Raw genomic sequence first — 104,258 nt, 5'->3', positions numbered from 1 at the left:
TGACATTCTTAAACTTGCAACTAAAAGAAGTTTTGATTGATTAACCTTAGCTCTTTTCATAATCACGAGAACTATAATTAGGAGTAAATATATAAGTGAAAATTGGAAAATACCCAATTGTACTGCTCCCTCCATCTTTAATCCTCCTTAATTATTTCAATTTTATTTTCACAGAATTCTTCAAGTATAGCTTTATTGTGACTTACAATTACAATATCAATATTCTTTTTAAAGCAGAAGTTTTTTATATTTATCATTATTTTATGGCTGTTTTTTTCATCTAATGCAGAAGTTGGCTCATCAAGCAATATAACTTTTGGACATAATGATAGAAAAATGGCTATATAAACTCTTTGACGTTCCCCACCCGATAGCGTAGATGCATTTTGGTCAAGTGGAACATTTACGCAGCAAAGATTGGTAATGCTCGCAATATATTCTTCATCAGGCATAGTCTTTTGTCTTAGGGCATAAAAAGTTTTAAAATTATCAGTTATGCTTTCATCAAAAAGAAAAACCTCTTGGGACACTAAACTTACTTCACGCCTTAAATCAATAGGGTCATAGGAGCTTACTGATTTGCCTTTATATAACAGTTCTCCAGAAATTGGATTTATAGACTGGTTGAGAAGCTTTAAAAAAGTGCTTTTTCCACAGCCACTCTCCCCCACAATAAAATTAATTTTTCCATGCTCAATTTTTATGTCATTATAAGTTAAGTTGGATTTATAAATAAGATTAGTTGCTTGAAACAATAGTTCATTCATTGTAGTGCCTTCCTTCATCATTAATATTTGTAATCATTTAATACTATTATACTTAGGTGACATAATAATTTTTTTATATTCAAACCTAATCATGTATTTTTCAGCACCCTTTAAGCTTTTAAATATTTTACTTGATGATGCCGTTATTGCTATATAAATTATTTTGCCTAAATGTATATTTTCTGTTATAGAAGCTTTATTTCCACCTTTAATATATTCGTTAACTATTCTCATTTTTTTAATCCCCTCGCATTTTGTTTATACATATCAACATATTGAAATTCCTTATTATTTCATACTATATATATCTTTATTTGTTTTAACTGGTAAATTATATAATTTACCAGTTTTAAATTCTATGCTTTATGAAGCACTTTTCACACAATTTATTTTGTCATTTTCTAAATCTACGCAAATTGTTTTATATTTAATATCATATTATAGCTTGTTTTTATATGTGGGTGTTTTATTACGATTCGCATAATCATGGATAATATAGTATAGATGTAATCAAAGTACTACCATTACCCTATTTACTGTATACAACTACAAATTTCTAAAAATATTCTTTTCAGATGCCTTATATAACTATAAGAACAAAATTTGCACATAATAGTCCAAGTATAATTCCTGCTATAACATCTGTTGGATAATGAACATATAAATACATTCTTGATAAAGCTATCATTAACGCTATACCTATAAAAATGAATCTGTATTCCGTAAAATATACGGATAAAACCTTTGCTACTGCAAAAGATGATAAAGTATGACCTGATGGAAATGAATATGATGTGGGCTTTGCAATTAAAAGTTTAAATTCCTCTCTTTCGTTACATGGTCTTATACGTCTAACTAAATGCTTCACTACTCCTTCTCCCACAATTGTACTTATAACTAATGTAATTAAAACTATACTTCCAATCATCCTATCTGTTTTGTCTAATAATAAACCCATAGCTATTAGAACCCAAACAGCACCTAAATTTCCTAGACTTGTTATTCTAAGCATTAGCATATCTAAATATCTATTTTGTATATGTTTTTTAATGGTTAATAATACATAATCATCAATTTCATTGGCTTTTTTTAAAACATTTATTTGCATATGCCTACCTCTCTTCAATTTATATTGGATTTAATTATTTGAATATATTTCATTAATCATAACAAATCTATAACCATCTCTCTTTAATGCAGGTAAAACAGATTTCAATGCTTTAACTGTTTTTAAGGGAGATTCTTTAGCACCTCGTCCATCATGTAATAATATTATATCTCCAGGTTTAACATCTTTAATAAGTTTATTCTTAATATAGTCTGCAGTTACCCATCTACTCCAATCCATAGCATGTATTGACCATAACACAATTTTCAAATGATTTATTTTAGCACAATGGAATGTTACCGGATTGAATATTCCCCAAGTAGGTCTAAAAAATTCAACTTTTATACCAAGGTTTTTCATGATTTTTAATGATTTTGACAAGTCTTCTTCTGTTTTATTAGGAAGTTTAAAAATATCATTGGTGTGTTTTAAAGAATGAAGCTCAATATAATGACCCTCATTTTCAATACGTTTAATTATATCTGGATATCTTCCCGCCTTCTCTGCTAAAACGAAAAATGTACATCTTACATTGTTTTGTTTTAGTACATCAAGAAGCTTTAGCGTATATCTTGGATCAGGTCCATCATCAAAAGTAAGTGCAATTATTTTTTCTTTTGATGAAACTTTTTTTATTATTTTCTTTGAAATTTTTCTATAATACAAGTTTGGTACTACTGCATAGATTATTACTACACAAAAAATAAATAATTTCATTTTCCCCCGTCTTTCTATCAATGTTTTCTTGACCTATTTAATAGAATTTTTACCTTTGTTATAAATAATTCAAATTATATTTTTTTAATATATGCTTTTTTATTATTCATTAGAATACTTGGTCTGTCTGTTATTATTCCATCCACGTTTAGTTTTAACATGTCATTCATATAAACTTTATTATCTACTGTCCACACGTATATTTTCTTGTTAGATTTATGAATTTGCATTACTAAATTTCTTGTTACTGCATTTTCTTGAACACTATAAAAATTTACATTTAATCCAGTTAAATTATTTATAGGATTATGAATTATATAACCTGTCGTAATGTTAGGATTTAATCTTTTCACATATAATAGAATATTGTAACTTAAAGAATGAATCATACATTGATTTTGAAACTTATTCTTTTCTATAATATTAACAACATTTTCAGTTAAAGTCTTCGTATCACCATAGGGTTTGATTTCAATAATAAGTTTAATTTTACCATTACATTTCTTTATTACTTGGTTTAAAGTTGGTATTTTCTCTGATCTATACTTAAAAGAATAATACGAGCCTATATTTAGTTTTTCAACTTCATTGTAATCTAACTGATTAACCATTTTATTCAATCCTGTTAGCCTTTTCAAACTTTTATCATGCATCAAAACTACTACCCCATCATTGGTTTGTTGAACGTCAATTTCGGCATAATCAACTCTATGAATCATAGAATCATTAATTCCATCCATGGAATTTTCAGGTTCATTAAGATATATGCCCCTATGTGCTATAACCTTTATTTTATCTAATTTAATATCATTTATATATTTAGTATTACTAACACTAACAGTATTAATTTTGCTTTTTATTTTTGAAATATATATTTTATTATCATCTATATGATCCATATATAACATACATAAAAAGTCTATTAAGATTAGTACTATTGCTATAGAAATTTTGAAATTTTTCATAAACACTCCTTCGCCTTTGTAAGTAAATAAATTAAATCTAAATATATTAGTAAATTATTTTATTAAATAATATTACTGTCATCAATATTATTTGCATTTTTTTTATCTTTGACAACCATAATAATTCCTGGAATTAATGAAATTAATATAATTGCAATCATTATATATGAAAAATGATATTTTATAAAAGGTAAGCTTCCAAATAAATAGCCACCACCTAGAAATAATATGACCCATAAAAATCCACCTAGCATATTGTAAATTATAAACTTTGAATATGGCATTTCACCTATTCCAGCAACAAAAGGTACAAAAGTCCTTATAATAGGAATAAATCTTCCTATTGCTATAGTCATTGAACCGTGCTTTAGATAGAACATATGTGCTTTTTTTAGATAATCTTTATTAATATATTTAACATGTTCTTTATTTAAAATTTTACTCCCAAACTTCTGTCCAATATGATAGTTAACTGTATCTCCAATTACAGCTGCTAAATAGAATACTATAAACAATACCGCTATGGACAATGATCCTCTTGACGCTAATGCTCCTGTTGCAAATAAAATTGAATCTCCTGGTAAAAATGGTATAACAACCAATCCAGTTTCACAAAATATAATTAAAAATATTATAAAATATGTCCATATACCATAATTTTGAATCATTACATTTAAATATTTATCAAAGTGTAATAATAAGTTAATTAAATTACTCATCTTTTCTTACCTCTATTCATACAATTTTGTTTGTTTATTTATTATCTTCAAAATAGATTAAAATTAAATTAAAATTTATATTTTACACTAATAAATACAATATAATGCTAAAATTAAAATCACATTATAATCTTGTTATAAACAAACATTAAAATAAAAAATATTAAATTGCATAAATTTTCTTGCTTTTAATATTTAAAATAAATTCAACCCAATATTAAAATATAGTTTAATTTTTTTAAACCAATTTTAATCTTCTTTTTATTTAATATAAGTGCACATAAGATAGTGTATATTTTATATTGATGAAACCATGGAAATTAAGGGAAGAAAGCTGATGTCAGGATTGCCAAAAAATGTTGAAATTAGTGCGTGTAAAATTAGTGAAGCCTTAAAGGAACCTGTCTCTTTAATAATTTATGCTATAAAATTCACACTTAAAAAAACACCACCAGAGCTGGCTTCAGATATTATGGAAAATGGAATTATGCTTGCAGGCGGTGGAGCACTATTAAGAGGTATTCTTACCTTTTTAATATATTTTATTTTTAGCTCAATATTATATTCTGCAGCATACGATATGGATTTTATTCAAAGAGCAATCTTCGTTATTCTCATTACTTTTTTACTTGCCTTCCTTGATGCAACCGTAGATTATGTTACGGGTATTAAATTTTCATTCAGTAACTTATTAATAAACACCTCAAGTGCTGTTTTAAGCTTTGCCTTAATTGTTGTGTATTCTACATATAGACAACATGCCGAAAAGAAAACAATCTAAAACAATAGAACTGAAGGGATCTAATATACAGCTCCCTCCAGTTCTGTTTAATTGACAAAGTTTTAAATAAAATGTGAAATTAAAATTAATCCTCCAACTATCCAGCAGTAATAAGAAAATGGACGCATAGCATTAATTTCCTTTTTGTTAAACCATCGCATCAATATATTAACACTTATAAGTGCACATATACCTGCTGCAATTCCACCTATAATACCTATTTGTAGCAATGGTCGATTAGCTGGTTTGAATAATTTGGGGATTTCAAGTATTGATGCACCTGCTATAATAGGTGTAGCTAGAAGCATTGAAAAACGTGCTGACTCTTCATGTTTTAGTCCCATCCAAAAACCAGCTGTAATACTAGCTCCAGATCTTGAAAATCCCGGAATAAGTGCTAAAGACTGAAACAATCCTATTACAGTAGCTTGTCTGTAACTTAAATCTTCTATGTCTTTTTTCCCTTTTGAAGCAGCACTTTCTCCTACAAATAATAGAACACCATTTAATATTAAAAATATTGATGCTACTAAAGCACTACCAAATAATACTGTGAATTTTGCTTCAAAAACAAAACCTATTATTGCTGCCGGAATTGTTCCAACTATAATTAGAAATAATAACTTTTTGGAATCTCTACTAGTAAAAATAGATTTTATTATACCTTTCCAGTCTTTCCAAAAGAAAATAAAAAGTGCTATAGACGTACCTAAATGCATCATAACTACTAATGGAAGAAACTTTTCCTTCAAAAACACAGGATTAAGATTCCACCTAAAAACATATGGAGTAAGCACAGAATGTCCTGCACTACTAATTGGAAATAATTCTGTTATTCCTTGCACAATTGCTAATATTACAGTTTGTAGAATTGTCATTAATATTTCACCTTCCTAATTAATTTATAGCTTTAATAATGTCTTATTACATCCTATATGTAAGTTAGTTTAAAAACCAAGAGCTTAAATAATTATAATAATATAAAATTTAAGTTCTTAGTTTTAATTTGTGTATAAATAAAATGTATTTTTTATATAGGTATGTTTCTAAGCAAGTGAATCAATTATATGTGTTGATGGTGTAGTACCACTTTGTTTCGTCTCGGCTATTTTTTCACTAGAACTCTCATTAGCTTCTTCAGTGGCTTTACTATTTACAGTATTTTGTTGAGCTATTTTCTGCATGTTTTGCATAGTATGCCCATTATTTATAGGATTAATTATTTTCTCATCCCCCTATATAACATTTTAATTAATGCTAGATTAGTAAAATAATTTTATATTTACCATTCAACTTTATATGATACATTTTATTTTTATCCGCTATTTTCTTTGAAATCATTCTCAATATTTACTTTTTTCAAGCCTTAACGTCAACTATATTTGGTGATGAACTTGATGAACTGCTACTAGATTGCTTTTGTGTTATTTCAGTTACAACTGTTTGTAGTTGGTTTTGTATTTTATTGATTTTAGCTTGCCTAGTTTTTGCATCTCCACCACTAGAATTAGCTTGTTGTAATTGTTTCTGAAGAGATGCCTTCTGATTGTCTAATGTAGCAGTGGCATTACTGGTACTTGCACTACTACTTTTATCACTACCAGTGCTTTTACTACTCATAACTGCTGTTTTAGCTAAATTTGATATTGATGAAATATTCATATTATTTCCCCCTCATTCTATAATATTTTGACATTATGCATCATTATGGAAATAATCCTATGTTTTGCACCTTAGTCTATCTTAATTTAGTTTAACAAGATTAAAATTACATTAAATACAGATTAAATACATTGTTTTCTTTATTAACACTTATACAAACACATCTTTCACTTTGAGAACTTAGCAAAACTAATAATTAAATATTTCAAGGAAAATTGTTAAGTAATAACACTACTTGTGCTTAACATTTGTTTGACATATAATAAACATGCTTTCATCAAAGCTACTAAATATAACTTATTTACAGTTTGTTATTAACTTTAGCATAAAATTATAACATTCAGGTAATAGGATGAACTAATGAAAAATGAAACTTCGGGGAGGAAAAAATTAGAAAATGAATAAACCTTTATCTGACAACATGCATCATGTACAACGTATGCTTAATAAGGTTCCAGAAATTACGTTTTACTTCTGGATTATAAAAGTATTGACAACTGGAATGGGTGAAGTGGCATCTGACTATTTAGCCCACCAGATAAATCCGATAATTGCAGTAGCCCTGGCAGGAATTGGTCTAGTAACCTCGCTAATACTACAGTTCTCAGTACGACGATATGTGGCATGGCTCTACTGGTTAAACGTGGTCATGGTAAGTATTTTTGGCACAATGGTTGCAGATGTTTTGCACGTTGGGTTTGGAATACCTTACATTGTCAGCACCATATTCTTTGTGGTAGCTCTGGCAATTATCTTCTTAGCCTGGTATGCTAGTGAGAAGACTCTTTCTATACACAGCATCTATACTTGCCATCGCGAGATTTTTTACTGGTTAGCGGTATTAGCCACTTTCTCACTTGGTACTGCTGCAGGAGATATGACGGCTACAACCATGCACTTGGGTTATTTCTTTTCTGGTGTGATGTTTACTATCTTGATTGCTATCCCAGCTGTGGCATATTTTATGTTTGGTATGAATGAGATTTTCGCATACTGGTTCGCATACATAATTACACGGCCCCTAGGCGCATCATTTGCAGACTGGATGGGTGTTTCTCATAGTCGTGGTGGTCTTGGACTTGGAACTGGGTGGGTAACCTTGAGTTTAACAATTATAATTTTGGGGCTTGTGGGCTACATGGCGGTCACCCGTAAGGATGTTAAGACCGTTAAAAATGAATAATCATGGACACAATGAACCATTTCAATGTCCATTTGGTGATATGTATAGATTAAGTACTGATGTACATGAATCATTGTTTTCAGGTATAGCTAGATTAACTTGACTATACCTTTGTTGTTGTTTTTATAGCAAATATTTGTGACATTCCTACTGTAAAGTATCAAAGCCATATCCTTTTGATTTTAAGTATTGAATTATTTGAGGGAGAGCTTGTACCGTTGTTGTTTTTGCACCAGCATCATGCATTAAAATTACAACAGTATTTTGTGTAGTATATTTTTTTAGATTATTTAATAAAGTTGTAACAGGCAAATTATATCCATCTGCATCACCTATTTCATCATTCCAATCAATAAATCTATACCCTGATTTAGTAACTGCATCTCTAAAAGGGACTAATTTAGGCCCGAAAGAACCTCCTGGAAATCTAACAAGTTTTAAGTTATAATTTTGACCTAATATAGACTTTAAAACTTCTTCACATTTATTTATATCATTCACAAAAATTGAAGGTCCTTCTTTATAGTTTAACTGATGACTATAAGTATGATTTCCCACCACTTCTCCATCAGCAAATTCTTCTCTTACTAAATTACTATAATTTTCAGCATTTTTACCTATTAGAAAGAAACTTGCTTTTATACTATTTTGATTTAATATCTTTAATATTTTTTCAGTGTTAACAGACGGACCATCATCAAAAGTTAAATAAGCAATTTTTGTACCGTCGGTTCTCTTAGCTGTCCAAGGCGTGTACTGTCCTCCTGACTGATTTTCACTAGTACTTCTAGGTATAATACTTTCACGGTTATTCATTCTAGAAGTATTACTATGTTTAGGTTTAAATGTTTTTACAGCTTGCTTTTTATTATTTGCTTTACATAATAAAGTAATTGCGGTACCTGTACAAATTAATAATAATAGTACTACTATTATCGTTATCTTTTTTTTGCGTTTTTGTTGTCTGTTTATTTTCAGCATAAATATAGCTCCTTACTTAAAATTTAGATGATTTTTGCAACCTTGTGTTGTTGTGTATACACATATCCAAAATGGAGTTTACACGGCATAATTATACCTCATTTTTTCAAATTCATCCATTATTTTTATTCTGGGTGAAAATCACCTTCGCAGCTCTTAGCTTTAGTTATTACTATAATCATTTCTATATAGATGGCGCTATCAATAATCTAATAGGAATATACCCATCTTTCATTAGTGTCTCCTTATTTCTAACATCCTTTCTTGCTACTGGTAGTGGCTCAAAAGGAATTATAGTTTGTACATCTTGTTCATATACATTTAATTTATCACCATCTTTGCTATCTGCGTTAATATATAACATAATGTGTCCTTCCCCTTTTCCATTATCAATGAGCAATGCATCTCCAGTTCTTAGATCATTCCATGAAATCTCACTTACAGTTTTTCCATCAATTTTACTGTCATTCTTAACCGCATTAAATAAAGTCAGTGTAGTTTGTCTACTTATTCCCCATGCTGCACTAACAAAACCTGAGCAATCATTTCCATATAATTTTTTACTATTATTAATCTTTGATAAAAAATCGTTAACTGAAGATACCTGATAATAATTCATACTATATGGTATTCCATAATAAGACCTCCCCTTAATAAACACGTAGGAACCATATCTATCTATTATGTTATATTTAGGAGACCACTTTATTTCAACCATTGATTTCGCTCTATTAAGTATTTCCTGGCAATTAAGATTAGAATTACTGGCAGTTGATGCATTTAATGATTTAGCTACATTTAAGTCTGGAGTACCATTATTCTTGCCAAGAGTAATACTGCTGTTACTTAACTTAAAAGGAATTATCTTCTGATTACTCTCTGTAGTGTTCTTTATAGGGTTAAATATTACAAAAATCGCTATAAACATTAACAATACTATAGCTATAAACATATTTATTATGATTTTAATTAACTTAATTATACTTTTAATTTTTAATTCACCTCACATTTATATATACTAATTATATATATGCAGAGTATACTATTTTAAATTACATTAATATAATTAAGAGATTATAATCAATTCATCTGAAAACCCCTGAATTTTATGTATTGTATAGTAATTTTATATGTTGTTAATAACTATAATATGTTTTTTTAGGAGGTTATACTCTTTTTTTAGAATGTGCTGAAAAATACATTTCGTATTTTTCATACATAGCATACTTAATATTCTAGTGTACGTTTTAAGTTTTATTGAACATAATACAATCGTATCAACGTTGATTATAAATTTTACAACTTGTTTTTATTAAGGGTAATCCTAAAGATCTCGTCTCTAGGCATTCTCTTTTTAATTCCACCTTGTTTATTTAAAATGATTACTTATTTTTTAAATGTTTTCAATATAATGATTTGTACCTATCTTACCTCACAATCCTAATACAGAACATTTAAACTATCTTTCAATCTGTTTAGATTTTATACTTGTATTCATCTTTTTATCGTTCCATTCAGTCGTGATTTGATAACTAACCAATTTATGAATTTACTGACATGCTACGTTCTTTGATATTTAGTTTCCCAACAAGTCAATCCCTTGATGACAGACATTTAGCACACACCTATTACCTTATTATGTATGCAACATCTACAAGCTCACGCTCCATATCTTAATATCTTCAGTGTACATACCCATGAAGCTATTTACTGTATTTATATATTTGTAACATTATTCACTGCACAAAAATATGCTAATAGTAAGCATTTAAGATCTATTGTCGGAGGTTTATTTATGAATTATGAAATAAAAGACTGCATTGATGCTGGTACAGAATATTGCCCATGCAGTCTTTCAGAAACTGGTGATTGCATTTTATGTTCACATCTTCAAGGTAAAGATTTTTGTGACTGCACTAATTGGAAAGGAGTTTGTATTTTTCAAGAATATGATTGGAATAACAACAAAGCAAAAACTTTGAGGAAGGTATCGCTTTCAAAAATAATAAATAAGGAAATACTTGATGAAAATCTTGTTTGTTTCACTATATTATGCACCCATAAGCTAGTACAGGAATTATCTATCCCTGGTAGCTTTATTTTTGTGAGAAATCCAAAGAGTAACGGCTATTTTGATTCACCTATTTCAATTATGGAAACATTGCCCGAGGAAAATTTAGTTAAAATAGTAATTGAACTAAAGGGGGTAAAAACAAAGAGCATTAATCTATTAGAAGAAAATGATAATATGGCTATAAAGGGTCCCTATTGGAATGGTGTTCTGGGACTTAAAAATATAAATAAATGCAAGGATGGTATTTCTCTATTAATAGCTGGTGGAATTGGCATGGCACCTATGATTCCTGTTATGAGAAAGCTATATTCTAGTGGTAATAAGATTGTTGTAGTTATTGATAAATCAAATTATAAAAATATTTATACTAAAAAATATTTAGAAATGTGTAATGCTGATATAATTGAATGCACTTTGCTCGCCAATAGTGATTTATCTATTGAAGCAAAGGAAATTATAAAACAGTATGAAAACAAGGTAAATCTCATTTACTGCTCAGTTACAGACATATTAATAAGTAAAATTCTTGAATTTTCAGATGACAATGTTAATTTTGCATGTTGTAATAATGCAAAAATGTGTTGTGGTGAAGGTGTTTGTGGTGCTTGCAGCATACGTTATGCAGGACATATAGTAAAAAAAATGTGTAAAGTTCAAATAGATCCTAGGTACATTTTTAAAGGAAGAAGACTTTTATAATTAATAATTTATTTGGAGGATTTTATATGAAGGTTATAGTTATTGGTGGAGGCTGGGCAGGTTGTGCTATACAATATAATACACTGCAAAATAAACATAAAAGAAACAAGGGGTTTCAACTTGCCTTGTTTCTTTTTCTATTTTCGCTTTTGATATTTGCTATAATTTTGTTTATATCGTCTTTAGAAAGTTGATTGAAACCTATTTTGGACAATTCTTTAATTAGTTCTTCTAGCTCTGTACTATGTACTTTTTTCACTACTGCATCCATCCCAAATCCCTTCCTTTGAATTTATTTGTTAACATTATGTTCGTATCTGTTCGTATGATATGATTGTAAAACTTTTCCGTGAATATGTCAATAAGTTTATATTTGATGATTATTTATTTCCTTTGTTACCATTAGTAACAACTTATTTTACATAACCTATTATTTTTTTAAGCTATATTAAGTTGTAGATAACTTATTTCATAAAACCAGTTATAGCTTGTAAAATATGTTATTTATTCCAATAAGGAAATTTATTTAGAAAAGGAGTAGTTTAATTACTATTCTTTTATTTTTCATCTTTGTTAAATTCCTTTGATGTATTATATAAAACTTCTGAAAAAATTACATTAGCGTTTGAAATTGTACGTTCAGCTTTTAATGCCCTAGTTTTCCAATATTCAAGTTCTCTTTCAAGTCTTGTTTCTCTTAAAGTTGTACGTTCTGGAATACGTCCTTCAATTTTTTCAATGTATTGTAAGTTAAATCTTATACATGGTAATCCTTTAATAGACACTATTACCCCATTACTTCTGTATTGGTCTATAGTTTTTTCAGAAACTTGCCATCTGGTAGCTAAATCTTTTTTAGTTAATAGCTTAGACATTATTATCATTCTCCTTTTTTATATTGAAAGTAAAAAGGAATAGCGATTAAGCTACTCCCATTATTTTTTCTTGTGTTCCTCATCATATTTTTCTGCAAGATAAGAAGCAGCTTTATTTTTGTCAATTTCATTTGCTATACCGCACGGAAAGTAAAATGCTATAAATGCAAAAACGCCTCCCCAAATGTTAAATCCTATCTTGGCAATACAAATAATAGCTAGTATAATTCCTATAATTGCTGGTACAGCTTTCAAAAAATCCTTATCCATGTCATTGTGCCTCCCCTTTTCTTTTTACTCTATTGTAGCAATATGTCTATAAATTTACAATAAATGAATAAAACAATTTAATTTGGTAATAATTTAAAATATCATGCATTATTGTATATATCACTCACTTTCGAGAGCGTGCTGAAAAGTGCGTTCTTTTTATATAAAAAAATAAACTAGCAAATGATTCATTATTTTATTAATAATTTTCGTAATCCACATTATCATTTCACATACTAATCTAGCTTTCTTTAAGAAGTTATTTTTATCATTATATTGGAATTTAAGTAAATTAAATTTAACCTAAAATTATAATTTACTTAATACAATATTTTCCATAATTATATATACTTATATTGAAAGAGGTGATGTTGTTATGAAAAAAATCAGAAACAAGTTTTTTTTACTGTCAATGGCTTTATTTTTACTTGTAGCTACTGCCATAAGCTTTTCACCTGTGCACGCCAATGCTTTGACTAACATTTCAAGTAAAAAAATTGTTAGTACCGTTACTGCTATTAATGATTTCCAAGGGGTAGCAGATTACATTCATGAGTATAACGAACTACCAGACAACTATATAACAAAAGAACAAGCCGAAGAATTGGGTTGGCAACCTGGTGATAATCTATGGGATTATGCCCCAGGGAAAAGTATAGGTGGTGATATATTTACAAATTCAGAAGATATACTTCCATCAGCCCAAGGACGTATTTGGTATGAATGTGACATAAACTATAATGGTGGGCATAGAGGTGCAGATAGATTAGTTTATTCTAATGATGGATTAATTTATGGAACTTCGGACCATTATAATACATTTACCCAATACTATTAAAATAATAATTTAAGAACAAGGTGATTATTAATGAACATCATTGAATTAAGCGGAGAAGAATTTAAGACTAAAACAGACTTTCATAGAATATTAAAAAAACGATTGGATCTGCCAGATTATTATGGTTCTAATTTAGATGCGCTATGGGATTGCATTACTACTGATGTTAAACTACCGATTAAGATTATTTGGAATGATTTTAACAAGAGTAAAGAAAACTTAGGTGATTATTCATATTCTGCAGTAAAACTCTTTAGAGCCGCTTCTTCATATCATAAGGGACAATTTACATTTATAGTAAATGAATAAATTCCCAACATTTTTAGATTTACTATATTACAGAGGATTAACAATTAATATACCCCTTTGCATATATTTCTAAACTCTTGTATATAATTATAATGCAACTCTCCTTAAGAGGTTATTTTTTCATATTAAGACGTGCCAATCAGTACGTCTTTTTTTATGTAATATCAATGTATGGTAGGTATCTTTATAATTTTACTGGGCATAATATAATTGCATCAATGTTGATTATAGATTTTTATGTGTTATTTTTGTCAAAAAGAAAGCCAAAGGACTTTTTCTCCTTTAGCTTTCCCCAAGTTTAATTTATTGGTTCAAAATAATCCAATAGTACCGATAATTAATATGTCCAATAGTTAATATATATACATGTCTCGTCTAAAAAGATCGTGCCCAATGGTGCGTTCTTTTTATGTAAAAAATAAAGCTTTTAAATATTGGTTTTACTATGCTCATCATGGTTAATGATTAATCTGCTGAGAAATTTTTGTCCTGCTATTTGAACTATAAGTGAGTACTTATTTTATGCTTTACTAACTAATAATCTTAAGCTTATATATGGATTTTCTATATTTGTATTGGTGAACCCAAGGTTATTTGAACACTCGACCTACTGATTAGAAAATAATTAATGCATAAAAAAGTTGCTGAATTTCAAATTATATAAAGATATGTGATTACTGACATTAGTCGCTCATAATCATTCCAACAACTATCTTATAAAATTAAAAAATATGCTTTTGTTAGTTAAAATGCCAACAAATAGGAATGGCATAAATTGTTAGTGAATGGAACTATAAATATAACGATAATATATATATACTATCATCATCATTCTAGTATAAATAAAAAAATATACAAGGGGACAATTATATTATGATTAAAAAAAATGCTAATGGAGAAATCAATATAGACTTATTGGAAATAGAAGATGTTATGGATATTTCCACGCTTCAGAAATTTCAAGATAATTTTGCAGACAGTATGAATATAGCAAGTGTTACGGTAAACAGGGATGGTAAACCTGCTACAAAACCAAGCTCCTACACAAATTTTTGTTCAAATCTTACACAATCTACAAGCACTGGTGAATCCAGATGTGCCGAATCCCATAAAAAAGGCGGAGAAGAAGCAACAAGACTAGGGAAACCCTATATCTATACCTGTCACGCAGGATTAGTTGACTTTGCAGCACCAATACTTCTAAATGGAAAATCCATAGGATCAATACTTGGTGGTCAAGTTCTCTTTTCAGATCCAGTTGAAGCTAACTTTAGAAAAACTGCGAAAGAAATAGGTGTAGATGAAGAAGATTATGTAAAGGCTGCAAATAATGTAAAGGAGACTGGTGAAAAAAATGTACAAGCTGGTGCTGAAGTTTTATTTATAGTTGCAAACGCACTAGTAAAAATAGGCTATGAAGGATTACTGGTAAGCACAGTTACAAGTGATTTGTCTGATAATTTCAGTCAAATTTCCGCAACCATGGAAGAGCTTGCTGCCTCATCTATAAATGTAAGTAACAATCAACATGTTCTAAACGATGAAATAAGCAGAGTAAAAGATATATCTAAAGAAATAAATACAATATTAGATTCCATAAAAAGTATAGCTGATTCCACAAAGATGCTTGGCCTAAATGCTGCTATCGAAGCTGCACGAGCTGGCGAGGCTGGTAAAGGTTTTGGGGTTGTTGCAACTGAGATAAGAGCATTATCTGTAAATTCAAAAGAAACCGCTCTAACAATTTCAGAGCTTACTAAAAAAATACAGGACTCTGTAGATAAAACATTAGAAACTGCCAATTCTACATTAGAGACCACTGAACAGCAAACCGCTGCAATACAAGAAGTTACTTCTAATATTCAAGAAGTTTCTGTTTTGGCAGACTCACTTAATGAACTAGCAAATTCAAGGTAATACATCAATAAATAAAAGATGATTGTAGCAGAAGTTAAGAATTTAAAACTTGTCACTTATAACTCTTAACTTTATTTTCCTCTCCATTCATTCTTTATATGTAGTACATCTCCCCTGATAAGATTGTAAACATTAATTGTTTCCTTCTTATCAGCATTCTTATTTAATCTAATAACTTTTCCTTAAGCATTTTTCAGTGAAAACTCATCTTAGCTCCCTGTTAACCTTATTATTGCTAATATACACTTAAAGCCCTTTTTCTCCCGCACCATTGATAAAAAATTTTAATTTATTTTAAATAATTGTCTATTGGCTGTGGTAAATTATTCGTTTACACTGATTTCATTATATTCTCCCTAGTATATTATCTTTGACCCCGTGCCGAATGTTAAGTTTTTTTTTCTAATTGTCTACAGATAAACTATATAATTAGAAGTATTAGAACATCTTAAGGAATTTATTTGTATTGATTTATCCAATATAGTACATTACAATTATATGACATAGCAAATATGTAAATATAATCAAAAGGGATTGATACTTATGAATTTAGATGAAAATATAGAAATTCTGAGAGAGCAACTAGATTATATGTTATTAACTGATTGCGACATATTCGACGATAAAGTAATTAAATTAAGTACGGAATTGGACGAGCTTATTAATAGATATTATTCCTATTATGATAAATCTAATTTTAGTACCAATTGATTTTATCTTCTCATTTTTAATTTATTAGATCTACTATCCAAAAATCTTTTCTTTTGATACGTAAGGCTTTCATATTCTTTGTCATCTATTAAACCTCTTTGCTTAAGTTTATCTAATAAATAAATCATATGTTCACAAAGTTCTTTTATATCGTTCTCATATTTATTATTTTCCACGCTAAACATCTCCAAATATAAAATCTTTATATTGCAATAATATCATATTTCAACAATTTGTTAAATACTTTGTTACATGTTCGTTATCGAACCTAGTTCAGAATAATTTAATGTTACCGATAATTAGTGTGTACAATAGTTAATATTCAAATGTCTCACCTAAGATGAACGTACCAAATGGTGCGTTCTTTTTAGGTAAAAAGGGAAATATATTAAGATATCCATCTTTTAAATGAGCTTGCTTAATGGTGAATTTATAGATATTCATCAAAGTTGGTTTTACTTATTCTTGAAAGTTATAAACACAACTTCGCTACATTTTTTGCATACTAATGCTATAGTACCATCTTCACAGTTTCTAATTTCAAAATTCACTATTTCATTATCTATTTTTAAATCTTCTATGTTTCCACACTTACACATTAATTTCATTGTGTATCCTCCCTATCTTCAGTACATCTTACATAACTTAATTTGCTATTTTACTACTTGACCTTATCTTATCTGCAATTGTAGCGATAAATTCGCTGTTTGTGGGCTTTGCTTTCCCGTTCTTCACTATACAACCAAATAGATTATTAATGACTTCCGTTTGCCCTCTACTATGGGCTACTTCTATTGCGTGTCTTATTGCTCTTTCTACCTTACTTGCTGTTGTATTGTGTTTTATAGCTACAGAAGGATATAGTTCTTTTGTAACTACAGACATTAGCACCATATTATTCACTACCATACTTATAGCTTCCCTTAAGTATATATATCCCTTAATATGTGCAGGAATACCAATCTCATGGAGAATATCAGTTACGGATACCTCTAAGTAATATGAATCTTTAAATTCTGATACAGTCTTAGGCTTATTTGTTTTGACAAATGAATCTTCAAACTTAACTTCATCACTTAATAAAATATCATTTGCCATTTCCCTAATTCTTTTAATGAAAACCTCTAAATCGAAAGGCTTAATTATATAATAATCTGCTCCTAATTCTAATGTTCTTTGAGTAATTTTATCTTGTCCTACTGCTGATAATACAATAACTTTTGGCATTGGCTTAAACTTCATACTGTTTAATTTCTCAAGAACTCCTATTCCATCTAAATGAGGCATTATAATATCTAATATTACTAAATTAGGTTTTTTCTCCTCTATTAATTTTAAACCTTCTACTCCATCATTTGCTATTCCAGTCACAATTATATCTCCCTGATTTGACAAATAATCGTTAAGAATACTACAAAATTCTCTGTTATCATCTACTATAATTATACTAATTTTACTACTGTTCATACTTTTATTCTCCTTTATTACTATATTATGGTAATAAACAATTTCGACAAAAGAGTCATAATTCCTTCTAATAATGAAAATAATTTAGCATTATTAATTAAATTATAAACATCATTCTAAGTCATAAACAGTAAAACATAAAGATGTTTCAATCTAATGGGACTTCCAATACCATAAAGTTATTATTTTAAAATATACTCATTAATATCATGGGTATAAGAGGACTATTTTCTATATTCACAAAGTTTTTTTATAAATTAGCTATATGGAATATAATGAATATATGGTATAATTAGTTGTTTCTCCCTTTTAATCTTAAAATAGAAGAAAACCTACCGATTGATCCTCCTTAGGTTTTCATTTATTATAAGATTATTTTTAATTTATTTGTTTAGAATAATTGGATAGTATCGATAATTATATTACCCTTACAATTTATCAACAAAAGACGTGCCGAATGGTGCGTTCTTTTTTTATTGCATAAAACTAATAATATAAATATTTATATGCATTCACTATAAATTAAAGAAAGCATAAGACTAATCTTCCTATGCCTTCCTTATTTATTTATTTATTATTACGTACACCATATTCAATTTATATCTATGATTTATGTTATTAAGCAAGAATATGCTTTTCTTTTTTTAAATTAAAAATCTCTTCAACTGCTTTTTGATACCCCCCTGTTTGTTTAAAAGAGTTACTTATTTTTTTAATATTTTCAAGATAACTTGGATTAGTTAAAACCTCTTTAACAGAACTTTTTAGCATTTCTGGAGTAAGCTTGTCTTTATCGAGGGAAATAGCAGCTCCTAGCTCCGAAGCCCTGCTTGCCATATATGGTTGATCTGCACTTATAGGTATTGCTACAAAAGGTATATTATTATATAATAAATCACTTGTACTGTTCATTCCTGCATGAGTTATGGCTACATCAGTATACTTTAGAATTTCTGATTGAGGAACATAATTCCTAACAATGAAATTCTTTGGTATATCAAATGCAGACAAATCTACATTGTACGCAGCCATAACTACAATTGCCTCAGTATTAGCAAAGCTTTTAAAGAATATATCATAAAGCCTACTACTAGTATTGTTAAAAACAGTACCTAATGATATATAAATTACTTTCTTACCTTCTAATTTTTCAAATGGGAAATCTAAATTTTCTTTTCTATCATATATTGGCGGACCTATAAACTTAAAACTATCATCATAATAATCAATATGTGAAACGAAATATTTAGAAGTATAAGCAATATTAATATCACCTTTATTAAAAAACAATTCAAGCATATTACTAGGTAATTCCACATTATAGTCTTGTTTTAATTGCTTTGAAACTTTTTTGTAAATATCATTAATTGGATGATTTTTTAATAAGCTCATATCCATAAATTCTTTTTTTTGAGCCATTAGTTCCTTTTGAGTAGCAAATACTGCGAATGATGAAATAGAAGGTATTTCTAATATTTGAGCAATTATATTTCCATATGGGAACATTGCTCCATAAATAATATAATCAAATTCTAAATCTTTAATCTTATCCAAAATATCTTTTATAATAGCATCACTTGAATTAAGCATCTCACCTATGCGATCTAAAAACTCACCAATATTTATTTCAGATGTAATCTTTCGTCTTTTTGTCAATGGATTTGTCTCTTTACTGTAGCTTATAAAATGAGCACCAACTTTTTCAATTTTCTCCTTGAATTCATCAGTACAGAAATATGTTACACTCTCTCCTTGTTTCACTAATGCATCTACAAGGCCTAGTGTGGGATTAACATGACCATAACCAGGAACATTTAAAAAAAGTACATTCGACATATCTTCACATCCTAACATTATTTTATACTAATATTTTACTACAATGATTAATGATGTCAATATATAAATAAACAGTTTGATTAATATATTGTTACATCAATCATTTCAACTCGGAATTCTAAAGGTCAATAAATTATATGTTGACCTTTTTTAATAGATTAAAATAAAAAAATCTAGCTAAATATTAATCATATTGGACTTTCAGTAATAATATCATTTTGTAAAAATAAAATCCAAGATATTATGTCCAAGATTTAAGTTTATAGTTTAGATTTTTGAATTGTGGCAACAATTACAATGTAAACAATTTTTCATCATCCACTAAAAGCGTGCTGAATAGTACGCTTTTTTTATGTATAAAAATAATTATAAAAATAATAATATACAGCATACTAATTTATGTATCCTATGTATACAATCATAAAACCCTACTTATATGGATGAAACCACAGAATTAATTTTCTATGGTTTCACTTGTTTTATTGCAACATTTTATCATATATTCCATATAATAAAAGAGATGATATAAATGTATGATAGATGTATTTATATTTTCTCATTCATTATTGTTTCTACTCAATTTCATTAAGATGCGTACCTAAATGTACGCTCTTTTTATTGTAGAAAAACATTTAAAATTTAAATATGTATAAAAACTATCCAATATATAGAATATATAGATAATGAGAACATATTATTAATTTATATACCCTCGTAGAGACCTTATATAAATATATTATAGAAAATTTTAATATTCAAGGAGGGATTGAAATGGTGATAGAGTATACCTTAAAGGTAAATATGGGATGAGTTATGACGTATCAGTTAAATCAGTCAATGGAGAGTATGCAACTGTACAAGGAGATATTACATTTGGTACTAAAAAAGTTAAATTAAATAAACTAGTTAAACAACCTTCTGAATAGTTTCTAAAAGATTCACTTGAGATTGATACAGACATAAAAACACTAAGTTATTAATTTAGTATTTTCAATGTACGAGTAGACCTATAAGCTGAATTTTTAATTTGAAATAAGTTATACAATTATAAATACATGGATATAAGTAAGTATTTTCTTGTTCGTATGGCAAAATTTTTCTTGCCATATCTTTATTTTTAGATTTTAAATTTTATTATTTAAAATCTTAAGCAACGGCAATAATTTAAATATACTAATTTTCTAATACCCATCCAAAATGAAGTTCCGAGTGGTGCGTTTTTTATTATCCCATTAACGTAATTTTCGCATTTCTTAAATATATATTATATTAAGCCCGGCTCTGTATTTCAAATAGCTTATATAATTATAAATGAATATATGTAATTATATTCATTTATAAAATATAATTACATATATTTCAACAAACTAAAAAATACATAGATGTGAATAAATATTCTTTATTATATTAGTACCATTTGAGCGCGAAAAGAGCCTAAAATATCTCAATCTTTGTTTATAATTCCTCCAACATAGATGATAATTTCTTTTTTCGTCCTATTGGTAAAAAATCATAATTTAATAAAAACTCCATTGTAAAGTCAAATCTTTCTGTTATCCAACTCATATTTTTCATTAATTCTCCGAATAAACCATCTTCTTTTAATTTTTCGAAACTAATATCACTATAATTTTCCCCATATTTTTCTGTTATCAACTTAACCATATTATTGTTTTTCTCTTCTTTTTCCTTTATTTTAATGGCATCTTCTGTTTTTACATATTCACCAACAATACAAGTTCTTGAAAATATTTCATGAAAATATGCATGTTTTACTCTGACTAAGCACCTTTTTTTATTATTGTTTGTATTTTTTCTAATGGATAGATGTGAGTATAACATAGAAACTATCGTTTCTTTAGAATTACCACTTTTTTCATAAAAATTTTTAAGTTCAAATAAGCCTGGACATAACACATTTTTAATAAATCTGGCTGGTTGTAATTCATACAACATATCTAAATAATTTGTTGTTACTCTATGACTACCTTCTTTTAACCAAATTGTTAAGAATTTTTTTTGCTGTTCATCATCCAACTGAATAGTATATAGTGCTGCAAAATATTCTTGAAATGATCTGTGTGAAAAACTATAATCCAATCCTTCATGCATCAACATACATACAGAATTTGTTAGATCCTTTAAATAGTTTAAAGAATCAAAACCTCTATTAATTATTTTCTTCTCTTTCGCTATGCATAAATAAGAAATGATTTTATTTTCCGAAAATTCATATTCACTATTAAAGAATGATTTAAAACAAACATAAGAAAATACGTTTTTAAAATCTTCATATCCTAAATCACATGAAATATCCCTCTTATAACCACCTTTTGCAGCATCATGAGTATGAAACAATGCAGTAAATGCCTGTTCATAAAAATCATTTAATTTATCAGGAATTGATATCCTATTTTCAAAAGTCAATAACATAATAGTAAGTAATAAAGGATTGGAAGCAAAAGTATCATATTTTTCATACAATTTTTCGTCTAAATCCTCATAGAACTTGTTTTTAATATTCTCATCATATTCTAATTTTTTAATCAATGATAATGCTTGTTCCTTAGTTAAAACCATTGACTGCAATTCAGTAAAATCATTCCATCCTATAAACTCTTCTAAAGGACGAGAAGTTGTAACATAATAATTACATGGATATTTATCACACAAAGCCAGTATTCCTTTTGTAACTTTTATCGACAAACTATTTTTTACTTCGTCAAATCCATCCAACAAGATTAAATAACGCCCCGTCTCCAGGCTATATTCGAAATATTTCTTATCTAACTTAAACTTATATGTATCCATAACCTTATACATATAATCAACTAAATCAATGTTTTTTTCATCGATGTCATTTAAGCCTCTTAACTCAATAAGTATAGGCACTAAGTTTATATTTTTAATACAATTCAAAAAAAAATGTTTCATCATAACGCTTTTACCAATTCCGCCTGTACCCGTTATTATTATTTTATGCCCAATCTTCACTATATTATTAACATCACAGGTATCTATTATTTTATTTCCCCACCTAAGCCCTACACATTCATAAAATGAATAAATATCTTTTGGTGTGTGTCTGTACAATAATGTTTTTATTTTACAATGTATTTGTTTAGTACAATTCAAATAATTTTCAAATGCATTTCCAAAATCAACTTCATCCTTATTTTGCAAATCTGCAAAATAACTTTTTACTTTTTTGAAAACCGACTTAGCAGTATCTTTGGCCAAAGCTGTAACTACTTCAGCCGTTATCTTATTTACATTCATTTCGTCTGACATATTTATCCCCCTGGTATTGTACTTATTAAATATAGTACAATTAGCGTTTAAGAGACCATTGATTATTTTCCGTCAAAGTAGTTTCTTTTATTTATTGTAGGCTATTTTTCAAAAAAGGACAAGTATTTACAAAAAACAAAAATAAAGCCTATTGAGAATTTAATCTCACTAAGCCCTTTTTTATTTTAGACTATGTTTAATAATAGTGTTGATAATATCACAATTTTAAATTTTCTAACATGACTCTTAATAATCATTTTATTAAATCAAACCACTTTTGTGTAAACTATACCATACATTAATCACTATGGGTACAATTGTAACTACTATGATTAAAAAGACAAGTCTTGGCGTAATTACTAAATGTCTTTTGTTTATTACATAAAATTCGATTATATCAGTTAGAACAATTATAATAATTGTTCTTTAAAGAGTTCCATAATATCACCTCCTCGTATAATTATATATCTTAGCATTAAAATTCTACAGTTAATAGACTAAGTAGTTATAAAATACATTTTAGGGTTTTAAATATCATGTTTATGATTATTTTGTTTTTTCATCCCCTCACAATTAGTAAAACAACATAACAATGTCCTTAATAATTACATTGTTATGTTGTATAGTTAAATGCAGACACAATAGTAAAAAAATCCAAGTAACGGCTATTCGTAAGTACCTTATAAAAAATTTAGAAATAACTACCGAAAGGGGGATTTAAGTATGGCAAGAAGAAATTAAAGAATATAGAAAAATAAAAGGTGCTTTTCACTACTATAACAAGGAGGATTCGAATTTTGTTGTTCCAAAACTATACGGAATTGCCTGGACAGTTAACTTGGCAAATCCAATTTCGTGTTTTTTTGTTTTGGCGGTTATTATTTTTATTGTTTGGAGTATATTTTTTAAGTGAATAAAATAATTGGACAGATAAGTGAAGAATTTTAAAAATTTTTTCATTAAAAGAACGCAAAGATTTTGAGTATAATGTTTAGATAGATTTTTTTGGTGATTTTATGTAAAAGTCAATTTAATACTTTTTGTATCAATCTTGTAATTATCATGAAATAATTGTAAACTTATACTTATTCTAATCCAAATGAAAAGAGGTATAGTGTTGAACTATTCACAAAATATAAAAATCCATAAAGTTACATTCTTTAAACATGAAATATTAAAATATTATAATGATATCTGCTGTTAATATTGGTCATATTCAATTAATTCTTGATATATATTTGTCAGGTAACGAACATTACAATTTTTCTAATATTGAGGAATTTAAAAATGAAGTACATACAAACGATACAATTGAATCAGTAACGTTAATAGTATTATGTGGCATTGATATTGATGATGTATATTCAATTGGATTAAGTTCAATTATATCTTATAGTACAATCAGTTTTAGCTCCAGTAATAAATCTTGGGTAGATGATACAGCTTATAAATATAAAAAATATTTGAATAATCTAGGGGTTATAGAAATTGAAAAATCAATTGAAGAAACTGCTGTTACAACCGAAAATGCCACACAAGTGTCCGCTAAAGACAGTTGGTTCAAAATTCATGAAAATCTAGCCATTGGAATAGTCTCAATTGTAGTTACGATTATAATTGCTATTTTAGGATGGACAAAATTTAAAAAATAATGTTATTTTCTTTTTTCAAGAATTTCAATTCTACTTCTTAATTTATCATTTTCTATTGATAAGTATATAATGCTAAAACCCATTGTTGCCCAAGGGGCTATATAAATAAAAAACTCCATAAAATCACTCCCAATATGTATTTGAATATATTATAACTTGATATAAAGAGCCTAGTGAGATTTTAACCCCGCTAGGCTCTTTACTATACTTGTGTAATTACTGTAGCTTGTACTGTATTAATCTTAGCAGTTAAGTCCACAATTTGCTGTTCTAATTGTGCCTTGTCTGTGTTTAATTGAGTAACAGTAGCTTGTAGCGCTGTATTTTGCTGAGTTAACGTATTTTGTTCTTGTGTTTTCTGCTCCTCAGGTGTCTTAGTATCCAAAATAGTACTTTCTATAACAGCATCTATTAATGTATCTAATTCACTTGTATCCGCTATTTTAGCAGTTTTTAATCCATCAAGTATAATTTCTCTAGCTTTAGTCTTGCGTTGATCTAATGGTAATTGTGAAGATATATAAAGTTGTTGTGCCGCTTTTACTGCTTTTTCTGCAAGACTATCTATGATATCTAAATAGTTTAATACTGGACTAGGTGATAAAGATTCTGCTGCTTTTATTATTGTGCCTGCCTTAATTACATCTGCTTCTACATTTTCTAGTATAGTACCCGCTTTTATACCTTTCTTTTTTAGATAAGGTGCTACAATAGCCATACCCCCTATTACTACTACAATTATGATAACTGCTACATATAAATTATAATTTGACATTTTATATTCCTCCAATATTTTTTTATTTTAATAGTTCTTTTAAAGTTTGAATTCCAACCTTACTATCTGCCGAAATTCCTTTTGATCTTTGAAAAGTTTTAACAGTATTACTCATGCCGTTACCAAATATATTATCTGGAGTTTTCCCTAACTGAATTTCAAGCCAATTAGTGTAAGCTGAATTATGATAATTTGAATATTTTGCAACAGGTAACCTTGCCATAGCTCTTAATGTTTGAGTACCTAGTTTTCCATCTTCGTTCAATTTAGCTATTCCTAATCCATTCAATAATTTTTGTAAACTTCTTACTTTATCTATGTCATAGCCACCCCAAAATTGTGTACTAGTAGTATCTTTGATTTTAGTTGCCTGTGCTTGAGATGGTGCTTTTCCAGTGAAAATACTAGAATTGAAATAATCCAAATCTATATCTCCAATAACTCCGTCAATTCTTCCAGTTCCGCTATATTGCCATGATAAGCTATTGGGAAATAGTGTTGGTGCTGTACTATAGTTTGCAAGCCATAAAGGTACACTAGATATATTGCCTTCAAGATAATCGTGGTAAAAGCTTTGACCTGTATACAAACCAACCTTATAGCCTTTTGCTTGTACATAATTTATGAAAGCATTGGTATAGCTTATAGCTTGGTCTTTGCTCCACTCGCCCTCATTTTCGATATCTAGCCATAGAACAGTATCAGAATGTAAAACACTAATTTCATTTAGAAAATGTTGTGCTTCTCCTGTTGGATTACTTGTGTTATCTGCATAGTGGTAAAATCCCACTTTAAAGCCATATTGCAACAGATGATTGTATCTGTAATATAATAAACTATCATTGTGGTATAAACCTTCTGTTGCCTTTTGTATGACCACTTGTGTACCAGTGTCTTTAAATTGCTGATAGTTGCTTATATTGTCATATTCGTAAACATCTACCCCTTTATATGTTGTTACTGCTTGTACATTTAAAGGAAATAAAAAAGTAGCAAATACAAATGTAAATGCTACTAACATGGTTAATATTCTGTTTTTAGTTTTCATTAATTCACTCCTTTATATCTTCTATTCTATCTAGTCGGTGGTGAGCTGATTTAGCGCTTTCTTCAACTTTTAATAGCCTTTCTGATACTGCTATTACATCTTTTTTAGTATCCTTTGTATCTGCTTTGATTTCATTGATACCTGTGATAGCATAGTCTAGCTTGATTTCCACTCTAGTTGAATTACTAACCTGTTCTTGAGTGTCTTGTCTTGTATCTTGCTTCGTATTTCTTACAAATCCTAAAAAACCTATAGCAAGTCCCCCTATTCCACAAATAATACCTACAATGGTTGCATCCATTTCGTACCTCCTCCAAATAAAAAAGAGCACCCAATTGGATACTCTTTATACTATTATTCTACTATATAATTAAGACACTTTCTTCCTAAGTTTTTCCACTAAAAATAGGCAAAATAAAAAGACTATTCCTAGTCCTCTATTCTGCCTTTGTTATGTTACATTAATTTTCTATTGTAACTATTTTAAATGTAAAAAAAGAGCCGTATTTCAGACTCTATTTTTTGTACTAATGCTATTTAATTTGCCTTATATTCATCAACATCATAATTTGATATCTTATCATATATTAAATACTCTGTTCTTTTTGTGTATGCTGCTGAACTTGGAGTTTTATTAAATGAATAAGTAAAATTACCTTGTCCATTTGCTCTGTTGTTATACCATGTTATAAAGTCATTAACTTGACTCATAGTTATATCATAAGTTCTTTGTTGTCCGTCTGTCATGGTTACCGTCAATAATGCATTACCATCAACAGGATTTTTCACATTAATTGTACAAGTTGCTGACTGATTACTACCATCTTGCGTAGTCGCTGTAATGGTAGCAGAACCTTGTTTTACTGCTGTAACTTTACCATTTGCATCTACTGTTGCTATACTTGTATCACTCGAAGTCCATTTTACAGTTTTATTGGTTGCATTATCTGGTGTTACTGTTGCCGTTAAATTGCTTGTATCTCCTATTTTCATATCTAATGATGTTTTATCTAATGATATTCCTGTTGCTAGTGTTGCTGATGGTTCTATAAAATATCCTGTATCATCTATATCAATAGCATCACATGTTATAGCGCCGTTTGCTTGATTTGATACTGTGACAGTATGTACTCCTAAAGAAAGATCTGTTAATTGATATACCAATACGCCCCTAATTAATGATGTGTAATATCCAGAATAATTATAGTTTACACCATCAACTGTTACTCTTACATTATTTGAATGAACCGTATTATAGGCAGCAATTAGCCTAAATTTAGTACCATAGAATTTAAAATTATACGAATCCGACAATGAATATGAATAATGGCTAGTCAAATTATAATTTCCAGATATAGATTCCTTACTCCAATTTCCAACATAATTTATTTTACTGTCACTATCATCAATTCTCTGCCACCCGCTTTCAGGAGTAGGCAATGATTGTCCGATTGTTGCAGCATTTACATATTTAGCACTACTTGTACTAGCCAAAATTCCTGTTATTAAAAATATGCAACATATTACTCCAAATATTTTCTTCCAATTAGTTTTTACCTTTCTCATATTAATCCCCCTAATAATTAATTTACTTATATATAAAAGTTAACACCATTCTACATATTATTACAATAACTTTCATGCTACAAATTTCCTTAAATATCGTCATATCTTACTTTATAAGGTATATGTTTAATTGTAATTCATTATTTAATTCGTTATTTCAGAGTAAATAAATCTTTATAAAATCCAATTAAACTAATAGGCTTATCCTCTTTATATAAATAATAAGTCAAGTGGCTATCTAACCAAAGAATTAGTGGCGTTATTATAAGTGTCCAAAGAATACAGTTTTTTAATTCTATTTGCCCTAAGAAGTTAAATCTATCACTTGCATAACTCCATATATTAAGATGCAACCATAAATTTAAAATAACACCAGAGATTAATTCCCCCAGTGTTATAACTAAGCCACCTATTAAGATTTTTTGATAAGCTTTTAATTTAAAATATCTTGGATTGTCACATAAAAAAGCTATTAGCAAAGATAGACACTTGTAAATCCAATTGCTGACCAAATCTACTACCTTTTTTCTGCAAAAAATAAAATAGGATATAAAGCCTCTCATAAAATATATGTTTTATTAAACAAATATTACATAACCTAATTCTTTTGCTCTTGCTTTTACTGCTGTTTCAAATTCTGTATATTGTACTGCAGGAGTTTCTCCAGCAATATCCATAGCTCCAGTTGAATTTAATAATACTTTATTGGAAACATTTAAATTGATATTAAGACTCTGTGCATTGCCATCCAGTGAAGCTGTTACATAAGCTACAATTGTGTCTACATCACCATTTCCTACAGTACTCTTTACTACTATACTTCCACTCATGTTTGTTGATTCATTAATCATCATTTCATACCATCCTCTTTTTTTATTATTTTTTTATATTAAAAAAGGCACCCACTAATCAGTAGATGCCCCATTTTTTAATTCTGACATTTCATTTTCTAAGCTTGTTATTTTATCATTTAATTGTTGAACACATTTAATCAATGGTGAAATAAATTCCTCATATCTTAAGCCATAAGTATATTCATTGGGAATAACAACATCTATATACTGTTCATGACCAGCTTCATTAATTCCCAAAACAGGTTTAGTCTTTGGAGATTTAATAAATCCAGCAAAGTCTAATGAAGTCATTCCCAAATCTACCATGGTATCCTCTACATCTTGTGCTATCATACCATAATGGGTTCTATTACTTTCCCCACAATTTAGTTTATAGGATACTGGGTTAATTGCCATTATAAATTCTGTAGCCTTTGAGCTATCCAATGACTCAATAGTATTCTTTTCATTTCTGTCTGAAGTATTTATAGTCCCTGAAGCTGCATATAATGTTGCCCACCTATAACCAGCATTACCAAGGTTCATAGTGGCATTTCCTGCAGACCTAAATCCACCACCTTCTAGGACAACCCCATTTCCATCAGCAGTTGAGTTTCTGAAGCTTAACTGAAGTATACTTCCATCACCTACAACTTGTGGGTATACATTCTGCATACTTAATTTTGGAGTACCTGCTGAATTGCATACAGTTATTAGCCCATCATTTATAATGGTTTCACCTTGAACATTTCCAGGAGTACCAACTGAGAAGACACCAGCGTATATAAGTTGACCACCACCATCTATGTTTAGTAAAGTAGTGCCTGTATAAGCTTGTATTCTAAATGCATTACCAAATAATCCTGTTGATGTATTTTGTAATGTGATTGTTAATCCATCAGTATCAAGCCTAACAACTTCGTGATTACCTGCATTTTTGACTATTGCAACTCCATTTGTTGCACCTCCAAGTATTAGTGTGCCCCCACTAATCCTATCTGCTGTTAAATTACCAGTTGTAATATTACTGGCATTTAAGTTTGTAACGGTTACTAAATTAGCATTTATTGTTCCTGTCGTTATATTGGAACCATTTATAGTTGTAGTTCCTGGAGTACTAAGACTACTAAATGTTGCATAGCCATTTAAGTTTATTTTATTGGCATTAATAGTTACAGCTTCAGGTGATAAATTGATTGATGATAGTATACTACTATTAAATGTAACACCACTTAGAGTTGAACCACTCTTCACAGTAATTGTCGAATTATAAGCATAGATGGATGTGTCTAAATATAATGGGTATTGTGTAGTGGGGGTTGTACTTGTATATAACAAAACACCATTTTTATAATAAAGTATATTACCATTTTCCCTTGATAGTCTAAGAACATCACCAACAGCCCAAGTTCCAATACCGCCCTTGTCTACATTATTCTCATATACATGTAAAAGACTATTTCCAGCAACATAAAATGCATACTGAATATGTTCGTAACTAGCATCTGGATTTGTATAGCTTAATCCTGTCATATGAATCCCAGTTGTAGCTGTAACTGTTTCCTCTACATAGAGGCCATTTGATATAGTCTCAGGAGAACCTCCACCTGCATCCCAGCCAGTAGTATTATTTAATTTTGTCATAACATTATAATTAACAGCACAGTTTACCAAATTATTAAAGGATATATTAAATATTTGAGCATTACTATCAACTATTGCTGGAACCCAATCTGAAGCTTTATTACCACTTTCTATCATTATCTTATCAAATAAAGCTGTTACACTTGGGGTAGTTACAGTAATTTCAAAAAAGTTGGTACTATAGGGTAAATTAGTTACATTGATGGCTACACTTATTTTAGTCCAGTTTGGTGTGATAACAATACTCTGAGTATTAAGGTCAGTAAATGCAACTGCTCCATTAATATTGACTGAACCTGTAGTTTTAGCCCAAAATGAAATATTATAGTTTCCATTTATGGATGGTAAAACATAGTTAAACCTCATACGTTGTGGGTTAGTCCCACTGGCTATGCTAATAGCTGTTTGTGTACCATCCATTGCAATTCCACCATTATAGGTGGCTACTGAATTTCCCCCAATCTGTTGAATATTTTGCATTGAATTTTTAGTAAGAAAGTTAACTCCCCCAACTTGAACATTCTTAATTGCTAAAGTTAAATTTGTATTACTAGATATATCCAAGTTGCTTCCTACAGTATTTGATAGTTCATTTACAGTTATTGTATTAGCCTTTATTTCATTTGATGTTATGGTATTTGCCTTTATTTCATTTGCGGTTATAGTATTAGTCAAAATCTCATTGGCTGTAATAGTCTTACTTGCTATTTCATTTGCAGTTATTGAATCTGCCACAAGCTTATCTGCTGTTAGTGTTCGTGGTGTTAATGTCTCACCGTTCAAAGTGTCCACATTCTGTGATTGTAAAGCTCCTGTAATATTGTTTAATGCATATACTATGCTGCTATTAGTTCCCCTTATTACAAGTCTATCCACAGATAAAGTTCCAGCTGTTATACTATTGGCAGATAAATCTACAACTTTTAAGTCTGTGACTGAACCATCTGCAATTTGTTCTGTTTGCACAGCTGCATTGGCAATTAATGCATTTGTAATAGCACCATTTGCAATTATTGCACTTCCTACAGTAATAGTTCCAGCCTTTATACTATCGGCAGTGACAGAGCCAGCTTTTAATGTACCAGTAGTTAAATCTATTACATTTGCAATGCCAATACTTATGTTATCTACAGTCTCATTCGTTACATGAAGATTATCAATATCTGCTGATTTAGCTGTAATATAATCAGCCACAATCTGGTGGGCTACTAAAGTTTCAACTGTATCATTACTGCTTTGTGAGAAATCACTTCTTACAGTTCCAGTATTAATCATAAATGCAGCTATATATATAGTTGCATTTGAATCACCATTTAGTGACCTAAAGTTTATGGATTGTATAATATCACTGGGATGTTCAGTTGCTAAGTTAAAATCCTGTTCTTGGACTGTCCAATCACTATTTGCTTGATTTGCATATATCCTACATATATTTGGTGAAGTGTATGGGTTAGTCTCAGCAACATTAAATCCCACAATATTCTGGGGACTTAAAGACACTAATATTTCAGCCACCATATAAGATACTCCAGCTGGTATACTTCCTACTGTAAAATCAACTACAAAGTTTTGGTTATTATCATAGCCATGTAATATATAGCTATAATTTTTTTGGTTAGAAATTGTAATAGAAGTCCCTGGTGTTACTGTTACCATTTCTGATATAAGACCAGTTCCTGCACTATTAAAATTCCACGTAGTTCCAAGTACACCCACTAAGCAACGTTTGATGACTGCATCTAATGCACCTAATAGAACATTGCTTTGGAATACACCATACTCTCCGCTGTCCGTAAGTGTTATATCACTATATTTGGCTTGCAAACTAAAAACCATTTGTTTACCAATATAGTTATTGGGATTGATGATAACATCATTTTTATTAACATATCCATTGGGTGTTAACTTCCAAACTGAATCTGTATCGTGTAAAGTTGGGTCAGTCACCACACTAGCCCCACTAGTAACCCATTCTTGTACGGTATTACTTAATACCAATGCATGGTCAAAAAGATTATTACCACCGCTTGTGGCAGAATTAGCAATTGATAACATACTGTTAGGCACATATCCCATTTGTGCTTGTAATATTTTAATACTTTGTTGATTCTGTTGTGATAATTGAAACAGTGATTTTTGATTACTTCTTATAATATCGTTTTGAACATTACCCAAGGTAACCTCTTCATACCTTTTGACTAATGAATCGTAAGTATATCCAACCAATTCAGCTATTACATCTATATCTAATGCCTTTATAGTTATGAAGTCATATGGTTTAACTTCTTCCAATATTGCAAATTTTTTATATTCCTCTGTTTTAGATAACTCAATAAAATTTACTACATAAGAGTAAATGGGAATATCAATATGATTAGCATACTGAGCATTAACATAGTCCCTCATGAGTTGATAAATTTGGTCATTAGGTAATAATTTTTGTGCATCTGTAAGTGTTACTTGCACTTCTTTTACATAGATATTGGCATAGTTATTTATCAATGGGCTATCAACATATTTTTCGGGTAACACCGTATCTGTACTTGTATCTGTTGAATCTGTGGTAGTGCTTGTACTACCTAATGTGGGCATTGCTCTTGTAATTAAATTGCTATCATCTGCCGACTGTTCAAAGCCTGTAAGATTTTTTGAGTATTTAATTACTACACCATTATTTTGTCCAGCTTGCTTATACATTCCAATATTAAAATTATCTCTTACAAGTTCCCCACCCCATAAGTTAATATACTCCTGGTCGTTACTGCCGACTAGAGCATCAACAACATTTCGTCTTACATATTCAGCCGTATTTACACTAGCAATATCACCTACCCAACTAAAAGGGTGTAAATATTGTGTATTTGCTAGAATATAATTTCCAGCATCTATACCACTCATATTTGCTATTTTTACATCCTCTAAAAAATTATAATTTAAATCGTAAGTTATATGGTATCCAGTAACTTCGATATACATATACTGACTATTCTCATCCATCTTTTTTGTTGGTGTATTAAGTCTAAACAACTGATCTTGTTGATGTGCCACTGGGCATTTAATAATAGCCCCCTTAACAATACTTTCCCATATTGTATCCCCGGGGGTTATTGCATAAATTAAATCAATTTGAAACTGCCCATTTTTCTCCCATGTCACTTCACATTTAGTAACATTTTGTAGTACCAAATCATTTCTATCAAAATTACTTGTTTTATTTTTGTCATAAAGTATTATCATTTAATCACCACCTAGATATGGACATAAAACTTACCAATAACAATATATGGTTGTAAATTATTATGTGCTTGACCTCCGCCTGTACTCTCAATATACTCGGTTGAGCGAGCGCCATTAGATGCAACAACCATTACTCTATCTGCAAAACCATTGTATCCGTTATATCCTTGTGGTAATAAAGAATAATGCCCTGCATTTTCTTCGCTACATTTATACATATCTAATCCATGTATATGTGCAGCACTTTCCGCTATGGATAGAGTATGTGTCTTCTCTCCGCCAGTTTTACTTATGGCATTAAATTCAGTTTGTGTAGCATCTATTTGTACGAGTGTTTTACCATCCACATTTGGTAAGTTAGCCCCATAAATTGAAGCTAATCCACTATATCCACTCGTTGACCTACCATCTAAAGGTAGCCAGTGAGCTATATTTTTTGCTACTGGTGAAGCAACTATATCTCCTGTTTCGTAGTGCTCTGCATTATTGATTTGAGTTTGCATGTCCACAAGTGATGCCTGCATAGCTTGTATAGTATTAAGTGCTTTTAATAGGGCTGGATAGTTTGGATCACTTATTATATCCTCATAGTTACTTACTGCTTGAACTACATTAACTGTTCCAGTATTGGTTGATATTGTTCCAGTTGGGTCTACTATCATAAGTTCAAGGCTTACCGCTCCCGCTACATTTACCATACTGTCAGGATAAGTTACCATATAATGCCCAACCCCAGTGTCAATTACGTCTGCTACTTCAAATATTGTCCTCCCATTCGGTGTTTTAGCATTAAGATATATGGCTTGATTAGCTGTATTTTGTACAACTCCATTTAAGGTTCTTGTTATATCAAGTCCACGACTTTTGTGGTCAGTGGTTTTAACATCTGGAAGATCTGCCAACGCTTTATTTACTTCTAAATTCAAAGGATAAAATCCATCAAACATCTAATCATCTCCCTATTTTATAATTTCACATTTCATAAATATTTCTAAACTTTCTGTTTGTAAATCTTCGGGACAATTTTCAATTTTAACTTCGAATAAATTTAAAGGAGTCTCTAAATCTTCTTTTAACATTTCTTTATATTCAGCATAGCTCCTGTTATATTCAGCGATTGAATCCTTATATTTTTCTTGTATTGCTTTAAATCTCTCAGTAAACTCATTGATTTTTTCTGTTTCTTCGGGTTTGATAGTATATTCGTTTGTTGCTTCATTTAGTGAGCCTATCTCCTTAATCAATTCTCCTCTTTTTTTATTCAAAGGTTCTATTATTTTGTCTATGCCATTTTCTATCTCTATGAGTGCTTCTATCTCAGATTTAATAATATTTTCATTTTTTAATAGTACATATCTAAATTTTACATTTCCCTTATCTTTTTCAGCACCTATTGCCTTGTATATCTTAATTACATCTTCTTTATTCAATTTCAATTCCTCCTATAAAGTTCTCCAGTGTGGAGTTAATATTACTTGCTTAATATTGCCTATAAATTCAATAACATTTTTACCTGGATATAATACTGGAAATTCACCCGACATATTCATGCCTAAGTTTTGGTTGCCTTTATAGCACTGCTGTAAATCTGAATCACATTCAACCAACTGATCCACTGCGTAAAAATCAGTTTCAACACCATTTATAAGTAATCCAATATCACCCTGCCCATAGATTTTAAAGTGTGGCAAAGATAAATCATATTCATTCATAATTATTGTTTCCCAAGTTGTAGTTGTTGGATTATAGACTATAGGTGTATCACCAAATTTTAAAAAGGCATATGGGAAACATGAAAATACCACCGTAAAAGTCCTTAAATTATTAATAAGTAATTTATCTATAGATATAATATTATCTATACTAGCCTTCCAATACCTATCAGATGCATTACTTAAAATTAACTTTCCATTACCTCTAAGCCAGTTTTTCATTAAATCCAAGTTATCACCTTTGTATAGAATATCAATGGATTTTTCTATGCTATCAAATACATCTTGTCCATAATCGTCACTTTCTAAAATTCTCAAATTACCATTTCTTCCAGCCACCGGAGTTTTAGTTACACGTCTACTTGGGGATGATGCATCAGGTAAGGGATATGTTTGAATATATACACCTTTAATATCTAAAGAGCAAATATCTTTAAATGTTATGTATGTTGCCAATTACACCGCCCCCTTCCCCATATTTATATTTGTCTTAATGTTATTTGCATCTCTCATCAATTTTTTTAAATCAGGATATCCAATAACCTTTTCAACGTTAAATATTAAATCACCGATTTTACTAGAACCACTATTGTTTGAATTAGCACCATCTGCATTATTAGATACATTATTTACGTAGTTATTGGTAGTATTATTTGATGTATTTAAAGATGATAATGAAGGTACTTGCATATTACTCATGCTATTTGCCATTGACGATAAATTATTCGAAATCCCGTTCTGCATAAGCTTTGTGGTATCATTATTATTTAAAACTGTTTCACCACCACCCATATATACAAGTTCAGGACCTTTTTCACCCACTAAGGTCAAACCCTTTGTGGCATTTGTTGTACCTGTGGCTAGTCCTGGTATAGAAAGACCAGTTAACCCACTTACAATATTACCTACAACCTTTAATGTTTTTTCGGGAAAGCTCAAATTAGCCCACCCTTGAGATATTTTTGCAAATTCTTGTCCTACGCTATCGCCGAATTTTGTAAAAGGTGATAGCATTTTCCCTGTACTTGTATCCATATCCTTAACTAAATCGCTGTTCATCTTAGTTAGATGCCCAACTACTTGTTCTCTTTGGTCTTTCGCTGATTGTATACTTTGGTCTCTTATCTTTCCAGCATCTGCTATTAGTTTCGTAGCTTGGTCAGCTGTTATAGAATGAGTTACATCCCTTTGATAGATAAAATTCGCAACTGTTTTATTATACTGGTCGTTTGCTGCCGCTACGGATCCATCTCTTTGCTTATTAGCACTTTGAATAATACTAGTTGCTTGTTGCTCTGTGATACTTGTACCATAGCTTTTCATTCTCTCAAGAATTACTTTACTTTGTATTTCATTACTGCTTAAAGACGTTACTGCAGTAGTATTCATTTTATTTTGTATGTCATTAACTTGTGTTTGTTCAGCAGTAGTTAATTGTCTATGCTGATTAGATGCATTAGTATAAATGGCTGTTATTTGTGCTTCATATGTGTCTATTTTAGCTTTTTGTGCATTATTATTTGAAGTCATATTCGCTAATACTTTTTGTTCATCAGTTGTACTTAAAGCATCACTTTTAGCGAAATAATCTTGCATAGTTTTAAATCTAGTATTATATTGTGTATCATCTGCATTTTTAATTTTAGTGCCCATAGCTGAAAATTGGCTCACTACACTGTCTACTTGCGTTTTGGTTATGCCTGTACTTTGTGTCATAGTGTCTGTAAACTTTTTAATAGTATCAGTTTTCTGCTGTGCTGTTAATCCACTAACCTTGCTTACCATTTGTGTATATTGTGCTACAATATCATTCTTATTTTTAGTAGATAAAGTGCTTGTATTACCAACCATATTTGTAAAATCCGTTAAAACCTTATCTTTAGCATTACCATTTAAGTTAGTAACCTTATTTGCCATATCTGTAAATTGTGATATAACTGCTGTTTTTGTTTGCCCAGTGAACTTATCAGAATTTACATATATATCTGTCATAGTTTTTTTAACATTATCATCCATTTGCATGTATGAACTAACTGCAGTTTTAGTAGCATCATCAAAGTTTACTGTTTTAGTTGTTGTAACATCCATCTCCGTACCATATGCACCCATGGTTTTTGTATGTTCTTGAATTTTATCATTGAATAAATCTACGCTTGGAGCTGCTTGTTCTGTTATTGCATGATGTATAGCTATCCCTGTTCCTACTATAGCAGCTCCAGCTATTAGCCAAGGAGCTGCTGATATTGCAAGTGCTGCTAATCCTGTTGCTGCTACTCCTCCAGCTAATGCAGTTCCACCCAATGCTTCTCCAGCACCAACGGCTGCCGCTCCTGCTCCTGCAACAGCTTCTCCAGCTGTTGCAGATGCTACTCCAACTCCTGCAATTTCAGTAGCAGTTGTTGCTGCTGCAGTTGCTGCTCCCCCTTCGGCTAATGTGCTTGCCTCAGTTACAGCTGTTTTTGCAACAGTAGCAGCTGTAGTTGCTTCCGTTGCTACGGCTCCGGTGCCTTTTGCTACGGTATTTGCTTCTTCAGCTGCTGTGTTTACCTCTTCTACAACTGTATTTGCTTCGGTTGCCGTAGTCGTGGTTTCTGTGGCCACTGTACTTGCTTCTGTTGCAATTGCATCTGCTTGACTTGCAATAATTTTTTTACCAATAAAACCAGTGAGCCTACCTACACCTTTCTCTACAACACTAAGTCCCGTAGCTACTTTACCGATTATAAGTAACGTAGGTCCAGCCACAGCAACTACTTCCAAAACTGTTACAATATTTTTTTTAGTGCTATCGTCCAGTTTGCTAAAACCTTGAACTAATGAGGTTACTTGTTTTACAACAGGTACTAATGATGGTAATACATCTTGTCCAAACGCAATCCCAAGTGCTGAAACGGATTCTTGTAATTCTTTAAAATTGTTTTGTGCTGTATCTTTCATACTATCGGATAATCTTTTAACTTCTCCTGTAGCATTATTAGCATTAGTAGAAAGTGTACTTAAATATCCACTACCTTTGTGCATCAATATTCCCCAAGATGCTAATGATTCTTTCCCAAATATAGTCGCATAAGCTGCTTCTCTTTGCTTATCTGTCCACCCAGACGTTTTCTGTGACATTTCTGATATAGTTGTTGTAAGGTCTTTCATTTTCCCATTTGAATCAAACGCTGAAAATTTCATTAAATCTAATTGAGTTTGCATCTTTTTAGTAGGCTTTGTTAAGTTTACTAACCCTGCTTGTAAACTTGTTGCTGCCGTAGATGCATCTATACCATTACTTTCTAGTTCTCCAATAGCCGCAGCTGTTTGAGACATTGGAATTTTTAACTGACTAGCTAATGGTCCAACAATACTGAAAGCTTCTCCTAAACTTGAAATACTAGCTTTAGTGTGATTAGCAGTATAAGCGAAAGTATCTGCCATATGTGTCATATTTGCAGTAGTTGTAGCAGCATCATTGGTTTTCATCCCATAGGCTTCTAGTGACGAGCCTAATTTATCTACTGTAGTTTCTAATTCTTCATTTGAACCTCTCGCCGTATATAAAGATGTTTGCATAGTATCCATTGCTTCACTAGCAGTATATCCATCTTTAACAAGTGTTAATAAACCTTGATTTATATCATCTGTAGATTGTCCGAAATCCTCACTCCATGTTAATGATGAACTAGACATTTGGCTCATCAATGAATTAACCTGTGAGACTGGAATACCTGTTGCAGCAACTTCTTTTCTTATATCCGCTAATTGATGTTCAAAGTCTGACGCTGATTTAGTCGCTAATCCTAATCCTGCCACTATTGGTAAAGTAACCTTAGTGGTTAAACTTTCTCCAACTGTAGTTAAACTCTCACCAACGGCCTTTGTCTTTGTAGATAAAGTTGTTAATTGTGTCCCTGCAGTAATCCAATTGCTCCCTTGGGTTGCTATTTCTTTATTTGTACTTGCCAAACTATTCTGCATAGAGTTTAAGGATGCTTGCTGTTTATTAGTTTGAATAGTATAACCATCTACTGCTTTGAAATTCTTAATTACAGATGCTTCTTGCTTTGTATATTCTGCATCTAAGGCCTTATATTGTTTTTCTAGGTCAATTGAAGCTTCAGTATTTTCACCCATGGTAATTTTACTTTCTTCCCATGCTGTTTTTGATGCATCAACTTTAGTTTTCAATTCCATCATTGTTGTAGATTCTTGCTCTAATGCAGTTTTAGACTTTTGTAATTGCTCTTGGTATTGTTGAACTACTTGCTTTTGAACAGTTATTTGTTCACCTAGTGAACTAGCTTTAAGTTTTAAGCCATCTAGTGACTTGCCAAAAGTATCTGAACTTGTAATACTTGATTTAAAACCAGTGTCTAATACTGTTAATTGCCTTTTCAAATCCTGAATACCAGTTGTAAAACTAGAATCGTCCATCGCGATTTTGACCGCTAATCCCGCTATTTCATCTGCCATATAAATTAACCTCCTTTCTTAAAAGATTTGGTCTATAGGTGTTAATTCTTTTGGCTTTACTACTGAATATGTTATTAAATCTAAGTACCAAAAGAAATCCATATCATCAATTTGCGATATAGATTGTGTTTGCATTAGATCTATATAAAGTTCTTTAATAAAATCCAGTGGAGTTAGTTTTTTAGTTACTCCACCTTTTCTTGGGGGACTGTATTTAATTTCACACCCATGGTATTTAAGATAGTATTCATATATTCAAATGCTTTAGTTTTAAATTGATCAGCTGGTAATTCCTCAAATAGTTCATCTATAGTAAATTGCTTTTCAAATAGTTCAACTATGAAATTTCCTATCTCATCAATGCTTTCTGGAGTAATGTGGTCAAATGCTCCGCTATTTAAAACCTCAAGTGATTTTCTAACCATTTTAAGTTTTGGATTAAATGTTTTATAAGTTTTCTTTTCTATAATTGGCTTATTATTTTTATCAATTCCTTTACCCTTCTCTAAAACTATTTCTAATTCCATTATTTTTTCACGCTCCAATATATTTTTTATCTTATCTTAAAGTTATTATAAAGTTCATTACCTGCTTGGTTATAAACTATTTTCTTCAAATTTAATAGAAAGGGTTTTTACGCCCTTTCCTTTTATACTGTAAAGTTAATTGCTAATTTATCTGATAATTTAACACCACTAAGGCTAGTTACTCCTTCTGTCACAATTCCTACATAATCACCAACTGCTAAATTTGCTATTGGGTCAATTGTAATTATTTTATTTGTACTATCAATTGTTACTGCTGTGGCTATGGAAGTTCCATCAGCTTTCATCAAAAATATGTTAGTACCATTTACCGTATCGACATTTAATGCTTTATTAAATGTAATAACTACACTTCCACTAGCTGAAACCCCTGTTGCCGCATCAAGTGGTATCGTAGTTGCTGTCAATGCAGTTGTATCTACTCCAGGAATATAAACATTTCCAAACCACATTTCATCCAAATCCTGTGTAGTATCAATATGATATTCCCACGGATGTTTCTCTACGAGTAATCCTGTATTCGGATCCGTAACTTTAATTACAAAATTGGTTGGTTGGAATGAACCTGTCACTTTAGGTACTTGTCCTAAATCCGGTTTGCCTTCCAGTCCCTTCATTGTGTCATCAGGCAATGTAAACTGCCCTTTGTAAACTACTCCGTACCTATTACCTTGGTTTCCTGTTAGTGGTGATTTATAAAGAGCTGCTAAATAAGGTGCTGTATCTCCTAATGCTGCATAAGTTCCACCCTCTGCTGATATATTTTGTCCTAATATAAGCGCCCTTTCTTGTACATATAAATCGTACCATTGTGCCGTTAAATCTGCTGAATCAAACAAAGTTGCTTGATCTATAAGTCTGTTTTCTGCATATGCCTTGTCTGTATTTTGTTTTGGCTTTATGTCTAATTCCTGTATGTTCTGAAATACTACTGGAGTATTATATGCTAAGTTATTTATTGTATCTGCTGTATTTATTGCTACTGCAAATTTTGTTATTCCTGTTGCTGGCATTAAAATCACTCTCCTTAAATTTTTACATAAAAAATGCACTCAATCATGAGTGCTCGTCTACATACGTACAACTAATCGGTGTATGATATGTTTTTGTTTCAGGTTCATATAAATTTTGTGCTGTTATCTCACAGAATCCATTGTTTGATAATAAAATTTTTATCTGTTCTTCTAACTCAACTTGAAGTTCTTTACTCCACAAATCAACCTGTACATGATAATGTTTTGCCATTTCCTTTGTAGTTTCTGCAAACGCACTACCTTTATCGTTATATTTAGAATAGGTGATATATGTTGTTGCAGCCCCCCATAAATTGTCTGCACACATGGAATAGTTAAAGATGCTAAAGCAGTTTTAAGAACATTATAAATATTCATCTTAAAGCCTCCTTTAATTTGGATATTATTATTTTCTTAGCCACATATTTGTTATTTTGAAAAGCTGGTCGCATAAATGGATGCGCTGGAACAACCTTTCCATGTTGATTCGTATGTCCAAATTCTACATACCAACTATAGTTTGCTTCTTTATCTACATCACCAACCCATATAGCCTTAACACCATTAATAGTTTTAACCTTACTCATTTTCATGGCATTTCTAAGGTTGTGTGAATGGTCAATAAATTCTGTTGTTTTCTGAATTTCTTCAAGCATTGGTCCAGCTGCTTCTTTTAGTATTGGATTAATAACCTTAGATGTTTTCTGCCCCATCATTTCAATTCTATTGAGTAAGTCCCCCATACCTTGGAGTTCTACATTAACTCCCACTATTAACCACCTCTTCTGTATAAATAGTCAGTTCTTTTCTATTTCCATCTTTATCCGCTGGCTTACCTTTAATTAAATAAGTGCCTTCATTATCAACAATTTTCATATCTGGAGTAATGCCTTTAAAATATCTAATTAAAAATATTGTGTCTGTTTCACTTTGACTTGCGGCCGCTGCATAAAATAATCTTGCGTTCAATCCTTCTTTTCTACTCCAAGGTTTTTTAAATGGTTGCCAATTTTCTAAAGGTGTACCATTTTCATCTGTAGGCGGATTAGATAAATTTCTATTTATATTTTGAACAATTGTTATTTTGTGATTATATTTTCCTGCACCCATTTAATCCACCACCTACAATATAGTTATCCTATCCATTTTTAATAAAGATGTAACGGCAAATGCCATTTCTTTTGTAACATCAACACTTCTTAGTTCACTTATAATAGACCTGTTATCGTACCAATGGCTTATAAGCATAAACATAGCTTGTTTGACTTTTTGTGGTACTTTAGTAGCATTATCACCGTATCCACAAGTGAAATTTATTATTATAGGATCTAATGGCCATAATGGTCCATACGGAAATATTGTGCCATATGGTGGGCATATCTTTCCTAAAATCCCACTATTACTAGCTATATAATCAACATTTTCAACTAAATTAAATTCAGTACCGTATATGTCTTTGTAATTTATGCTATTAATAGTTTGCAAATTTCCTTTAGGTATTTCAATAATATTAGGTATATGATAATTGTTTAAAGAATCCTCCCTAGCGCATGGAAATTCTTTTAATGACATTTCCCACGTCTGAGTTATATATGCCCTGTGCTGATATGTTTCACACCATTCTCTAGCGGCTGTTATAAGCGTTTGAATATAAGAGTTTTCTTCATCATCTGTTATATCTTCTACCCTTAAATATGCTTGTGCTTCTTGCAACGTTAAAGGTTCAATTACTGGTGGTGTAACCAGTTTTAAATTATATTCTGTATTCATAAGATCACAACCTTAAAAGGTGGACTAGCCACCAATTATTAAGAAGCTGTTGGAGCATATACAGTTTCTTCAATTATTTCAGCAGAAATTAAATTCGCTGCATTGCTAATTGCGTAACTTAATCCTAATGTTTTTCCTTGTGGAATAAGTTCAGGTGTTATGCAAAAATCCACTATAAAATTACCAGTATCGGCATCTATGGTATACAAGTGTGCGTCTGTTTGTCTAACTCCTCCGACAAAAACAGGAATATCAGCAAATGCCACTGGGTTTGTTCCCACTGCATCATCAGCAGAATTTAAAGTTAGTGCCAGTGGTGCTGCATTTCCCATAGACACAATTGCCCTTATAGTTATTTTTTGAACACCAGGAGTTGGGGCAACATAGCTCGCCTCTCCTACTGCTGTTGTTTGTGGCGCTAAAAGTACTCTTGTTCTATGTGATTCTGGTATAAATGTTAAACATCTCATATTAATATCTCTCCTCTCAAATTATCTACTTGCTAATGTTACAAATGGGCTTAATGTAGTTGTACCTTTGTATGGAGTAATAGGCTTATCCCTAAATGGTGCTCCATTAAATCTATAGATAAATCTGAATAATTGTTCATCATATAAAAATCTTACATGAATAGAAACATCAGCTCTAGGTGCGCTCTTATCAATTCCAACATATTGTGTAGGATCACATAATATAATATCTCCAGCAGTTCCTAATCCAGCTGCCTGTTCTATTGGAATAACTGGTGCTCCTTTTAATGTTCCTTTTTGCAAATATTCAATTGCTAACGGATGAATAGTACCGCCTGTTCCAGCATTAAATGCCATTTCAGTAAGTTGTGAATCTAGTTCCTGATTTATATACCAAACTGCATTTTTCTTTAATCTAGCAGGCAACCTAATCCACATTTTATTTATGTTTGCCGCTACTATAGTTCCAGAAGCTTGACTTGTTTCTTTTGGTACAGTAATTAATGCTTTTGAATTTAATATTCCTAAAGGCTTTCCAATACCATCGCCGTTAATTATTGAATCATCAACTTTGAATGACATTTCCTCTGCGAACCCTTGTTGAATTATATTTCCTAATGCTGTAGAATCTTGAAGTAATTCATCAGTTGCATAGCAAAGTCCGATTAGCTTTTCAAGCTTTAATTCGAAATCTCTAAACTTTGGTTTACTGGCTGCAACTGTTCCAGCTTCTGCACCCCAATAAGCTTGAACACCGCCCCATCTACTTCCATCTGCCCTGCTATTTTCATCAATTCCTACAGTATTTAATTTATTTGTATTTGCGCCTATAGGGATTTTTCTTATTCTGTTAGCAACTTGTGTTTCAGCATTCATTGAACTCATAAGATCAGTTATAAAGTCGGTATCCATTAAAAATCCACCCTCTGAACCAACATTTTCATTTGTCCCGCTTGCAGAATTCTGTAATATTAAACGATTATCTATTCTAGCACTTGGTGCAGATGCCTGTGAAACTGCTTGTAAAAATTCACCTATGCCGCCTTTCCACTTGTCTTTACTGTGATTAGCTGGGTCGGCATATAAAGGATCGTTAACTACTTTCTTAGCAGATGCCTTTGCTGCTGCTTGTACTTTTTCATCCTCAATTATTTGTTCTTGAGCACTTATTTTTGCATTTACAGCCTTTATTTCATCCTGTTTTGCCTGTATTTCCTCCGCTGTAGCATCATCTTTAGCGATTAATGCCTTTGCTTGTACCTGTAATGCTGCTTTTTTGTCTTGTAATTCTTTTAATTTATCCAATTTTTTACCCCCGAATTTTTATTTTTTGCATAAAAATAACCTTAGAGTGTGCATTCTAAAGCCAATTTTGCTTTTAATTGTTCTATTGTTTTGTTATCTTGTAGTTTAGGCTCTTCAATAACTGTTTTTTCTAACTCTTCAAGTTTATTATTTATCTTATTTAGTGCTTTTAATATTTCACTGTTACTGTCTTGTGAGTTTTTAGCTGCTTGTGGCTCTTTCTTAGCAAGGCTTTTAGGTAAGTGTTTATACTTTCCAAAGAATTCACTATTTGCACAAGCTGCCACTGTTGCTGTTTTATCTACCTGTACATTAAAATACTCTGATGTTTGTTCCCCTGTCATCCATGTTTCATCATCCATCATTTGTTTTATTTGTTCTTCTGTTACACCATCTTTTGCATTGTCCATGTAGATATTTACTAGAGACAATCCAATTTGGTCTAGCCAATCTGCTGTTTGTCTGAAATCATTTGCGTTTCCCTGTGCAAAAGTCCATGCATTGTGTATCATAAATTGCGCTGATGAAGGAATTATTACTGTATTTCCTGCCAATGCTATTATGCTTGCAGCACTTGCAGCTAGTCCATCAACATAAGTTGTTTTGTTCGCATCATTGCTTTTGAGTATGTTATATATCGCTATTCCAGCAAATACATCACCACCACCACTGTTTATGTGTATATTTACATCTGTCATTCCATCAAGTTCATTTAAAAAATCCGCAACATCTTGTGGTGCTTTATCCTCCGGGTCTCCAAAACTCCACCAATCTTCCGCATTGTAAGCAATACTTACAATATCACCATAAAAATATAAATCTGCTGAATTGTTTGATTGATTTTTAATTTCCATTTTGCCAACATTCTTAATATTCCCTGTTTTATCTTTTTTAGTAAATTGATATATTTTAGGCATATATTTACCTCCTTTCAAAGTAATTAATCTATAAAATAAGTAGTTAAACTTAATTTTAAGCATAAAAATAAGGCTTAATAGCCTTTTATTTGTTTTTGTTTAAAATAGTATTGTATATGGCTTCTGTCATAGCCTTTAATTGGTCTTTTGTTTGTATATCACCAGCCTTACCCATATTTAAAGGTTGTAAATAGATGTTTCCTGGTTCTCCAATAGAAGGCATATTTTCAAGTCTATGAATGTCATTTACAGATAGCCAACCCCATTGCCTGCCTTGTGCATAGTAAGTTGCTCTACTTGCTATATCTCCACGTAACAGTGCGTCTGCTTTAAATTCCAAATAATAGCCTGCTTGTCTTTGTTCTCGTGTTAATAATTGCATATTCACATTGTCTTCCCATCTTTTAAACCATGGGAGCATTGTGTACATAACAAATTCAAGGCTTTGTTGCTCTATATTATTATTTGTGGACCTATCAAGTTTATTGACTAAATGTTGTGGTACTCTATAAATTCGGCAAATATCTTCTATTTGAAAATACTTACTTTCCAAAAGTTGGGCATCAACTGGTTTAATTTGAAATGGTTGAAATTCTAACCCATCTTCTAAAATCATTGGAGTACCAGTATTTTTTAAACCTGTATAATTTGTTTTCAATTCTTTTTTAAGTCTATTAAATGCTACTTCCTCCAGCACTCCTGGACTTTTAAAAGCACCTGTTGAGTTTGCACCATTCTTATAGAAATTAACACCAAATTGTTCATATGAAATTCCTAATCTTATAGCAGATGCAGCGTATTCTATTGGTGTTAATCCCACAATCCCATCAAAACTTATACCTGGTATGTGCAGAACCTCTTCTCTTGAAAAATCCTTCTTACCATCTACTGTATATATAAGTTTTTTGGTATTAATATCTCTATGAATCTCCACTCTATCATAAACATACGGATATAATCCTATCAATTCGCCTTTGCGATTCAGCAATCTTTGAGATACACTATTCCCTCCCAAATTTAAAGAATTCATACACATTTCTTTAAAATTGAAAGGTGACATTTCACTGTTGGGTTCGTTGTGTAAAATATCATATATTGCTAGATCATTTGTTTCTTTTCTTTCACCGTTTTTATCTTTTCTATACAACATGGCTGGTGTATTAGCAAAGGTTTCTCCTAAAACTCTCACACAACCAAAAACTGCGCTATACTTCATTGCCGTTACTTTATCTATATTGAATCCTGTTGTGCTATCTCCTTCTAAATCATTACCTGTTAAAAAGTCCGAAACTTTTTCTTGAAACGTCTTACCAAATATAAGTTTTGCAGCTTTTTGCTGAAATTCATTCAAATTTTAACCACCTCCAATCATATCTGAAATAAAAAAGCTTTAAATAAAAATAAGGCATATTCTGCCCCTCTAATAATTTTTCTATATTGCAAGTATAGCACACTAATATAGTACATATTTCCTAAGTTCTTCCCGAATATTTCCACGTTTTCATTTAGGGTGATTTTCATCCCTTACTACTCTATTCCTTGGTGGAGTTGGTTTTACTCGTGGTACTCTAATTCCATATGCACCACATTTGGGGCATTTTGCATCATCCAGTTTACTTTGAAAAGCTTTTTCACAATGAATACAGCTATAATTTTTACTTAATGGTTTATCAGCATCTAGTTTTAGAAAACCTCTCGATAGCTTTTTAAATTCATTATCTGATATTACGTTTCTGTCACTTAAGGATATTAAATCACTAAGTGTATATAATTGTGCAATTTTTGAACTTGGTGGTGCACATGGTGGCATAGGTATTTTCCGTGGTTGTTTAGGTGGCCTATCAATTTTAAAATTGGCTAGCGGTACATCTTTTGACCTTTTTAGTTTACTTAATATATTAAACATTTATTTAGCTCCTTATAATAAACTTCTCATTCCACGTTTTGCATAAACTGAATGTCCAGCATTAGGATTAATAATAATCATTCTTGCATGTGCATTCATAGCTGCAGCAGCTGGATCAATCCTAAATGTACTTTTAGCTTTATCTAACATAATATTTTCGTTAGCATCTTCTTTAGTAACCGCATTTCCTAGTGCCCATGTTAAAACTGGATTGTTGTTATGAATTATATTACCTGCATAAACTTCGTCTCTAAAATCCTTTGTACCTTCTCCTAGGCTTCTTATCCCTTGTCGCATTTCAACCATAGTATATCCGTCTGATTCCATATCTTGAGCAAATTGTGTAGCATTCCATGGGTCATATACTATTTCTTTAAACCTCCATCTATATAGCCGTTCCTTGTCTTTGATATACTTTTTAATATATTTATAATCAACTACACTTCCTGGAGTTAATGTAAGCCATCCTTGCTCTTCCCATAGATCATAGCGTACTTTGTCTTGGTCCATTTTAGCTGCAAGTCTATCTTTTGGCATAAAACTATGGCTCAATACAACCCTTTTTCCATCGTCAAGTTTAAACTCACAATCAATAGATGTTAAATCAATCTTTGCCGATAAATCTAAACCTGCTATACATTCTGCATTCTTTAATATATTTAAATCAAATTTATCATCACCACAAGCTTTCCATCTATCCATTTCCATATATCCACTTGCTCTTTTATCAATCCAAACATCCATGTTTTTAGTAAGAAATGTTTTCATTTTCTCAGGTGCATCTAGTGCCGCTTTCAGCTCTCCTCTTAAATAATCAAGTCCAACTTCATTTTCAGCTACTATTGGGTTGGCTTTAAGCCATACTTTTTCGTCCTTTATATCATCTAATAAATTACCCTTTTCGTCTTTATCAAGCTCATTAATCATTACATAATATTCGTCATTTTCTGTAGTACTGTCGGGGTTCAATATATTACTAACATATTTATACTCAACCGAATAGCAAGGATGATTTAATTCATATCCAGCAGTTGTAATAATCATCATTAATGGTTGCGTTCTTGAACCCATACCAGATACAATAATGTCATACATTTCACTTGTTGGATGGGCGTGATATTCATCAATTATTCCACACTGAGGATTAAATCCATCACCTGTTTTACCATCTTCTTTACTAAGATATGTCATGTAAGAGTCTGATTTAATATGAATTATTTGACCATTGGCTATCTTATTTTTACCTTTCAAAAATTGGCACCTTTTAACTTGTAATCTTGCTTCGTTCCATACTATTTTTGCTTGTTTAGTTTTTGTTGCAGCACAATATACTTCACTTGCGCTTTCACCATCAGCAAAAGTTTCATAATTACCAACGCAAGCTTCACTTTGAGACTTCGCATTTTTCCTCCCTACTTGCCAGTATGATTTCTTAAATCTCCTATAACCATTTTTTATTTTTATCCATCCATATATATTCCCAAAATTAAACCTTTGAATAATATGGGGTTCTATAAGTGTCCCTGCCAATGGTCCTTTAGTATGTTTGAAAAATCTCATCCAATCTAAAAAGTTATTTGCTTTTTCTTCATCAAAAACATAAGGGAATTCCTCTGTACCTTCTCTTGCTAAATCATTTAAAAATCTTTGACAAGCCCATTTGTGTTTTTTGCAAGCTACTATATTACCTTCCACTATATCGTTACTGTATTGAATTAGTTCTTCTAAAAGGCTCATATATCACCAAACTTTTGGTCAAATGTGCTAGGTGTTTGTTTAGGTTCCTGTTTTGGCACATTTTTCACTTTTGATAATGGATTTAAGAATAGTCTATCTTCCATTTTTATAAGCATATCCATTTTTTTATTAATTGCTGTCTCCATTTGAAGATCTGTATTTGAATATAAAACTCTTTCAACAGTTTCTTGAAATTCTTCTGGAAATATATTTTGATATTGTGACCAATCTGCGTGTAATCCGCTCAATCTGTCCCTAGTTTCACATAAATTCAAATATTCACTATGTGTCATACAGTATCTTGATAACAATCCAGTATCTCCACTAGAAACAAAATCAACTTCTTTATAAATTTTAACGATTTCTTTCCACTTCTTATATGCATTTACGTTATTTTTGATATAATTAGGGCATACTAATTTATTATTTCCTAATTTAATTTCGGTATCTTTTCTTTTGTCAATTTCGGCTTTGGTCAAGTGTTTCTTGCCCTGTGCCAATAATAAATTAATTGGTTTTGCATTTCTACCCATGACCTCACCTCCTAAAAATCTGATAAAGGGAATATTTTATGAGGAAATCTGGACTACACGGTCCCCCGTAAATAGCCCCAAGGATTTACATACCCCCTACCCTGCATTTGATACTCACCTAATCATTACAACAATAAAAAAAGAGACAACTATTGTTTATTAGTTATCGCTTTACTAGTGTCTTTACCATATTAGTATTAGTAGTAAGTGTTATGTCTCACTCTAGTTAGTCTCTATGATAGTGTTAGGTGTACAATCATACTCTAGTACCTTCTCATTGGTAATCACATTGCCATTCTCTTCTCTATAATATATTTTAACTCTTTCAATGAGTTTATCTTTGTTACAAATATATTCCGCAATATCTTTTAATTCTTTCTCACTCAATCTATGCATCGTTGCATCACCCATCATTACTACTTGTACCATCTATACTCACCATCCTTATTCTCATTCTTAGTTACCTCTTGCCGTCTTCATATCATGACACCTCTTGCATAATGATTGCCAGTTATCTCTATCCCAAAACAATTGCTTATTACCTCTATGTGGTTTGATATGGTCCACTACTGTTGCTGGTGTATATCTTCTTTCTTTCATACACTCTACACATAACGGATGCTTGATCAGATAACCTTTTCTTGCCTTATCCCACCTTGTATCATACCCACGTTCTCTTGCGCTCTTCCTATCTTTTTCCATGGTGTTCCATCTTTTCTTTTGTTGTTCCTCATATATGTATCTATGCTTATCACAGTACCCACTTTCATCTCTTGTTAGTTCTGGACATCCCATCTTCTTACATGGTCTTAAACTATGTTGTGCCATTAGATATCATCTCACTTTATAATGGTGGCTGTGCTACTTGGGTTCTTATTACTCCAATCCGAGTATTATTGTTCATTGATATAACTCACTAAATTCACATTGATTTTATTGCATTACTTACTATCTTATATACATCTCCTGTTAATATTCCATGTGTCTACTTTGAATATCGTTTAAAGAAAGCATCTTCTATTTTCTTTAATTCATCATTCTTTAATTCTTTATCTGTATTTATATACTCAATAGATTGTTTATATATTTCAGCTTCTATCTCTCCCATTGCTTTTATTAAGTCTTTATTATCTTCCTTGATTAATTGTTCCTTTAATTTTTGCCATGCTTCTTTATACTCATTAACATATATAGGTTGCACATCTGCTACCAATATTGACGTTGATTTTAATTTTGATAATTCTTTTCTTTTAAACATATTATTTTCCCTCCAATTTTTCTTTTATCTTTGCCTTTATTCCTTCTATACTTAGTTCTTGTTGTGTCCATATATCCATTTTAGATTCTATATCTTCATTAATCAGAAATAATACTGTATAACCTTTTAAAGTTCTTTCTTGATGCTTTTCATTGGCATAATAAACATCTTGTATATCCCAGTTGTATTTTATATCTGTTAATGTAATTTCCATTATCTCGCCTTCTCTCTTATTTTGGGCGTAAAAAAAGAACCCTATTAAGAGTTCTTTTTTACGTGTATATTTTAAATTATATATAATTAAAATTCTCTATTAAAAATGAAATTAATAAATTGTTCTCCAAATTTGCTTATTTTAATATTTTCAAATTTTATGGTTTCCTCACCTAGACCAGCTAAATAATCTAGCTCATGAGCTATATCTAATATATTAAGTTTTTCCAATTTATAATATATATAATTCACTGGTATTGAAATATTTTCTTTTACTTCTTCTGAAAATTTTATATCTACTTTTCCGGATTTATCAAGAGATTCTAATATCTTTATATCAAGAGCTCTCAGTTGATTTAATACGTCATAATATAATAATATAATATCCTTTTTATAAATTTTATTATTAACTGAATATAAGAATCCCTGCATTATATATTTGATTTTCTCCTTTTCATCTTCTTTTTTTACTTCATGAAATACTTTAGGAAGAATAAATTTATTGACAGTTTCCCATTCATTATCATCCAATTTTTTTAATTCTGATATCATCTTATCTTTATTGGTATTTAATATTTTTATTGTTTCTTCTATATTTTCACTTTCTTTTTTATTGTTATAATCATTTATAATATTATGTATTTCTACTCCCATAAATATAGCTTTAGTAATTGGCTCTGGATTTAATAAAAGAGCTATTAGTGTGGCACTATGTTTTGTAATCAATGCTTTATTTACATTTTTATCCATATTATCTACCGTCCTTCTATTATATACTTCTATATCTTAAAGGCGTTATCCTCCTTTCATTTATCCTTGACTAGAAGTTTTATCCATTATTCCAACTAAGTGATCTTCACAGATAACATCATCATTAAATCTATTCCAACCAAATGGTATCATTGGCATAGGTGGAAGAAAGTTCAAGAGTACTTGCGCCGGTACTTCAACCACTTTACCGCATTTGTTACAAGTGTATTTATAAATTACTTCAATCATTTATTATCACCTCTATACTTTTGGTCATAAAAAAAAACCGTTAAGAGTTCTTTTTATTTGCTAATATTTCATACTTGTGGACTATCTCTTCTCTATTAATAAAATCCCAAAATTCTTTATTGTTACGATTTTTTATAATTGTGAATACTCCAAATAAAAGCATTTTTTCTATTGGTTGATTATTTTCCTCTTTTATTATTTTATTCTTTATCTTTGACCATACAGAAACTTTTTTATTCTTTACCTCTTCAATTTTAACTAATATAATAAGTCCATTTTTTTCAAAGTGGTCTAACTGTTGAACAATATTTTCATTTGTTCGTGTATTGAATTTTTTTACCTTAGTTTTCTCGAAAAATTTTACTGCCTTAACTTTACATCTCCATAATGTTTTTTTTAACATATGTGAATATGTTTTACTATTAATAAAATTATTTTTTGTATTTAATTTAATTAATACTACAATAGAGGGATTTTGGGATATATTATGTGTAAATCTATTATATATAAATATATCATTTATCCTTTTAACTACTAATAATCTAACAAGTAATACAATAAATAAAATAAATATAAATATAAAAAATCCCCCAAGAACTAACTCTATTATCAATAATATTATTGCCCCTATAAAAATATGTATTTTTTTCATTATTGTGATATCATCTCCTTTTGCCTTATATTTCTACAAAAGAAGATAAAATCCTTTATCTTCTTTGTCTAATTGCTCCATTTATTTTCTTATAACTTCTTTCTTTCATACACTCTTTGACACTGTCTTCTACCTTATCAACTACTATTCTTTTGCTATTACAGTAAGGACAAGTTAAGTATCTATCCTTACTCATTAACTCAACATCTTCACTTAGCAATACAAACTCTTTACTGCATGTCTTACATTTATAACTCGTATAGATACTTAACACATTCCCACCTTCTTAATAGTTTTTTATAATAAGTTCTTTATACTTACCTCTAGCCTTCTGTTCTCTAGAAATAGAATAATTCACTTCAACTTCCTTGATATTAAAATCCTTATACCATTGCCTTACTTTTTCATGGTCATTTATTGTTAATATAAATTTACCTTTGATATTGCTCAACTTATCTCTAAGTAACAGATGTTCTTTCTCTCCAAATTTATTGCCATAACCTGCTGTTTCAAAATACGGCGGATCTGCAAAGAAACAAGTATATTCCCTGTCATACTTATCTATTACTTTTTCAAAGGTTAAATTTTCAACATAAGTATTACTCAGCCTCTCTTTCAAATCTTTTAGTGCTTCAATATAAAATATCTGCTGTCCAGGTTTTGTATTTGTCCCATAACCATAATTACCACCTTTACTTGCAAAACTTTGAGTTACTAAATATAAAAACCTTACAGATCTATTTATCTCTGTAAGGTTCCCTACGCACTCATTCTTGTATTCCTCAAATATATCCCTTCCTGAAAAATCATATTGAAGCATTCTTTCAACTTCTGGTGCATGATATTTTATCATTCTGAATAGATTTATTAACTCTTTATCTATATCATTTATAACTTCGACCTTTGCAGGCTCCTTACCAAAATACACCCATCCTGCTCCAAAGAATAATTCTACATAACAAACATGCTCAGGTAACATACTTATTATTGTCTTTCTTAACTTGCTTTTTCCTCCCATTCTACTAATAGGTGGTTTTAACATTTTTATCATTTGTGCATCTCCCCTTGTTTTGATATTAGGTTGTTTACACACCGCCCGTCATATCAAAGCAAGTAATACAATATATAGCATTACTTATATACACTATCCACAATATGTTGTGAATAACTATCTTAGACATGAAAAAAGGAACACTCATTTCTGAATGTTCCTCTCCTCTATTCACTTTTTGTAACTGTACACATTATACCTCTTGACATCCCCCTTGTACTATCAACTTTCAATTAAATTCTTAATCCCCTTTTTTCTGCAAATAATTCTCTTGCTTTACTTAGACACCTATATACTGTTGCCTCGCCCATTGGAATACTTAATACTGCTTCATGAACCCTATTACTAATATCCCCCTTTTGTAGTTCTTTATCTGCGTCCTTAAAATATACAATTTCTATAGCATGTACACTATATATTTTTGATGTTGCTCTTAGTTCTGCCATTGTCATTTCTACGGCTTCCATATCATTTATTTCTGCAAGTCTCTGGGTAACCTCATTTTCAGCGGCTATTATTGCTGTTTCTGTTGGAAAACTTATACCACATCCATTCATTTTTCTTTCATAGTTTTCCAGTGCTGCATCATAAATTATTTTTTTATATTCATCAGCCGATATTCCCCTTGAAGCATAGAATCTAAATGCTGCAATTGTATAGTCTCTTATGTGATCTTTCAATGCCTCTCCTCCTAAATTATATATTATTAATTGTTTCTAAATTTGCTTGAATTGCGGCATAAAAATACCGTATAACCCATTTCTGAATAATACGGTATTACTACGTTTATTAATTGTAATTTATTTACCAACAAAATTAGCCATTCCATTAGCTCCGCTGTAAGGAGGTGCTCCTTTAACTGTTACATAACAAATTATAAGCATATATTCTGCTCCGCTAGGAATAGTTCTATTGAAAGTTAAAATAAATGTTTTTGCTGAGCCATTTTTGGGATCTATTCTGACCATATTATCTGTAAGTGAATTTCCAGAATTCACATTATCATTTCTACCAAGAGTAGCTATACCCCTGGGGATAGCATTCATTATATCCTTGACCCAGTAATTAGTTGACTTCATTCCTAACATTACATCAACATCTCTATCATAGCTAATTTGAATTTGATTAGGCGAAATCTGTTCCAATTTTACTAACATTGGTATAGGAAATTGCATATCCATCATAGGGCTCATGTTCTGCATATCCATCATAGGATGCATACCGTGCATCATCATTGGATACATACCTTCCATCATCATTGGACACATACCTTCCATCATCATTGGATACATACCTTCCATCATCATTGGGCACATACCTTCCATTCCCATCATTGGATGTATACCTTGCGTTGGATTGCTCATATCAGTTTTCAATAATTACACCCCACAAATAATTTTACCTACATTTGTATTATATGAAGCGAAGTAATCCTTGTTACAAACTTTAAAGAATTTATTCATAGAAAAATTTTAATAGTATACAGATCCTTTTTCATATTTGATATAACTACCAAAATAATCCAATTATGTATTGATATGACACTATAATTTACTATTTGATACATCATTATACTTATAGTAGAAGGGAATGTTTTTTAGTTTAACACCGTATTATTCAGTTTTCAAAGAACATTATTCGTATTTCTTATTTATAAAAGTTGCTTCGCAATATAGTTGAATTGTGAACTAATCTAAGAAGCAACCACAACCACCAACATCTATTTGCTCATCCCAGCTTAATTGATCGCCTTTGTCCAATTCTTCCCTGAGAGACTTTAGTGTTAGATTAATCCTTTGTCCATTCCTGGTTCTTCTTAAGATAGTTACGTCTTTTCCTAAGTAATCTCGCATTTCTTGCTCTTTACCTTCATGCCATAAATACAACTTTCTGTTCTTCTTTAGTAAATTTTCAAAATGTCCAAGTCCGGCTCTGAAACAAAAACCGCCACAATTATTATGTGCAAATCCCAATCTATAAAGTGCTGGTCTTTTGATTCCATCTTCCTTTTCTAATATATCTAGCATCTGTGGTTTGGTAAGAAAAGGTCTATCACACATTGGAAATTTTACTTCATAGGGTAGATAATTTTTTTTAGGTGCTGCCCTTCTGTGATCTTCTGTCCAATCTATCCCAAGGTATAAAACACATTCTTCCGGTTTGAAATTATCTTTAATCCATTTATCAGACATTTTCTGTTTTAATAAATGACTACATTGTGCAATTCTGCTATTTGGTAGGAATTTTACATCCTTTGCTACTTCCCAAGGAGTCCTTCCGTCCGCCAACTTAATTAATTTGGCTCCCAGTTTCTTACTCGTTTCTTCCAAAAATCTATATAAGTCTTCATCTTCAATTTTTGTATCTGTGAAGAGAAGTATTACATTTTCCTTTCCTTCTTTTTCAACAACTCTTCTGGCTGTAAAGTAGCTTCCAATACCACCAGAGTAAAATATTATATGCTTTCTTTTTCCCACACTTTGACCTTCTAAATGTTTTTACACATCTAGTGAGGTCAGCTCTCAAAGCTTCCCATTCCAACTTATTAGCTATAAATTGAAGCAACTAATAGAGAACTTTATACTTTAACTAAACACTTTTACGGTTCATTCTAGGGTTGCTAACCTATTGCCCTGTGTAGGCTCAAACCTCGTAACCTGGCATACCAGGATTAAAGTATGGAAATTCTAATATATTTTTCACTTTTCACTCCTTCTTTCGTTGTTACGCATTGTTTTCAATTTATTTTCTTGGGCTTAGAATAGCATGCCCATTTTCATCTGCTTTTTCTAGTAACTTTTTACACCTTTTACATGTAACCTCAGACGAATTACCTTCCGCTACTTTATCTCTAATATCCCATGTGGTATTGCAACCACTTACCATACAACCGTTCATCGTAAAGCCTACATGAATTAATTTATTTCTTTTTACTAGATTCACTCTTCCAGTAAACATTTAACCACCTCACTTCCTTCGTAATATTTTCATAATGTGATGTATTGAATTTTATCTATGAGTAAAATAGTATTCAGACCACCAGTTGCAATATTTAAAGGCTATAGGTGCCACGTTTATATCTCCATATTCATCAATCAAGCCTTCATATTCTAGGTAGCTTCTATCAAAGCCAATTTTGTTAAGAATATCTCTATTGATCTTAGTGTCTTTTACTGTGACAGAAGTACAATTTTCTCCATCTGCATCATCTTCAATGAACTCCATGGCATTGATTAATTCCAATTTTTCTGAATCACTTAGCATATAATCCTCCTCCCATACATTTAATAACTATGTCTAGGCTTTTATATCCTTCTGAATACCACATTAAGGTTTTAGCAAACTGATCCACTTCTTTAGGTTTTATCTCAAGCAATTCTGCAATTTCTGTTTTATGGTAATAATTATTACTAAACATTTGGAATAACTTCTTTTGGAGTTCTAGTTTATACTTTATATCTACTTGCCTATTGTTATGTGGCGCTTCCTTGCCTGTTCTATGATGTTCACCGCATAAATACTTATAATTTATTTTTGCATTTATCATTGCAGCACATTTACCCCTAAAAACTATATGATGTTTTTCCCCTGGTTCTCCGCATATTTCACAATATTTATTTTCTTCCATTTTGCACCTCTCCAAATATATTTAATTGGGAACTTTCAATTTTGTTTATCCTCTCCTCTAATGATTTTTTATGTATTTCTGAAATACTATATTTGAACGAAAGTTTAAGTTTTTCAAGTTCTGTAAGTTCCTTTATTTGTATCATTCAATCATTCCTTAAATTTTTAATTTTCGCATTTTAATATATAAATAAGTACCTGCCGTGATTTCATTTACAAACACTTTGCATTCATTCAGAATATAACCAGGATAAAGTTTTTGAAAGACTGCTCTATCTCCTTGAGCCCTTGCCAATTCTTCTACTTTCTTTCTGCTGAATTTAAAATCATTAACTTTTATAATTGGTTGTTTTAGATTTTTGGATTGCACCCAGCGTTTATTTCCTTTTGGGTCTTTCGTAATATATCTAGCTAATCCTTCAAAGCCGGATTCATCCTCTTCTAATCTGTCTGCATTAGCTCGTCCTTTTCCCCATAGCTGTTCTACTACATCTCTATCCATGCCGCTAATTACGATATGATGATGTATTCTTTTCCTCTCCTTGCCATATTCAATTACTGCTACGTATTTTAACGGAGGCAGTCCTTGCTTTTTTCTATAGTGTTTTATTCTGCGGATATAATTTGTTATATCTCTTCTGGCTTCTTTTTCATCTATTGGCAACTCTTTATCTGTATACGTAAGATGTAATGCTAAATCATCATTGGTGAAATTTGTATTTAGTAATCTTATACAATGTTTCTTTGCATTCTTATCATTTAGGTTTTTTTGCTTGTTGAGAGATTCCTTTACCTTTTTCCCCCTTGGCTGTTTTCTCTCCTGAATAGAGATTGGATATATTTCTACCTCTTTTATTTTTCCACTGTATATTTTTTTCTCTCTGTATGGCATTTCTTATCCTCCAGTATTAAGTAAGTTTTATTTACAGAGAAATAAAGATATGTGTTTTTACCTTATGTTTAATTTGCTAGTGTAGTCGATAAGATAATACCCATTACAAGGGCTTTAAGTCTTTTAAAATAAAGAGTTCTTGACTATACAACATGATTAGGTTTAAAATAAATACATAAGGTTTTTTACACAATCTTTCATTAAAAACACATTGTCTGCTCTCTAAAAGTGATAATGTGTTTTTCTTTTTTCTGTAATGTTTATTTCTTCTATATCATTTACAAATATTACCATTGTTTAGTGTCCCATTTCCTTTATTCAATAATTGACCAGGGTACATCAAAAGTTACGACTCTTTTCATTAAGCAAAATGTTCTTAATGCTATAGTGAACATTTCTTCTATATTTGTTTTTTTATTGAACTTGATACGATTTTCTCTAATATCATCAGTTACTATTGTCATAATTTCTTTAAACTCTAAATCTGTTAAATTAACTCCTTGATTTTCTAAAAGGCTTCTTATCATTTATTTCACGCCTCCAAATCTTCAAAATTCCAACCATTCAGCCACATTAGGCATACTTTTAAATCTTTAAATTCCTCTGTCCATGCATTACATGACATGTTGTCTATTCCTACATAAGTACCTTTAGCATCTAAAATTATAAATAGTCCTTTTGGCTTGTACTCATTAATTATGCTTTTAGCCTCCTTAGAACCAATAATTTTAATCATCTGAATTCTCCTTAGTAGTATCAAACTTGATTAAGCCGTCCCCTTTGTCGTATCTGATTTGTGATATAACGAACTCTAAATTTTCAGCATCATGTATTAAATAACCATTCTCATTTAAAATTCTCATTTGACTATTAATTAGTTCAGTAATTGTTTCAAATACTTTACTAGGTATTTGGTCCATTTCTTGTTCTAAATCTTTGATCTTAGATTCGTATCTTTCTATTTGTCTTTTACAATCCATAGTTCCAGAATGTTCAACTCCATTACTAACCTTGTAAAGCTCTTTAAGTCTTAGTTTTTGTTTTTTTAATAATTCTTTGAAATAATATATTTCATCTTTTAATACTGACATCATTGCTAGCCTCCAAATCCAATATTATTTCCGACATACTATCAATTTGTACTTCAAGCTCATGATTCTTTTCATAAAGTTCATAGAGTTCCTTACTTGTTTTGGATTTTTCATTTAGTAGCTTTTTATTTTCAGCTACTTGTTCATCAATTTTATGTTTTAAAATTTTAACTATTTTATTATTAGATAGGTCAATGACCGAATCTGTGTTTTTATGGCTTGTCATTATAATCATTACTTTCACCTTCCTTTAAGATCTTATCCAGTACCTCTCCAAAAGTTATTTTCGCAACTGTTTTACCTTCCCTGGTGTTAAAAGTCTTCTTACCTATAAAGTCATGTTTAGATTTAGCCTGTCCAATGCGTTGTATTGATTTTATCTCCATCTTTTTCAACCCAAATTCTTATAAATCAGTAACGTATGAAAGTCTAAATCATTTGTCGTTCTTCTGATCATTCTTCTTGTTTTTCTAAATTCCAAGTCTAATATTTTTTTGTAAAACTCTATATTAGACTTGGTTATCTTATTAATAACTTTCTGACGATTATTCATGGTTAGTCCTCCTGATTTATATTTTGTATAACTTGTCCGATTATGGTAAAATATTGGGGAAAGGTGGTGAATTGTCGATGGTTTATATGATTACTTATGATTTAAATGATCCTGGCCAAAAATATGAAGATGTTATTAAAGCTATAAAAGATTCCTCTACTGGTGATTGGTGTTCTTATTGGAAATCTTCATATCTTATAAAATCGAATCTTACCGTTAACCAAGTTTCTGATAAAATCACTCAATATCTGGATAAAAATGATCGTTTAATAGCCATTGAAGTTAGCGATAATAAACAAGGTTGGCTAACTGAAAAGCAGTGGAAATACATCAATGACAATATTTTTAATTAGATGTACATTTTTCACTATCTTAATAATGTTTTCCATTACTATCTTCAGGTATAAATTTTCTTGGTTGTTCTTGAGTTTGTCCCTCAAGAGCAGCTTCTTCTATAAATCCCTTTAAATTATTTAAATCCTCTATAATTATTAATAAATTTCTTTTCTCGGATGATTTTCTTGCTCTTTCTTCCTTATTTACATAACCATCTATCAATGCTGATACATAACCCAATACTTTATCTCGGTTCATTTATATAGCCTCCTCATTAATCTTTATTTGATCTGATAATGCTTCCATTCTCAGCTTAACTTTTTTCTTGGATGCATTTAGTCCTTTGTATTTTTTTACTAACTGCAATTCAATTTTTTCAAGAGCCTTTAAATCTTTTGTAGTGTCTATATTTATATAAGTTGATTTTCCTTCTTTGTTTTTGCAGCTGAAACAAGTTCTAATGCCTTTATCATCTTTGTTATTCCTCATAAGACTATTAGCTGTTCTTCGTAAGGCTTGATTTCTAAGCTTACGTATATCAAACATATAGTATGGTCTTATAATCTCCATAAGTTCTTCTGTTGTAATCTCTCCAATGTCATCCATTTGCGTAATGATTGTTTCTCTTGCCTTTTTTTCAAGACCGCTATATCTGCTCATTTTTCTCCACCCCCTTAAAATAATTTTGTATTGCTATTAGATTTTGTATTGCAACTTGTATAGTGCTTAATTCAAGAGAAACTTCTGTTTGATTTTCCAAAACACAATTCCAAGCCATTAGCGATTCATTATCTATGTGTAATTCTGCTACTTTAGATATTGTGTTTTGATACTTCTTTGTGTGATCCAAGCAATCTTTAGATTGTTTCTCAGTTAAGTTATTAAAATCATCAATACCAAAAATATGAGTTTCTTTTGGCTTCCTGAATTTTTCAAGAACAACTGCGTTTCCAGGTAATGATTGTTGAAGCTCTTCTTGCTTTTGTTTTTCCTCTAATTCAATTTTTTCTCTTTCAGCCTCTTCCTGGTATTCATTTTCAAGTTCTTCATTTTTCTTCTTAGCTTCTGTTGCTGATCTAGTTAATACATAAGCATTATTAATTGTTAATTCTCCCGCTGCAGCTTGTTTCTTTATTTCCTCCGTTCCCTGCTCTTTTATAACTTCTACTTTATAAATAGTATCTTCTGATACCCCTGATATCTGAGATAATTCTTTTCTTGTATTTATTGGCTTTTCTATCACCTTTGGTGGATTCATCAAAGGTGATTTTGCATTTTCACTCTTTTTATCTCCACCTACTAGTGATAAATTTTCTTTTGCTTTAGCTTCTATTACTGGTTTAAATTTCAAAGCTATTTCAGCCAATTCATACTTATTTAAATTCCTTCTATTCTTCTGATTACTCCAAGCCCACTCCATAGCTTCTAGCTTGTCCTTAAACTCCATTTCTGTAAGGTCGAATGGTATATTATTTCTAGTACAAATTTCATATCTGTGATGCCCATCTATTAATATGTTTTGCCAAACCATCAATGGATTTAAGCAGCCATTTTTTATAATGTCTTTTTCTAGTTCTACTTTCTGTTCCTCTCCAAGTGGTGGCAACAAATGCTTAAATTCAGAATTAACTTTTATATCATTAAATTTTATTTTCATCACTTCCTTATTGCCTATAATAACCTCGTAACTATTAAGACGCTTTCTCCTCTTGCTTATTTTCTTGAAGTGTTTTGATCTTACCCTCCAAACACATTCGATACACAAAATTAGCTAAAAACTTCATGGCATCTTGGCTTGGCTGTTTTGTTACCACAAACGTTAGTTCTTTCTTACTGTTTACCATTATTTTTCTCTCCTTAGTCTTTTTTATTTCTTCAAGTGCTTGTCCTACGTTAGATACGATATTTGTTAGAAGTGATTATTGTTACTCATTTTCTAATCCGATTTCTGATTAATTTATTGGTTTTATTCTTCCGTCCCTAATAGCTTTCATATACAATTCAACCGCTATTTCAGTTGCCTTCTTTCTAGCTCCTTCAATTGCTTCGGGATTGATAATCACCACTTTCAATTCTCTTGTCTTCTTTTTTCCCATAAATAACTCCCCACGTTATGAATTTTTATTTATAATATGCTTCTGAACGGTAATACGTTCCTTTATTTCTTGTTTAGATTTTTCAATAATAGCTTGTACATCTTCTATAGAAAACTTTTTTAAATTTTCATATAAATTATTTTCAAGGGTTTGTTTTTCCATATCTCTTTATTTGCACCTCCTTGTGACAATTAAATGCATCTAATAATTCATCTCCTGTACACTTGAAAACTTCTTTCATTTGTAATAGTATTAATTTACCTGGCAACCTCATAGAATATTCATATTTACGATAAGTTGCTTCTTTTATACCAAGTTTTTTAGCTGCTGTATTTTCTGTTAGTCCTGACTTAATTCTTAAATCTTTAAAAGTCATTTTCCACCTCGCTTCCATATACAAATTACAGCACGAACCGTGCTATACTTAAACTCTTATATTGCCCAATATTATGTCAAATTTAATCACATTTCGTGATGTGATGAAACCGTTGTTATGTAGCTTAGTGTAGAACAAATTTTCTACACTAAGCACATACGTTCGCTTGATTTACGCACGAACTGTGCTATTATTATAATAATAGTAAATAACATTTGGAGGAATTAAAATGAATGGTAATATTTTAAAATCTTTAAGACTACAATCAAATTTAACTCAAGAAGGATTGGCGAAAAAAATCGGAGTTTCTGCATCCACAATAAGAATGATTGAAATAGGGAAAAGAGGTGGCTCATCTGATGTTGTAAATAAGATTGCCAACTTTTTTAATGTTTCATTGGATTTTTTAAATGGAAGAAGCGAAGAAAAAAATTTAAATGGGAAAATTAAAGCTAATCTAATTGATGATTTTATTACTTCTTTAATTGATGAAAAAATCATTACTGATAATAATATAGATAAAGAAACATACGATATGATTTTTGACGCCGTAAACGCCCAGATTGCTTTTAAATTAAAAAAAAATAAAAAAGGTGATAAATAATGCAGGTTGCTATTTATTCAAGGAAATCAATTGAAACTGATAAAGGTGAAAGTATAAAAAATCAAATCACATTATGTAAAGAATATTTTAATAGACAAAATAAAAATTGTAAATTTGAAATATTTGAAGATGAGGGCTTTTCAGGTGGAAATATAAATCGTCCTTCATTCAAAAGAATGATGGAACTTGTTAAGATAAAGCAGTTTGATGCTGTTGTAGTTTATAAGATAGATAGAATTGCTAGAAATATTGTTGATTTTGTTAATACATATGATAAATTAGAAAAAATGGATGTAAAACTTGTGTCTATTACCGAAGGGTTCGACCCAAGTACACCAATAGGAAAAATGATGATGATGTTATTAGCCTCCTTTGCTGAGATGGAAAGAATGAATATCGCTCAAAGGGTTAAGGATAATATGAAGGAATTAGCGAAATTTGGAAGGTGGTCTGGTGGGACTCCTCCGACAGGATATACTACTGAAAAAGTTTTGGATAATGGTAAACAAATCACATATCTAAAAATAAGAGATGATTGTGTAAATGTTAAAGAAATGTTTGAAAAATATGCTGATGGGTATTCATTATATAAAATAACTAAATATTTTAAGCAAAAAGGCTTCAATTACCCAATTACAACTATCCAAAATATATTAAATAATCCTACCTATTTACTGTCCTCAAAAGAATCTGTTGCTTATTTAAAAAACCAAGGATATGAGGTTTTTGGTGAACCCAATAGTCATGGTTTTTTACCATACAATCGTAGACCGTTAAAAAATGGTATGAAGTTATGGAATGGCGAAAATAAATTAGTTGGTGTTTCTAAACATAAAGCATTGATAAATTTAGATTTATGGCTTAGGGTTCAAGAAAAATTTAAAGAGAAAGAAATGGAGCCTCACCCACGTGTAAGTCAATTTACTTGGCTTTCAACGCTTGTTAAATGCAAATGTGGAAATACAATGAGTGTTTCTGCCGGACGTCCTAATAAAGATAATATAAGAGTATATTATTTTAGATGTCAAGGCAAAGAAGGAAGAAAAAGTTGTTCATATAGTAAATTTTTAAGAGTTGATATCGCTGAAAAAGCAATATTTGATTATCTTGAAAAATTTACTGATGAAAAATATTTTAATGAATTTATGAAAAAAACCAAAAATGTTAGATCAGTGAATTCAGAGTTTAAAAATATAAATAAAAAAATAGAAACTAACAATAAATCTATAAATAATCTAATCGATAAACTAATGGTATTATCCAATGATTCGTCAATTCTAGTTACAAAAAAGATAGATGATTTAACTCAAATGAATAATCTCTTGAAGGAGGAATTATTATATTTAGAAAGAGAGCGTTTATTTGAAAAACAAGATGAAAACAATCAAAATTTACTTAAACAACAAATTGATAGATTCCTAGATGCTAATACTACTATTGAAGAAAGAAGACATTATATAAAAAATATAATAAAAGAAGCGGTATGGGATTCGGAAAATGGCTTGGTCAACATTGAATTAGCCATGCATTAAATTACAGCTATTTAAATTGGCTAGGTTGTGCTGCTAGTATTGCTGCCCATAATGCTGGAGCAGATGTGGAACTTTTTGAAAAGACTGACATGCTTCTGGGACTTGGAAATGTTGGTGGTATAATGAGAAATAACGGTAGATTTACTGCAACAGAAGAAATTTCTGCATTAGGTGCAGGTGAACTTATAAAAATTATTGATAAAAATTCAAGACATAAAAATGTTGATTTTCCTGGTCATAAACATGCCTCACTGTACGATGTTAATAAAATCGAACCCGATATTCATAATTATATTAAAAGCTTAGGCATATCCATTAATTTAATTAAAAGAGTTATTGATATAAAAAAGCACGAAAATATAATAGATGGAATATACCTTTCAGATGGTACTTATGTCAGTGGCGATGTCTTTATTGAGACTACAGGCTCCACTGGACCAATGGGCAATTGTTTGCGTTATGGGAATGGTTGTTCAATGTGTATATTACGCTGTCCATCCTTTGGACCAAGAGTTAGCATTAGCAGTCGGGCTGGGGTAGATGATCTGCAAGGAGAAAGAGATGATGGCGAGCTTGGTGCTTTTAGTGGTTCATGCAAACTTTCCAAGGATACTTTAAGTGATGATATAGTACAGGAATTAGATGAAAAAGGTGTGGTGATTCTTAAAATACCCGAGGAAGACATAAATATGGATAAACTTAAATTAAAGGTTTGCCAGCAATATGCCTTAAAGGAATTTGCTGAAAACGTCGTCCTCCTTGATACCGGACATGCAAAACTCATGACCACATTTTATCCACTACAAAAACTCAGGAAGATTCCAGGACTTGAAAAAGCTAAATTTATTGATCCTTATGCTGGAGGAAAAGGGAATTCTATAAGATACCTATCTGTTGCACCAAGAGCTGATGATATGAAAGTACAAGGCATTGATAACCTGTTTTGTGCTGGTGAAAAAGGTGGCCTTTTTGTAGGTCATACAGAAGCTTGAACCACCAAAGTGCAACAATTACACAAAAATTATCATTTAATTTTTTTAAAGAATCGTATAAAAATTTAAGTGAAGCCACAATTGGAAATAGAATAGAAAAAGCAAGGTTATCAAAAGGATATACTCAAAAGGATTTAGCTACATCATTAAATATATCGTATTCCACAGTTGAGGACTATGAATCAAATAAATGTTATCCCTCTCCTGATATATTAATTTGCGTATCTCAAACATTAGAAAAGCCTCTAGAATACTTTTGTGATGATTATTATAAATTTATATTTAACAATTTTACTGAAAAGATTAAAAATTGGAGATTAAATAATAACTTAACATTTTGGCAAGCTGGAAAAGTTACTGGAATCAATTATAGATCTATTCGAAACTGGGAAAATGGATCTATAATTGATAGAAATCACTTTGATATATTTAAAAAATTTTTATAGTTAATGTGTTAATAATCCATATACATATTAAGCCGAGTTCTGTATTTGAAATAAGTTGTATAATTGTATAAAATAATTTAAAAATAAATATACTTAAAGTATTGATATTACAAGGCTCACAGTATTTTAATGTACCTATCAATAAAAGTATGTAAAAACAGAAATTTTATTGATGCGGTGGCAAAATGGTGGCAATTTTACTTTTCCCACCATTTCTTTAAATGAATATTTTTATTACATAAGCTAATAATCTAAAAAGACAAATTTTACAATGCCCATCCAGAAGTACGTGCCCAAGATACGTTATTTGTTATGTAAAAAAATAGAACCAACCAGTATTTTCATTCCTGCTGACATTTATTTTAATAACTGTTTGATGTTTTTAGAGTATATTTTTTAACAAGAAACCACTCGCTCAGCGCAGAACACTAATTATGTAGTGAGCTCTTATTTTTAAGGTTGTTATTTCTAAAGATTATTGATACCTTTAATATTTAAAGTTTTTCTGCAAGTGCCTTTACATTGCCCAAAAAGTTCCACCATTTATATGGGCTTCCCATTTCTTTAATGTATATATCTCCCAACCATCTTACGTCACATCTAATTATAATATTTTTCTTTATTTCTTCTAATTTTTCTTTACTACCATTTACCTCTTGGAGTTGTTTTGATAAACTTTCTAATTCATTACCTTCTAAAGTTTTATCATTATTGCTTAAATATTTTGAAGCTTCACTTAATTTATTAATTAACTCTACTGTTACCATCTTTTATTTTCCTCAGCTTTTGCATAATAAATATCTTTATCAAACTCCCATAAACATCCACATTGTAGACATTTATACCACTTTGTAGCATACCATTTTTTTTTCTTCTCCATCGCCTTTCCAAATATAAAATGTCTCCGTAACCTCTTCATCTTTAAATATTCCTCTCTCAACTTGTGTGTCAAAAAATTCTTTTAATTCTCCAAACAATTTTATAGATTCAATTTTTATTCCAACTCGTTCATTACAATCACATTCTATTTTCCAAACCATTTTGGATTCAACTCCTACCATGAACAATGTACTTGATTTCCTCCAGCAATTAGTACATATTTCAACCACGCTTTCCTTTAATAATCCTGATTTTACTGGTGAATATTATATCTATGTAAAAATATATAATATTCTAATTTACATTTTAAGTCCATTATTCTTGAATGAAATTCCTAACGAAAGCTAACAAAGTAATACACATCCAATGTTAGTCTGCGTTTTTTTATATTATTATTTATTTCCAACTATATTTAATACTACATTATCATTTTTTAATAATGTTTCAATTGATATCTTATTAAAAACACTATTTTCTATTATAGCATTTGCATATACAGTTACTTTCCCTTGTGCTTGTTCTGCAAATCTCTGTTCTAAAGTACACCATAGTTCATGTACTTGTTCTTTTTGTACTTTTTTATCTGGATCAAACAAATAAAGACTTCCAAATTCCTTAGCTGCTTCTGTTGATTCCATCGTGCCTTCTTCAATCTCATCATTATCAATTGGCATACATTTTAAAGCTATATCACATTCATTTAATACTATGTCTCGATTCCAATCTATAGTGTTTATATCTCTTAAAATTTCTTTTTTACTTTCCCTTGCCCAATTTATTTGGCTTTCACTCCATATTTCATCATTTGGAATATATATAATATCTGCTTCTCCAACCATAGGTTCAATGTTAAAAACTATTTTTTCATCACCTTGAATATAGCTTAAATGTTTCCAGCCCATTTTGATGCTAATCTTTTTATTATTTTTATCATTTATTATTACCATCTTAATCCCCTATCCTTCTATAGATAATATACTTTTAGAATAATCTATATTATCTATATCTTCCTCTATAAATTTAAATTCATCTGTATATATTCCATCATGTCCTTCTATTCTGATGACAGCTGATACACGCTTATATACCTGTAGTCTTTGTTTTTCTGTTAGTTTAACAATATTACTACCATTTTTGCTTATTACCTTACCAATTGATATCCATATAGAAATATCTCTCACATCAGCAGCAGGTAAATCTATTCTACAGCTTAAATCTTCATATATTAATTTATCCATTCCATCCGTTCCTACAGTAAATTTATCTTTATATTCATTTCCCATAAAATCACCTACCTTATATTAATATGTGTAATATTTAAATTACTTCTAAGCTGTGGTAACTCAGTGCTCCAAAATATAGTTTTAGGTTTCCATAAATCTGGTACATTTTTAGCAAATGCTGTTATCGCTCCGCTTGTACCATTAGCATATCTACTAGAAAGTGTTCGCCAAATTTTATCTGTTTGTTGGCGTGTTAATCCTAACTCCTCATACTTTGGAACTCCATCTGCAGTTTGATTATATAATTTAAAATTATCCATCCACTTACCCCCTGTAGTTCTTTCTAGTGTAAGTTTAACAATTCCTTTTTCATTACATAGCTTATCCGCGTAGCTTTCAGCCATTTCTCTTGCCGTTACTATACCACTTTTGGATTCAATCCTTCCAGCATAAAAAATAGCTCCATTTTTTTCTGTTGAAACATCCATTGTTTTTGCTTTATCTAATAAATATTCATACCTTGCTTGAGTATCTGTTATTTTATTAAGTTCAGCATATAAATCAGTACTACTTACTACCCCATCAGCAGCTTTAAACGCGCCGCCAAGATCCAGTCCTCCAACATCTTTCACCTCTGAAACAAATGCATCCTGCCTGTCAATATCGGTTTTAACTTGATTATCTAAATCTTTTCCTCGTAGCAACGTACTTCCATTATTAGCTATTCCATATATAAAGTCATTTGCCATTAATAATCCTGGTCCTAATATCGCTCCTTTTTCCAATACACCTTTTACCTTATTCTCACCATTTACTATGCCTGTATGCTCTGCTTCCTTTATTTTTGCATTTGGATTATTTGGTAATGGTGCCTTTGGACCAAACATATTACTTCCATCTGGTGATATATTTACATTTACGCCCTGATAATCAGCATCATAAAACTTTTGCACTACTCTCTTTAAATCCATTTCTAATTCTTTCAATTTTTCTGGTGTATTTCCACCCTTATGTAATAATGAATCTATATTTTCTTCTAATTTATTTATCTCTGGATGTTCTAATCTATCTAATCCATCAAATTGCCACTGATATCCTAGCTTTCTTATCTGTGCGATAACATTTCCTATTATATCATTTAAACTATTTATATTGTCTCCGATATCCTCTAATACTTTATATTTCACTAAAATTTTATCGCTCAATAAATTTTCTCCTCTTAATCTATTTTCTTACTTAACTGTCTTTTCTATACTTGAAGCTACTTCTATTACGTTTTTTGATAGCTCGTCTATTAAGAGAATTATTGCATTTACTTCGCTCTTTAGTTCCACATATTTTGCTTTAAACGCTTCCTTTGACTCACCTTTCCAATTAATATCTATACTATTCATTTTATTGTCAATTATATTATATTCTCTGTATATATAATCCCTATAGTTTACTAATAATTGTGATGAACTTTTTAAACTTCCCGCCATTTCTGGATGCAAACTTAGCATATTAACCCTCACTTATCGTTAAGATTTTCTTTTTAATAAACTGTCATTTATTATTTTATCTTTTCACATTACCATGTTACCATAACTTGTACTTATTCTCAATTAATAGCATATGTTCTATAATTGCTGTTATGGAGTCATAGGAGGGAATATACGTTTTTTACTCAGAAAAAATAAAGAGTGGCACAAGCCACTCTTTAAAATAAGGTTTATCAATTTTGTTTTATTCTAGCAAGTATATTCAAATTCCCTGTTTCATTTTGGATATTTCACTCAGATTTGAACTGGTGATAAAAGTTTTGCAGGTCTTTACGTTGTTGTTAATGTCATTAAAAATGTACCTGTATTACAAATCAGATCAGATCAAATCAAACTAAACGTCTGTAAATTGCCTTCATCATGAGCCTTTTGGATAATTATGTTGTGTAGATCTGCATATTGCTTTGGTGTTATAATTCCTACATCTTCCTCATCAATGTTGTTCTCTTTGAAAAAAAGTTTCGTGCTCATATAATTTGCAAGTAATGCGTGTAGGAGTATTAACTGTTGTTCTTCATTCAATTCTATGATGATTTTTTGGATACTTGTCTTGGTGCTCCCGAAGTGATTTGAACACTCCACCTACTGATTGCGAATGTGTATCTTTGCTTATTTTAAGTTATAGTGTCTTGTCTTAACCCCTTATAAATAGCCATTCTTACAATTTCATTTAAGCATTAGTCCTATACCTTTAAAACTCATTTAAAGGCTCGTATGCTTATTTTAATTTCAGTAGTGCAATTCTTCATTAATAACTTTTAAACTCGTCTGTAATTTAAATTATGAGCACGTAATTAATAATTCTAATACCACCGAAATAAAAAGCACCTGCTATTTTCAGCGAGTGTTTTGTTTATTTCCCTATAAATTATATCTGTCTAAAACCTAAATTTGACGCAATTGATGAATATATCAATTTCTACAATACTAAGCGATTACAAAAAAGATTAAAAGGCATTACCCCACGGATTTTATGGCTTTAGCCGCTTAACTCAATTTTATTATTTCAACTGTCTACTTGACAGGTGGGAGTTTATATTATCCATGATATGGCTCATTTTTGCACGTATGTCGGCTGTACCAGCTTTTCATGTTTTACATGAAAAATCTTTGGTAAATAAGAAAAGGGAATGTTAAGCAATCAAGTTGAGTAACATTCACAATACCTAAAAATCGTTGTATTAACCTACTTTGCCCCTGGGTGAAAGGCTATTTCCACTCCAATTAAATCATCAAAAGTGATTACCAAGTGCTAGCCATGTATTTGGACCACAAATTCCATCTTGAGTTAAACCATAACCCGCTCTTCCTTGGAAATTTATTAATGCATTTCGTGTATTTGTACCAAACAGTGAATCAACAACCAAATTATAGCCATAATGATTCAATGCTAATTGTAATGCTTCTACATTATATGCTCGATTGACACAACCATTACCAACGTTGTCATCAGAAATATAGATTTGAAGACCATAAAAAAATCCATTAGATCCTTGAATTTCACAAACAGTATCGTTAAACCGTATTGTTATTGCTGTGGCATATGGGTTTGATGCTGTTTTAACAGTTCCAGGTATAGCAGGTGTTGTAGTAATAACACTAGCTGTTGAACTGCTTGTACTAGCATTAGTTGCAGCAAAAGCAGGTGTTGAGGAAATTACTACAGTAGCTAAAATCCCTAAAGTTAATGCTTTAATCTTTAAATTTTTCATTATTAAATCCCCCTTAAAAATTTATTCAAATGTATTATACATCAAATTTTATAAAAATATTGTCGAATTGTATTTATTTTTAAAAATATATTATATTATTGTAGCTTATGATATATTTACCAATACATGAGGAGGAGATTTTATAAAAAAATCAAAAGTTTCATTTTTATGTTATTGCTTCTTGCAATAACATCTCTAAATAGTAATGTTTATGCACAAAGTACTACATCTTCTAATATCAACTTAATTATTACATACAAAAATAATAGCATTGATAGTAATGTAGAGAAATTTGTAACTAATTCAGGAGGACAAGTTCTTTTAGAAATGTCCGAACTGCGAGGAGCTACAGAAGTAAAATGTATTCCTAGTTTAATACCTACAATTCGGGGTAATGGTAGCATCCCTGTAACCAGGGGCAAGGTAATTTATTGTGGAACAAAATTTAAAAATGTCTGATAATGAATGATCTCATACAGAAATGTATTATAAGACTTTTTTAGGGAACTGTTAATATCAAAGGTAATTTAAATCCATTAATGCTAACAACCTATCTTCTAGCAACTGTATTGTCGTCGATTTTAGCAATTTGTTCAGTTCCATATTGGTCAGAGTATATTGAAGCTACATACAAAGATGTTAATGCGGGTGCAGGTCCACCTAATGCATACAATTCTACATTATTTTTTTGTCGATTTTCTTTTACATAATTTAAGACTTGCAACTTAAGTTCGTTATAATCTTTATTAGGTAATTTTTGTATAATTAGATTGGTAGTGTTATTTGATGTTGGAGAACCTTTTACATTATTAATACATCGCCTATTAGTTATTTATAGGAATTATCGTCTATTATGTAATAAACTTTACTTAATGTTACATATTGTATTATTCATTTAAAAAATTTAATTGAATAATACAAAAGAATTATTTTGACCAATTATGTAAAATACCGTCACTGATTTTAGGCTATATTTGACCTTGTCAGGTGATTGCTTGTTTTTTTAACCAGGATAATTTGCTTCATAATTAAGAAAATCAAACTTGCAATTACTTTAGATTACTTTAGTTTCCTATGCAATACCATTAATTGGGTTGAAGTGGTTTTGACGGAACTGTCGGCAGTAAAATTTTATATAAAAAAAACAATTTGGTTTAAAAAATCTCCAAATTGCTTTTTTTATTTTACTTTTATTTATTTAGTTTGTTTATTAATTGCTGATGAATTGTTCTTAGTTACCTTACCCAATAATCTAAATCTTAGAGTGTTTTTCCGTTACAAGATGCCTATTACATTAAGTTGGGCAATTGTTATTCATAATGTTTGTCAATAATAAGCTATAAACCTTTTTTTATTCCCATGGTTATACATTTATGTTACACTTTACTTCAGAATCGTAAAATAAGGCGACTTAACTGTAATAAGGTATTAGAATTTGGAACGCCGAACCATATTATAAATGACATATACTTTTTTGAAGTGATTGAAAGTTTAATTATATATTATAGTAATGCCCCCCATCCTTTCACTGGAATAGGTGATGGGTCTTCTTTAACTACTAAATATTATTGCCAATTTTTTCTGCACGAACAAGATAATCAGTAGATAATATATCTCCTTTGTTGAGCACGCCTGGAACAACTAAATGTCCCCTATCTGTCCATTTTTGATAAGAAAGAATCAGTTTGTATGTACTAACAATCCCATCAAAAGCAGATTCCTTATTATCTTCTCCGCAAACAAGAAGCATGCTTTCCTTTATATTTAGTTCCTTTTCTCCGATTAGAAATGAATAAGTTTTATCAATGACTGCCTTAAGCTCAGATGGAAACGTAAACCAATATAGTGGTGTTGCGAAAACAATCATATCTGCTTTTTCTATATGTGGAGCAATATTATTAAAGTCATCATCGAAAGAGCACGGTGTTCCTTTACTGTAACAAGTATTGCAAGCTATGCACCCTTTAATATTTTTTTTACCAACTTCACATTTAAACACTTCATGTCCTGCTTTGATGGCTCCTCTTATAAACGCATCAGCCAATAAATCACTATTTCCTCCAACTCTTGGGCTACCGGTTAATACTAAAATTTTTTTTTTCATAGTTTATTCATCCTTTCTTAAATATTATTGTTGACAACAATTTAAGCATAAGCTATAATATCTTTTTAGTAAAGTACGCACATTGAGGTTATATACTAACCAGAAGGGAAGTGTAAAATGTCCATCGAGAACTGCAGTCAAACTGGTGTAAATTTAAATGATACTGATTTTGGATATACATTATCACTTATAAACGGTAAATATAAAATGATTATCATGTATTGGCTTGCTGGATGTAAGTCAGTTATGAGATTTAATGAACTACAACGTTCTATTGGCACAATATCATTTAAAACTTTAAGTAAAACGCTTAAAGAAATGGCAAATGACCAATTAATAATAAGAAAAGAATATCCTCAAATTCCACCAAAAGTTGAATATGGTTTGTCAGAGCGTGGGAAATCACTCATACCTATTTTAGATATGATGTGTACTTGGGGTGGGGAAAATCGTTTATAGCTTATTGGAATATGTTATAAACGTTCTATGCTCTGTAGCGATTTTTTTGAAATAACCATATAGATACGACGTATTATTCATAAAAAGAGACTTATCAATAAGTCTCTTTTTTTACCATTTATTGCGTCAAATTTTTATTTCCCGTAATAAGCGCACATTTTATGCACTAAAGATACGATTTTCGCACTATTATATGAATAATAATACAAATTTCAAGTATATTCTTAATATTTATTCATGATATTTTATACAAATATGCATTTTATACCTCACTCTTTCGCTTTATAACTACTTCTATTGGTTTATTACTCTCGGGCGATTTCACTTTTTCTATATCAAGCTTTAACTTCTCAATCCTTAGTTTTTGCTCTTCGGTAGCAAGCTCCCATTTAGCATGAAGTGTTTCATCATACTGCTTAATAAGATTTCTTAATTCTGACATTGCTCTACTCTGTGCCTGTAAAAATGTTGCTTGCTTATCCCAAGCAAATTGTAGTTCATATTCTTTCTCCCAGCTGTCAGATGCATCACCACTTGATTCTTTTTCCCTTTTAAGTTCCTTAGTTAAATCATCTTGATTTTTAACATTCATAATTCTTTGTGATCTTGCTATGGCTGTATATTGGATTATAATATTTTCCCAAAGCATATCCAAGGAATCTTTAATCATAATATCCTCAACTATATCTATTGTTTCGGGTGGAAAAATCTTAGAAAAAAAGCCATGAGTTTCAGCGTTTTTATTACCTCTTGGCACGCTAACCTCATGACCTTTTGAATTTTTATTTTTGGGTTGACCACCTTTTTTACGTTTAGAGTACTCCGTATTATTTGAATTTTCCTTTTGGAGTACTCCATTCAATTTATCTTGCCATTTATCCTTGCATTTCCATCCTCCCACTGTTTTCTCTGGGATATCTAAAATCTTTGCAATTTCCCTATTATTAATATTTCCATTATGTTCCTTATAAATTTGAAATGCCTTATCTCTATTTGGACTCCTTTGTCTTGGCACATCACCTCACCTGCCCTAGTTGGTTATTCGTTTTGTTTTGTTACATAAAAAAAGAACCCTATTAAGTTAATAGAGAGCTCTCTTATTTTTCAATTACTATTCCCAATTATGTAATTTTACCATTTCGTAGTATTCATTTAATGCTTCATTATTATTTGTTTCTAATATTACTGGTTCTAAGAGTACATGTACATTATTTTCTTCGTAATTTATAACAATTTCCCTTACTCTATATTCATAAGAATCTTGCCATACTGAATCTGTTACAAAATCGCCTTCATGTGGCATTATATTTGAATCAAATGTCTTCCTTATCTCCTTGTACCCATTTTTCAAATTTTTTAATTGAACTTCTTGTACTAAAGTAATCTTCATAAAAAGCAACCACCCTTCTTCAGCATATTTCTACACCCAATCCTAAATTCCTTCTTTTACTAGATTATTTATCTCATTTGCCTAAAAGTTCCACCTTTACCATACCTATAATATAACGCCTATGTTTCATTAATTCCTGAATCTCGTGAAAAAGGAGATACTCAGCATTATAGTTCTTAAGTTTTTAAATTCTTTTGTTCGCTTCCCTTTTAATATTTGTCCTATTCTCACATTTCTCACCTCTGAATCATTATATTTTTGCATAAAAATAGCACTTGGAATTAACCAAATGCTTTTAGATATAAAAAGGGGGAATCTTTCTACATCTATATATTAACCTTAATTCATCCCATATTCAAGTGTTATGTTACAGTTGTATATAAATATTGTTACAACTAATAATTAGTTACAATCAATTCCTTATACTTGCCTCTAGCCTTCTTTTCTCTTGATACTGAATAATTTACTTGAACTTCTTTTATATTAAAATCCTTGTACCACTCTCTTACTTTTTCGTGGTCATTTATTGTTAAAATAAATTTGCCTTTGATATTGCTTAACTTATTTCTAAGTAACAAATGTTCTTTCTCCCCAAAGTCATTAGCATAACCTGCTGTTTCAAAGTAAGGCGGATCTGCAAAGAAGCATGTATATTCCCTATCATACTTATCTATTATTTTTTCAAAGCTTAGGTTTTCAACATAAGTATTACGCAACCTCTCTTTCAAGTTTTTTAGTGTCTCAGTATAAAATATTTGCTGTCCTGGTTTTGTATTTGTCCCATAACCGTAATTACCACATTTACTTGCAAAACTTTGCGTTATCAAATATAAAAACCTTACAGCTCTATTTATCTCTGTAAGGTTTCCTATACTCTCATTCTTATATTCTTCAAATATATCTCTTCCTGAAAAATCATATTGAAGCATCCTTTCAACTTCTGGCGCATGATATTTTATCATTCTGAATAGATTTATTAATTCTTTATCTATATCATTTATAACCTCAACCTTTGCAGGTTGCTTTCCAAAATAAACCCATCCTGCTCCAAAGAATAATTCTACATAACAAATATGCTCAGGTAACATACTTATTATTGTCTTTCTTAACTTACTTTTTCCCCCCATTCTACTAATTGGTGGTTTTAACATCATATTATCGCATCCTTATTTTGATATTATGTTATTTACACACCGCCCGTCACACCAAAACAAAGATTTATATATAAAAAGAACGTCCATTTCTGAACGCCCTTCTAATACCATTAATTTTGTGCTTTGTATTCATCAACATCATAATTTGATATTTTATCATACACTAAATATTCAGTTCTTTTTGTATATGCTGCCGAACTTGGAGTTTTGTTAAACGAATAAGTAAAGTTACCTTGTCCGTTTGCTCTGTTGTTATACCATGTTATAAAATCATTGATTTGGCTCATTTTTATGTCATATGTTCTCTGTTGTCCATCTGTCATAGTTACTGTTAATAACCCATTACCGTCAGCAGGATTTTTTACATTTACAGTACAAGTAGCAGTTTTATTACTTCCATCCTGTGTAGATGCTGTAATTGTAGCCGATCCTTCTTTCACTGCCGTAATCTTACCATTTGCATCTACTGTTGCTATACTAGGATCACTTGAAGTCCATTTAACAATTTTATTTGTAGAATTATCTGGTGCCACTATTGCTGTCAAATTGCTTGTATCTCCTGTTTTCATATCTAATGATGTTTTATCTAATGATATTCCTGTTGACATAACTGTTGATGAATCATCTAAACTTCCTGTATCATCTATATCTACTGCATCAAAATTCATTTGAGTAGTTGTTTTATTTGTAATGATAACATTATGAATATTATTTTCTAAATCTGTTTTTTCAAAAACAACGCTTTGCCATCCACTACTTTTAATTTTATTAGAATACGTATATGAATTACCATCAATTTTTATTTCTATATTTGTTGCCCATTGATTATCTGTTGTATCTATTGCAATTATTCTGATTTTACTCCCAGTAAACTTAAATTTAATTTGTTCATCACCATCACAATTATCAGCCACACCATAATGGTCGCCAGAAATATGTGAACCCTTATTATAACAATAATTTGAAACACTAGCATGTATATTATCATATACCCAATCATTACCTATATATTGTATCATGCTATTACTGTCATCATACCTTTTCCAACCTTTTTCAGGATGTACTAATTGATCTCCAACCTTGGCACTATTATCAGCTGTATTGTTTAAATTAGCTGTTCCAACCTCTGAATTATCATCTGCATATACTTTGTTATTACTACTTTTACTAAATATGAATGAAGTTCCTATTAATAATGCACATAAAAATACTCCTATTAATTTAAAATGTTTTTTCACTTTTGCTCCCCCTTGCATATTTTCTATTTTATTCTTTATTATTTTCGTATATTTTACATATAAACTTTAATTTCCATAATAAATAAATTAATTACAAATAAAAAAAGAACACTCATTTCTGAATGTTACTCTCTTGCTTTTTCTATGATATTATCATACTACTATGAATTAAGATATATTTAAAATAATTTTAATATTTTTTTAATATTTTTTTAATATTTTTTTTCAAATATATTTAAGTGTTGCTTTAAAATGTATAGTTAGTTTTAATAGTTACTACGTAGAATATTTGAAATGCGACGCATAAACACCGTACAATTCATTTTAAATAATACGGTGTTTTAAATAATTATTCAAGTTTTCAATTGTGATGCTAAGTCAAAAAACTATGTATTAACATTTTTGTGTTCAACATATTCAATTATAGTGCCATCTAAATGTTTCACAGTCAAATTCATTCCTGTTGGAACTTTCTTTAAGTCTCTAATAATTACAGCACCATTCTTTAATAAGAATTCTCTAAATTCAATGACAGAATCTACTAAAAAAGTTGCTCTTGTATCCTTAAATGGTTTTAATGCATCATCAGTACCACTTAAAATTAAAATGTTACCTATTTGTGCTAAGTCTAAATTCATCTCACTATACTTAAATAATAAATCACAATCTTGATTCAATAATTTTTTGTAAAAATCTATAGATGTATTTATATCATGTACATATAAGCGAGTTAATATTTTCTTTATCTTCACTTATTAACATCTCCTTTATTTGTTAAATAATTGTTCGTCTTATAAGAAAACTGTGAAACACTTTAAAGATACTTATTCTCTTGAACCATACCTTAACGTATCTTTCATCCATTCACTTTTATCACGCCATTTTATCCCTTTAGCAGAAATCCACATTATTTCACTATTACTTGGTTCACTAATATTCCACTGTTCTTCATCTGCCCAGTAATATAAGCCTCCTTTATAAAATAATGACGCACCTAATATCATATACCAGTAATTAGGGTTAGTTGCAACGATGTTCATCCTTTGGACTTCGCTGAAACAAACTTCTATTGCGGAAGGATTTTTAGATTGCCTTTGAAAGATTACTTTCGCATTTAATGTCCCTTCTCCTGCCGCCATTGATAAATCACTTCCAATATAATAACTGTTCCATAAGTGTATTTCTCTTAGACACCCATCATGAAAAAAATCAAATACATCTAATAAATTCTTTATATCATCTTTTGTTTTAACTTCTATCCAATTCATACTTTATCTCCAATCTACACATATTAATCTCTTAGTATTAATTTACTATTATTCAACAGTAAATTAATATTGTGACGTTCAATATTTATCCTTTGTTTATATCCAATCCTAATCCTTTTCTTTGGATTATATATGAATGTGCATTTTCTTTTTTATCATTAAGCATACCAATATTGAACTTTGATAAATCCAATAAGCCTTTAAGTATTGGAGGAATTTCTATATTCCATTCAATATTATCTAATCGATAAGGAAAATCACATTCTGGATTTTCAGTATGGAAGTAAATGGCATCATCAACTCCATCATACCCATCTAAATATATCCACGTTTGAAAATCTCTTTTACTTTCTTTTGTTTGTTTATCGATTTTCTCAAAAATCTTAAGATAATACAAAATGTGAATTTTTCTATGCTTATCACTCGTGGAAGTTATTCCATCCCAATCTAAATGGATGTGCCACATTCCATACCACGATTTTTTAGACAGGTCTATATTAAAATATCTTAAGTCACTTTCGACATCCCTATAGTGCTTTTTTAAATATCTAGTTATTTTCTTCATATAATTTTTACCCCAATCTAAAATTAATCGTTTATTACACAATTTTTTACTATTCCGAAGTAACTAATAACATAATTTCATCATCTATTTTAACTAATATTTATATAATAGTACAAACTATTCCATTTATCAACTTTCAATAAACTTATTTTCCAACCCTACACTACGAGCACCAAGCTAATTAATTTATTTATTATCTTAGACTTAACTTCACTTACCCTCTGCTCCGTTAACTCCAGTCTTGCGGCTACATCTTTATTGGATATATTCTCAAAATACCTAAGTTCTATTATTTTATATTCTCTATCGCTTAGTATCCCAAGAGCATTATCGATTTTTTCTATTTGCACCTCTAGCTTGTGTTTCCTTTTTTTAAGCCACTCTGGTTTATATCTTCTTTCTATCATTTCATTTTCAACTGGACTGTTAAATTTATTGGTTGGAGCTGACTTTTCCTCGTATGAAATAGATCCACACCCTTGATATTGATTTTCTAACTCAGCGATTTCTAAATCTATATTTTTAATCTCAGCATGCATTGCTTTGTAACCGTATAACATAGCCTCAACGGCTTTATAATAATTCATAGTGCCACCTCCTACTTTCCCATATATTCAACTCTTCTCAAAATCTTCATGTTTCTTTGTTTCGACTAACTAATTTATTTTTCAACGCAAAAATGCCATAAGATTCATTTCTGAATAATACGGCCTTTAAAATAATTATTCGATTTTTATAATTAAGTCCTTAAATAATAACATTATTACTCATTCTTAACAAAAATATTCAGAAAAAACTTCAAGAGTAAATTTTATTTTACAATCGTTTCAAGGGTTGTAATAAGCTTATCTTTATTATTAATCATATCCGATAATATTTTATATGTTTTTGTATGTATATCAGTTGTGTTTTTCACAAATCTACCTTGGACATCAATAAGTAGCGCTTTGCTATTCTTCTCTAAATCAAGTGAAAACTTCAAATACTCTTTATTATTATTAATTTCTGTTGCATATATATTTTTATTAAACTCATCTATTAAAAAAGACATTTTATCATATATATAGAAATTAATTTCTTCAAACTTTGCTTCGCTTACTTCATCTTTTAATTCCTCATAATACTTAATGGTTCTATCTATTTGTTTTACTAAGACCTTTGACATTATCTGTATGGATGGAATATCCAATTCCCCTTGTCCCACACTCTCATATACAGTTTTTTTTCGAATTGCAATATTTATAGCTTTATTAATCACATCTATAACGGTATATCCCATAACATCACTTCCAAAATTATTTTAATATAATGCTTATTCAAAACCCAATTACATAGATCCCCAAATTCGAGTAAATACTTTCAAAACATCTTACTTCATAACAAATTGCCAATCCTACTTAACTTGCACTGAAATTATAACATCTTTTTTATATTGTTTCAATGAAATATTTGTCGAAAAACGACGTTTTTTTACACTGTATAATTTAATTTTCAAAGTACAATTCTGTTAATTATTCATCTTCATCAAACTTTCCTGGATTAAAAAAGTATTTGCTACTTGGGTTACCTGTAAATTTCGTTCACACAGCCCCTTTTAACTCTTCATAAGCTCTATACATTTTCATATAATCATCTAATCTAAGAGTTACTAGCCATTCACATCTATCTTTCCTATGAAATACTGTAGGCATTTCTCCCTCGTTAGCATCCGTTTTAGCTTGAGTTATTGCATCATATATAATTTTTAATCTTTCAACTCTTTTTACTTCAATATGTACGCCATTTAGCCCAACAACGTCGGCATCACCATTGGCTCCACAATATTGTTGTCCACGTCTAGTTCTATAGCCATACTCTTTTAATTTAGATGATAATTCACGCTCCCCACGAGCGCCCTTTTGCTTTGAATTAGTCATATTTGCCCTCCTCATTTCCGTTTTCTACTGGCTATTTTGCTATATTTATAATTATTTGCAATCCATTGTTTTTTTCTTTCGGCATTTTTATGCTTTTTCTCTATGTCTGCTTTCATCCTGAGTGATATTTCTGTGAATTTACCCATAAAATCCATCCCCTATAACACGTAAAATATTATTCGCAACAACTCATTTGCTAGCTTCCATCAACATTTGATTTGTTATCTCTAATCTTTTCTCCATCTATCCCTTTCCTCTGCTGCTAGTTCTGCATTTATTCTTAGTCTTACACCTTTTCGTTTTGTACTTTTGAATGGATCATGCTGTTGTAGCTTGGCTGATGTATCTCTTACTTTTTTCTCAGCCTTCTCTAATTTCTTTTCTATTTCTGTTTTTGCCATAGATAGAATTAAATATTTATCATTCATTTCCTCACCTGCTTATTTATTGATTACAATCTATTTGTACTGTTCATTAGATTAATTATAAAAAAAATTGTTTAGGAAATAATAAAACTATAATATTAGATAGGAGATGACTACATGATTCTAAATATAATATTAGGATTTATTATTCCTTGGATCTTTGGGGTATTACTTTATTTTAAAGATAAAAAAACCTTATTAGTTATTGCTCCATTTATGTCAGTATGGGCATATATTGTAAATGAAGCTTTATTTGATCTCGATTTTAATAGATTTGCACCTTTAATTAATGATGACATCACAACCATGACAATAAATCTAGGTTTATATCCTATATTAGGCTGTTATTTAATATATTATATTCAAATAAAAAAGACATCGCCGTATATAATTATCATGATTTTCACTTTTATGACTACGGTAGCGGAGTATTTAGGTTTAATGTTTGGAATGGTAACCTATAATAATGGATGGAATATTGGCTGGACATTTTTGTCTTATATACCTCCATATATAACAGGTTATTGGTACTATCATAAACTTAAAAAAATCGGAGTTTTTAATAAATGAACTTCTATTTTATGAAATATCATTTTTAGACATAGACTTACTTTATAAAATCAATTTCTAAATTTGCTTACTACAAAAGTTTAAATTCATTTTTATTTTATTTCAAACATACTAATCTGACTGTTCTTTATCTCATTTATTCTCTCAATCAATATTTTTTTATGTTTTTCTGAAATACTATATTTAAGTGAAAGTTCTAAACGATCTAGCTCTGTAAGTTGTTTTACTTTCACACCAAACGCCTCACTTTCCTATAAGTTTCTTTCGAAGTTCATCATATTCACTGTCACCATCATCCGATTGTGGTATTACTGCTTTATTTAAAAGTTTATCTTCAAGATCATTAAAATCATATTGCCTTTGCTCTGGATAATTAGCAAAATTAGTTACTTTGCCTTGTTTGCTATTAACATTCTTCTTAGGATCATTCATCTGTAGCACTAACGTGTCGTATTTCTTACGTAGCTTATCGGGACTAAGAATATTCATGTACCAAAAGCTATCATGCTGACACCATTTAATTATTGCCTTAACCTCTTCTATGTCTCTCTTATCAATTCTTAAGATATAATCAAAATGCCTGGACCATGTTTCAAAATTGGGTTCCTTAGCATTAGGGTTATTCTCTTTAATATGATTGAATAAATATTGGGAGAGTCTAAACTCATTTGAGTTCAGACTATACTTGTTATCATTGTTTACATTGTTGTTTGTATGTTTCTGTGGCGTTTCTGTGATGCTTCTGTGATTGATTGGTGACGTTTCTGTGGTGCTTTTAGTGATGCCCATATCTTGGTAAATCCCGTAATTCACTATATTTATAGTGGTTTTTTTAGTGTCGCTTTTATAAGTTATCATCCCATCAGTTTTTAATAATTCTAAGAGCCTTTTTACTTTAGAATTACTCCATCCCCATTTTTCACATAATTTCCTTATTGATGTTATAAATTGCCCCCTTTTAACTTCAATCAAATTACTATCAAATAATGTTTTTTTGTCTTGATGGTTGGCACTTAGTAGAAGATCAATCCATGCCTGCCCTTTTGAGAAAGGTTTCTCCTTCCACAACCAACTATCTTGAATTTTTCTGTATAAACATATCCAACCTCTCTCTACCATCTGCCACTCTATCACCTTCTTATTTTGCCTAGCCTTTACTTATCTTTCTCAAATGGAGTGCCAGCAAATTCATCCTCATGACTATCAGGTACCTCTTGTTTATCTTCCTTAAATCAGATTTGATATTGTCTAAATCAAGCACTATCTCTTCAGTTAAAGGATTAAAACTTTTGAGTTGTCCCTCATAAATTTCTGTTACATTAAGTTTTTTATACTGTCCTGATCTCTGAGCCATTTGAATAAATCCTTTATATCCTATTTGAAACTGTGCTTCCAATTTTCCATGATTTTTAAAAGGTATTATCCAAGCAAAACCAAGGTTAGGATCAATGGGTAGCTTTAAAGCTGCGGCTTTCAACGCACTCCCAAGAACCGTGAAATCATCACAACTTTTTAATTTATCCTGTTTCAAATTAAGTAAGCTTGTTATAAATCCATTCGCTTGTTTATCAAGCATATCTTCAAATCTTTTCTTTATACCTGCGGAATAAACCAATGCCTTAAATGGATCTTTAGGTGGTCTAGTCTCCTTATTAACTAATTGATTTTTTAAACTCTCACTTGTAGCCATTACTCTTCATCCTCCTTAAATTCACATACCAATTTGTCTTCGTCTTTGTCATATCTAATAGTGTCTATAAAATACTCACGGTTTTCAGCATCATATAATTTAAAATTATTATCGTTTAATGCCTTTATCTGTGCGTTTAAATTACTAATCAATGTATTAAAGGCTAAATCCATTATTCTTTTACCTCCTTGATACTGAACTTTCGATATGAGTTTGTATTCAAATATTGTTTGAAAAACTCTGGATGATCCTTCTTAAACTCTTTACTATTAAATTTATTTGAAGTTATGGTTTTCCAATCAATTTCATAATCCAATGCGTAGCCTTTTTCTGCTTCTCCCATTTCAAGCTTTATATTATTTTCAATTTCTTTTGCCTGCCCGTCTAGCTCTTTTATTGTATTTTTAAGTTCAAAATAGTCTTTTATTTTATCTTTGTACTCTGATTTCAAATCGACGATTAATTCAGGGTTAGAATCCTTATACTTTTCCTTTAAATATTTTTCTGCTGCACTAGAACCATCTAATGCAGGCGGTGATTTTTTAACAACATTATTCTCCCAGAAGTCTTTTTCTGCTTTAATAATCATTTTTATAAGTGCTTCATCTCTATCTACTTCTTTATATATAAAATGTTGTCCGCCTATAAGCACCGCTATATAAGCTTTTCCATATCCTGTTACTGCTAAATAATGCATTACTTGCACCAAATAGCTTGCAGGTATTTCATCAGAATCCCAGTCTTTAGCTCCAAATACATTTACTGTCTTACATTCAAGCAAAGCATTTTCTCCTACAATCTCTCTATCCAAATTGGCAGTCATAAAAGGATATTCAATGCTTTGAAGTATTGCGTTTCTCCTTCTAACTTTTTTACCTCTTCTCTTAAAAAACTCTTTTGCAACTACATCTTCAAGTTGATTTCCCCAATAAGCGGCTTCACTTGACTCATTAGTTTCAATGATTTCTTGAGTTTTATCTATATATACCTGGAAAGGTGTCCTCCATTTATTAACCCCGAGGATTGCTCCTGCATCACTTCCACCAATACCTTGTTGTCTACTTTTTAGCCATTCAAGTTCGGTCATTAATTTAGTTTTAGCTAATGTTTTATACATTCTTCTCCCCCATTTGATTTTTTCTATTTTCTTTTATATAATGTAGTTGGATTGTTACATTTGAACTCTTTGCCGAGAGTTCTTTTTTTGTTCTTGAAAATGATAACTATATCTTTTCTTGGTACTTTCACCACCTTTTAATTGACCTTCATACTTATTTTCTATAAGTATCACATGTATCTTTGAATACAATACTGGATCTATTTTTTTAAGTTTCTTACTCAAATCTGAATGAACAGTGCTCTTACTTACGAAAAACTTTTTAGCAGTACTTCTGATGTCGCTTTTAGTTTCTAAAGTGTAATTAGCAATGCATAATACCCTTTCTCTAATAGAGTCAGTATGTTTTTTATTAATCATCATCTATCACTCCTCCGATCTTTCTCTTACAACGCAACATATTTTTACAATATCAATCATTTCATTTGAATCTGTTTTCTTTTTAAAACCGATACGATTAAATTTAATATCCTGGGTAGCCGCTTTCATAACCTTCTTAAATTCCTTGTCTGTAAGTTTAATTCCATCCTCCTCTAGTATTTTTCTTATCATTTAACTTTCCACCATCCTTGAAAATTTTACTTAACACACCTTCAATATTTATTTCAGCTACAGTACAGCCTGTCTTAGTGTCATATATTTTTTCTTGGTCAAAGTCATAATTATATGGTTTCTCAATTGGTTGTGTTTGCTTAATATCCATCAGCTTCACCTCAAATTTTTATAAATTATCAACTCTTCAAAATCTAAGTCTCTAACATTCTTCCTACTTAATATCCTTGTTTTACGAAATCCAAATATGCTATATCTCATATCATCTTTTGAAATCTGATTGATTGCTTTTTGACGATTATTCATCTCTACATATCCCACCTAAGACTTACTTTATTTTTAACAGCCATTTCTTTTACTATAGTTACGTAGATTTCCTTTAATCTTGGTTCATTTTCAAGTACATCTAGTAAATTCAATTTTTCAATTTTGCTTGGAGCCATTCCATTTGCTTTTGCTCTTTTCTGTAGATTTGATATTAAAACATTGGGTCTGCAACTTGCTCTAGTTTTTAATGCTGTGTATACTTGATCTTTAGGTGCTTTATAATCTCCAGTTTCTCTTCCAATTGCATTTAGTATCCTATTACACTCCATTCTCCATGCGGCACTTGGATTAAGTGTTATTACATCTCTTATGTCTTGTACTTCTTTCTTTGTTTCTGTTACCGATCTCTGTAATTTCTTCTGTTCCAATTCATCTTGTGCTATTACCTGAAACATCTGCTTAAACATTTTTAACGCTGGGCTAAGCTCGTCAAATTCAATATTGTTCTGCTTTACCCTGAAATAAGTTTCTTCTAATTGCTCGTACACTTCCCATGCTTCATCAGTTTCTAATATTTTTGCATGTCTTGCTACTCCTCGATCTGTCCATAAAATAAGTTGTGGTACAAATTTTAAAGGTTTTCTAATTTCATTTGGTAAGCTATTTTTGAAATCCTTCAATGCTTGTCCCCATAATTTAACATAATGTTTTCCTTCAATAAATCTGCTTTGATTGTTTGAAAAATTCATTTGAATGTTCTTTTCCTCTGTTCCAAATTCATCCGCCAAAATTTTAGTTGTCATGATTCTCTGATTATTAAACTCAATTGGTATTAAGTTGTTCACTCTTACTCCTTCTTTCTAATGATGGAAATTTATATTTCTATCAAAAACTTTCTCTATTAATTCATCAAGTTGTTTCGATGATAATTTTTTTACAAGTATTTTTACTATTGTTCTTGCATATATTTTTTGTAATTCAACTAAATCTTCTGGTATTTCCATAGTTACTGATTTAACTTTGCTATACATATATCACCGCCTCCCTTTAATGATTTTTATGTTTTAAATTGATTGTCCTATTACTTATTGTTTTGGGAATTTCAAGTATATTAATTGATGTATTTTACTCATAAAGCGTAATTTTATTTTAAAAACGTACTATCTAATGATATTTCTAATACTTTCGCTATTTCTACCATAACAGGCATACTTGGTTTTTTTCTCCCTTTCTCTATATCACAAACTAGCGATGTACTTCTATGTATTGCTTTTGCTAAATCAGTTTGCGACATAACTTTCTTCTTTCTAGCAACGATAAGTGCATCTTTGAATTTTTCTTTTATAATATCATTCATACTATCACCTCGGTTTTAATTACGCTTTATGAGTAAATAGTAATACGCATAAAGCATAATTCCAACTAATGATTCAATTAATATTTTACGTTATCATGCCAAATGTTACGATTAAAAGAGATATTCTTACTCTAGTGGCATATTTCTCGTTTTTTTACCGATTTACGTTTAATGCAACCTTTTACACTGATAGCGTAAAAAACTATAATAATTATATATTATACAGGAGGTAAATTTAATGAAAATATCTGAAAAATTGCGTGAACTTAGATCTGAACAAAAACTTACATTGAAAGAGCTGTCAGAAAAAAGTGGAATTTCTCTATCTTTTATATCCGATATTGAAAATGAACGACGTACTCCAAGTATAGAAAAATTAAAAATTTTAGCAACAGTACTTGGTGTTCCTCCTAGCGAATTTTTACAAGAAAGTACTCTTGGAGATAAAGTAAATAATATTGATTCTAAGAAAAACAAGAATTCAACTTCTAACATCACAGATGTTAAAGAAGCCATGGAAATTATTATTTCACAACCTGGCTTAATGTTAAACGGACAATTACTTTCAGCCGAAAGCAAAATTGCTTTAGCAAATGCAATTAAAATGGGCTTAGCTTACGCAGAACAGCAACAGAACCATGATAAAATTAAAGATAAAGATACAGATGCAGATAAAAATACAGCTAAATAATTCTCAGGAATTTCTTTTTTTTGGGGGGGATTTTGTGATTAATTCAAATAAATATTTGGAGGAAATAATACTTGGGATATTTGATACATACATTACAAGTGACCCATTTGAAATTTGTGATTGTTTGAATATAAAAGTAATAAGAAGTAATCTCGGTAATGAAATAAAAGGTTTTTTTCAAAGAACTTCTACCAATTATGAAATAATCCATATACATAATAAATTAAATTATCCTGAATCTAAATATGTATGTGCTCATGAATTAGGTCATGCAATTTTGCACACTGACTTATCAATAGGATTTTTCATTGAAAATCAATTACAAATAAAAAATAGATATGAAATTGAAGCCGATAAATTTGCTGCGATACTGCTACTACCAAATGAAATAAGTTTTGAGTGTAGATATATGAATTTAGAACAATTATCATCTTATTATAACGTACCAATACAACTAATTAAATATAAGTATAATCTGGATAAAGATTATGAAATATAGTTAAATTCTAATAATATGAAGGGAGAAATTGATTTGAAAGCTGCAATTTATAGCAGAAAAAGTAAGTTCACTGGTAAAGGTGAATCTATAGAAAATCAGATTGAACTGTGTAAAAATTATGCATCAAATTTAAATATAAAAGAATTTATAATTTACGAAGATGAAGGCTTCTCTGGTAAAAATCTAGATAGACCAAATTTCCAAAAACTTTTAAATGATGCTCGAGATAAGAAATTTGATACTCTAATTTGTTATAGATTAGATCGTATAAGTAGAAATATAGCTGACTTTTCTAATTTGATTAATGAGCTAGAAGATGTAGGCATAGGATTTATAAGCATTAGAGAACAATTTGACACTACAACTCCTATGGGAAGAGCAATGATGTACATAGCTTCAGTATTTGCTCAACTTGAACGTGAAACCATTGCCGAAAGAGTTAGAGATAATATGCTTGAACTTGCAAAAACAGGACGATGGCTTGGTGGGCAAACCCCTCTAGGCTTTAAAAGCGAAGCTATATCCTACTTTGACAGTGAAATGAATGAAAAAAAAATGTTTAAATTATCTCCTAAAAGTGAAGAACTAAAAGTAGTTAATCTTGTTTTTAACAAATATTTAGAATTAAAATCATTAAGTCAAGTTACAAAATATCTAACACAAAACTTGATTAAAAGTAAAACTGGCAATACGATTTGGAATAAGCGTACTGTTCAAGATATCTTAACAAATCCCGTATATGTAAAAGCCGATAATAGAGTTTTATCTTTCCTTAAAAACCAAGGTATTAATATTGCTGGTAATGCAGACAAAAAACATGGTATTTTAACTTATAATAAGAAAAAAGGTACAAAGGCGTTTAGAGATACAGATGAATGGATTGCAGCTGTCTCAAAACATTCAGGCATTATTCAATCCGATACATGGCTAAAAGTTCAAAATATCTTAGCTACAAATAAGGATAAAGCTCCCCGAATGGGCAAGACAAATAATGCCCTATTAACAGGAATATTAAAGTGTTATAAATGTGGTAGTCCAATGAAAATCATACATGGTAGAACAAATAAGGATGGTTTGAAATTTTTTTATTATAAATGTTCTTTAAAAGAAGCAAGTGGAAATGTTAGATGTGATAATTCTAACGTTCGTACAGATGAACTTGAGAAAATATTAATTGAAAAATTAAAAGAAATTTCCTCTGATGAAGGCTTGATTTTAAAAGAACTTAATGAGTTTAAAGAAAATCTCGCTACACCTGATACAACATCCTTTGAAATTAAAAATACAATAAAAACCATAAAGAACAAAAAAATTCAGATTCAAAATTTAGTTGAGCAACTTTCTATAAATCCTAATGTTAGTGAATATGTGATTCCTAAGATTGAAGCTCTGGACAAAGAAATTAAGTCATTAAGTTCATCTAATGAAAATCTGAAAAATACAAATAATCAAACTCTTAAAATTGATATGAATATTGATATAATGCTTGAATTACTAAAAAAAATTTCTGTGATTGACATATTTGACATTGAAGAGAAAAAGCTTATTTTAAATAGTATATTAGATGAAGTTACATGGGATGGTGATACTGGTAACATAGACATTACCTTATGGGGTATGCGTAAAAAAAAATTAAAGACACGACAATTAATTATTAATCAATTGTTGCACTTTAGTAATGCAAGCAGAAGCAATAGTTACCGGTTCACTTGCTGGGCATAACGCAACCCGCTATGTTCTTGGAATTCCACCATTAATTTTACCTAGGTCCCTTTGCACAGGTGACATTATTGCCTATGCAAATTATAAGATGATGACAACAGAAGGAAGACGAAATAGATATACTTTTGCAGGTGCTGAATATTTTAAACGTATGCAGAAGCTTGGCTTATACACTACTGATATAGCTGAAATTAAGCAAAAAGTTGAAAGATTGAATTTAACTAATATTTTAAGTGAAAAGCTAATATAATTGTTAACTTTTAAAATATAAAGAGCTACACAAAGGATATAATTTCCTTTATGTAGCTCTTTATACTTAAATATTTATTTAACTTGAAAATCACATATTATTTTATTCAATATCGCTTAAAGTTCTACGGATTTTACAACTGGATTTTCTTGTAATACACATATTAATTCCATATTATTAAATGATTCATTTTCTCTTATTACAATTTTTAAATCAAGTAATTTAGAATCTTCTTTATTATTTTTGGTCATGAAATTGATAACAGTTATTTTTTCATTTTCAAAGATTTTTTTTATGTTCCTCACAGCTCCTGGCTCATCCAAAATTTGCAAATTTATCATAACTGTTATTGTAGAAGCTAAACATTTGATTTTACCATGTAATAATATTTGCCCAAGTATAATAATAATTGTAGCTTCTAAACCAACAATATATAGCCCTGAGCCTATAGCTAGTCCTATGCCTGCTGTAGCCCAAATCCCTGCCGCTGTTGTAAGTCCTCTAATACTTTGTTTTTTCATGAAAATTATACCTGCTCCAAGAAATCCAACGCCGGTTACAACTTGTGCCGCAATACGTGATGGATCAATGGATATGTTTTGCCATCCAATTTGATCCTGAAATCCATATTTTGAAACAATCATTATGAGTGTTGCTCCTATAGCAACAATAAAATGTGTACGGATACCCGCCTCTTTCATTCTATTTTTCCTCTCATAACCAATAGCTGATCCACATGCTCCAGCAATCAAAAGTCTTAATAAATATTCTAATTGTATTATAAAATTTCCTGACATAATTTCTCCTCATTATTAATTTCACCTTACATTATACCATATAATACAATTAGTTATATCTAACTTGACTGCTAGCTTATCTAGGCATATTACAAAAATCTATATGAATTGCTTTTAAGTACTGATTTTTTGTATAGATTATATGACGCTATTCCTGTAATTAAAAACGTAAGCATAAATATTAATAACAATATTGCAGTTAATTCCATAGATAAAACACCACTGTTTTTGAATAAAATAAGAAAAATCAAAATATGAAATAATGGCACCCCAATAGTTATAGTATAAACTATTGCAAATTCCTGCGTCACGATTTTTTTACTTTGTGCTGTAGTGTATCCAATTAGACCTAACTGCCTAAATTCATGTATTTTATTATCAGTCTCAAGCATAGTTTTATAAATAATACTTACTGCAATCAATATTATAACAGTACTATATGAACATATGCATACTATCTTTATTTGGGGTGAGCTTTTAAACACTCCCATTATGCACAAGAGTATTTCTACAGTAACAGCTAAAGTCATAATTATAAATTTTAGTTGCTTTAATGATATATATAAATTACTTAGTGATATCAATTTTATCTTGTCATTTATATATTTTTCCTTCTTTAACTCCAATATTTTATCTGGAATGTAATATCTTAAAATCCCCTGAATCCCAAAAACAGTAAAGAATATATTTAAGAATACAACAAAAGAGACATCGACAAACCATGGGCTTATAAATAAAGAGATTATTGGAATAAAATAAGTGATAAGATATATATTTGAATTTAGCTTTACGGTCCTTATGTCAATAGAACGAACTTTTTTATCTCCACTTATTAAATCTAAAATTTCTCTACTAGAAACATATCCATAATCTCCTAGGCTCACATATGAAAGTTGCAATAACAAAATTGCTATAGTTCCCCATATTCCCTGAATTGATATTGTGAATAAACTTCCATTTATCCCAAGTGTCATATACATAAGTGAAAGGAAACCTGGCATTAATATTATGCCAATAATTATTCCCAAGGCTCCCCCTATTATTTCTATAATAGCATTTTGGAAAAGTAACATCCTTGCTAATTTACTTGGCCATATACCGCCTAATTCTGCAATGGCCATTTCCTTTGATTTTCCAGTAACAAAATAGGAATTTGCATAAAATGTAAATGTACATACAAGAAGTACCAAAAAAAATATTATATCCGATGGTATATCTCCCTGATTGCCTTTAACTGATAGGAAATGCCTATTGGTCATTATATTTAAAAGATTTACTATAATCGTTGTCGGCAGCATTATAGCTAGTATATATAAAACGCTCTGCTTTAGATTTGTCCGTAGCATCTTCAATGAAAATCTATATATCCCCATCTAATCAGTTTTCTTCCTTCTTATATTATTAAATAATATGATTATTCCAGCCAATATAAACAAAGCTGACACTATTATATTTCCATTAAACCATAAAAACATTCCACCCATTATGATAATTGTAAAAGAGATTAAAGAAATACCTCCTAAAATAAATACGGGAATCAGTAAACCCCTTTGTCGGTACCCAAATAGGTATAATTGAAATAACCCAATTGCAACAGCCAATGGATATATAGGCCAAGTATCCGCTGCAAATTGCCAGCCAGTAGAGACTTCAAAGAAAAATAATAATCCTATAGTTGTAAGAATACCTCCAGGAACCAAAAGACCTGGGTCCCTTCTTGTTACAAAATATCCAGCTTCAAAAAACAAGCCTGGTATTAATACAAATAATGGCCAAAAGTTGCTCATGGTTATAAAATTTAGATTAAATATCCTGTTTAATAATACAAGAACGCCAATAATTATTAAGATTATACCTGCTGAAGATCCTCTTTTCTCCATTTCACACCTCACTAAATAAAATTTAATAGTTTATTAATTAATTTAATTCTTATTTTTCCTCCACAATTATTGTATAACAGAGTCTTCTAAGCACCTTTGTTCACACCATTATGTAAAAATGTTATATATTTCATTATACCTCAATTTAGTAAAAAAAAAAACACCAGTAAAACTGATGTCTAGAAAAATAAGGGGTAATCTATATTTTATATATTAACCTTTGAATGTTATGGTAATATTTAGTTTATGTTAATTTTTTTATTTTCATCTTACCCTTATTTGTTTCACCTAGCTAATCATCTATGAGCAATATCTGATTAGCCTTTTCAACTTTGTATAAATAGCATGGATTTAATGTGCAAAATACATATGCGGTTTCACCTTTTATATACTTAACTACTCCATAAAAACCATTCCATTCATTATTATCTTGCAATTGGACAATACTTCCTACTTTCATCAACTCCGTACCTCTCATTTATCTTCTTTATTCTTTTTTGATTTTCCCTTATCCATCATCTTTTCTATCTTTTCATCTGACTCACCAGCTATCCTGCAAAGTGATAAAATCATGAATATAAATGCTAAGCAAACAAAAACAATTAAATATTTCATTTAACCACTCCATCTTCTATATACAACATGATAAATTTATATCATGTTGTATATATTACCAATTTATCATTTATTTATACATATTGAAAAAAATATTAACTTGCAGCACCTATAATCTATGTTATAATAAAGTGTTGTTATATGCTATATTGGGGTTTTTATTATAATTTAATTTGGTATTATGGGTTACTAAGTTATTTAATTTTTGACAGGAGGACAACATGAACAAAAATTTCAAAAACATGATCATTATTTTTCTAGGTTTCTTTTTTCTATCACTATTTTCAAACACATTGTCACCATTTATCACCACAATAAAAAACACTTATAATGTTTCTAACAGTATTATTGCTATGCTCCCATCAGTAGTTTACTGTGCTTCATTTATTATGAGTATACTAGGTGCTAGACTTATGCCCGCAATTGGTCTTAAAAAAGGTTTATACCTTGGTTTTTCTTTTGCAATTTTGGCGAGTATTGTGATATTATTTTCACATTCATTTTGCGTACTTTTAGTTGGGTATTTTATTGCTGGACTAGCAGTAGGAATGACATCATTGATTTTAAGCACTCTGTTATCACTACTTCCAAAACAATATCAAAAATTCAGTCTTGCAAATGCCTGTTTTGGTTTGGGTGGAATCGTAATTCTACCTATAGACAGGTTTGTTTTAGGAAACGGAATAAATTTTAATTATACTTACTCCATTCATATAGTATTTATAATTTTATTTTTACTTCTTGCAACTAAAATCAAAGATATTGCTCCAGTTGAAAATAACGCTGAAAATAAGAATGCATTTTCAATGCTGAAAAATCCTTTGGTTTTACTACTTTCCATTGCAATATTTTTCTATGTTGGAGCTGAAATCTCCACAACCAATTGGACTGGAACTTTCCTTGAGCACTATTATGGACTTAGCAGAACTGAAGTACCAAATATTCTTTTAGGATTTTGGATTTTATTTACATTAGGAAGAACATTTGGGGATAAAGTTTTAGAAAAAGTAGGTCAATTAAGGTTTTTGGCTATTTCGCCCATAATAACTATATTAGGAATTTTTGTAATTCTTTCCGGTAAAACTAAAATTCAGGCACTTGTTGGTATTGCAATTATTGGCATAACTATCTCTTTAATATATCCAGCACTTCAAGGATATCTTATCCAGCATGTAGATAAACACTACATACCTGCTACTAATTCCATAATCACCATTTTTAATAATCTTGGTGCTACATTTTTAACTTACCTAATCGGGTTCGCAGGTGAAATTAACGTTACATACGTATTTATAATACAAATTGTATTTTACTTTTACATAATAGTGGTTTCCGCTCTTTATTTATTTTCTAAATTTAGAAAGCAATTAGATCAGAATCCTTCATAATTATTAATAGTATTTAGTGATATAAGTAGATTTGTTTATACAAATATACTTATATCACTATTTTTTTAGTCTTCCTAACTCTGATAAAACTTTCATTTAAGAAAAAACCATTTTTTATTGTCAACTTTATTTTTTGCTTCTAAAGGTACATCATAGATAAGTTTATTTTCATTAAATAATTCTAACTTGCCAAGTATTTCATGTTCTCTAACAGGCTTTTGAATTTCTTTTGGCAAAGACATTTTCACTTTGTACTGCTTATTATTTTCAAATGGTAGAACTATATCTTTGTCCGTAACCAATCGCAACTTTTTTTTCGAAACAACAACTTCATCAACTGTTTGATTTTTAGAATAAAGCTTTTTATATGAAAAATTTTCTGATACATATTTATATAATTTAATGGTCTCCTTCCATCTAGGCGTACAATTTAGCACTACAAATATAACATCATGTCCATTAATATCTACAGATGTAACAAGACATTTTCCTGCCTTTCCTGTAAAACCAGTTTTAACCCCATTTGCTTTTGGTATTTCATTGAGTATTTTATTTATATTATGATAACTCCTTGAAAAACCCATTGCATTACCATCTGCATCTTTACATCCAACTATTTCATTAAATAATTTGTTTTCCTTGGCCTTTGCAGTTATTAATGCTAAATCATAAGCAGTACAGTAATGTCCCTCGCTGTCAAGTCCATGTGGAGTTTCAAAATGAGAATTGATTGCACCTATAGATATAGCATATTCATTCATGATCTTTGCAAAACCCTGAACGCTACCACCTACATCTTCTGCTATTGCAATTGCTGCATCATTTCCCGATCTAAACATTAACCCATACAAAAGTTCTTTCATCGTAATGTTTTCATTAGCTTTATATCCAACTTTAGATCCCCTGATGGATACAGCATTTTTAGATATAGTGACTTTTTTATCAAGATTTCCATATTTTAAAGCAACCAGTGCAGTCATAATTTTCGTTGTACTTGCCATGGGTATTATCATTTCTGAATTTTTTTCAAATAAAACTATTTTACTTTTGCTATCCATAACTATAGCTGCCTTTGCATCTACATCTATGCTTTTTGCATAAACCATATTTGTTAGTATATTAATAATAAATAATGTAAGTAATATAATACTTATTGTCTTTTTTTTAATCATAATTTCACCTCTCTTTTGCTTAACCTTATTATTTGTAATAAAAAAAATTATATCCAATTGGTTTACATTTAAAAGGTAGACATAATATTTTATATGTCTACCTTGCTTTTAAAATATGATTTTAAAATATATTTTTGGTTAGAATATGTAATAGTTCGTAAAATTGGAGGACTTTATATGTTTTTTTTATTCATTATTCTTGCAATAATTTTAATCTTTTTTTTACCTATACCCTTATATTTTCAAGTACATTATTATAATAATAATGTGCATTTATTCCTTTATGGAAGAAAAATTTTATTAAAAAAAAGAGTAACAAAAAAAGCTACTCATGAAATAAAAAGTGAAGATTATATTGGTAAAATAAATTATTATTCTACTTTTTTTAAAAATACCTTTATTAGGTTAAAACATTACCCATTAAAACCAAAATTGAAATTAACATATATTTTTAAATTTGGTTTTGAAGATGCGGAAGAAACTGCCATACTGTTTGGTTTACTTAATAATTTGCCATCTTTAATTTATTCGATTTTGGGTAAAATTTTTAATATAAGAGATTATCATTTTTCTATAACTCCTGATTTTCAAAATAAGTGTGTAGATTTGAATATTAAAAGTATATTAAAAATAAGTATAGCAAATACTATATATATAGTTATATTAATCCTGTTTCGTTTACTTAAAGATACAAAAATTAGAATTAAACTTAACATAATGAGGAGGAACAATTATGGAAAATCACCCAATTGAGACATTAATGACTAGCACAATGGAAAATATTCGAGATATGATAGATGTAAATACTATTATTGGAGATCCCATTGAATCTAAGGATGGTACACTAATACTTCCTATTTCAAAAGTTTCCTTTGGTTTTGCATCAGGTGGAACTGAATTTTCAAATATAAAGCATAATGAAAATAAAGAGAGCAAAGAAAATAAGACAGATAAATTTCCCTTTGGAGGTGGTTCTGGAGCTGGAGTCTCGGTTAAACCTGTGGCATTTTTAGTAATAAGACCAGACTCTGTAAGACTTCTTTCTGTAGACTCTCATAACAGTTATGAGAAAATGATTGATACCTTGCCGCAAATAATGGAACTCATAAAAGACTCTTTGGAAAAACATAATACCCAGCCGGATACAACAAATAAAGATGAAGTGAAAAATGCTGCTGAGAAATTTAAAACTGATTAGTTATCATTAAAAAAGGTGTGCCACTGAAATATATTTTGTTATTTTCAATGTCATACCTTTTTTTATTAATTATCTGAAGCCTTCTCCTTGTTATCTTCCATTTCATTTAAAATATTATCTAACTCTGGTAGATCACCTAAATTGCTTAAATCAAAATACCTTAAAAATTCTTCCGTAGTACTATACAATATAGGTCTTCCTGGTGCTTCTAGCCTGCCACTTTCCTTTATTAAATTTTTTTCCTGCAAGGTTAGAATTGCGCTATCAGATTTCACTCCCCGTATTTCATCAATTTGAATCCTTGTAACTGGTTGTTTATATGTTATTATGGCTAAAGATTCTAACGCTGCTTGTGATAAAGATTGCCTATTGTTTGTCCTTAATATTTTTTGTATGTAGCTACTATTCTCTGATTTTGTTACAAATTGGTATTCGTCATTAATACAAATTAACTTAATTCCTCTTCCTTCATTTACATATGTAAGTGTCATCTCACTTAACAAATCACTGGTATAATCAAGTTCCATGTTTATTATTGATGCAATGTTTTTAATCTTTAATGGTTCACCACTTACATATAATAATGATTCAATTATTGAAAAATATTTCAATTTGCTAATAACTTCTTTTTGCTCAAATTGTCTTGCATTAATTTTCCCCATCCTTAAAAATCCTTTCTATAAAAATTTCCCTAAAATTTAATTGTTGAATTACTTTAACATCTCTTAATTTTATAAGCTCTAACAAAGCCAAAAATGTTACCACTACCTCTATCTTGTTTTCGCACTGATTTTTTATTTTTGAAAAATACATTCTATCCTTTGAATTAAAATAAAATAATAATTCTTCCATCTTATCTTCAACCCTAAATTTATCAATAGAAATTTGTTTTGATATAACATTTTCCGTATTGGTTTTGCTTATAAATCTATTCATAATTTTATCGTATAAAATGAATAAATCTATCATGGTAATTCCCTTTATCAAATCTAGAGCAAAATTTTTATTTTCGTTTGAATCATCTATAATTTCAGGTTTTTTTGTATATACCACCCCTGCATCTGTTTCCCTTGCCTTTAGAAAACCAGATACCTGTTTATACTTCTTATACTCTAAAAGTTTAGATACAAGCTCAAGTCTTGGATCCTTTTCTTCTTCATCCTCACTTTCATTTTTGCTTTTTGGTAACAAAAGTTTTGATTTAATTTCCACTAAGTTTGCTGCTATTACAATAAATTCAGAAGCAACTTCTAAATCAAATTTTTTCATAACCTTTATATGTTCTAAATATTGAGATGTAATATCATATATCTTTATATCATATATATCCATTTTATTTTTCTTAATTAGATGCAACAATAAATCAAATGGTCCTTCAAAATTTTCTATTTTAATATTTAGCGGCATAAAATCTCTCCTAAAGCTATTTATAATTAGCAAAAGCCTATATATATTTTAACATATATATAGGCTCAAAGACATATTATTTATATTGCATTATCAAACACACGTCCGATATTATATTTAAAATACTCTAGAATACCCTCTTTTTTCACATCTCTATCGCAATATAGTTCAACCTTACCACATACTTTGCCATCTTGATAAAATTCGCAAAATCCTATTTTAGAATCTTTTTTAAAACCATGCTTATTCTCAAAATAAGTACATTTACGATCCACCTTTATATTACTACCCTTTTCAACAATTAAGTTTAAATTTCCACTGGATTTTGCCAAAAAAAATTTATCTCCTTTTTTATTCAGATTTACCTTCTCAATAGGATTATCCTTTTCAACTACCTTTTTATTTTCAAACTTTGAAAGGCCATATGTCATAAGCGCTCCTGCGTCCCTATTTCTTACTTTATACGTAGGCGCACCCATAATTACAGCTATTATTCTAACTCCATCCTTTAATGCAGTTGCAGAAATGCAATACTTGGCTTCATCAGTAAATCCAGTTTTTAATCCATCACAACCCTTATAAAATCTAACTAGCTTATTATGATTTACAAGCCCAATGGGAGTCTTTCTACCCTCACTTATTGTTTCCATATATGTTCCTGAATATTTTAATATTTGTGGGTGTTTTAACAATTCTTGGGACATAATCGCAATGTCATAAGCACTACTATAATGATCTTTTGCACTAAGACCAGTACAGTTTACAAAATGGGTATCCTTCATGCCAAGTTCTTTTGCCCTTTCATTCATCATTTTAGCAAAATTTTCTTCGCTTCCACCCAAATATTCAGATATAGCTACCGCCGCATCATTTCCTGATGCAATTGCAATACCTTTTAAAAGTTCCTCTACAGTTCTTATTTCCCCTGTTTCTAATATCATGGAACTTCCACCCATTTTCTTGGAATTTTCACTAATTGTAACTTTATCACTTAATTTTATTTTTTTAGCATCAATATTTTCCATAGTGATTAGCATTGTCATTATTTTTGTTACTGATGCTGGTGCAAACTTTTGGTGGGAGTTTTTATCATAAATTATTTTGCCGGATGTAGGTTCAATTAATAACGCAGATTTAGCATCCACATTAATTCCGGATGTTTCTTCACCTTTTTTACTATTCTCTTCAATCTCTGCCGCCTTTGGTGATGGACTAACAAAAAGGCTACATATTAAAAATGAACACAATATATTACATAACACTTTGCTTTTACTAATCATGTGACTCACCTTCTCTAATATATTTTACAAACTTATTTTTACCCAGCTTGCAGAAGATTATCACCTAATTAAGCAAAAATAGCCTTATAATTTGCTATTAATATTTAGCAAATATATAAATATAACGTAAAAAAAGTGCTATTAATTAGCACTTTTTCTTTATACTTTTGCATATACCATAGTTTTATGGATATATTTTATTTTTTATGTTTGTCCTAACTGATTTAAAAAGTATCATAATAATTATTTGTTTTTTACATCTTTGCAACTATATTTATAACAAATTTTTTAAATTTATCTTTAACCATATTTGAGGTTTCCATTACTTCAATATGATTTAATGGCTTGTCAAGAATACCTGCTGCCATATTAGTTATACATGATATTCCTAGAACCTTAATTCCACAATGAACAGCTGCGATAACTTCCGGTACAGTTGACATACCAACAGCATCTCCACCCAATATTCTTGCCATCCTTATTTCTGCAGGTGTTTCATAGTTTGGACCTGTCATCATTAAATAAACGCCTTCTTTTGCTCCAATTCCATATCCTTTAGAGACTTCTTTAGCAATATTAATTAAATCTTTATCATAAGCATTTGACATATCAGGAAATCTTGTTCCAATTTCTTCATCATTAGTACCTATAAGAGGATTATTAAATGCAAAATTAATATGATCATTTATTATCATAAGATCTCCAGGTACAAAACTTGTATTAATTCCTCCAGCTGCATTTGTTACAATTAATTTTTTAACTCCTAACTTTTCCATTATATATACAGGTAATGACAATAATTCCATTGGATTACCTTCATAATAATGAAATCTTCCTTGCATCATAATTACATTTTTCCCATGTAATTTTCCACTAACAAACTGTCCTGCATGTCCTTTAACTGTTGATGTTGGCATATTGGGTACATCACCATATTTTATAATAATCTTTTCTTCTAGAAGATCTGCTAATTCGCCTAGACCAGATCCTAAAATTATACCTATCTCTGGCACCTGATTCATCTTTGATTTTACATAGTTATAACTTTCAACAATTTTAGTTAATTCCATTAAAATTCCTCCTTTAGTTGTCTTCCTTAACATATCTAATTAAACTTTTACCATTACTTATGCCCTAGGATGGTACTTTTTATAAATCTCAGCCACTTTACTTTTTTTAGATATACCTGCATAAATTTGGGTAGTTGTTAAATTCGTATGCCCTAGTAGTTCCTGAATTGTTTTAATATCCGCTCCATTTTGCAAAAGATGCACAGCAAAAGAATGCCTTAAGGTATATGAATTAATTGTTTTATTTATATTAGATTCTTCTGCATACTTTTTTACGATTTTCCAAAATCCTTGTCTTGTCATTTTATCTCCTTGAAGATTTACATATAAATAATCTAGGTTATTCACATTAATTTCAGATCTAATTTTTAGATACTCATTTATCCACTTTAATGCGTAAGAACCAAAGGGTATAATTCTTTCTTTATCCTTCATGCCCTTACATTTTATGTAAGAAAGCTTTAAATCCACATCGTAAATGACTATACTCATAAGCTCTGTTACTTTCATACCTGTTGCATACATTAATTCTAGCATTGATTTGTCTCGTATTCCTTTATTTGTTGCAACATCTGGCATATCTAGTAATTGATCAACCTCGTCTATTTTTAAAATAGTTGGTAAACTTCTTTTCACTTTAGGTAATTGATAATTTTCAACTGGATTTCTATCAATCCTTCCTGAATTCACTAAATATTTATAAAAATTGCGGATAGAAACAATATTCCGTGTAATTGAAGAATTAGCTTTACCATTTTTTATCATTTGTTGTGCATATGACATCATGGTCACTGAATCTATTTCTTCAATGTTCTCGTTCCTTTCCTTTACGAATTTTTCAAATCTCTCCATGTCTCTTTCGTAAGCATCCAATGTATTTTTACTTAATTTTTTCTTCTTAATGTCCTTAAAATAATTTTCCAATAAACCATCCATAAAACTCTCCTAGCTATCTATTGACAGATTGTCAATTTAAATAAATAAATGAAATTATAAATAATATGTTTGTTACTGCTATATATATTATATACTAAAATACTATTGTTATGAAATCTTGATTTGCCAATAGAAATATCAATAGCGTAATCAATTAATCTTGGAAATATAAGCCCCCAAAAAACAAGAATTAAAACACACTTTATAAACAATAATAAAACCTTATATGTATCAGTGTTTTTAATCAAAACTTATTTTGAACCTCCTATGACATTGCTCTAATTATGCTAGGTGTGAGATAAGTTTCAAAGAAAAATCCTGTAAACATTAAAACGCTTAGCATCACAAATACAAGAGTATATGAAAATATTTTTGACGATACATTTTTAGTCCAGTTCTTTTTTACATTATCCCTAATTAGCATAAATGAAAATTCCATGGCCAAAACTGAGGTAATCATAATACAAGGAATATAAATAATATTTTGTGGAATTATAGAAAGCAGGGCCATCCATACACCTTTAATTCCTAGACCATTTACAAAAAAAGTAACAGTAAACCCTACAGTAAAACCTTTGAGTGCATCAATAACTAAAATTATAGGTATACCAATCATAGTTAGTCCTAAAAACCAAACTATAGCTATAAGCGGTATATTATTTTTTATTGACTCTAATAACACTTGATTATAGTTAATACTTTTTAAACCATCGTTTTTTGCAAAAGAAGTTAAATAACCTAAAAGATCGTTTCTTTCAAAACTACTCATATACTTTACAGTATAAACCCCTAGCACTACGCCTGTACACATACAAACTGAACTGAGAACATATAACCATAAATTATTGTGAAAATGCCTAATCGTAGAGTTTTTGAATACTTCAAATTTCATTTCTACCATTCCTCCCTAGTTAATC

General features: G+C 30.1%; 139 protein-coding genes and 3 pseudogenes. 25 read left to right on the top strand and 117 right to left on the bottom strand.

What is annotated here, in order from left to right; all coding sequences use genetic code 11:
• Positions 1 to 137: 137 nt before the first annotated feature.
• The 6 genes from BR66_RS0102310 to BR66_RS0102285 all read right to left on the bottom strand — a co-directional run bounded on the left by BR66_RS0102310 (position 138) and on the right by BR66_RS0102285 (position 4,276).
• Positions 138 to 767: an ABC transporter ATP-binding protein gene (locus BR66_RS0102310; protein ID WP_026881447.1), complete on the bottom strand. Its 630-nt coding sequence runs from the start codon at positions 765 to 767 to the stop codon at positions 138 to 140.
• 33 nt (positions 768 to 800) lie between these two features.
• Positions 801 to 1,001 (bottom strand): hypothetical protein, encoded by a 201-nt coding sequence (locus BR66_RS0102305; RefSeq protein WP_026881446.1) that lies wholly within the window; start codon positions 999 to 1,001, stop codon positions 801 to 803.
• Between the two features lie 346 nt (positions 1,002 to 1,347).
• Positions 1,348 to 1,875: a phosphatase PAP2 family protein gene (locus BR66_RS0102300; protein WP_035795192.1), complete on the bottom strand. Its 528-nt coding sequence runs from the start codon at positions 1,873 to 1,875 to the stop codon at positions 1,348 to 1,350.
• Positions 1,876 to 1,905: 30 nt separating this feature from the next.
• Positions 1,906 to 2,592, bottom strand: a complete 687-nt coding sequence (locus tag BR66_RS0102295; protein ID WP_026881444.1) for a polysaccharide deacetylase family protein — start codon at positions 2,590 to 2,592, stop codon at positions 1,906 to 1,908.
• A 74-nt stretch (positions 2,593 to 2,666) separates the two neighbouring features.
• Positions 2,667 to 3,557, bottom strand: coding sequence for a glycerophosphodiester phosphodiesterase family protein (locus BR66_RS0102290; RefSeq protein ID WP_026881443.1), 891 nt, complete (start codon positions 3,555 to 3,557; stop codon positions 2,667 to 2,669).
• Between the two features lie 62 nt (positions 3,558 to 3,619).
• Positions 3,620 to 4,276: a DedA family protein gene (locus BR66_RS0102285; RefSeq protein ID WP_026881442.1), complete on the bottom strand. Its 657-nt coding sequence runs from the start codon at positions 4,274 to 4,276 to the stop codon at positions 3,620 to 3,622.
• Between the two features lie 304 nt (positions 4,277 to 4,580).
• On the opposite strand from BR66_RS0102285, the pseudogene BR66_RS26340 reads away from it, so the two are divergent.
• Positions 4,581 to 4,799, top strand: a pseudogene (locus BR66_RS26340) (rod shape-determining protein); the annotation flags it as partial.
• A gap of 320 nt (positions 4,800 to 5,119) precedes the next feature.
• Here the strand turns inward: BR66_RS26340 and BR66_RS0102275 are convergent.
• From BR66_RS0102275 to BR66_RS22950, 3 genes are all read right to left on the bottom strand, one after another.
• Positions 5,120 to 5,935 (bottom strand): undecaprenyl-diphosphate phosphatase, encoded by an 816-nt coding sequence (locus tag BR66_RS0102275; RefSeq protein ID WP_026881440.1) that lies wholly within the window; start codon positions 5,933 to 5,935, stop codon positions 5,120 to 5,122.
• Positions 5,936 to 6,103: 168 nt separating this feature from the next.
• On the bottom strand, positions 6,104 to 6,250 hold the full coding sequence (locus BR66_RS25555) for a hypothetical protein (protein ID WP_156946217.1): 147 nt from the start codon (positions 6,248 to 6,250) through the stop codon (positions 6,104 to 6,106).
• A 166-nt stretch (positions 6,251 to 6,416) separates the two neighbouring features.
• Positions 6,417 to 6,719, bottom strand: coding sequence for a FlxA-like family protein (locus BR66_RS22950; RefSeq protein WP_051624061.1), 303 nt, complete (start codon positions 6,717 to 6,719; stop codon positions 6,417 to 6,419).
• 397 nt (positions 6,720 to 7,116) lie between these two features.
• Between BR66_RS22950 and BR66_RS0102260 the strand changes: the two genes are divergently transcribed.
• Complete coding sequence (locus BR66_RS0102260; protein ID WP_026881439.1) at positions 7,117 to 7,902, top strand: COG4705 family protein; 786 nt, start codon at positions 7,117 to 7,119, stop codon at positions 7,900 to 7,902.
• Positions 7,903 to 8,049: 147 nt separating this feature from the next.
• Here BR66_RS0102260 and BR66_RS0102250 read toward each other — a convergent pair whose 3' ends face one another.
• Both BR66_RS0102250 and BR66_RS0102245 read right to left on the bottom strand, forming a co-directional pair.
• Entirely contained in the window at positions 8,050 to 8,883 is an 834-nt protein-coding gene (locus tag BR66_RS0102250) for a polysaccharide deacetylase family protein (RefSeq protein WP_035795188.1), read from the bottom strand.
• A 184-nt stretch (positions 8,884 to 9,067) separates the two neighbouring features.
• Positions 9,068 to 9,811, bottom strand: coding sequence for an NlpC/P60 family protein (locus BR66_RS0102245; protein WP_242841090.1), 744 nt, complete (start codon positions 9,809 to 9,811; stop codon positions 9,068 to 9,070).
• Between the two features lie 867 nt (positions 9,812 to 10,678).
• Between BR66_RS0102245 and BR66_RS0102240 the strand changes: the two genes are divergently transcribed.
• Positions 10,679 to 11,656, top strand: coding sequence for a sulfide/dihydroorotate dehydrogenase-like FAD/NAD-binding protein (locus tag BR66_RS0102240; RefSeq protein ID WP_026881436.1), 978 nt, complete (start codon positions 10,679 to 10,681; stop codon positions 11,654 to 11,656).
• A 115-nt stretch (positions 11,657 to 11,771) separates the two neighbouring features.
• Here BR66_RS0102240 and BR66_RS25550 read toward each other — a convergent pair whose 3' ends face one another.
• From BR66_RS25550 to BR66_RS0102225, 3 genes are all read right to left on the bottom strand, one after another.
• Positions 11,772 to 11,927, bottom strand: a complete 156-nt coding sequence (locus BR66_RS25550) for a hypothetical protein (protein WP_156946216.1) — start codon at positions 11,925 to 11,927, stop codon at positions 11,772 to 11,774.
• A gap of 286 nt (positions 11,928 to 12,213) precedes the next feature.
• Positions 12,214 to 12,531 (bottom strand): hypothetical protein, encoded by a 318-nt coding sequence (locus BR66_RS22945; protein ID WP_035795185.1) that lies wholly within the window; start codon positions 12,529 to 12,531, stop codon positions 12,214 to 12,216.
• 60 nt (positions 12,532 to 12,591) lie between these two features.
• On the bottom strand, positions 12,592 to 12,801 hold the full coding sequence (locus tag BR66_RS0102225) for a hypothetical protein (RefSeq protein ID WP_026881435.1): 210 nt from the start codon (positions 12,799 to 12,801) through the stop codon (positions 12,592 to 12,594).
• Between the two features lie 376 nt (positions 12,802 to 13,177).
• Here BR66_RS0102225 and BR66_RS0102220 point away from each other — a divergent pair, with 376 nt between their 5' ends.
• From BR66_RS0102220 to BR66_RS25055, 4 genes are all read left to right on the top strand, one after another.
• A complete protein-coding gene (locus BR66_RS0102220; RefSeq protein WP_026881434.1) occupies positions 13,178 to 13,639 on the top strand; it encodes a ribonuclease in 462 nt (153 codons plus the stop codon).
• A 30-nt stretch (positions 13,640 to 13,669) separates the two neighbouring features.
• Positions 13,670 to 13,948, top strand: coding sequence for a barstar family protein (locus BR66_RS0102215; RefSeq protein ID WP_026881433.1), 279 nt, complete (start codon positions 13,670 to 13,672; stop codon positions 13,946 to 13,948).
• 873 nt (positions 13,949 to 14,821) lie between these two features.
• Entirely contained in the window at positions 14,822 to 15,865 is a 1,044-nt protein-coding gene (locus tag BR66_RS0102210; RefSeq protein ID WP_026881432.1) for a PocR ligand-binding domain-containing protein, read from the top strand.
• 543 nt (positions 15,866 to 16,408) lie between these two features.
• Entirely contained in the window at positions 16,409 to 16,576 is a 168-nt protein-coding gene (locus BR66_RS25055; RefSeq protein WP_084156252.1) for an aspartyl-phosphate phosphatase Spo0E family protein, read from the top strand.
• Positions 16,577 to 16,578: 2 nt separating this feature from the next.
• Here the strand turns inward: BR66_RS25055 and BR66_RS25545 are convergent, their stop codons facing one another.
• The 5 genes from BR66_RS25545 to BR66_RS22940 form a co-directional block, all read right to left on the bottom strand.
• Complete coding sequence (locus tag BR66_RS25545) at positions 16,579 to 16,752, bottom strand: hypothetical protein (protein WP_156946215.1); 174 nt, start codon at positions 16,750 to 16,752, stop codon at positions 16,579 to 16,581.
• Positions 16,753 to 17,031: 279 nt separating this feature from the next.
• On the bottom strand, positions 17,032 to 17,184 hold the full coding sequence (locus tag BR66_RS25540; protein ID WP_156946214.1) for a hypothetical protein: 153 nt from the start codon (positions 17,182 to 17,184) through the stop codon (positions 17,032 to 17,034).
• 37 nt (positions 17,185 to 17,221) lie between these two features.
• Positions 17,222 to 18,043: a sporulation transcription factor Spo0A gene (gene spo0A / locus BR66_RS0102190; protein WP_026881431.1), complete on the bottom strand. Its 822-nt coding sequence runs from the start codon at positions 18,041 to 18,043 to the stop codon at positions 17,222 to 17,224.
• A 618-nt stretch (positions 18,044 to 18,661) separates the two neighbouring features.
• On the bottom strand, positions 18,662 to 19,879 hold the full coding sequence (locus BR66_RS0102185) for a macrolide family glycosyltransferase (protein ID WP_026881430.1): 1,218 nt from the start codon (positions 19,877 to 19,879) through the stop codon (positions 18,662 to 18,664).
• A 1,455-nt stretch (positions 19,880 to 21,334) separates the two neighbouring features.
• Positions 21,335 to 23,170, bottom strand: a complete 1,836-nt coding sequence (locus BR66_RS22940) for an NACHT domain-containing protein (RefSeq protein WP_051624059.1) — start codon at positions 23,168 to 23,170, stop codon at positions 21,335 to 21,337.
• A 736-nt stretch (positions 23,171 to 23,906) separates the two neighbouring features.
• Between BR66_RS22940 and BR66_RS26760 the strand changes: the two genes are divergently transcribed.
• Together BR66_RS26760 and BR66_RS0102170 are read left to right on the top strand one after the other, a co-directional pair.
• A complete protein-coding gene (locus BR66_RS26760) occupies positions 23,907 to 24,083 on the top strand; it encodes a DUF5808 domain-containing protein (protein WP_423219375.1) in 177 nt (58 codons plus the stop codon).
• A gap of 274 nt (positions 24,084 to 24,357) precedes the next feature.
• Positions 24,358 to 24,822: a hypothetical protein gene (locus tag BR66_RS0102170; RefSeq protein ID WP_026881429.1), complete on the top strand. Its 465-nt coding sequence runs from the start codon at positions 24,358 to 24,360 to the stop codon at positions 24,820 to 24,822.
• A gap of 202 nt (positions 24,823 to 25,024) precedes the next feature.
• Here BR66_RS0102170 and BR66_RS0102160 read toward each other — a convergent pair whose 3' ends face one another.
• From BR66_RS0102160 to BR66_RS25520, 46 genes are all read right to left on the bottom strand, one after another.
• Positions 25,025 to 25,597, bottom strand: coding sequence for a hypothetical protein (locus tag BR66_RS0102160; protein WP_026881428.1), 573 nt, complete (start codon positions 25,595 to 25,597; stop codon positions 25,025 to 25,027).
• Between the two features lie 22 nt (positions 25,598 to 25,619).
• Complete coding sequence (locus tag BR66_RS0102155) at positions 25,620 to 26,645, bottom strand: GH25 family lysozyme (RefSeq protein WP_026881427.1); 1,026 nt, start codon at positions 26,643 to 26,645, stop codon at positions 25,620 to 25,622.
• Between the two features lie 4 nt (positions 26,646 to 26,649).
• A complete protein-coding gene (locus BR66_RS0102150; RefSeq protein ID WP_026881426.1) occupies positions 26,650 to 26,946 on the bottom strand; it encodes a hypothetical protein in 297 nt (98 codons plus the stop codon).
• A 236-nt stretch (positions 26,947 to 27,182) separates the two neighbouring features.
• Complete coding sequence (locus tag BR66_RS24675; protein ID WP_051624058.1) at positions 27,183 to 28,211, bottom strand: Ig-like domain-containing protein; 1,029 nt, start codon at positions 28,209 to 28,211, stop codon at positions 27,183 to 27,185.
• Positions 28,212 to 28,363: 152 nt separating this feature from the next.
• Positions 28,364 to 28,774, bottom strand: a complete 411-nt coding sequence (locus tag BR66_RS26755) for a putative ABC transporter permease (RefSeq protein WP_084156250.1) — start codon at positions 28,772 to 28,774, stop codon at positions 28,364 to 28,366.
• Between the two features lie 15 nt (positions 28,775 to 28,789).
• Complete coding sequence (locus BR66_RS0102135; protein WP_026881425.1) at positions 28,790 to 29,065, bottom strand: hypothetical protein; 276 nt, start codon at positions 29,063 to 29,065, stop codon at positions 28,790 to 28,792.
• Between the two features lie 51 nt (positions 29,066 to 29,116).
• Entirely contained in the window at positions 29,117 to 33,925 is a 4,809-nt protein-coding gene (locus BR66_RS0102130) for a phage tail spike protein (RefSeq protein ID WP_026881424.1), read from the bottom strand.
• A gap of 11 nt (positions 33,926 to 33,936) precedes the next feature.
• Positions 33,937 to 34,872: a phage baseplate protein gene (locus BR66_RS0102125; protein WP_026881423.1), complete on the bottom strand. Its 936-nt coding sequence runs from the start codon at positions 34,870 to 34,872 to the stop codon at positions 33,937 to 33,939.
• 12 nt (positions 34,873 to 34,884) lie between these two features.
• Entirely contained in the window at positions 34,885 to 35,355 is a 471-nt protein-coding gene (locus tag BR66_RS0102120; protein ID WP_026881422.1) for a hypothetical protein, read from the bottom strand.
• A gap of 12 nt (positions 35,356 to 35,367) precedes the next feature.
• The gene (locus BR66_RS22925; RefSeq protein ID WP_035795181.1) at positions 35,368 to 36,093 is read right to left on the bottom strand and encodes a hypothetical protein; all 726 of its coding nucleotides are present in this window, start codon (positions 36,091 to 36,093) and stop codon (positions 35,368 to 35,370) included.
• Positions 36,094 to 40,095 (bottom strand): phage tail tape measure protein, encoded by a 4,002-nt coding sequence (locus BR66_RS22920; RefSeq protein ID WP_051624056.1) that lies wholly within the window; start codon positions 40,093 to 40,095, stop codon positions 36,094 to 36,096.
• A gap of 185 nt (positions 40,096 to 40,280) precedes the next feature.
• Positions 40,281 to 40,622, bottom strand: coding sequence for a phage tail assembly chaperone G (gene gpG, locus BR66_RS22915; RefSeq protein WP_035795178.1), 342 nt, complete (start codon positions 40,620 to 40,622; stop codon positions 40,281 to 40,283).
• Positions 40,623 to 40,744: 122 nt separating this feature from the next.
• Positions 40,745 to 41,653: a major tail protein gene (locus tag BR66_RS0102105; RefSeq protein ID WP_026881421.1), complete on the bottom strand. Its 909-nt coding sequence runs from the start codon at positions 41,651 to 41,653 to the stop codon at positions 40,745 to 40,747.
• Between the two features lie 43 nt (positions 41,654 to 41,696).
• Positions 41,697 to 41,981, bottom strand: a complete 285-nt coding sequence (locus BR66_RS25535) for a hypothetical protein (protein ID WP_156946213.1) — start codon at positions 41,979 to 41,981, stop codon at positions 41,697 to 41,699.
• Positions 41,982 to 42,027: 46 nt separating this feature from the next.
• On the bottom strand, positions 42,028 to 42,423 hold the full coding sequence (locus tag BR66_RS0102095; RefSeq protein WP_026881419.1) for an HK97-gp10 family putative phage morphogenesis protein: 396 nt from the start codon (positions 42,421 to 42,423) through the stop codon (positions 42,028 to 42,030).
• Positions 42,413 to 42,763 carry a phage head closure protein gene (locus BR66_RS24670; RefSeq protein ID WP_051624055.1) on the bottom strand — a complete coding sequence of 117 codons (351 nt, stop codon included), beginning with the start codon at positions 42,761 to 42,763 and terminating at the stop codon, positions 42,413 to 42,415. Before BR66_RS24670 ends, BR66_RS0102095 begins: the two co-directional genes overlap by 11 nt.
• 12 nt (positions 42,764 to 42,775) lie before the next feature.
• A complete protein-coding gene (locus tag BR66_RS0102085) occupies positions 42,776 to 43,423 on the bottom strand; it encodes a head-tail connector protein (RefSeq protein ID WP_026881418.1) in 648 nt (215 codons plus the stop codon).
• A 38-nt stretch (positions 43,424 to 43,461) separates the two neighbouring features.
• The gene (locus tag BR66_RS0102080) at positions 43,462 to 43,893 is read right to left on the bottom strand and encodes a hypothetical protein (RefSeq protein ID WP_026881417.1); all 432 of its coding nucleotides are present in this window, start codon (positions 43,891 to 43,893) and stop codon (positions 43,462 to 43,464) included.
• A 21-nt stretch (positions 43,894 to 43,914) separates the two neighbouring features.
• Complete coding sequence (locus BR66_RS0102075) at positions 43,915 to 45,198, bottom strand: phage major capsid protein (protein ID WP_026881416.1); 1,284 nt, start codon at positions 45,196 to 45,198, stop codon at positions 43,915 to 43,917.
• Positions 45,199 to 45,239: 41 nt separating this feature from the next.
• On the bottom strand, positions 45,240 to 46,115 hold the full coding sequence (locus BR66_RS22905) for a head maturation protease, ClpP-related (RefSeq protein ID WP_051624054.1): 876 nt from the start codon (positions 46,113 to 46,115) through the stop codon (positions 45,240 to 45,242).
• A gap of 85 nt (positions 46,116 to 46,200) precedes the next feature.
• Positions 46,201 to 47,466, bottom strand: coding sequence for a phage portal protein (locus tag BR66_RS22900; protein WP_051624053.1), 1,266 nt, complete (start codon positions 47,464 to 47,466; stop codon positions 46,201 to 46,203).
• 150 nt (positions 47,467 to 47,616) lie between these two features.
• Positions 47,617 to 48,021, bottom strand: coding sequence for a hypothetical protein (locus BR66_RS0102060; RefSeq protein ID WP_026881415.1), 405 nt, complete (start codon positions 48,019 to 48,021; stop codon positions 47,617 to 47,619).
• Positions 48,022 to 48,033: 12 nt separating this feature from the next.
• Positions 48,034 to 49,758, bottom strand: a complete 1,725-nt coding sequence (locus BR66_RS22895; RefSeq protein ID WP_035795175.1) for a terminase large subunit — start codon at positions 49,756 to 49,758, stop codon at positions 48,034 to 48,036.
• Positions 49,755 to 50,291 (bottom strand): P27 family phage terminase small subunit, encoded by a 537-nt coding sequence (locus tag BR66_RS0102050; RefSeq protein ID WP_026881414.1) that lies wholly within the window; start codon positions 50,289 to 50,291, stop codon positions 49,755 to 49,757. Before BR66_RS0102050 ends, BR66_RS22895 begins: the two co-directional genes overlap by 4 nt.
• A gap of 222 nt (positions 50,292 to 50,513) precedes the next feature.
• Positions 50,514 to 50,720: a hypothetical protein gene (locus BR66_RS0102045; protein WP_026881413.1), complete on the bottom strand. Its 207-nt coding sequence runs from the start codon at positions 50,718 to 50,720 to the stop codon at positions 50,514 to 50,516.
• 27 nt (positions 50,721 to 50,747) lie between these two features.
• Complete coding sequence (locus tag BR66_RS0102040; protein WP_026881412.1) at positions 50,748 to 51,119, bottom strand: HNH endonuclease signature motif containing protein; 372 nt, start codon at positions 51,117 to 51,119, stop codon at positions 50,748 to 50,750.
• Positions 51,120 to 51,276: 157 nt separating this feature from the next.
• Positions 51,277 to 51,549, bottom strand: coding sequence for a hypothetical protein (locus BR66_RS0102035; protein WP_026881411.1), 273 nt, complete (start codon positions 51,547 to 51,549; stop codon positions 51,277 to 51,279).
• 1 nt (position 51,550) lies between these two features.
• Positions 51,551 to 51,763, bottom strand: coding sequence for a hypothetical protein (locus BR66_RS0102030; protein ID WP_026881410.1), 213 nt, complete (start codon positions 51,761 to 51,763; stop codon positions 51,551 to 51,553).
• A gap of 86 nt (positions 51,764 to 51,849) precedes the next feature.
• Positions 51,850 to 52,512, bottom strand: a complete 663-nt coding sequence (locus BR66_RS0102025; RefSeq protein ID WP_026881409.1) for a hypothetical protein — start codon at positions 52,510 to 52,512, stop codon at positions 51,850 to 51,852.
• Positions 52,513 to 52,572: 60 nt separating this feature from the next.
• Complete coding sequence (locus BR66_RS0102020; protein ID WP_026881408.1) at positions 52,573 to 52,761, bottom strand: hypothetical protein; 189 nt, start codon at positions 52,759 to 52,761, stop codon at positions 52,573 to 52,575.
• Between the two features lie 40 nt (positions 52,762 to 52,801).
• Positions 52,802 to 53,413 (bottom strand): hypothetical protein, encoded by a 612-nt coding sequence (locus tag BR66_RS0102015; RefSeq protein ID WP_026881407.1) that lies wholly within the window; start codon positions 53,411 to 53,413, stop codon positions 52,802 to 52,804.
• Between the two features lie 55 nt (positions 53,414 to 53,468).
• Entirely contained in the window at positions 53,469 to 53,687 is a 219-nt protein-coding gene (locus BR66_RS0102010) for a hypothetical protein (RefSeq protein ID WP_026881406.1), read from the bottom strand.
• 12 nt (positions 53,688 to 53,699) lie between these two features.
• Positions 53,700 to 54,455 (bottom strand): DNA adenine methylase, encoded by a 756-nt coding sequence (locus BR66_RS0102005; RefSeq protein WP_026881405.1) that lies wholly within the window; start codon positions 54,453 to 54,455, stop codon positions 53,700 to 53,702.
• A 242-nt stretch (positions 54,456 to 54,697) separates the two neighbouring features.
• Entirely contained in the window at positions 54,698 to 55,144 is a 447-nt protein-coding gene (locus BR66_RS0102000; protein WP_026881404.1) for a hypothetical protein, read from the bottom strand.
• Positions 55,145 to 55,264: 120 nt separating this feature from the next.
• Entirely contained in the window at positions 55,265 to 55,840 is a 576-nt protein-coding gene (locus tag BR66_RS26335) for a hypothetical protein (protein WP_242841089.1), read from the bottom strand.
• A gap of 312 nt (positions 55,841 to 56,152) precedes the next feature.
• Positions 56,153 to 56,941, bottom strand: coding sequence for a hypothetical protein (locus BR66_RS22885; RefSeq protein WP_035795172.1), 789 nt, complete (start codon positions 56,939 to 56,941; stop codon positions 56,153 to 56,155).
• Between the two features lie 265 nt (positions 56,942 to 57,206).
• Positions 57,207 to 57,422, bottom strand: a complete 216-nt coding sequence (locus BR66_RS0101985) for a hypothetical protein (RefSeq protein WP_026881403.1) — start codon at positions 57,420 to 57,422, stop codon at positions 57,207 to 57,209.
• A gap of 51 nt (positions 57,423 to 57,473) precedes the next feature.
• Positions 57,474 to 57,728: a hypothetical protein gene (locus BR66_RS0101980; RefSeq protein ID WP_026881402.1), complete on the bottom strand. Its 255-nt coding sequence runs from the start codon at positions 57,726 to 57,728 to the stop codon at positions 57,474 to 57,476.
• Positions 57,718 to 58,092 (bottom strand): hypothetical protein, encoded by a 375-nt coding sequence (locus BR66_RS22880; RefSeq protein WP_035795169.1) that lies wholly within the window; start codon positions 58,090 to 58,092, stop codon positions 57,718 to 57,720. The genes BR66_RS0101980 and BR66_RS22880 overlap by 11 nt, the downstream gene beginning before the upstream one ends.
• On the bottom strand, positions 58,079 to 58,237 hold the full coding sequence (locus BR66_RS25530; protein WP_156946212.1) for a hypothetical protein: 159 nt from the start codon (positions 58,235 to 58,237) through the stop codon (positions 58,079 to 58,081). Before BR66_RS25530 ends, BR66_RS22880 begins: the two co-directional genes overlap by 14 nt.
• Positions 58,238 to 58,248: 11 nt before the next feature.
• Positions 58,249 to 58,983, bottom strand: a complete 735-nt coding sequence (locus BR66_RS0101965; protein ID WP_026881401.1) for a rolling circle replication-associated protein — start codon at positions 58,981 to 58,983, stop codon at positions 58,249 to 58,251.
• Between the two features lie 314 nt (positions 58,984 to 59,297).
• Positions 59,298 to 59,510, bottom strand: coding sequence for a hypothetical protein (locus BR66_RS0101960; protein WP_026881400.1), 213 nt, complete (start codon positions 59,508 to 59,510; stop codon positions 59,298 to 59,300).
• Positions 59,511 to 59,515: 5 nt separating this feature from the next.
• Positions 59,516 to 59,719 carry a hypothetical protein gene (locus BR66_RS0101955; protein ID WP_026881399.1) on the bottom strand — a complete coding sequence of 68 codons (204 nt, stop codon included), beginning with the start codon at positions 59,717 to 59,719 and terminating at the stop codon, positions 59,516 to 59,518.
• The gene (locus tag BR66_RS26330) at positions 59,712 to 60,077 is read right to left on the bottom strand and encodes a hypothetical protein (protein WP_242841088.1); all 366 of its coding nucleotides are present in this window, start codon (positions 60,075 to 60,077) and stop codon (positions 59,712 to 59,714) included. The genes BR66_RS0101955 and BR66_RS26330 overlap by 8 nt, the downstream gene beginning before the upstream one ends.
• Entirely contained in the window at positions 60,055 to 60,309 is a 255-nt protein-coding gene (locus tag BR66_RS0101945; RefSeq protein ID WP_026881398.1) for a hypothetical protein, read from the bottom strand. The genes BR66_RS26330 and BR66_RS0101945 overlap by 23 nt, the downstream gene beginning before the upstream one ends.
• Entirely contained in the window at positions 60,287 to 60,460 is a 174-nt protein-coding gene (locus BR66_RS25520) for a hypothetical protein (protein ID WP_156946211.1), read from the bottom strand. Before BR66_RS25520 ends, BR66_RS0101945 begins: the two co-directional genes overlap by 23 nt.
• A gap of 244 nt (positions 60,461 to 60,704) precedes the next feature.
• On the opposite strand from BR66_RS25520, the gene BR66_RS0101930 reads away from it, so the two are divergent.
• Complete coding sequence (locus BR66_RS0101930) at positions 60,705 to 60,980, top strand: hypothetical protein (protein ID WP_035795166.1); 276 nt, start codon at positions 60,705 to 60,707, stop codon at positions 60,978 to 60,980.
• Positions 60,981 to 60,999: 19 nt separating this feature from the next.
• Here BR66_RS0101930 and BR66_RS0101925 read toward each other — a convergent pair whose 3' ends face one another.
• The 7 genes from BR66_RS0101925 to BR66_RS0101895 all read right to left on the bottom strand — a co-directional run bounded on the left by BR66_RS0101925 (position 61,000) and on the right by BR66_RS0101895 (position 63,435).
• Positions 61,000 to 61,221 (bottom strand): hypothetical protein, encoded by a 222-nt coding sequence (locus BR66_RS0101925; protein WP_026881396.1) that lies wholly within the window; start codon positions 61,219 to 61,221, stop codon positions 61,000 to 61,002.
• Entirely contained in the window at positions 61,222 to 61,623 is a 402-nt protein-coding gene (locus tag BR66_RS0101920; RefSeq protein WP_026881395.1) for a hypothetical protein, read from the bottom strand. It lies immediately after the preceding gene.
• Positions 61,610 to 62,620 carry a ParB N-terminal domain-containing protein gene (locus tag BR66_RS24660; RefSeq protein ID WP_051624051.1) on the bottom strand — a complete coding sequence of 337 codons (1,011 nt, stop codon included), beginning with the start codon at positions 62,618 to 62,620 and terminating at the stop codon, positions 61,610 to 61,612. Before BR66_RS24660 ends, BR66_RS0101920 begins: the two co-directional genes overlap by 14 nt.
• A 34-nt stretch (positions 62,621 to 62,654) precedes the next feature.
• Complete coding sequence (locus BR66_RS0101910; protein WP_242841087.1) at positions 62,655 to 62,807, bottom strand: hypothetical protein; 153 nt, start codon at positions 62,805 to 62,807, stop codon at positions 62,655 to 62,657.
• Positions 62,808 to 62,915: 108 nt separating this feature from the next.
• Positions 62,916 to 63,059: a hypothetical protein gene (locus BR66_RS25515; RefSeq protein ID WP_156946210.1), complete on the bottom strand. Its 144-nt coding sequence runs from the start codon at positions 63,057 to 63,059 to the stop codon at positions 62,916 to 62,918.
• Between the two features lie 15 nt (positions 63,060 to 63,074).
• Positions 63,075 to 63,221, bottom strand: coding sequence for a hypothetical protein (locus BR66_RS25510; RefSeq protein ID WP_156946209.1), 147 nt, complete (start codon positions 63,219 to 63,221; stop codon positions 63,075 to 63,077).
• A complete protein-coding gene (locus tag BR66_RS0101895) occupies positions 63,202 to 63,435 on the bottom strand; it encodes a helix-turn-helix domain-containing protein (RefSeq protein ID WP_051624050.1) in 234 nt (77 codons plus the stop codon). Before BR66_RS0101895 ends, BR66_RS25510 begins: the two co-directional genes overlap by 20 nt.
• Positions 63,436 to 63,664: 229 nt before the next feature.
• Here BR66_RS0101895 and BR66_RS0101890 point away from each other — a divergent pair, with 229 nt between their 5' ends.
• From BR66_RS0101890 to BR66_RS22860, 4 genes and pseudogenes are all read left to right on the top strand, one after another.
• The gene (locus tag BR66_RS0101890) at positions 63,665 to 64,039 is read left to right on the top strand and encodes a helix-turn-helix domain-containing protein (protein WP_026881392.1); all 375 of its coding nucleotides are present in this window, start codon (positions 63,665 to 63,667) and stop codon (positions 64,037 to 64,039) included.
• Complete coding sequence (locus tag BR66_RS0101885; protein ID WP_242841086.1) at positions 64,039 to 65,571, top strand: recombinase family protein; 1,533 nt, start codon at positions 64,039 to 64,041, stop codon at positions 65,569 to 65,571. Before BR66_RS0101890 ends, BR66_RS0101885 begins: the two co-directional genes overlap by 1 nt.
• Positions 65,556 to 66,560: pseudogene (locus BR66_RS22865) on the top strand (FAD-dependent oxidoreductase); the annotation flags it as partial. The gene BR66_RS0101885 and the pseudogene BR66_RS22865, both read left to right, overlap by 16 nt.
• Positions 66,560 to 67,009 (top strand): helix-turn-helix transcriptional regulator, encoded by a 450-nt coding sequence (locus BR66_RS22860; RefSeq protein WP_035795163.1) that lies wholly within the window; start codon positions 66,560 to 66,562, stop codon positions 67,007 to 67,009. The pseudogene BR66_RS22865 and the gene BR66_RS22860, both read left to right, overlap by 1 nt.
• 494 nt (positions 67,010 to 67,503) lie before the next feature.
• Here BR66_RS22860 and BR66_RS0101870 read toward each other — a convergent pair whose 3' ends face one another.
• The 6 genes from BR66_RS0101870 to BR66_RS0101845 all read right to left on the bottom strand — a co-directional run bounded on the left by BR66_RS0101870 (position 67,504) and on the right by BR66_RS0101845 (position 70,613).
• A complete protein-coding gene (locus BR66_RS0101870) occupies positions 67,504 to 67,776 on the bottom strand; it encodes a hypothetical protein (RefSeq protein ID WP_026881390.1) in 273 nt (90 codons plus the stop codon).
• Positions 67,777 to 67,848: 72 nt separating this feature from the next.
• The gene (locus BR66_RS0101865; RefSeq protein ID WP_207641213.1) at positions 67,849 to 68,049 is read right to left on the bottom strand and encodes a hypothetical protein; all 201 of its coding nucleotides are present in this window, start codon (positions 68,047 to 68,049) and stop codon (positions 67,849 to 67,851) included.
• Positions 68,050 to 68,280: 231 nt separating this feature from the next.
• Positions 68,281 to 68,835 (bottom strand): hypothetical protein, encoded by a 555-nt coding sequence (locus BR66_RS0101860; protein ID WP_026881388.1) that lies wholly within the window; start codon positions 68,833 to 68,835, stop codon positions 68,281 to 68,283.
• A 9-nt stretch (positions 68,836 to 68,844) separates the two neighbouring features.
• Entirely contained in the window at positions 68,845 to 69,171 is a 327-nt protein-coding gene (locus BR66_RS0101855; protein WP_026881387.1) for a hypothetical protein, read from the bottom strand.
• 8 nt (positions 69,172 to 69,179) lie between these two features.
• A complete protein-coding gene (locus tag BR66_RS0101850) occupies positions 69,180 to 70,316 on the bottom strand; it encodes a hypothetical protein (protein WP_026881386.1) in 1,137 nt (378 codons plus the stop codon).
• A 27-nt stretch (positions 70,317 to 70,343) separates the two neighbouring features.
• Positions 70,344 to 70,613 (bottom strand): WXG100 family type VII secretion target, encoded by a 270-nt coding sequence (locus BR66_RS0101845; protein ID WP_026881385.1) that lies wholly within the window; start codon positions 70,611 to 70,613, stop codon positions 70,344 to 70,346.
• An 872-nt stretch (positions 70,614 to 71,485) separates the two neighbouring features.
• On the opposite strand from BR66_RS0101845, the gene BR66_RS26750 reads away from it, so the two are divergent.
• The gene (locus tag BR66_RS26750) at positions 71,486 to 71,635 is read left to right on the top strand and encodes an IS3 family transposase (RefSeq protein WP_084156262.1); all 150 of its coding nucleotides are present in this window, start codon (positions 71,486 to 71,488) and stop codon (positions 71,633 to 71,635) included.
• Positions 71,636 to 71,884: 249 nt separating this feature from the next.
• Here the strand turns inward: BR66_RS26750 and BR66_RS26205 are convergent, their stop codons facing one another.
• Positions 71,885 to 72,364 (bottom strand): peptidoglycan-binding domain-containing protein, encoded by a 480-nt coding sequence (locus BR66_RS26205; RefSeq protein ID WP_035795159.1) that lies wholly within the window; start codon positions 72,362 to 72,364, stop codon positions 71,885 to 71,887.
• A gap of 168 nt (positions 72,365 to 72,532) precedes the next feature.
• Here BR66_RS26205 and BR66_RS0101830 point away from each other — a divergent pair, with 168 nt between their 5' ends.
• A complete protein-coding gene (locus BR66_RS0101830; protein ID WP_026881383.1) occupies positions 72,533 to 72,823 on the top strand; it encodes a hypothetical protein in 291 nt (96 codons plus the stop codon).
• Positions 72,824 to 72,914: 91 nt separating this feature from the next.
• Here the strand turns inward: BR66_RS0101830 and BR66_RS25505 are convergent, their stop codons facing one another.
• Positions 72,915 to 73,088, bottom strand: a complete 174-nt coding sequence (locus BR66_RS25505) for a hypothetical protein (RefSeq protein WP_156946208.1) — start codon at positions 73,086 to 73,088, stop codon at positions 72,915 to 72,917.
• Between the two features lie 834 nt (positions 73,089 to 73,922).
• Positions 73,923 to 74,468 (bottom strand): flavodoxin family protein, encoded by a 546-nt coding sequence (locus tag BR66_RS0101825; RefSeq protein ID WP_026881382.1) that lies wholly within the window; start codon positions 74,466 to 74,468, stop codon positions 73,923 to 73,925.
• Between the two features lie 117 nt (positions 74,469 to 74,585).
• Between BR66_RS0101825 and BR66_RS0101820 the strand changes: the two genes are divergently transcribed.
• Positions 74,586 to 74,927: a winged helix-turn-helix transcriptional regulator gene (locus BR66_RS0101820; protein ID WP_207641212.1), complete on the top strand. Its 342-nt coding sequence runs from the start codon at positions 74,586 to 74,588 to the stop codon at positions 74,925 to 74,927.
• Between the two features lie 262 nt (positions 74,928 to 75,189).
• On the opposite strand, the gene terS is transcribed toward BR66_RS0101820, so the two are convergent.
• The 12 genes from terS to BR66_RS0101760 form a co-directional block, all read right to left on the bottom strand.
• A complete protein-coding gene (terS, locus tag BR66_RS0101815) occupies positions 75,190 to 75,942 on the bottom strand; it encodes a phage terminase small subunit (protein ID WP_026881380.1) in 753 nt (250 codons plus the stop codon).
• Positions 75,943 to 76,038: 96 nt separating this feature from the next.
• Positions 76,039 to 76,317: a hypothetical protein gene (locus tag BR66_RS0101810; RefSeq protein WP_026881379.1), complete on the bottom strand. Its 279-nt coding sequence runs from the start codon at positions 76,315 to 76,317 to the stop codon at positions 76,039 to 76,041.
• 395 nt (positions 76,318 to 76,712) lie between these two features.
• Positions 76,713 to 77,468, bottom strand: coding sequence for a DNA adenine methylase (locus BR66_RS0101805; RefSeq protein WP_026881378.1), 756 nt, complete (start codon positions 77,466 to 77,468; stop codon positions 76,713 to 76,715).
• A 113-nt stretch (positions 77,469 to 77,581) separates the two neighbouring features.
• A complete protein-coding gene (locus BR66_RS0101800; protein ID WP_051624049.1) occupies positions 77,582 to 78,709 on the bottom strand; it encodes an Ig-like domain-containing protein in 1,128 nt (375 codons plus the stop codon).
• Between the two features lie 386 nt (positions 78,710 to 79,095).
• Positions 79,096 to 79,461, bottom strand: a complete 366-nt coding sequence (locus BR66_RS0101795; protein WP_026881376.1) for a VOC family protein — start codon at positions 79,459 to 79,461, stop codon at positions 79,096 to 79,098.
• Positions 79,462 to 79,533: 72 nt separating this feature from the next.
• Complete coding sequence (locus BR66_RS0101790) at positions 79,534 to 79,977, bottom strand: hypothetical protein (RefSeq protein ID WP_026881375.1); 444 nt, start codon at positions 79,975 to 79,977, stop codon at positions 79,534 to 79,536.
• Between the two features lie 85 nt (positions 79,978 to 80,062).
• Positions 80,063 to 80,542 carry a hypothetical protein gene (locus tag BR66_RS0101785; RefSeq protein WP_026881374.1) on the bottom strand — a complete coding sequence of 160 codons (480 nt, stop codon included), beginning with the start codon at positions 80,540 to 80,542 and terminating at the stop codon, positions 80,063 to 80,065.
• A 158-nt stretch (positions 80,543 to 80,700) separates the two neighbouring features.
• Positions 80,701 to 81,129 (bottom strand): sigma-70 family RNA polymerase sigma factor, encoded by a 429-nt coding sequence (locus tag BR66_RS0101780; RefSeq protein ID WP_026881373.1) that lies wholly within the window; start codon positions 81,127 to 81,129, stop codon positions 80,701 to 80,703.
• 224 nt (positions 81,130 to 81,353) lie between these two features.
• Positions 81,354 to 81,821, bottom strand: a complete 468-nt coding sequence (locus tag BR66_RS0101775; RefSeq protein ID WP_026881372.1) for a hypothetical protein — start codon at positions 81,819 to 81,821, stop codon at positions 81,354 to 81,356.
• Positions 81,822 to 82,122: 301 nt separating this feature from the next.
• Positions 82,123 to 82,458 carry a PDDEXK family nuclease gene (locus BR66_RS0101770; RefSeq protein ID WP_035795156.1) on the bottom strand — a complete coding sequence of 112 codons (336 nt, stop codon included), beginning with the start codon at positions 82,456 to 82,458 and terminating at the stop codon, positions 82,123 to 82,125.
• 11 nt (positions 82,459 to 82,469) lie between these two features.
• On the bottom strand, positions 82,470 to 82,604 hold the full coding sequence (locus BR66_RS26590) for a hypothetical protein (protein WP_278246794.1): 135 nt from the start codon (positions 82,602 to 82,604) through the stop codon (positions 82,470 to 82,472).
• An 81-nt stretch (positions 82,605 to 82,685) separates the two neighbouring features.
• Positions 82,686 to 82,886, bottom strand: coding sequence for a hypothetical protein (locus tag BR66_RS0101760; protein ID WP_026881370.1), 201 nt, complete (start codon positions 82,884 to 82,886; stop codon positions 82,686 to 82,688).
• 114 nt (positions 82,887 to 83,000) lie between these two features.
• Here BR66_RS0101760 and BR66_RS0101755 point away from each other — a divergent pair, with 114 nt between their 5' ends.
• Entirely contained in the window at positions 83,001 to 83,453 is a 453-nt protein-coding gene (locus BR66_RS0101755) for a hypothetical protein (protein WP_026881369.1), read from the top strand.
• A gap of 92 nt (positions 83,454 to 83,545) precedes the next feature.
• Here BR66_RS0101755 and BR66_RS26085 read toward each other — a convergent pair whose 3' ends face one another.
• The 12 genes from BR66_RS26085 to BR66_RS22835 all read right to left on the bottom strand — a co-directional run bounded on the left by BR66_RS26085 (position 83,546) and on the right by BR66_RS22835 (position 88,436).
• Positions 83,546 to 83,686, bottom strand: coding sequence for a hypothetical protein (locus BR66_RS26085; protein WP_169738161.1), 141 nt, complete (start codon positions 83,684 to 83,686; stop codon positions 83,546 to 83,548).
• Positions 83,687 to 83,696: 10 nt separating this feature from the next.
• Entirely contained in the window at positions 83,697 to 84,572 is an 876-nt protein-coding gene (locus BR66_RS22850) for a hypothetical protein (protein ID WP_051624048.1), read from the bottom strand.
• Between the two features lie 28 nt (positions 84,573 to 84,600).
• Positions 84,601 to 85,143, bottom strand: a complete 543-nt coding sequence (locus BR66_RS22845) for a recombinase RecT (RefSeq protein WP_051624047.1) — start codon at positions 85,141 to 85,143, stop codon at positions 84,601 to 84,603.
• Positions 85,143 to 85,316, bottom strand: a complete 174-nt coding sequence (locus BR66_RS26080; RefSeq protein ID WP_169738160.1) for a hypothetical protein — start codon at positions 85,314 to 85,316, stop codon at positions 85,143 to 85,145. The genes BR66_RS22845 and BR66_RS26080 overlap by 1 nt, the downstream gene beginning before the upstream one ends.
• Complete coding sequence (locus tag BR66_RS0101730) at positions 85,316 to 86,260, bottom strand: YqaJ viral recombinase family nuclease (RefSeq protein ID WP_026881368.1); 945 nt, start codon at positions 86,258 to 86,260, stop codon at positions 85,316 to 85,318. The genes BR66_RS26080 and BR66_RS0101730 overlap by 1 nt, the downstream gene beginning before the upstream one ends.
• 54 nt (positions 86,261 to 86,314) lie before the next feature.
• Entirely contained in the window at positions 86,315 to 86,623 is a 309-nt protein-coding gene (locus BR66_RS22840; protein WP_242841085.1) for a sporulation transcriptional regulator SpoIIID, read from the bottom strand.
• Between the two features lie 3 nt (positions 86,624 to 86,626).
• Positions 86,627 to 86,812: a hypothetical protein gene (locus BR66_RS0101720; RefSeq protein ID WP_026881367.1), complete on the bottom strand. Its 186-nt coding sequence runs from the start codon at positions 86,810 to 86,812 to the stop codon at positions 86,627 to 86,629.
• A complete protein-coding gene (locus BR66_RS0101715) occupies positions 86,778 to 86,963 on the bottom strand; it encodes a hypothetical protein (RefSeq protein ID WP_026881366.1) in 186 nt (61 codons plus the stop codon). The genes BR66_RS0101720 and BR66_RS0101715 overlap by 35 nt, the downstream gene beginning before the upstream one ends.
• 5 nt (positions 86,964 to 86,968) lie before the next feature.
• A complete protein-coding gene (locus BR66_RS25500) occupies positions 86,969 to 87,118 on the bottom strand; it encodes a hypothetical protein (RefSeq protein ID WP_156946207.1) in 150 nt (49 codons plus the stop codon).
• 2 nt (positions 87,119 to 87,120) lie between these two features.
• Positions 87,121 to 87,924 (bottom strand): ORF6N domain-containing protein, encoded by an 804-nt coding sequence (locus tag BR66_RS0101705; RefSeq protein WP_026881365.1) that lies wholly within the window; start codon positions 87,922 to 87,924, stop codon positions 87,121 to 87,123.
• Between the two features lie 15 nt (positions 87,925 to 87,939).
• Positions 87,940 to 88,110 carry a hypothetical protein gene (locus BR66_RS25495; RefSeq protein ID WP_156946206.1) on the bottom strand — a complete coding sequence of 57 codons (171 nt, stop codon included), beginning with the start codon at positions 88,108 to 88,110 and terminating at the stop codon, positions 87,940 to 87,942.
• A gap of 113 nt (positions 88,111 to 88,223) precedes the next feature.
• Positions 88,224 to 88,436: a helix-turn-helix transcriptional regulator gene (locus tag BR66_RS22835; protein ID WP_035795153.1), complete on the bottom strand. Its 213-nt coding sequence runs from the start codon at positions 88,434 to 88,436 to the stop codon at positions 88,224 to 88,226.
• A 238-nt stretch (positions 88,437 to 88,674) separates the two neighbouring features.
• On the opposite strand from BR66_RS22835, the gene BR66_RS25045 reads away from it, so the two are divergent.
• The 4 genes and pseudogenes from BR66_RS25045 to BR66_RS0101675 all read left to right on the top strand — a co-directional run.
• Complete coding sequence (locus tag BR66_RS25045) at positions 88,675 to 89,127, top strand: helix-turn-helix domain-containing protein (protein WP_084156248.1); 453 nt, start codon at positions 88,675 to 88,677, stop codon at positions 89,125 to 89,127.
• A 34-nt stretch (positions 89,128 to 89,161) separates the two neighbouring features.
• Complete coding sequence (locus BR66_RS0101685) at positions 89,162 to 89,626, top strand: ImmA/IrrE family metallo-endopeptidase (protein WP_242841084.1); 465 nt, start codon at positions 89,162 to 89,164, stop codon at positions 89,624 to 89,626.
• Between the two features lie 33 nt (positions 89,627 to 89,659).
• Positions 89,660 to 91,348, top strand: a complete 1,689-nt coding sequence (locus BR66_RS22825; protein WP_084156244.1) for a recombinase family protein — start codon at positions 89,660 to 89,662, stop codon at positions 91,346 to 91,348.
• Positions 91,302 to 91,598: pseudogene (locus BR66_RS0101675) on the top strand (FAD-dependent oxidoreductase); the annotation flags it as partial. The gene BR66_RS22825 and the pseudogene BR66_RS0101675, both read left to right, overlap by 47 nt.
• A gap of 116 nt (positions 91,599 to 91,714) precedes the next feature.
• On the opposite strand, the gene BR66_RS0101670 reads toward BR66_RS0101675, so the two are convergent.
• From BR66_RS0101670 to BR66_RS25485, 5 genes are all read right to left on the bottom strand, one after another.
• Entirely contained in the window at positions 91,715 to 92,395 is a 681-nt protein-coding gene (locus BR66_RS0101670) for an MgtC/SapB family protein (RefSeq protein ID WP_026881362.1), read from the bottom strand.
• Positions 92,396 to 92,484: 89 nt separating this feature from the next.
• A complete protein-coding gene (locus BR66_RS0101665) occupies positions 92,485 to 93,768 on the bottom strand; it encodes a hypothetical protein (protein WP_026881361.1) in 1,284 nt (427 codons plus the stop codon).
• Positions 93,769 to 94,275: a LiaI-LiaF-like domain-containing protein gene (locus tag BR66_RS0101660; protein WP_026881360.1), complete on the bottom strand. Its 507-nt coding sequence runs from the start codon at positions 94,273 to 94,275 to the stop codon at positions 93,769 to 93,771.
• Positions 94,276 to 94,567: 292 nt separating this feature from the next.
• Positions 94,568 to 94,738, bottom strand: a complete 171-nt coding sequence (locus BR66_RS25490; RefSeq protein ID WP_156946205.1) for a hypothetical protein — start codon at positions 94,736 to 94,738, stop codon at positions 94,568 to 94,570.
• Between the two features lie 11 nt (positions 94,739 to 94,749).
• Positions 94,750 to 94,890, bottom strand: a complete 141-nt coding sequence (locus tag BR66_RS25485) for a hypothetical protein (RefSeq protein ID WP_156946204.1) — start codon at positions 94,888 to 94,890, stop codon at positions 94,750 to 94,752.
• A 221-nt stretch (positions 94,891 to 95,111) separates the two neighbouring features.
• On the opposite strand from BR66_RS25485, the gene BR66_RS0101645 reads away from it, so the two are divergent.
• Positions 95,112 to 96,278, top strand: coding sequence for an MFS transporter (locus tag BR66_RS0101645; RefSeq protein WP_026881359.1), 1,167 nt, complete (start codon positions 95,112 to 95,114; stop codon positions 96,276 to 96,278).
• Positions 96,279 to 96,370: 92 nt separating this feature from the next.
• Here the strand turns inward: BR66_RS0101645 and BR66_RS0101640 are convergent, their stop codons facing one another.
• Complete coding sequence (locus BR66_RS0101640) at positions 96,371 to 97,450, bottom strand: D-alanyl-D-alanine carboxypeptidase family protein (protein ID WP_026881358.1); 1,080 nt, start codon at positions 97,448 to 97,450, stop codon at positions 96,371 to 96,373.
• Positions 97,451 to 97,543: 93 nt separating this feature from the next.
• Here BR66_RS0101640 and BR66_RS26745 point away from each other — a divergent pair, with 93 nt between their 5' ends.
• Together BR66_RS26745 and ytfJ are read left to right on the top strand one after the other, a co-directional pair.
• Positions 97,544 to 98,203, top strand: coding sequence for a DUF2953 domain-containing protein (locus BR66_RS26745; protein WP_084156242.1), 660 nt, complete (start codon positions 97,544 to 97,546; stop codon positions 98,201 to 98,203).
• Entirely contained in the window at positions 98,184 to 98,648 is a 465-nt protein-coding gene (gene ytfJ / locus BR66_RS0101630) for a GerW family sporulation protein (protein WP_026881357.1), read from the top strand. Before BR66_RS26745 ends, ytfJ begins: the two co-directional genes overlap by 20 nt.
• 65 nt (positions 98,649 to 98,713) lie before the next feature.
• Here ytfJ and scpB read toward each other — a convergent pair whose 3' ends face one another.
• The 6 genes from scpB to spoIIM all read right to left on the bottom strand — a co-directional run bounded on the left by scpB (position 98,714) and on the right by spoIIM (position 104,233).
• Positions 98,714 to 99,310: an SMC-Scp complex subunit ScpB gene (gene scpB, locus BR66_RS0101625; RefSeq protein ID WP_026881356.1), complete on the bottom strand. Its 597-nt coding sequence runs from the start codon at positions 99,308 to 99,310 to the stop codon at positions 98,714 to 98,716.
• Positions 99,297 to 100,055: a segregation/condensation protein A gene (locus BR66_RS0101620; RefSeq protein WP_026881355.1), complete on the bottom strand. Its 759-nt coding sequence runs from the start codon at positions 100,053 to 100,055 to the stop codon at positions 99,297 to 99,299. Before BR66_RS0101620 ends, scpB begins: the two co-directional genes overlap by 14 nt.
• Positions 100,056 to 100,135: 80 nt before the next feature.
• Entirely contained in the window at positions 100,136 to 101,335 is a 1,200-nt protein-coding gene (locus BR66_RS0101615) for a D-alanyl-D-alanine carboxypeptidase family protein (protein WP_026881354.1), read from the bottom strand.
• A gap of 254 nt (positions 101,336 to 101,589) precedes the next feature.
• A complete protein-coding gene (locus BR66_RS0101610; RefSeq protein ID WP_026881353.1) occupies positions 101,590 to 102,405 on the bottom strand; it encodes a purine-nucleoside phosphorylase in 816 nt (271 codons plus the stop codon).
• Between the two features lie 57 nt (positions 102,406 to 102,462).
• Positions 102,463 to 103,341 (bottom strand): site-specific tyrosine recombinase XerD, encoded by an 879-nt coding sequence (gene xerD, locus BR66_RS0101605; protein ID WP_026881352.1) that lies wholly within the window; start codon positions 103,339 to 103,341, stop codon positions 102,463 to 102,465.
• Positions 103,342 to 103,606: 265 nt separating this feature from the next.
• The gene (gene spoIIM / locus BR66_RS0101595; protein ID WP_026881350.1) at positions 103,607 to 104,233 is read right to left on the bottom strand and encodes a stage II sporulation protein M; all 627 of its coding nucleotides are present in this window, start codon (positions 104,231 to 104,233) and stop codon (positions 103,607 to 103,609) included.
• Positions 104,234 to 104,258: the final 25 nt, after the last annotated feature.

It is taken from the genome of Clostridium akagii DSM 12554 (assembly GCF_000686725.1).
GTDB lineage: Bacteria > Bacillota > Clostridia > Clostridiales > Clostridiaceae > Clostridium_I > Clostridium_I akagii.
Note: the sequence above shows the minus strand (reverse complement) of the source record. Positions and strands in the feature narration are given on the sequence as shown.

Excerpts from the sequence above, each read along its gene's own strand:
- BR66_RS0101660 (WP_026881360.1), bottom strand. The coding sequence starts at position 94,275 with ATGGAGAAAAGAGGATCTTCAGCAGGTATAATCTTAATAATTATTGGC.
- BR66_RS24670 (WP_051624055.1), bottom strand. The coding sequence starts at position 42,763 with ATGGGTGCAGGAAAATATAATCACAAAATAACAATTGTTCAAAATATA.
- BR66_RS0101855 (WP_026881387.1), bottom strand. The coding sequence starts at position 69,171 with ATGGGAAATGAATATAAAGATAAATTTACTGTAGGAACGGATGGAATG.
- BR66_RS0101640 (WP_026881358.1), bottom strand. The coding sequence starts at position 97,450 with ATGATTAAAAAAAAGACAATAAGTATTATATTACTTACATTATTTATT.
- BR66_RS0101920 (WP_026881395.1), bottom strand. The coding sequence starts at position 61,623 with ATGAGCAGATATAGCGGTCTTGAAAAAAAGGCAAGAGAAACAATCATT.
- BR66_RS0102005 (WP_026881405.1), bottom strand. The coding sequence starts at position 54,455 with ATGTTAAAACCACCTATTAGTAGAATGGGAGGAAAAAGCAAGTTAAGA.
- BR66_RS0102295 (WP_026881444.1), bottom strand. The coding sequence starts at position 2,592 with ATGAAATTATTTATTTTTTGTGTAGTAATAATCTATGCAGTAGTACCA.
- BR66_RS0101830 (WP_026881383.1), top strand. The coding sequence starts at position 72,533 with ATGTTATTGCTTCTTGCAATAACATCTCTAAATAGTAATGTTTATGCA.
- BR66_RS0101790 (WP_026881375.1), bottom strand. The coding sequence starts at position 79,977 with ATGAATTGGATAGAAGTTAAAACAAAAGATGATATAAAGAATTTATTA.
- BR66_RS0101720 (WP_026881367.1), bottom strand. The coding sequence starts at position 86,812 with ATGATAAGAAAAATACTAGAGGAGGATGGAATTAAACTTACAGACAAG.
- BR66_RS0101825 (WP_026881382.1), bottom strand. The coding sequence starts at position 74,468 with ATGAAAAAAAAAATTTTAGTATTAACCGGTAGCCCAAGAGTTGGAGGA.
- BR66_RS0102135 (WP_026881425.1), bottom strand. The coding sequence starts at position 29,065 with ATGATGATTAATGAATCAACAAACATGAGTGGAAGTATAGTAGTAAAG.
- BR66_RS0101715 (WP_026881366.1), bottom strand. The coding sequence starts at position 86,963 with ATGGATATTAAGCAAACACAACCAATTGAGAAACCATATAATTATGAC.
- BR66_RS22850 (WP_051624048.1), bottom strand. The coding sequence starts at position 84,572 with ATGGTAGAGAGAGGTTGGATATGTTTATACAGAAAAATTCAAGATAGT.
- BR66_RS0101665 (WP_026881361.1), bottom strand. The coding sequence starts at position 93,768 with ATGGGGATATATAGATTTTCATTGAAGATGCTACGGACAAATCTAAAG.
- BR66_RS0102210 (WP_026881432.1), top strand. The coding sequence starts at position 14,822 with ATGATTAAAAAAAATGCTAATGGAGAAATCAATATAGACTTATTGGAA.
- BR66_RS0101945 (WP_026881398.1), bottom strand. The coding sequence starts at position 60,309 with ATGATTATAATGACAAGCCATAAAAACACAGATTCGGTCATTGACCTA.
- BR66_RS0102020 (WP_026881408.1), bottom strand. The coding sequence starts at position 52,761 with ATGATTGAAGTAATTTATAAATACACTTGTAACAAATGCGGTAAAGTG.
- BR66_RS22950 (WP_051624061.1), bottom strand. The coding sequence starts at position 6,719 with ATGAATATTTCATCAATATCAAATTTAGCTAAAACAGCAGTTATGAGT.
- BR66_RS25055 (WP_084156252.1), top strand. The coding sequence starts at position 16,409 with ATGAATTTAGATGAAAATATAGAAATTCTGAGAGAGCAACTAGATTAT.
- BR66_RS0101730 (WP_026881368.1), bottom strand. The coding sequence starts at position 86,260 with ATGTATAAAACATTAGCTAAAACTAAATTAATGACCGAACTTGAATGG.
- BR66_RS0102015 (WP_026881407.1), bottom strand. The coding sequence starts at position 53,413 with ATGAAAAAAATACATATTTTTATAGGGGCAATAATATTATTGATAATA.
- BR66_RS22895 (WP_035795175.1), bottom strand. The coding sequence starts at position 49,758 with ATGAGCCTTTTAGAAGAACTAATTCAATACAGTAACGATATAGTGGAA.
- BR66_RS0101615 (WP_026881354.1), bottom strand. The coding sequence starts at position 101,335 with ATGATTAGTAAAAGCAAAGTGTTATGTAATATATTGTGTTCATTTTTA.
- BR66_RS0102150 (WP_026881426.1), bottom strand. The coding sequence starts at position 26,946 with ATGGATGCAACCATTGTAGGTATTATTTGTGGAATAGGGGGACTTGCT.
- BR66_RS0102125 (WP_026881423.1), bottom strand. The coding sequence starts at position 34,872 with ATGTTTGATGGATTTTATCCTTTGAATTTAGAAGTAAATAAAGCGTTG.
- BR66_RS0101870 (WP_026881390.1), bottom strand. The coding sequence starts at position 67,776 with ATGGTAACAGTAGAGTTAATTAATAAATTAAGTGAAGCTTCAAAATAT.
- BR66_RS25520 (WP_156946211.1), bottom strand. The coding sequence starts at position 60,460 with ATGGAGATAAAATCAATACAACGCATTGGACAGGCTAAATCTAAACAT.
- BR66_RS22920 (WP_051624056.1), bottom strand. The coding sequence starts at position 40,095 with ATGGCAGATGAAATAGCGGGATTAGCGGTCAAAATCGCGATGGACGAT.
- BR66_RS0102305 (WP_026881446.1), bottom strand. The coding sequence starts at position 1,001 with ATGAGAATAGTTAACGAATATATTAAAGGTGGAAATAAAGCTTCTATA.
- BR66_RS0102080 (WP_026881417.1), bottom strand. The coding sequence starts at position 43,893 with ATGAGATGTTTAACATTTATACCAGAATCACATAGAACAAGAGTACTT.
- BR66_RS0102245 (WP_242841090.1), bottom strand. The coding sequence starts at position 9,811 with ATGTTTATAGCGATTTTTGTAATATTTAACCCTATAAAGAACACTACA.
- BR66_RS25530 (WP_156946212.1), bottom strand. The coding sequence starts at position 58,237 with ATGATACAAATAAAGGAACTTACAGAACTTGAAAAACTTAAACTTTCG.
- BR66_RS0102050 (WP_026881414.1), bottom strand. The coding sequence starts at position 50,291 with ATGGGTAGAAATGCAAAACCAATTAATTTATTATTGGCACAGGGCAAG.
- BR66_RS22835 (WP_035795153.1), bottom strand. The coding sequence starts at position 88,436 with ATGAATGATATTATAAAAGAAAAATTCAAAGATGCACTTATCGTTGCT.
- BR66_RS0101755 (WP_026881369.1), top strand. The coding sequence starts at position 83,001 with ATGATTCTAAATATAATATTAGGATTTATTATTCCTTGGATCTTTGGG.
- BR66_RS0102310 (WP_026881447.1), bottom strand. The coding sequence starts at position 767 with ATGAATGAACTATTGTTTCAAGCAACTAATCTTATTTATAAATCCAAC.
- BR66_RS25515 (WP_156946210.1), bottom strand. The coding sequence starts at position 63,059 with ATGGGAAAAAAGAAGACAAGAGAATTGAAAGTGGTGATTATCAATCCC.
- BR66_RS0101980 (WP_026881402.1), bottom strand. The coding sequence starts at position 57,728 with ATGCTAAGTGATTCAGAAAAATTGGAATTAATCAATGCCATGGAGTTC.
- BR66_RS25500 (WP_156946207.1), bottom strand. The coding sequence starts at position 87,118 with ATGAATAATCGTCAAAAAGCAATCAATCAGATTTCAAAAGATGATATG.
- BR66_RS0101860 (WP_026881388.1), bottom strand. The coding sequence starts at position 68,835 with ATGGTAATAATAAATGATAAAAATAATAAAAAGATTAGCATCAAAATG.
- BR66_RS0102025 (WP_026881409.1), bottom strand. The coding sequence starts at position 52,512 with ATGGATAAAAATGTAAATAAAGCATTGATTACAAAACATAGTGCCACA.
- BR66_RS26755 (WP_084156250.1), bottom strand. The coding sequence starts at position 28,774 with ATGAGAGGCTTTATATCCTATTTTATTTTTTGCAGAAAAAAGGTAGTA.
- BR66_RS25540 (WP_156946214.1), bottom strand. The coding sequence starts at position 17,184 with ATGAAATTAATGTGTAAGTGTGGAAACATAGAAGATTTAAAAATAGAT.
- BR66_RS25555 (WP_156946217.1), bottom strand. The coding sequence starts at position 6,250 with ATGCAAAACATGCAGAAAATAGCTCAACAAAATACTGTAAATAGTAAA.
- BR66_RS0102240 (WP_026881436.1), top strand. The coding sequence starts at position 10,679 with ATGAATTATGAAATAAAAGACTGCATTGATGCTGGTACAGAATATTGC.
- BR66_RS0101645 (WP_026881359.1), top strand. The coding sequence starts at position 95,112 with ATGAACAAAAATTTCAAAAACATGATCATTATTTTTCTAGGTTTCTTT.
- BR66_RS0101610 (WP_026881353.1), bottom strand. The coding sequence starts at position 102,405 with ATGGAATTAACTAAAATTGTTGAAAGTTATAACTATGTAAAATCAAAG.
- xerD (WP_026881352.1), bottom strand. The coding sequence starts at position 103,341 with ATGGATGGTTTATTGGAAAATTATTTTAAGGACATTAAGAAGAAAAAA.
- BR66_RS0102040 (WP_026881412.1), bottom strand. The coding sequence starts at position 51,119 with ATGGCACAACATAGTTTAAGACCATGTAAGAAGATGGGATGTCCAGAA.
- BR66_RS0101845 (WP_026881385.1), bottom strand. The coding sequence starts at position 70,613 with ATGCTAAGTTTGCATCCAGAAATGGCGGGAAGTTTAAAAAGTTCATCA.
- BR66_RS0101895 (WP_051624050.1), bottom strand. The coding sequence starts at position 63,435 with ATGACTTTTAAAGATTTAAGAATTAAGTCAGGACTAACAGAAAATACA.
- BR66_RS22940 (WP_051624059.1), bottom strand. The coding sequence starts at position 23,170 with ATGTCAGACGAAATGAATGTAAATAAGATAACGGCTGAAGTAGTTACA.
- BR66_RS25510 (WP_156946209.1), bottom strand. The coding sequence starts at position 63,221 with ATGGAAAAACAAACCCTTGAAAATAATTTATATGAAAATTTAAAAAAG.
- BR66_RS0102220 (WP_026881434.1), top strand. The coding sequence starts at position 13,178 with ATGAAAAAAATCAGAAACAAGTTTTTTTTACTGTCAATGGCTTTATTT.
- BR66_RS0102285 (WP_026881442.1), bottom strand. The coding sequence starts at position 4,276 with ATGAGTAATTTAATTAACTTATTATTACACTTTGATAAATATTTAAAT.
- BR66_RS22840 (WP_242841085.1), bottom strand. The coding sequence starts at position 86,623 with ATGATGATTAATAAAAAACATACTGACTCTATTAGAGAAAGGGTATTA.
- BR66_RS0101910 (WP_242841087.1), bottom strand. The coding sequence starts at position 62,807 with ATGGTAAACAGTAAGAAAGAACTAACGTTTGTGGTAACAAAACAGCCA.
- spo0A (WP_026881431.1), bottom strand. The coding sequence starts at position 18,043 with ATGAACAGTAGTAAAATTAGTATAATTATAGTAGATGATAACAGAGAA.
- BR66_RS0101770 (WP_035795156.1), bottom strand. The coding sequence starts at position 82,458 with ATGACTAATTCAAAGCAAAAGGGCGCTCGTGGGGAGCGTGAATTATCA.
- BR66_RS26745 (WP_084156242.1), top strand. The coding sequence starts at position 97,544 with ATGTCTACCTTGCTTTTAAAATATGATTTTAAAATATATTTTTGGTTA.
- BR66_RS22945 (WP_035795185.1), bottom strand. The coding sequence starts at position 12,531 with ATGTCTAAGCTATTAACTAAAAAAGATTTAGCTACCAGATGGCAAGTT.
- BR66_RS0101810 (WP_026881379.1), bottom strand. The coding sequence starts at position 76,317 with ATGAAGATTACTTTAGTACAAGAAGTTCAATTAAAAAATTTGAAAAAT.
- BR66_RS0102105 (WP_026881421.1), bottom strand. The coding sequence starts at position 41,653 with ATGCCAGCAACAGGAATAACAAAATTTGCAGTAGCAATAAATACAGCA.
- BR66_RS0101775 (WP_026881372.1), bottom strand. The coding sequence starts at position 81,821 with ATGGGATATACCGTTATAGATGTGATTAATAAAGCTATAAATATTGCA.
- ytfJ (WP_026881357.1), top strand. The coding sequence starts at position 98,184 with ATGGAAAATCACCCAATTGAGACATTAATGACTAGCACAATGGAAAAT.
- scpB (WP_026881356.1), bottom strand. The coding sequence starts at position 99,310 with ATGGGGAAAATTAATGCAAGACAATTTGAGCAAAAAGAAGTTATTAGC.
- BR66_RS26590 (WP_278246794.1), bottom strand. The coding sequence starts at position 82,604 with ATGGGTAAATTCACAGAAATATCACTCAGGATGAAAGCAGACATAGAG.
- BR66_RS0101760 (WP_026881370.1), bottom strand. The coding sequence starts at position 82,886 with ATGAATGATAAATATTTAATTCTATCTATGGCAAAAACAGAAATAGAA.
- BR66_RS0102225 (WP_026881435.1), bottom strand. The coding sequence starts at position 12,801 with ATGGATAAGGATTTTTTGAAAGCTGTACCAGCAATTATAGGAATTATA.
- BR66_RS0101985 (WP_026881403.1), bottom strand. The coding sequence starts at position 57,422 with ATGTTTACTGGAAGAGTGAATCTAGTAAAAAGAAATAAATTAATTCAT.
- BR66_RS0102250 (WP_035795188.1), bottom strand. The coding sequence starts at position 8,883 with ATGCTGAAAATAAACAGACAACAAAAACGCAAAAAAAAGATAACGATA.
- BR66_RS0101670 (WP_026881362.1), bottom strand. The coding sequence starts at position 92,395 with ATGTCAGGAAATTTTATAATACAATTAGAATATTTATTAAGACTTTTG.
- BR66_RS24675 (WP_051624058.1), bottom strand. The coding sequence starts at position 28,211 with ATGAGAAAGGTAAAAACTAATTGGAAGAAAATATTTGGAGTAATATGT.
- BR66_RS0102130 (WP_026881424.1), bottom strand. The coding sequence starts at position 33,925 with ATGATAATACTTTATGACAAAAATAAAACAAGTAATTTTGATAGAAAT.
- BR66_RS0102160 (WP_026881428.1), bottom strand. The coding sequence starts at position 25,597 with ATGTCAAATTATAATTTATATGTAGCAGTTATCATAATTGTAGTAGTA.
- BR66_RS0102045 (WP_026881413.1), bottom strand. The coding sequence starts at position 50,720 with ATGGTACAAGTAGTAATGATGGGTGATGCAACGATGCATAGATTGAGT.
- BR66_RS0101965 (WP_026881401.1), bottom strand. The coding sequence starts at position 58,983 with ATGCCATACAGAGAGAAAAAAATATACAGTGGAAAAATAAAAGAGGTA.
- BR66_RS0101930 (WP_035795166.1), top strand. The coding sequence starts at position 60,705 with ATGGTTTATATGATTACTTATGATTTAAATGATCCTGGCCAAAAATAT.
- BR66_RS0101785 (WP_026881374.1), bottom strand. The coding sequence starts at position 80,542 with ATGAAGAAAATAACTAGATATTTAAAAAAGCACTATAGGGATGTCGAA.
- BR66_RS0101955 (WP_026881399.1), bottom strand. The coding sequence starts at position 59,719 with ATGATTAAAATTATTGGTTCTAAGGAGGCTAAAAGCATAATTAATGAG.
- BR66_RS0102085 (WP_026881418.1), bottom strand. The coding sequence starts at position 43,423 with ATGAATACAGAATATAATTTAAAACTGGTTACACCACCAGTAATTGAA.
- BR66_RS25550 (WP_156946216.1), bottom strand. The coding sequence starts at position 11,927 with ATGGATGCAGTAGTGAAAAAAGTACATAGTACAGAGCTAGAAGAACTA.
- BR66_RS0102300 (WP_035795192.1), bottom strand. The coding sequence starts at position 1,875 with ATGCAAATAAATGTTTTAAAAAAAGCCAATGAAATTGATGATTATGTA.
- BR66_RS0102060 (WP_026881415.1), bottom strand. The coding sequence starts at position 48,021 with ATGTTTAATATATTAAGTAAACTAAAAAGGTCAAAAGATGTACCGCTA.
- BR66_RS0101890 (WP_026881392.1), top strand. The coding sequence starts at position 63,665 with ATGAATGGTAATATTTTAAAATCTTTAAGACTACAATCAAATTTAACT.
- BR66_RS25495 (WP_156946206.1), bottom strand. The coding sequence starts at position 88,110 with ATGTATAGCAAAGTTAAATCAGTAACTATGGAAATACCAGAAGATTTA.
- BR66_RS22845 (WP_051624047.1), bottom strand. The coding sequence starts at position 85,143 with ATGGCTACAAGTGAGAGTTTAAAAAATCAATTAGTTAATAAGGAGACT.
- BR66_RS25535 (WP_156946213.1), bottom strand. The coding sequence starts at position 41,981 with ATGTGTGCAGACAATTTATGGGGGGCTGCAACAACATATATCACCTAT.
- gpG (WP_035795178.1), bottom strand. The coding sequence starts at position 40,622 with ATGGAATTAGAAATAGTTTTAGAGAAGGGTAAAGGAATTGATAAAAAT.
- spoIIM (WP_026881350.1), bottom strand. The coding sequence starts at position 104,233 with ATGAAATTTGAAGTATTCAAAAACTCTACGATTAGGCATTTTCACAAT.
- BR66_RS0101780 (WP_026881373.1), bottom strand. The coding sequence starts at position 81,129 with ATGAATTATTATAAAGCCGTTGAGGCTATGTTATACGGTTACAAAGCA.
- BR66_RS0101885 (WP_242841086.1), top strand. The coding sequence starts at position 64,039 with ATGCAGGTTGCTATTTATTCAAGGAAATCAATTGAAACTGATAAAGGT.
- BR66_RS0101865 (WP_207641213.1), bottom strand. The coding sequence starts at position 68,049 with ATGGTTTGGAAAATAGAATGTGATTGTAATGAACGAGTTGGAATAAAA.
- BR66_RS26080 (WP_169738160.1), bottom strand. The coding sequence starts at position 85,316 with ATGGATTTAGCCTTTAATACATTGATTAGTAATTTAAACGCACAGATA.
- BR66_RS22905 (WP_051624054.1), bottom strand. The coding sequence starts at position 46,115 with ATGCCTAAAATATATCAATTTACTAAAAAAGATAAAACAGGGAATATT.
- BR66_RS22880 (WP_035795169.1), bottom strand. The coding sequence starts at position 58,092 with ATGGAAGAAAATAAATATTGTGAAATATGCGGAGAACCAGGGGAAAAA.
- BR66_RS0102155 (WP_026881427.1), bottom strand. The coding sequence starts at position 26,645 with ATGAAAACTAAAAACAGAATATTAACCATGTTAGTAGCATTTACATTT.
- BR66_RS0101925 (WP_026881396.1), bottom strand. The coding sequence starts at position 61,221 with ATGAACCGAGATAAAGTATTGGGTTATGTATCAGCATTGATAGATGGT.
- BR66_RS25485 (WP_156946204.1), bottom strand. The coding sequence starts at position 94,890 with ATGAAATATTTAATTGTTTTTGTTTGCTTAGCATTTATATTCATGATT.
- BR66_RS0101620 (WP_026881355.1), bottom strand. The coding sequence starts at position 100,055 with ATGCCGCTAAATATTAAAATAGAAAATTTTGAAGGACCATTTGATTTA.
- BR66_RS0102275 (WP_026881440.1), bottom strand. The coding sequence starts at position 5,935 with ATGACAATTCTACAAACTGTAATATTAGCAATTGTGCAAGGAATAACA.
- BR66_RS0101805 (WP_026881378.1), bottom strand. The coding sequence starts at position 77,468 with ATGTTAAAACCACCAATTAGTAGAATGGGGGGAAAAAGTAAGTTAAGA.
- BR66_RS0102185 (WP_026881430.1), bottom strand. The coding sequence starts at position 19,879 with ATGTCGAATGTACTTTTTTTAAATGTTCCTGGTTATGGTCATGTTAAT.
- BR66_RS0102260 (WP_026881439.1), top strand. The coding sequence starts at position 7,117 with ATGAATAAACCTTTATCTGACAACATGCATCATGTACAACGTATGCTT.
- BR66_RS0102215 (WP_026881433.1), top strand. The coding sequence starts at position 13,670 with ATGAACATCATTGAATTAAGCGGAGAAGAATTTAAGACTAAAACAGAC.
- BR66_RS0102290 (WP_026881443.1), bottom strand. The coding sequence starts at position 3,557 with ATGAAAAATTTCAAAATTTCTATAGCAATAGTACTAATCTTAATAGAC.
- BR66_RS0102170 (WP_026881429.1), top strand. The coding sequence starts at position 24,358 with ATGATATCTGCTGTTAATATTGGTCATATTCAATTAATTCTTGATATA.
- BR66_RS0101820 (WP_207641212.1), top strand. The coding sequence starts at position 74,586 with ATGTCCATCGAGAACTGCAGTCAAACTGGTGTAAATTTAAATGATACT.
- BR66_RS0101960 (WP_026881400.1), bottom strand. The coding sequence starts at position 59,510 with ATGATAAGAAGCCTTTTAGAAAATCAAGGAGTTAATTTAACAGATTTA.
- BR66_RS26330 (WP_242841088.1), bottom strand. The coding sequence starts at position 60,077 with ATGATGTCAGTATTAAAAGATGAAATATATTATTTCAAAGAATTATTA.
- BR66_RS26205 (WP_035795159.1), bottom strand. The coding sequence starts at position 72,364 with ATGAAAAATTTAAAGATTAAAGCATTAACTTTAGGGATTTTAGCTACT.
- BR66_RS24660 (WP_051624051.1), bottom strand. The coding sequence starts at position 62,620 with ATGAAAATAAAATTTAATGATATAAAAGTTAATTCTGAATTTAAGCAT.
- BR66_RS0102030 (WP_026881410.1), bottom strand. The coding sequence starts at position 51,763 with ATGGAAATTACATTAACAGATATAAAATACAACTGGGATATACAAGAT.
- BR66_RS0102035 (WP_026881411.1), bottom strand. The coding sequence starts at position 51,549 with ATGTTTAAAAGAAAAGAATTATCAAAATTAAAATCAACGTCAATATTG.
- BR66_RS25045 (WP_084156248.1), top strand. The coding sequence starts at position 88,675 with ATGAAAATATCTGAAAAATTGCGTGAACTTAGATCTGAACAAAAACTT.